This is a genomic window from Thermococcus thioreducens (genome assembly GCF_002214545.1).
Taxonomy (GTDB): Archaea; Methanobacteriota_B; Thermococci; order Thermococcales; family Thermococcaceae; genus Thermococcus; species Thermococcus thioreducens.
Genome location: NZ_CP015105.1, coordinates 1,760,075 through 1,868,032, shown reverse-complemented (window position 1 = coordinate 1,868,032; position 107,958 = coordinate 1,760,075). Strand labels below are relative to the sequence as shown.

General features: G+C 54.9%; 112 protein-coding genes, 5 tRNA genes, 2 rRNA genes, 1 other RNA gene and 1 pseudogene (2 of these 121 only partly in view). 61 read left to right on the top strand and 60 right to left on the bottom strand.

The annotated features are described in order from the left end of the window. Positions 1–240: the start of a hypothetical protein gene (locus A3L14_RS10380; RefSeq protein ID WP_055428539.1), read on the bottom strand. Its footprint begins 561 nt before the window's first position; 240 of the gene's 801 nt are visible here — the first part of the coding sequence; it begins with the start codon at positions 238–240; its stop codon lies beyond the left edge, outside the window. Positions 241–365: 125 nt separating this feature from the next. Between A3L14_RS10380 and A3L14_RS10375 the strand changes: the two genes are divergently transcribed. After that, a complete protein-coding gene (locus A3L14_RS10375) occupies positions 366–956 on the top strand; it encodes an ECF transporter S component (protein ID WP_082431953.1) in 591 nt (196 codons plus the stop codon). A 20-nt stretch (positions 957–976) separates the two neighbouring features. On the opposite strand, the gene pyrI is transcribed toward A3L14_RS10375, so the two are convergent. Both pyrI and pyrB read right to left on the bottom strand, forming a co-directional pair. Beyond that, a complete protein-coding gene (pyrI, locus tag A3L14_RS10370; RefSeq protein WP_055428540.1) occupies positions 977–1,432 on the bottom strand; it encodes an aspartate carbamoyltransferase regulatory subunit in 456 nt (151 codons plus the stop codon). Next, on the bottom strand, positions 1,433–2,368 hold the full coding sequence (gene pyrB / locus A3L14_RS10365) for an aspartate carbamoyltransferase (protein ID WP_055428541.1): 936 nt from the start codon (positions 2,366–2,368) through the stop codon (positions 1,433–1,435). 117 nt (positions 2,369–2,485) lie between these two features. Between pyrB and A3L14_RS10360 the strand changes: the two genes are divergently transcribed. The 3 genes from A3L14_RS10360 to A3L14_RS10350 are packed head-to-tail and all read left to right on the top strand — an operon-like array spanning position 2,486 to position 4,069. Further along, a complete protein-coding gene (locus A3L14_RS10360; RefSeq protein WP_055428542.1) occupies positions 2,486–3,379 on the top strand; it encodes a thiamine-phosphate synthase family protein in 894 nt (297 codons plus the stop codon). Continuing rightward, complete coding sequence (locus A3L14_RS10355; protein WP_055428543.1) at positions 3,376–3,705, top strand: VanZ family protein; 330 nt, start codon at positions 3,376–3,378, stop codon at positions 3,703–3,705. Before A3L14_RS10360 ends, A3L14_RS10355 begins: the two co-directional genes overlap by 4 nt. Further along, on the top strand, positions 3,656–4,069 hold the full coding sequence (locus A3L14_RS10350; RefSeq protein ID WP_055428544.1) for a secondary thiamine-phosphate synthase enzyme YjbQ: 414 nt from the start codon (positions 3,656–3,658) through the stop codon (positions 4,067–4,069). Before A3L14_RS10355 ends, A3L14_RS10350 begins: the two co-directional genes overlap by 50 nt. Before the next feature lie 113 nt (positions 4,070–4,182). On the opposite strand, the gene A3L14_RS10345 is transcribed toward A3L14_RS10350, so the two are convergent. Next, the gene (locus tag A3L14_RS10345; protein WP_055428545.1) at positions 4,183–4,572 is read right to left on the bottom strand and encodes a hypothetical protein; all 390 of its coding nucleotides are present in this window, start codon (positions 4,570–4,572) and stop codon (positions 4,183–4,185) included. A 93-nt stretch (positions 4,573–4,665) separates the two neighbouring features. On the opposite strand from A3L14_RS10345, the gene A3L14_RS10340 reads away from it, so the two are divergent. The 3 genes from A3L14_RS10340 (at position 4,666) to A3L14_RS10330 (ending at position 5,914) form a co-directional block, all read left to right on the top strand. Next, positions 4,666–5,076 (top strand): HEPN domain-containing protein, encoded by a 411-nt coding sequence (locus A3L14_RS10340; RefSeq protein WP_198300091.1) that lies wholly within the window; start codon positions 4,666–4,668, stop codon positions 5,074–5,076. Continuing rightward, the gene (locus tag A3L14_RS10335; RefSeq protein WP_055428546.1) at positions 5,060–5,455 is read left to right on the top strand and encodes a nucleotidyltransferase domain-containing protein; all 396 of its coding nucleotides are present in this window, start codon (positions 5,060–5,062) and stop codon (positions 5,453–5,455) included. Before A3L14_RS10340 ends, A3L14_RS10335 begins: the two co-directional genes overlap by 17 nt. Before the next feature lie 285 nt (positions 5,456–5,740). Further along, positions 5,741–5,914 carry a hypothetical protein gene (locus tag A3L14_RS10330; protein WP_232473345.1) on the top strand — a complete coding sequence of 58 codons (174 nt, stop codon included), beginning with the start codon at positions 5,741–5,743 and terminating at the stop codon, positions 5,912–5,914. Between the two features lie 148 nt (positions 5,915–6,062). On the opposite strand, the gene A3L14_RS11750 is transcribed toward A3L14_RS10330, so the two are convergent. Next, complete coding sequence (locus A3L14_RS11750) at positions 6,063–6,284, bottom strand: PLDc N-terminal domain-containing protein (RefSeq protein WP_232473344.1); 222 nt, start codon at positions 6,282–6,284, stop codon at positions 6,063–6,065. Between the two features lie 107 nt (positions 6,285–6,391). After that, positions 6,392–7,738 carry a cyclic 2,3-diphosphoglycerate synthase gene (locus tag A3L14_RS10320; protein ID WP_055428549.1) on the bottom strand — a complete coding sequence of 449 codons (1,347 nt, stop codon included), beginning with the start codon at positions 7,736–7,738 and terminating at the stop codon, positions 6,392–6,394. Positions 7,739–7,983: 245 nt separating this feature from the next. Between A3L14_RS10320 and A3L14_RS10315 the strand changes: the two genes are divergently transcribed. Then, positions 7,984–8,439, top strand: a complete 456-nt coding sequence (locus A3L14_RS10315; RefSeq protein ID WP_055428550.1) for an alanyl-tRNA editing protein — start codon at positions 7,984–7,986, stop codon at positions 8,437–8,439. A 4-nt stretch (positions 8,440–8,443) separates the two neighbouring features. On the opposite strand, the gene A3L14_RS10310 is transcribed toward A3L14_RS10315, so the two are convergent. The 3 genes from A3L14_RS10310 to A3L14_RS10300 are packed head-to-tail and all read right to left on the bottom strand — an operon-like array spanning position 8,444 to position 9,943. Then, the gene (locus A3L14_RS10310; RefSeq protein WP_055428551.1) at positions 8,444–8,872 is read right to left on the bottom strand and encodes a type II toxin-antitoxin system VapC family toxin; all 429 of its coding nucleotides are present in this window, start codon (positions 8,870–8,872) and stop codon (positions 8,444–8,446) included. Continuing rightward, a complete protein-coding gene (locus A3L14_RS10305; RefSeq protein WP_055428552.1) occupies positions 8,857–9,117 on the bottom strand; it encodes a hypothetical protein in 261 nt (86 codons plus the stop codon). Before A3L14_RS10305 ends, A3L14_RS10310 begins: the two co-directional genes overlap by 16 nt. Before the next feature lie 34 nt (positions 9,118–9,151). After that, complete coding sequence (locus A3L14_RS10300; RefSeq protein ID WP_055428553.1) at positions 9,152–9,943, bottom strand: DODA-type extradiol aromatic ring-opening family dioxygenase; 792 nt, start codon at positions 9,941–9,943, stop codon at positions 9,152–9,154. A gap of 126 nt (positions 9,944–10,069) precedes the next feature. Between A3L14_RS10300 and A3L14_RS10295 the strand changes: the two genes are divergently transcribed. Further along, complete coding sequence (locus tag A3L14_RS10295) at positions 10,070–10,351, top strand: hypothetical protein (protein ID WP_143597829.1); 282 nt, start codon at positions 10,070–10,072, stop codon at positions 10,349–10,351. On the opposite strand, the gene thrC is transcribed toward A3L14_RS10295, so the two are convergent. The 6 genes from thrC to A3L14_RS10265 form a co-directional block, all read right to left on the bottom strand. Then, a complete protein-coding gene (thrC, locus tag A3L14_RS10290; RefSeq protein ID WP_088886137.1) occupies positions 10,335–11,474 on the bottom strand; it encodes a threonine synthase in 1,140 nt (379 codons plus the stop codon). The genes A3L14_RS10295 and thrC overlap by 17 nt on opposite strands. 1 nt (position 11,475) lies before the next feature. After that, positions 11,476–12,567: a hypothetical protein gene (locus tag A3L14_RS10285; protein ID WP_055428556.1), complete on the bottom strand. Its 1,092-nt coding sequence runs from the start codon at positions 12,565–12,567 to the stop codon at positions 11,476–11,478. A gap of 52 nt (positions 12,568–12,619) precedes the next feature. Continuing rightward, positions 12,620–13,222, bottom strand: a complete 603-nt coding sequence (gene psmB, locus A3L14_RS10280) for an archaeal proteasome endopeptidase complex subunit beta (protein WP_055428557.1) — start codon at positions 13,220–13,222, stop codon at positions 12,620–12,622. 213 nt (positions 13,223–13,435) lie between these two features. Beyond that, the gene (locus tag A3L14_RS10275) at positions 13,436–14,869 is read right to left on the bottom strand and encodes a hypothetical protein (RefSeq protein WP_232473342.1); all 1,434 of its coding nucleotides are present in this window, start codon (positions 14,867–14,869) and stop codon (positions 13,436–13,438) included. A 137-nt stretch (positions 14,870–15,006) separates the two neighbouring features. Then, entirely contained in the window at positions 15,007–15,729 is a 723-nt protein-coding gene (locus tag A3L14_RS10270) for an ABC transporter ATP-binding protein (RefSeq protein WP_055428558.1), read from the bottom strand. After that, positions 15,726–16,742 carry a FecCD family ABC transporter permease gene (locus A3L14_RS10265; protein WP_055428559.1) on the bottom strand — a complete coding sequence of 339 codons (1,017 nt, stop codon included), beginning with the start codon at positions 16,740–16,742 and terminating at the stop codon, positions 15,726–15,728. The genes A3L14_RS10270 and A3L14_RS10265 overlap by 4 nt, the downstream gene beginning before the upstream one ends. Positions 16,743–16,829: 87 nt before the next feature. Here A3L14_RS10265 and A3L14_RS10260 point away from each other — a divergent pair, with 87 nt between their 5' ends. Beyond that, positions 16,830–18,782 (top strand): hypothetical protein, encoded by a 1,953-nt coding sequence (locus tag A3L14_RS10260; RefSeq protein ID WP_232473339.1) that lies wholly within the window; start codon positions 16,830–16,832, stop codon positions 18,780–18,782. 11 nt (positions 18,783–18,793) lie between these two features. Here the strand turns inward: A3L14_RS10260 and nurA are convergent, their stop codons facing one another. The 4 genes from nurA to herA are packed head-to-tail and all read right to left on the bottom strand — an operon-like array spanning position 18,794 to position 25,888. Further along, on the bottom strand, positions 18,794–20,122 hold the full coding sequence (gene nurA, locus A3L14_RS10255; RefSeq protein ID WP_055428560.1) for a DNA double-strand break repair nuclease NurA: 1,329 nt from the start codon (positions 20,120–20,122) through the stop codon (positions 18,794–18,796). Positions 20,123–20,124: 2 nt separating this feature from the next. Continuing rightward, positions 20,125–22,782 (bottom strand): DNA double-strand break repair ATPase Rad50, encoded by a 2,658-nt coding sequence (gene rad50 / locus A3L14_RS10250; protein WP_055428561.1) that lies wholly within the window; start codon positions 22,780–22,782, stop codon positions 20,125–20,127. After that, positions 22,772–24,112: a DNA double-strand break repair protein Mre11 gene (gene mre11, locus A3L14_RS10245; protein ID WP_074631524.1), complete on the bottom strand. Its 1,341-nt coding sequence runs from the start codon at positions 24,110–24,112 to the stop codon at positions 22,772–22,774. The genes rad50 and mre11 overlap by 11 nt, the downstream gene beginning before the upstream one ends. 9 nt (positions 24,113–24,121) lie before the next feature. After that, positions 24,122–25,888 (bottom strand): DNA double-strand break repair helicase HerA, encoded by a 1,767-nt coding sequence (gene herA, locus A3L14_RS10240; protein WP_055428563.1) that lies wholly within the window; start codon positions 25,886–25,888, stop codon positions 24,122–24,124. A 186-nt stretch (positions 25,889–26,074) separates the two neighbouring features. On the opposite strand from herA, the gene rimI reads away from it, so the two are divergent. Together rimI and endA are read left to right on the top strand one after the other, a co-directional pair. Further along, the gene (gene rimI, locus A3L14_RS10235; protein ID WP_055428564.1) at positions 26,075–26,578 is read left to right on the top strand and encodes a ribosomal protein S18-alanine N-acetyltransferase; all 504 of its coding nucleotides are present in this window, start codon (positions 26,075–26,077) and stop codon (positions 26,576–26,578) included. Further along, positions 26,575–27,090, top strand: coding sequence for a tRNA-intron lyase (endA, locus tag A3L14_RS10230; protein WP_055428565.1), 516 nt, complete (start codon positions 26,575–26,577; stop codon positions 27,088–27,090). Before rimI ends, endA begins: the two co-directional genes overlap by 4 nt. Here the strand turns inward: endA and A3L14_RS10225 are convergent. From A3L14_RS10225 to A3L14_RS10215, 3 genes are all read right to left on the bottom strand, one after another. Next, positions 27,087–27,389: a DUF835 domain-containing protein gene (locus tag A3L14_RS10225; protein ID WP_232473462.1), complete on the bottom strand. Its 303-nt coding sequence runs from the start codon at positions 27,387–27,389 to the stop codon at positions 27,087–27,089. The two genes, endA and A3L14_RS10225, sit on opposite strands and share 4 nt — an antisense overlap. Before the next feature lie 20 nt (positions 27,390–27,409). Further along, entirely contained in the window at positions 27,410–27,895 is a 486-nt protein-coding gene (locus A3L14_RS10220) for a hypothetical protein (protein WP_055428567.1), read from the bottom strand. Positions 27,896–28,082: 187 nt separating this feature from the next. Continuing rightward, entirely contained in the window at positions 28,083–29,270 is a 1,188-nt protein-coding gene (locus tag A3L14_RS10215) for a glycine C-acetyltransferase (protein WP_055428568.1), read from the bottom strand. A 104-nt stretch (positions 29,271–29,374) separates the two neighbouring features. On the opposite strand from A3L14_RS10215, the gene A3L14_RS10210 reads away from it, so the two are divergent. After that, positions 29,375–32,179: an AAA family ATPase gene (locus A3L14_RS10210; RefSeq protein ID WP_088886136.1), complete on the top strand. Its 2,805-nt coding sequence runs from the start codon at positions 29,375–29,377 to the stop codon at positions 32,177–32,179. 5 nt (positions 32,180–32,184) lie between these two features. Next, complete coding sequence (locus A3L14_RS10205) at positions 32,185–33,663, top strand: replication factor C large subunit (RefSeq protein WP_055428593.1); 1,479 nt, start codon at positions 32,185–32,187, stop codon at positions 33,661–33,663. Positions 33,664–33,675: 12 nt separating this feature from the next. Here the strand turns inward: A3L14_RS10205 and taw22 are convergent, their stop codons facing one another. Further along, positions 33,676–34,692: a tRNA (guanine(37)-N1)/4-demethylwyosine(37)-methyltransferase Taw22 gene (taw22, locus tag A3L14_RS10200; protein WP_055428570.1), complete on the bottom strand. Its 1,017-nt coding sequence runs from the start codon at positions 34,690–34,692 to the stop codon at positions 33,676–33,678. 159 nt (positions 34,693–34,851) lie between these two features. Here taw22 and A3L14_RS10195 point away from each other — a divergent pair, with 159 nt between their 5' ends. Further along, entirely contained in the window at positions 34,852–36,159 is a 1,308-nt protein-coding gene (locus tag A3L14_RS10195; RefSeq protein WP_055428571.1) for an RNA-guided endonuclease InsQ/TnpB family protein, read from the top strand. Between the two features lie 44 nt (positions 36,160–36,203). Here A3L14_RS10195 and moaA read toward each other — a convergent pair whose 3' ends face one another. Next, positions 36,204–37,130, bottom strand: a complete 927-nt coding sequence (gene moaA, locus A3L14_RS10190; protein ID WP_055428572.1) for a GTP 3',8-cyclase MoaA — start codon at positions 37,128–37,130, stop codon at positions 36,204–36,206. Positions 37,131–37,257: 127 nt separating this feature from the next. On the opposite strand from moaA, the gene A3L14_RS10185 reads away from it, so the two are divergent. Beyond that, entirely contained in the window at positions 37,258–38,004 is a 747-nt protein-coding gene (locus A3L14_RS10185) for a hypothetical protein (protein WP_055428573.1), read from the top strand. Then, positions 37,970–39,385 carry a DUF402 domain-containing protein gene (locus A3L14_RS10180; RefSeq protein WP_055428574.1) on the top strand — a complete coding sequence of 472 codons (1,416 nt, stop codon included), beginning with the start codon at positions 37,970–37,972 and terminating at the stop codon, positions 39,383–39,385. The genes A3L14_RS10185 and A3L14_RS10180 overlap by 35 nt, the downstream gene beginning before the upstream one ends. Here the strand turns inward: A3L14_RS10180 and A3L14_RS10175 are convergent. Beyond that, the gene (locus A3L14_RS10175) at positions 39,382–39,768 is read right to left on the bottom strand and encodes a PIN domain-containing protein (RefSeq protein WP_055428575.1); all 387 of its coding nucleotides are present in this window, start codon (positions 39,766–39,768) and stop codon (positions 39,382–39,384) included. The genes A3L14_RS10180 and A3L14_RS10175 overlap by 4 nt on opposite strands. After that, positions 39,765–39,989, bottom strand: a complete 225-nt coding sequence (locus tag A3L14_RS10170; RefSeq protein ID WP_055428576.1) for an AbrB/MazE/SpoVT family DNA-binding domain-containing protein — start codon at positions 39,987–39,989, stop codon at positions 39,765–39,767. Before A3L14_RS10170 ends, A3L14_RS10175 begins: the two co-directional genes overlap by 4 nt. A 27-nt stretch (positions 39,990–40,016) precedes the next feature. Between A3L14_RS10170 and A3L14_RS10165 the strand changes: the two genes are divergently transcribed. Then, complete coding sequence (locus A3L14_RS10165) at positions 40,017–40,325, top strand: type ISP restriction/modification enzyme (protein WP_055428577.1); 309 nt, start codon at positions 40,017–40,019, stop codon at positions 40,323–40,325. Positions 40,326–40,491: 166 nt separating this feature from the next. Here the strand turns inward: A3L14_RS10165 and radB are convergent, their stop codons facing one another. Continuing rightward, complete coding sequence (radB, locus tag A3L14_RS10160) at positions 40,492–41,157, bottom strand: DNA repair and recombination protein RadB (protein WP_055428578.1); 666 nt, start codon at positions 41,155–41,157, stop codon at positions 40,492–40,494. 11 nt (positions 41,158–41,168) lie between these two features. Then, positions 41,169–41,804, bottom strand: a complete 636-nt coding sequence (locus A3L14_RS10155) for an MBL fold metallo-hydrolase (protein WP_055428579.1) — start codon at positions 41,802–41,804, stop codon at positions 41,169–41,171. A gap of 132 nt (positions 41,805–41,936) precedes the next feature. On the opposite strand from A3L14_RS10155, the gene A3L14_RS10150 reads away from it, so the two are divergent. The 10 genes from A3L14_RS10150 (at position 41,937) to A3L14_RS10105 (ending at position 50,839) form a co-directional block, all read left to right on the top strand. Continuing rightward, a complete protein-coding gene (locus A3L14_RS10150; RefSeq protein ID WP_055428594.1) occupies positions 41,937–42,314 on the top strand; it encodes an ASCH domain-containing protein in 378 nt (125 codons plus the stop codon). Next, positions 42,307–43,011 carry a DUF1614 domain-containing protein gene (locus tag A3L14_RS10145; protein WP_055428580.1) on the top strand — a complete coding sequence of 235 codons (705 nt, stop codon included), beginning with the start codon at positions 42,307–42,309 and terminating at the stop codon, positions 43,009–43,011. Before A3L14_RS10150 ends, A3L14_RS10145 begins: the two co-directional genes overlap by 8 nt. Positions 43,012–43,067: 56 nt before the next feature. After that, positions 43,068–43,907: a ribose-phosphate diphosphokinase gene (locus A3L14_RS10140; RefSeq protein WP_088886135.1), complete on the top strand. Its 840-nt coding sequence runs from the start codon at positions 43,068–43,070 to the stop codon at positions 43,905–43,907. A 75-nt stretch (positions 43,908–43,982) separates the two neighbouring features. Next, positions 43,983–44,210, top strand: coding sequence for a hypothetical protein (locus tag A3L14_RS10135; protein ID WP_157628415.1), 228 nt, complete (start codon positions 43,983–43,985; stop codon positions 44,208–44,210). After that, on the top strand, positions 44,210–44,476 hold the full coding sequence (locus A3L14_RS10130; RefSeq protein ID WP_055428583.1) for a hypothetical protein: 267 nt from the start codon (positions 44,210–44,212) through the stop codon (positions 44,474–44,476). Before A3L14_RS10135 ends, A3L14_RS10130 begins: the two co-directional genes overlap by 1 nt. 381 nt (positions 44,477–44,857) lie before the next feature. Continuing rightward, positions 44,858–46,345 (top strand): 16S ribosomal RNA (locus tag A3L14_RS10125). A 53-nt stretch (positions 46,346–46,398) separates the two neighbouring features. Then, positions 46,399–46,475: transfer RNA gene (locus tag A3L14_RS10120), tRNA-Ala, on the top strand. A gap of 120 nt (positions 46,476–46,595) precedes the next feature. Next, a 23S ribosomal RNA gene (locus tag A3L14_RS10115) occupies positions 46,596–49,626 on the top strand. The 16S and 23S rRNA genes sit together here with 1 tRNA gene alongside, the layout of an rRNA operon. Before the next feature lie 165 nt (positions 49,627–49,791). Next, on the top strand, positions 49,792–50,268 hold the full coding sequence (locus tag A3L14_RS10110) for a magnesium-dependent phosphatase-1 (RefSeq protein WP_055430295.1): 477 nt from the start codon (positions 49,792–49,794) through the stop codon (positions 50,266–50,268). Positions 50,269–50,272: 4 nt separating this feature from the next. Beyond that, entirely contained in the window at positions 50,273–50,839 is a 567-nt protein-coding gene (locus A3L14_RS10105) for a DUF366 family protein (RefSeq protein WP_055430294.1), read from the top strand. Here A3L14_RS10105 and A3L14_RS10100 read toward each other — a convergent pair. Next, positions 50,833–51,444, bottom strand: coding sequence for a diacylglycerol/polyprenol kinase family protein (locus A3L14_RS10100; protein ID WP_055430293.1), 612 nt, complete (start codon positions 51,442–51,444; stop codon positions 50,833–50,835). The two genes, A3L14_RS10105 and A3L14_RS10100, sit on opposite strands and share 7 nt — an antisense overlap. Positions 51,445–51,477: 33 nt before the next feature. Further along, on the bottom strand, positions 51,478–52,362 hold the full coding sequence (locus A3L14_RS10095; protein WP_055430292.1) for a hypothetical protein: 885 nt from the start codon (positions 52,360–52,362) through the stop codon (positions 51,478–51,480). A gap of 128 nt (positions 52,363–52,490) precedes the next feature. On the opposite strand from A3L14_RS10095, the gene lysS reads away from it, so the two are divergent. Continuing rightward, positions 52,491–54,071: a lysine--tRNA ligase gene (gene lysS, locus A3L14_RS10090; protein ID WP_055430291.1), complete on the top strand. Its 1,581-nt coding sequence runs from the start codon at positions 52,491–52,493 to the stop codon at positions 54,069–54,071. Positions 54,072–54,192: 121 nt separating this feature from the next. Further along, positions 54,193–54,777, top strand: coding sequence for an indolepyruvate oxidoreductase subunit beta (locus A3L14_RS10085; RefSeq protein WP_055430290.1), 585 nt, complete (start codon positions 54,193–54,195; stop codon positions 54,775–54,777). A 13-nt stretch (positions 54,778–54,790) separates the two neighbouring features. Here A3L14_RS10085 and A3L14_RS10080 read toward each other — a convergent pair whose 3' ends face one another. Further along, positions 54,791–55,957, bottom strand: coding sequence for an MFS transporter (locus A3L14_RS10080; protein ID WP_055430289.1), 1,167 nt, complete (start codon positions 55,955–55,957; stop codon positions 54,791–54,793). A gap of 88 nt (positions 55,958–56,045) precedes the next feature. Between A3L14_RS10080 and A3L14_RS10075 the strand changes: the two genes are divergently transcribed. From A3L14_RS10075 to A3L14_RS10060, 4 genes are all read left to right on the top strand, one after another. Beyond that, positions 56,046–56,960: a phosphate signaling complex PhoU family protein gene (locus A3L14_RS10075; RefSeq protein ID WP_055430288.1), complete on the top strand. Its 915-nt coding sequence runs from the start codon at positions 56,046–56,048 to the stop codon at positions 56,958–56,960. Between the two features lie 65 nt (positions 56,961–57,025). Next, positions 57,026–57,946, top strand: a complete 921-nt coding sequence (locus A3L14_RS10070; RefSeq protein WP_074631519.1) for an isoaspartyl peptidase/L-asparaginase family protein — start codon at positions 57,026–57,028, stop codon at positions 57,944–57,946. Further along, the gene (locus A3L14_RS10065) at positions 57,946–59,118 is read left to right on the top strand and encodes an MFS transporter (RefSeq protein WP_055430287.1); all 1,173 of its coding nucleotides are present in this window, start codon (positions 57,946–57,948) and stop codon (positions 59,116–59,118) included. Before A3L14_RS10070 ends, A3L14_RS10065 begins: the two co-directional genes overlap by 1 nt. Beyond that, complete coding sequence (locus tag A3L14_RS10060) at positions 59,115–60,062, top strand: radical SAM protein (RefSeq protein ID WP_074631518.1); 948 nt, start codon at positions 59,115–59,117, stop codon at positions 60,060–60,062. The genes A3L14_RS10065 and A3L14_RS10060 overlap by 4 nt, the downstream gene beginning before the upstream one ends. Here A3L14_RS10060 and A3L14_RS10055 read toward each other — a convergent pair. Together A3L14_RS10055 and A3L14_RS10050 are read right to left on the bottom strand one after the other, a co-directional pair. Continuing rightward, positions 60,052–60,543: a tetratricopeptide repeat protein gene (locus A3L14_RS10055; protein WP_055430286.1), complete on the bottom strand. Its 492-nt coding sequence runs from the start codon at positions 60,541–60,543 to the stop codon at positions 60,052–60,054. The two genes, A3L14_RS10060 and A3L14_RS10055, sit on opposite strands and share 11 nt — an antisense overlap. Then, positions 60,543–61,469 carry a serine/threonine-protein kinase RIO2 gene (locus tag A3L14_RS10050; RefSeq protein ID WP_055430285.1) on the bottom strand — a complete coding sequence of 309 codons (927 nt, stop codon included), beginning with the start codon at positions 61,467–61,469 and terminating at the stop codon, positions 60,543–60,545. Before A3L14_RS10050 ends, A3L14_RS10055 begins: the two co-directional genes overlap by 1 nt. 92 nt (positions 61,470–61,561) lie before the next feature. Here A3L14_RS10050 and A3L14_RS10045 point away from each other — a divergent pair, with 92 nt between their 5' ends. Continuing rightward, entirely contained in the window at positions 61,562–62,686 is a 1,125-nt protein-coding gene (locus A3L14_RS10045) for an MFS transporter (RefSeq protein ID WP_055430284.1), read from the top strand. On the opposite strand, the gene A3L14_RS10040 is transcribed toward A3L14_RS10045, so the two are convergent. Continuing rightward, entirely contained in the window at positions 62,673–63,869 is a 1,197-nt protein-coding gene (locus A3L14_RS10040; RefSeq protein ID WP_055430283.1) for a proteasome-activating nucleotidase, read from the bottom strand. The two genes, A3L14_RS10045 and A3L14_RS10040, sit on opposite strands and share 14 nt — an antisense overlap. A 219-nt stretch (positions 63,870–64,088) precedes the next feature. On the opposite strand from A3L14_RS10040, the gene cas6 reads away from it, so the two are divergent. Then, on the top strand, positions 64,089–64,838 hold the full coding sequence (gene cas6, locus A3L14_RS10035; RefSeq protein ID WP_055430282.1) for a CRISPR-associated endoribonuclease Cas6: 750 nt from the start codon (positions 64,089–64,091) through the stop codon (positions 64,836–64,838). On the opposite strand, the gene A3L14_RS10030 is transcribed toward cas6, so the two are convergent. Continuing rightward, a complete protein-coding gene (locus tag A3L14_RS10030) occupies positions 64,795–65,703 on the bottom strand; it encodes an MraY family glycosyltransferase (RefSeq protein WP_055430281.1) in 909 nt (302 codons plus the stop codon). The genes cas6 and A3L14_RS10030 overlap by 44 nt on opposite strands. A gap of 56 nt (positions 65,704–65,759) precedes the next feature. On the opposite strand from A3L14_RS10030, the gene A3L14_RS10025 reads away from it, so the two are divergent. After that, positions 65,760–67,082 (top strand): glycosyltransferase, encoded by a 1,323-nt coding sequence (locus tag A3L14_RS10025; RefSeq protein ID WP_055430280.1) that lies wholly within the window; start codon positions 65,760–65,762, stop codon positions 67,080–67,082. A 5-nt stretch (positions 67,083–67,087) separates the two neighbouring features. Continuing rightward, entirely contained in the window at positions 67,088–67,453 is a 366-nt protein-coding gene (locus tag A3L14_RS10020; protein ID WP_055430279.1) for a DUF2304 domain-containing protein, read from the top strand. Here A3L14_RS10020 and A3L14_RS10015 read toward each other — a convergent pair. Genes A3L14_RS10015 through A3L14_RS10005 form a run of 3 tightly spaced genes read right to left on the bottom strand, consistent with a single transcriptional unit; the run spans position 67,450 to position 69,147 of the window. After that, complete coding sequence (locus A3L14_RS10015) at positions 67,450–67,986, bottom strand: deoxycytidylate deaminase (RefSeq protein ID WP_074631516.1); 537 nt, start codon at positions 67,984–67,986, stop codon at positions 67,450–67,452. The two genes, A3L14_RS10020 and A3L14_RS10015, sit on opposite strands and share 4 nt — an antisense overlap. A gap of 6 nt (positions 67,987–67,992) precedes the next feature. Beyond that, complete coding sequence (locus A3L14_RS10010) at positions 67,993–68,775, bottom strand: M48 family metallopeptidase (protein WP_055430278.1); 783 nt, start codon at positions 68,773–68,775, stop codon at positions 67,993–67,995. A gap of 6 nt (positions 68,776–68,781) precedes the next feature. Continuing rightward, positions 68,782–69,147, bottom strand: coding sequence for a BlaI/MecI/CopY family transcriptional regulator (locus A3L14_RS10005; RefSeq protein WP_055430277.1), 366 nt, complete (start codon positions 69,145–69,147; stop codon positions 68,782–68,784). Between the two features lie 143 nt (positions 69,148–69,290). On the opposite strand from A3L14_RS10005, the gene A3L14_RS10000 reads away from it, so the two are divergent. Beyond that, a tRNA-Arg gene (locus tag A3L14_RS10000) sits at positions 69,291–69,368 on the top strand. Positions 69,369–70,211: 843 nt separating this feature from the next. On the opposite strand, the gene A3L14_RS09995 is transcribed toward A3L14_RS10000, so the two are convergent. Both A3L14_RS09995 and dph5 read right to left on the bottom strand, forming a co-directional pair. Then, positions 70,212–70,289: transfer RNA gene (locus tag A3L14_RS09995), tRNA-Val, on the bottom strand. 42 nt (positions 70,290–70,331) lie between these two features. Further along, a complete protein-coding gene (gene dph5 / locus A3L14_RS09990) occupies positions 70,332–71,126 on the bottom strand; it encodes a diphthine synthase (RefSeq protein ID WP_055430311.1) in 795 nt (264 codons plus the stop codon). A 101-nt stretch (positions 71,127–71,227) separates the two neighbouring features. Here dph5 and A3L14_RS09985 point away from each other — a divergent pair, with 101 nt between their 5' ends. Continuing rightward, complete coding sequence (locus A3L14_RS09985; protein ID WP_074631514.1) at positions 71,228–71,959, top strand: helix-turn-helix domain-containing protein; 732 nt, start codon at positions 71,228–71,230, stop codon at positions 71,957–71,959. Here A3L14_RS09985 and A3L14_RS09980 read toward each other — a convergent pair. Beyond that, complete coding sequence (locus A3L14_RS09980; protein WP_074631512.1) at positions 71,956–72,744, bottom strand: 4-phosphopantoate--beta-alanine ligase; 789 nt, start codon at positions 72,742–72,744, stop codon at positions 71,956–71,958. The genes A3L14_RS09985 and A3L14_RS09980 overlap by 4 nt on opposite strands. 150 nt (positions 72,745–72,894) lie before the next feature. Between A3L14_RS09980 and A3L14_RS09975 the strand changes: the two genes are divergently transcribed. Both A3L14_RS09975 and gltA read left to right on the top strand, forming a co-directional pair. Beyond that, positions 72,895–73,743, top strand: a complete 849-nt coding sequence (locus A3L14_RS09975; RefSeq protein WP_055430310.1) for a sulfide/dihydroorotate dehydrogenase-like FAD/NAD-binding protein — start codon at positions 72,895–72,897, stop codon at positions 73,741–73,743. Beyond that, positions 73,744–75,189, top strand: coding sequence for an NADPH-dependent glutamate synthase (gene gltA / locus A3L14_RS09970; RefSeq protein ID WP_055430309.1), 1,446 nt, complete (start codon positions 73,744–73,746; stop codon positions 75,187–75,189). 41 nt (positions 75,190–75,230) lie between these two features. On the opposite strand, the gene A3L14_RS09965 is transcribed toward gltA, so the two are convergent. After that, on the bottom strand, positions 75,231–75,695 hold the full coding sequence (locus tag A3L14_RS09965) for a hypothetical protein (protein ID WP_055430308.1): 465 nt from the start codon (positions 75,693–75,695) through the stop codon (positions 75,231–75,233). Between the two features lie 129 nt (positions 75,696–75,824). Between A3L14_RS09965 and A3L14_RS09960 the strand changes: the two genes are divergently transcribed. Then, positions 75,825–76,721, top strand: coding sequence for an MBL fold metallo-hydrolase (locus tag A3L14_RS09960; protein WP_055430307.1), 897 nt, complete (start codon positions 75,825–75,827; stop codon positions 76,719–76,721). A 1-nt stretch (position 76,722) separates the two neighbouring features. Here A3L14_RS09960 and A3L14_RS09955 read toward each other — a convergent pair whose 3' ends face one another. Then, complete coding sequence (locus A3L14_RS09955; RefSeq protein ID WP_055430306.1) at positions 76,723–77,418, bottom strand: hypothetical protein; 696 nt, start codon at positions 77,416–77,418, stop codon at positions 76,723–76,725. A 134-nt stretch (positions 77,419–77,552) separates the two neighbouring features. Here A3L14_RS09955 and A3L14_RS09950 point away from each other — a divergent pair, with 134 nt between their 5' ends. Then, a complete protein-coding gene (locus A3L14_RS09950; protein WP_055430305.1) occupies positions 77,553–78,725 on the top strand; it encodes a nicotinate phosphoribosyltransferase in 1,173 nt (390 codons plus the stop codon). Between the two features lie 116 nt (positions 78,726–78,841). Here the strand turns inward: A3L14_RS09950 and A3L14_RS09945 are convergent, their stop codons facing one another. From A3L14_RS09945 to A3L14_RS09935, 3 genes are all read right to left on the bottom strand, one after another. Beyond that, the gene (locus tag A3L14_RS09945) at positions 78,842–79,045 is read right to left on the bottom strand and encodes a ferredoxin (protein ID WP_055430304.1); all 204 of its coding nucleotides are present in this window, start codon (positions 79,043–79,045) and stop codon (positions 78,842–78,844) included. 130 nt (positions 79,046–79,175) lie between these two features. Further along, complete coding sequence (locus A3L14_RS09940) at positions 79,176–79,706, bottom strand: metal-sulfur cluster assembly factor (RefSeq protein ID WP_055430303.1); 531 nt, start codon at positions 79,704–79,706, stop codon at positions 79,176–79,178. 61 nt (positions 79,707–79,767) lie between these two features. Beyond that, positions 79,768–80,508, bottom strand: a complete 741-nt coding sequence (locus A3L14_RS09935; RefSeq protein WP_055430302.1) for a hypothetical protein — start codon at positions 80,506–80,508, stop codon at positions 79,768–79,770. A 109-nt stretch (positions 80,509–80,617) separates the two neighbouring features. Between A3L14_RS09935 and bpsA the strand changes: the two genes are divergently transcribed. Further along, positions 80,618–81,673 carry a N(4)-bis(aminopropyl)spermidine synthase gene (gene bpsA / locus A3L14_RS09930; protein ID WP_055430301.1) on the top strand — a complete coding sequence of 352 codons (1,056 nt, stop codon included), beginning with the start codon at positions 80,618–80,620 and terminating at the stop codon, positions 81,671–81,673. Positions 81,674–81,691: 18 nt separating this feature from the next. On the opposite strand, the gene A3L14_RS09925 is transcribed toward bpsA, so the two are convergent. The 9 genes from A3L14_RS09925 to ffs form a co-directional block, all read right to left on the bottom strand. Next, positions 81,692–83,461, bottom strand: coding sequence for a prenyltransferase/squalene oxidase repeat-containing protein (locus tag A3L14_RS09925; RefSeq protein ID WP_055430300.1), 1,770 nt, complete (start codon positions 83,459–83,461; stop codon positions 81,692–81,694). Between the two features lie 43 nt (positions 83,462–83,504). Next, entirely contained in the window at positions 83,505–85,478 is a 1,974-nt protein-coding gene (locus tag A3L14_RS09920) for a S8 family serine peptidase (RefSeq protein WP_055430299.1), read from the bottom strand. Between the two features lie 275 nt (positions 85,479–85,753). Continuing rightward, a complete protein-coding gene (locus tag A3L14_RS09915) occupies positions 85,754–87,571 on the bottom strand; it encodes an aldehyde ferredoxin oxidoreductase family protein (protein WP_088886134.1) in 1,818 nt (605 codons plus the stop codon). A 195-nt stretch (positions 87,572–87,766) separates the two neighbouring features. After that, on the bottom strand, positions 87,767–88,897 hold the full coding sequence (locus A3L14_RS09910) for a tungsten cofactor oxidoreductase radical SAM maturase (RefSeq protein ID WP_055430297.1): 1,131 nt from the start codon (positions 88,895–88,897) through the stop codon (positions 87,767–87,769). A gap of 103 nt (positions 88,898–89,000) precedes the next feature. Continuing rightward, positions 89,001–89,078 (bottom strand) — tRNA-Gly (locus A3L14_RS09905). A 10-nt stretch (positions 89,079–89,088) separates the two neighbouring features. Further along, positions 89,089–89,165: transfer RNA gene (locus A3L14_RS09900), tRNA-Phe, on the bottom strand. A 91-nt stretch (positions 89,166–89,256) separates the two neighbouring features. Beyond that, positions 89,257–89,976 carry a 7-cyano-7-deazaguanine synthase QueC gene (gene queC, locus A3L14_RS09895; protein WP_055430312.1) on the bottom strand — a complete coding sequence of 240 codons (720 nt, stop codon included), beginning with the start codon at positions 89,974–89,976 and terminating at the stop codon, positions 89,257–89,259. A gap of 155 nt (positions 89,977–90,131) precedes the next feature. Further along, positions 90,132–91,037, bottom strand: a complete 906-nt coding sequence (locus A3L14_RS09890) for a dihydroorotate dehydrogenase (protein WP_055430296.1) — start codon at positions 91,035–91,037, stop codon at positions 90,132–90,134. 96 nt (positions 91,038–91,133) lie between these two features. Further along, positions 91,134–91,447: signal recognition particle sRNA (gene ffs / locus A3L14_RS09885), an RNA gene on the bottom strand. A gap of 134 nt (positions 91,448–91,581) precedes the next feature. Here ffs and A3L14_RS09880 point away from each other — a divergent pair. From A3L14_RS09880 to A3L14_RS09865, 4 genes are read left to right on the top strand one after another with little or no spacing between them, the layout of a single operon-like run. Then, positions 91,582–93,027 carry an FAD-dependent oxidoreductase gene (locus tag A3L14_RS09880; RefSeq protein ID WP_074631511.1) on the top strand — a complete coding sequence of 482 codons (1,446 nt, stop codon included), beginning with the start codon at positions 91,582–91,584 and terminating at the stop codon, positions 93,025–93,027. Further along, complete coding sequence (locus tag A3L14_RS09875; RefSeq protein ID WP_074631509.1) at positions 93,020–93,529, top strand: 4Fe-4S dicluster domain-containing protein; 510 nt, start codon at positions 93,020–93,022, stop codon at positions 93,527–93,529. Before A3L14_RS09880 ends, A3L14_RS09875 begins: the two co-directional genes overlap by 8 nt. 1 nt (position 93,530) lies before the next feature. Continuing rightward, the gene (locus tag A3L14_RS09870) at positions 93,531–93,803 is read left to right on the top strand and encodes a (2Fe-2S)-binding protein (RefSeq protein ID WP_074631508.1); all 273 of its coding nucleotides are present in this window, start codon (positions 93,531–93,533) and stop codon (positions 93,801–93,803) included. After that, on the top strand, positions 93,796–94,962 hold the full coding sequence (locus A3L14_RS09865; protein ID WP_088886133.1) for an NAD(P)/FAD-dependent oxidoreductase: 1,167 nt from the start codon (positions 93,796–93,798) through the stop codon (positions 94,960–94,962). The genes A3L14_RS09870 and A3L14_RS09865 overlap by 8 nt, the downstream gene beginning before the upstream one ends. Before the next feature lie 5 nt (positions 94,963–94,967). On the opposite strand, the gene A3L14_RS11745 is transcribed toward A3L14_RS09865, so the two are convergent. Genes A3L14_RS11745 through A3L14_RS09855 form a run of 3 tightly spaced genes read right to left on the bottom strand, consistent with a single transcriptional unit; the run spans position 94,968 to position 95,947 of the window. Beyond that, on the bottom strand, positions 94,968–95,375 hold the full coding sequence (locus tag A3L14_RS11745) for a PIN domain-containing protein (protein ID WP_143597828.1): 408 nt from the start codon (positions 95,373–95,375) through the stop codon (positions 94,968–94,970). Between the two features lie 46 nt (positions 95,376–95,421). Continuing rightward, positions 95,422–95,748, bottom strand: coding sequence for a hypothetical protein (locus A3L14_RS09860; RefSeq protein WP_055428938.1), 327 nt, complete (start codon positions 95,746–95,748; stop codon positions 95,422–95,424). A 4-nt stretch (positions 95,749–95,752) separates the two neighbouring features. Then, complete coding sequence (locus A3L14_RS09855; RefSeq protein ID WP_055428937.1) at positions 95,753–95,947, bottom strand: hypothetical protein; 195 nt, start codon at positions 95,945–95,947, stop codon at positions 95,753–95,755. A gap of 112 nt (positions 95,948–96,059) precedes the next feature. Between A3L14_RS09855 and pyrH the strand changes: the two genes are divergently transcribed. The 12 genes and pseudogenes from pyrH to A3L14_RS09795 all read left to right on the top strand — a co-directional run bounded on the left by pyrH (position 96,060) and on the right by A3L14_RS09795 (position 106,235). Then, positions 96,060–96,737, top strand: coding sequence for a UMP kinase (pyrH, locus tag A3L14_RS09850; protein ID WP_055428940.1), 678 nt, complete (start codon positions 96,060–96,062; stop codon positions 96,735–96,737). 66 nt (positions 96,738–96,803) lie between these two features. Continuing rightward, on the top strand, positions 96,804–97,070 hold the full coding sequence (locus A3L14_RS09845; protein WP_055428936.1) for a ribbon-helix-helix domain-containing protein: 267 nt from the start codon (positions 96,804–96,806) through the stop codon (positions 97,068–97,070). Next, a complete protein-coding gene (locus A3L14_RS09840) occupies positions 97,046–97,513 on the top strand; it encodes a putative toxin-antitoxin system toxin component, PIN family (protein ID WP_055428935.1) in 468 nt (155 codons plus the stop codon). Before A3L14_RS09845 ends, A3L14_RS09840 begins: the two co-directional genes overlap by 25 nt. An 18-nt stretch (positions 97,514–97,531) precedes the next feature. Then, positions 97,532–99,157: a potassium channel family protein gene (locus tag A3L14_RS09835; RefSeq protein WP_055428934.1), complete on the top strand. Its 1,626-nt coding sequence runs from the start codon at positions 97,532–97,534 to the stop codon at positions 99,155–99,157. A gap of 46 nt (positions 99,158–99,203) precedes the next feature. Beyond that, positions 99,204–99,413: a hypothetical protein gene (locus tag A3L14_RS09830; RefSeq protein WP_055428933.1), complete on the top strand. Its 210-nt coding sequence runs from the start codon at positions 99,204–99,206 to the stop codon at positions 99,411–99,413. Further along, positions 99,410–99,676: a type II toxin-antitoxin system RelE family toxin gene (locus A3L14_RS09825; protein WP_055428932.1), complete on the top strand. Its 267-nt coding sequence runs from the start codon at positions 99,410–99,412 to the stop codon at positions 99,674–99,676. Before A3L14_RS09830 ends, A3L14_RS09825 begins: the two co-directional genes overlap by 4 nt. A 60-nt stretch (positions 99,677–99,736) precedes the next feature. Further along, a complete protein-coding gene (locus A3L14_RS09820; protein WP_055428931.1) occupies positions 99,737–101,056 on the top strand; it encodes an NAD(P)/FAD-dependent oxidoreductase in 1,320 nt (439 codons plus the stop codon). 68 nt (positions 101,057–101,124) lie between these two features. Beyond that, positions 101,125–102,870, top strand: a complete 1,746-nt coding sequence (locus A3L14_RS09815) for an endonuclease/exonuclease/phosphatase family protein (RefSeq protein WP_055428930.1) — start codon at positions 101,125–101,127, stop codon at positions 102,868–102,870. 33 nt (positions 102,871–102,903) lie between these two features. Then, positions 102,904–103,437, top strand: a complete 534-nt coding sequence (locus A3L14_RS09810) for an RNA 2'-phosphotransferase (protein WP_055428929.1) — start codon at positions 102,904–102,906, stop codon at positions 103,435–103,437. A gap of 91 nt (positions 103,438–103,528) precedes the next feature. Then, positions 103,529–104,251 (top strand): annotated as a pseudogene (locus A3L14_RS09805) (RAD55 family ATPase); the annotation flags it as partial. A 4-nt stretch (positions 104,252–104,255) separates the two neighbouring features. Further along, positions 104,256–104,864 carry a hypothetical protein gene (locus A3L14_RS09800; RefSeq protein ID WP_088886131.1) on the top strand — a complete coding sequence of 203 codons (609 nt, stop codon included), beginning with the start codon at positions 104,256–104,258 and terminating at the stop codon, positions 104,862–104,864. A gap of 102 nt (positions 104,865–104,966) precedes the next feature. Continuing rightward, positions 104,967–106,235 carry a C69 family dipeptidase gene (locus A3L14_RS09795; protein WP_055428927.1) on the top strand — a complete coding sequence of 423 codons (1,269 nt, stop codon included), beginning with the start codon at positions 104,967–104,969 and terminating at the stop codon, positions 106,233–106,235. Between the two features lie 2 nt (positions 106,236–106,237). On the opposite strand, the gene A3L14_RS09790 is transcribed toward A3L14_RS09795, so the two are convergent. Continuing rightward, positions 106,238–107,671 carry a hypothetical protein gene (locus tag A3L14_RS09790; RefSeq protein ID WP_143597826.1) on the bottom strand — a complete coding sequence of 478 codons (1,434 nt, stop codon included), beginning with the start codon at positions 107,669–107,671 and terminating at the stop codon, positions 106,238–106,240. Beyond that, a protein-coding gene (locus A3L14_RS09785) for a hypothetical protein (RefSeq protein ID WP_143597825.1) crosses the window boundary here: on the bottom strand, positions 107,613–107,958 show its final stretch. 428 nt of this gene lie beyond the right edge of the window; 346 of the gene's 774 nt are visible here — the last part of the coding sequence; the start codon falls outside the window, past its right edge; it ends in the stop codon at positions 107,613–107,615. The genes A3L14_RS09790 and A3L14_RS09785 overlap by 59 nt, the downstream gene beginning before the upstream one ends.

The window sequence follows — 107,958 nt, the reverse complement described above, 5'->3', positions numbered from 1 at the left end:
CTCCAGATCGAGGTTTGAGTAGACGGTGACCTGCTTAACTCCAAGCCTCTCGCGGAGCTTCCCGATGACGAAGCTGTTGCCTATGACGACGCTCTTGTCGGTTCTGTCGTGGGCGATTATGAAGAGCTTGTCCTCCTCCTCGTCGTAGCGAACCTCGTCTATCCTGAACGGGCTGTCGGGAAAGCCGTTCTCACGCCTTATCCCCCTGACCAGCTCTGATATCCCCTCGACCGTGAACATAGTCCCTCCCAAGGTATCTCCAGGGCTCTGCTTTTAAGGGTTCTTTCTGGGTTCCTGGTCCGATATTCCAAATACGGAACAAAAATTTATAAATTGCGGAACAAAATCCGCACCGGGGTTTGACCATGAGAATGAGTTCGAGGGAGATAGCCCTAATCGGAATGATGCTCGGGCTTTCGCTCATGCTGGAGGTTATTCCAGTGGAGATGCCCACCGTCTGGGGCATGAAAATAGACCTCGTGGCGGTTCCCATAATAATGGCTTACCTCCTCACGGGATTCGCCGGAGGTATAATCGCGGTATTCCTGCTGTTCGTGGGACTGGGGCTTATATCCTCGGCGAGCTGGCTGGGAAGCATGATGAAGGCCACCGCAACATTCAGCGTTCTCATTGGGCTGGAGGTGTCCAGAAGGTTCACCCGCTTTGACTTCGAGAACGCGAGCGGAAGGAGAACCATGGCCTTTGCGGTTCTGGCTTTCCTGATAGGCATCGCGGTCAGGGTCCCCCTGATGGTAGCGCTCAACTACTACGTGGCCCTTGAGATATGGCTGGGCGTTCCCCAGGAGAAGGTTGTCGAGACGGTTGAGGCATGGACTGGGGTTCCCTTCTGGGTTGCCATAGGACTTCCGAACGTGATACAGAGTGCCATTGACGTCTTTGTTGGACTGGCGGCCACAATACCAGTGTTAAGGCGCGTTCCTTACCTGCTGGAGTGAAAATGAAACCTAGAAAGGGCTCAGAGGTTGCCCAGTATTTCCTCCTCTTCCATCGTCCTCTCGCAGTAGTGACAGCGCACCTTTAGGGGCTCCCTTGAGACGACGTGGAACTTTGAAACGGTGTACTCGTGGTTGCTGACGCAGTTTGGATTGGCACAGCGGAGGATTCCGGTTATCTCATCGGGAGTCTCGACCTTGAACTTCTCGGCCACCCTGTAGTCCCGCACTATGTTCACAGTGGCCGTCGGGGCGATGAGGGCTATCTTGTTGACCTCCTCCTCGCTCAGGAACTTACCCTCTATCTTGACGATGTCCTTCCTTCCGAGCTTCCCGCTGTGGACGTTCGAGGCGAGGAGGAGAACTCCTCCGTTTGGCCTGTTGAGGCGGAGTATCTCGATGACCTTCAGCCCCTTCCCGGCCGGGATGTGGTCTATGACGGTTCCCTCTCTAATCGCGGTAACCTTGAGTTCGGCCATTCAAACCCCCTCCAGAACGCCAAGTGTAAGCCCTAAGAGAGCCATCCTGACTGGCACACCTGAGAAGACCTGCCTGAAGTAGAGTGCGTGCTCCGTCCTGTCAACCTCGGGGTGTATCTCGTCGACCCTCGGGAGTGGGTGCATTATCCTGAGTGTCTCCTTGGCCCTCTTCAGAACCGCGCAGTTGACCTGGTAGCTGCCCTTGACCTTGAGGTACTCCTGCTCGTCCGGGAAGCGCTCGCGCTGGATTCTGGTGACGTAGAGGACGTCCAGCTCCGGGATCGTTCCCTCCAAGTCTGTCGTTTCGTGAACGGTTAAGCCCCTCCCGCGGAGTTCCTCGACGATGTACCTCGGCATCCTCAAAAGCTCCGGCGAAATCAGGTAGAGCTCGACGTCGTAGAAGGCCAGAGCCTCGGCTAAACTGTGGACGGTTCTCCCGTACTTGAGGTCACCGAGCAGGCCTATGGTCAGGCCGTCTATCCTCCCGAAGGCCCGCTTTATCGTGTAGAGGTCAAGTAGAGTTTGAGTCGGGTGCTGGTTGCTTCCGTCGCCGGCGTTGATCACCGGTATCTCCGCTACCTCAGCGGCCAGCCTCGCCGCCCCTTCCATTGGATGTCTTAGCACGATGACGTCGCTGTACTGCTCGACCGTCTTTACGGTGTCCGCGAGGCTCTCGCCCTTCTTTACGCTCGTGCTTGTGGCGGAGGAGAACCCAATTACTGAACCGCCGAGGCGGTGCATGGCGCTCTCAAAGCTCAGCCTCGTCCTCGTCGACGGCTCGAAGAACAGCGTCGCGAGGATTTTTCCCTTCGCGTAGTCGAGCGAGCCCTTCTCATTGAGTTCCGTTTCGATTCTTTCTGCAACATCCAAAACGAACTCGATATCCTCCTTGGAGAAGTCCCTAACGCTTATCACGTCGCGTCCTTTCCAGTCCATAGAAGCCCTTCCGATGTAAAAATCGATGGGTTTTTAAACGTTTTTTGACATAAAATTGTCGAGTAAGGCTTTAAGCATGGGTTCGAAAATCCAATAACCTGGTTTTAGGGTGGTAGCATGAGGACGCCGAGCGTTTACATCGCCGAGGAGCTGATGCCGTTTCTGAGGGCAAAGATAGCGGAGAGGCTTTACCGTGAGGGGATGAAGCAGTCCCAGATAGCTGAGTATCTGGGTATAACACAGGCTATGGTGAGCAAGTATCTGGCCGGGAAATACAAAACACCCCCTGAAGAAGTTGCCCGGAAGCTGGAGGACATCGCCAGCGAGGTATCCAAGTTCATTCTCTTCGGGGGGCGCCGTGAGGACGCTGTCCTTCTCGTGGCGAGGAGATTCTTTGAGCTCTTCCAGAACGGCTTCTTGTGCAGGTTCTACGCTGAATATGCGGGAGTGGGCGAGGAGGCGTGCCGCTCGCTGTTCTCCATAGGTTCCAGCCGCGGCGAGATACTTGAGGTTCTAAACATGGCGCTCAACGAGCTTCTCAAGGACGAAGGCTTTCCCTCGCTCATCCCGGAGGTCAGGAGCAACTTTGCCTACGCTCTCCCATCGCCTGGGGGCATTGAGGACGTCGCCGCCATCCCCGGGAGGATAACCGCCGTTAAAGGCAAGGCCTTTGCCCTGCCACCGGAATTTGGAGCGAGCACCTTTACCGCGGGAATACTCGTCAAGCTGGCTGGGATCAGGCCGGAGATACGGAGCGTTCTCAACATCAGGTACGGGCCGGACGTGGAAAAGGCCATCGAAGCGGCCGGCTTCAAGGTCACCAGGGTGAAAACCGGCGGACTGAGTGAGGAGGAGGAGGCTGTGAGCACAATCGCGGAGGCCTTCCGTGAGGATTCCTACGATGCCGTTATCGACATCGGGGGCCTTGGTGTGGAGCCCCTCGTGTATCTCTTTGGAAAGCATCCCATAGAGGTCGTTGAGAAACTCAAGAGGCTGGTGAAAAACCTTTGAAGCGCGGACTCCTTGTGGTTTACACTATCCTGCTTATTTTCCTGAACATCACACCGAGCGTTCCATCCTCCCCAGTCCAAAACGGGGACAAACTCGTGCATTTCTTCGAGTTCGCCCTCCTCGGTCTCCTCGGGCGGTCACTGTGGGTGTATCTGCTCCCGCTGCCGGTTCTACTGGAGTTCTTTCAGCTCTTCGTTCCGGGGAGAACGTTCTCCTTCGCAGACATGGGCGCAAACCTAATAGGGTTTGCCCTTGGAGTTCTCATCGGGTGGTTGCATGAAGGTTCTCACAAGGGAGCTCAGGTTTCAGACCCGGGGAGAGGTTGACCTCATAGACATAACCCGTGAGGTGGAGAGAATCGTCGAGGAGTCTGGAATAGAAAATGGAGTTGCTCTTGTCTTCGTACCCGGCGCCACCGGCGCGATAGTTACGATAGAGCACGAGTCCGGTCTTCTGGAGGACTTCAAGCGGGCTTTGAGGGAGCTTATCCCCAAGGGCAGGGGCTACCTCCACGACAGGATAGACGACAACGCCCACAGCCACCTGAGGGCCACGCTACTCGGCGCGAGCGAGTGCTTTCCCGTTGTGAACGGCCGTCTCATGAGGGGGACGTGGCAGCAGATCTTCTTCGTCGAACTCGACGTGAGGTCGAGGAACAGGAGGGTCATCGTTCAGGTGATGGGGGAGTGAGAGCTTCCGGTTCTCATACCTTTATAAATGTTGAGAAGTGCGGGTTCTCAGGATTTATAAGCACTTCAATGCGAAGGCGTTAAAGATGTAGAATTTGGAAACGCAGGAAAGTTTCAGGTTTCCTTTGCCTTTTTCATGCCGATTTCGACGCCTTTGGCGATAGCTTCTTGGAGAAGGAGTTCTTTATGCACTTCTCTATAACTTTTCCACGTGTAAATACCGTACAGTATAAGTCCAGTGGATACAATAGAAAAAGCCAGGAACATGGAGTCCATAAATCCTGAAGAGACTTTTGTATTTGGAAATAGAAACATAGGTGCTATGAGAGTGAAAGCGACTATCGCAATGCCTATCAAACTAAGCCCGTAGTTCATGCCAGTCTTTGCGCATCCTTTAGAGTTACACTCGTTTGGAGAAGGGTGGACTCTTAGAAAATCTATAACCAATATAGCCACAAAATACAGTACAACTCCCAGGAGCCCCAAGATACCGGCAGGATTCATTTCCCTCCTCCCTCCGGGTATTTATGTATTTCCCTCCTCCCGGAGGGTATAACATAGCGAAGGCGTTAAATACTGCCTGCCGTATCCCTCATCATGATGAAGCTTAGTGAGTATGAGCGCTGGATGAGGCAGGCGGAGAGGACACTAAAATCGGCACTCAGGGATTTGGATGGTGGTGACTACGAATGGGCAAGCTTTAAAGCCCAGCAGGCGGCTGAACTTGCCGTGAAAGCTCTGTTGAGGGGATTAGGGCTGGCGCCAATTGGGCACTCGATAACACGCTTGCTCAGAGAACTGAGGAACGAGGGGTTTGAAGTCCCCAGAGAGCTTTTTTACGCTGCCATGGAGCTTGACAGGAATTACATCGCCCCAAGATACCCCGATGCCTATCCCGAAGGATCTCCCTTCGAATACTATTCCGAAGACGTGGCGAGGGAACTAATCTCCAACGCCGAGAAAATCTTGGACTTCATCAGGGGGCTCGTGAATGAGGGGAGAACTTGAGCCTTTCGTCAAAAGACTCGTGGATTACTTCGATGGTGACGTTACTATAATCCTCTTCGGTTCGAGAGCGAGGGGTGATTTCAACAGGGCAAGCGATTACGATCTCGTGGTAATTTCGAAAAAACTGATAGGGAACCCGCTCCAGAGGACGCGCCCTCTCTACGAGCTGAACAAGGAATTTTTGGACGTGGATATAATCGCCTACACTCCTTGGGAGTTCTTGAAGGCGCTCGAAAACCTCTCACCATCTGCCCTCGATGCTATGAGGGAAGGGATAGTTCTGCACGACAACGGGTTCTATGGCATGGCCAAGAAAAAGTTCGAGGAGATGAAAAAGAAAGGGCTGAGAAAGGAAAGGTACTGGGTTATGCGGGCTTAGTCTTTTGATCATCTTGCTATGAGCCCCCGAGCTTTTCACACATTTTCTCGGCAAGTTTTTTGAGCATTTCTTCCTGCTCGAAGCGGCTTGAGACTGCGGTAACTTATTTCCGTTGCCACCGTGACGATTAAAGAGACAACTGGTACTCAATTTGAGTATTCAAACAGGGTTTCCATAACTTTCATGAGTGTTTCTAGTTCTAAATATGCCATTATGGAACCCACTACATTATTGTTTTCAGTTCCTATGCGAAGAAACCATGACGAGGAAAGCGAGGTAGACGTGTTGATAGTTGGAGACGTCCCCTTTGACGATGTGATTGAGGTCTCAACTGAGATTCTTCTTCACTATGGTGAGCTGATAAGCCCAGTAGTGATTTCTCCCGGCGAGTTCAGAGGGAGAAACGACTCTTTTATCCTGACGGTTAAGCGAGAAGGGCTGACTTCTTCCCTGCCCTGAATGGTGAGGCTTTTGAGAGAACAATTGGTCATTAACGCTCCAGAACAGCCACAAAGGGGGTAATAACCCGCCCAAGCTCATCGGCTCCGCCTTCGGCGGCACTCCCCGGGCAGAGTGTGTTGGTCATCATGCCTAAAAAGGCTTCCGGTCAGTAGATGGACGGCTCGTCGTAGCTACTGGGGATTTCTTCCGGCGTCTCCTCGTACTTGTGCTCTCTTTTGATTATGATGTAGTAGATTATTGCGCCTATGAGCCAGAGGGACAAGGCCACGAGGATCCAGATAAGTTTCTGGGTTGTGTCCATCTTCGTCTGCTTTGCAAGGACATCATAGACAACCCATATTGCTGTTATCAGTCCAATGAGACCCAACAGCCAGAGCACCCGACAAATACGAATATCGTTCCTTCATCTACCATGGGATCACCGGTATGAAGTACAAAAGAAGAGAATAAAAAGTTTTCTTCTGATTGAAGAAATCACTTCTTGAGCTTCTCGCACTTCTCGACGAACTCCTTGAGGATGTCCCTGAGCTTCGGCTCGCCGATCTCCTCAAGCTCGTACCTGACGCGAACGGCCGGCTTGTTGAGCTTCATGACTCTCCTAAGGTCGATTGGGGTACCCATGATGACGACGTCTGCATCGGCCCTGTTGATGGTCTCCTCAAGCTCCTTGATCTGTTTGGCGCCGTAGCCCATAGCGGGAAGGATGACGTCAAGGTGGCTGTACTTCTTGTAGGTCTCGACGATTGAGCCAACGGCGTAGGGCCTCGGGTCGACTATTTCCTTAGCCCCGTACTTTTTGGCGGCGATGTAGCCTGCACCGTACTTCATGCCTCCGTGGGTGAGGGTCGGGCCGTCCTCAACCACCAAAACGCGCTTGCCCTTGATGAGCTCCGGCTTGTCGACGTAGAGCGGTGAGGCACCGTCGATGACGATGGCGTTCGGGTTGACCTTCTCGATGCTCTCACGGACCTTCTGGATGTCGTCCCTGTTGGCGGTGTCGATCTTGTTGATGATGATAACGTCAGCGGCGCGGAAGTTGGTCTCACCTGGGTGGTACTTGAGTTCGTGGCCGGGCCTGTGCGGGTCCGTAACTACTATCCAGAGGTCCGGCTCGTAGAACGGGAAGTCGTTGTTTCCGCCGTCCCAGAGGATTATGTCTGCCTCCTTCTCGGCCTCGCGGAGGATCTTCTCGTAGTCAACGCCGGCATAGACCACCATGCCCCTGTCGATGTAGGGCTCGTACTCCTCGCGCTCTTCGATGGTGCACTCGTGCTTGTCGAGGTCCTCGTAGCTTGCGAAGCGCTGGACGACCTGCTTCCTGAGGTCGCCGTAGGGCATCGGGTGCCTTATGGCGACGACCTTGTAGCCCATCTCCTGGAGAAGCTGGGCGACCTTCCTGCTGGTCTGGCTCTTTCCACACCCGGTTCTGACGGCGGTGACCGCTATGACCGGCTTGCTGGACTTGAGCATGGTGCTCTTCGGGCCGAGGAGCCAGAAGTCAGCGCCAGCTGAGTGAGCGCGAGAGGCCAGGTGCATGACGTGCTCGTGGGAGACGTCGGAGTAGGCGAAGACAACTATGTCAATGTTGTGCTCCTTGATTATCTTCTCAAGGTCGTCCTCGCTCCAGATCGGAATTCCGTTCGGGTAGAGCTCGCCGGCAAGTTCAGGTGGATAGAGCCTGCCCTCGATGTCCGGTATCTGGGTGGCGGTAAAAGCTACAACCTCATACTCCGGGTTGTCGCGGAAGAACACGTTGAAGTTGTGGAAGTCCCTACCTGCTGCACCCAAAATGAGAACCCTCTTTCTCTTCTTTTCGGCCATGATGACCACCTCAAAAATTTTTAACCTGGCACTGGTGTATCGTTTTTGGCATTTATAACGGTTTTTGTTTAATGGTGCAAGCTTCTGGCGTGAATTATTCGGTGGAGACTTAAGTGAACTGAAAAACATTCAAGCGCCGCTGGATAATCTCCGTTTGAATTTACCCGGCTGGTTAATAACCCAGCGTATCTTACTACGGTCGCCGCAACAGTTAATAGGTCCTCCCCAAAGGTTTTATGACGCCTATGTTGCCGGTGGAGGTTAGAACCCACACCGCTCTTCACGTCCTCAAAGGTGCAGTTGTGAAGGTTCTGGGTGAAAACGCCAAGTGGACAGCGAGCGTTTATGTTAGTGGGAACCACGGGAGATTAACGGTCAAGTTCGACCGGAAGCCGACGCCCGAAGAAATCGCCGAGATAGAGCGCCTTGCCAACGAGAAGGTAAAAGAAAACGTCCCGGTTCGGGTCTACGAGCTTCCGCGGGAAGAGGCCGAGGAGCGCTTCGGCGAGGACATGTACGACCTCTTCCCGATTCCGGAGGAGATAAGAACCCTCAGGGTCGTCGTTATCGAAGGCTGGAATGTGAACGCGTGCAACAAGGAGCACACTTCAACTACTGGGGAGATAGGGGAGATAAAAATCAGGAAAGTTAGGTTTAGGAGGAGCAAGGAGCTTTTGGAGATCAGCTTTGACGTCCTTTAGTCTCTCAGGGTAGCATTGTGAACCCATGAACAACGAAGTCGCTGTCGAAGGTAAAGGCTTTCCTGATTCCGAGCCTCTCCATTATCGCGAAAGCTAAGCTGTCAAAGAGGTCTATCCCCCGCTGGTCTCGGTACTTGAAGAAGAGCTCCCAGGCCCTCGTCCAGTCTGCCTCGTTCTCCTTTTCTATGAATATAAACCTGCTCGACGTGTAGAGCCGGTACTGCTCCTCGGCTACGTCCTTTCCAACGTGCTTCGCAACACCGTTCAGGAACTCCATCAATGTTGGTCTTCCGATTACAAAGACCGAGCCCCCTCTGACGGCATCTCTGAAGAAGCTCAGCGCCCTTTCGTGCTCCGGGTCGTCCCTAACGAGAAGTGCTATCATCGCGCTTGTGTCCATGTAAAATAGCTCGGGTTTCAATGGCTTCGCCATTCAACCACTCCCCAGTCCTCATCACGGCTGGTCCTTTTGCCCTTCAGCGCGACAACCCCAAAGGCGTCCCATATTGGGTCTTTTGAAATCTCTTCCTCGGTTAAATTCGCATTTTTTCGCAGGTACTCCTCTATTGCATCCCGCAGGATTTCCTTTATGGGTCTTTTTTCCCTTAGGGAGAGGGCTTTTAGCATTGAGTAAAGACTTTCATCTATCTCAGTCTGAACATGCTTTGTTGATGACATGGAATCACCATGGACATGTAAACTCGTTGTCCATTTAAACCTTCCTCACCCACAGCGCCCCCGCCATGCCAAAGTAGGTCGGACAGGCGTAGGCTGAATCTTTAAGCTCGAATTCGGCATTTCTCATTGCCCCGAGCATTATGAGCATCTGCCAGTAGCTGTCAACTAAGGCATTCCTCACGAGCTCCTCGGGGATTTTTAATAGCTCTTCAAGGCGGTTCTCGTTAATCAGCTCCATGATGAGCCTGTCGTAGGTTTCGCTCTCCTTTCTGTAGCCATAGGGTCCTTTCTCGTCGTGTGCATGTCCGTGGTCTGCGCTGATTATCAACGCTACTTTCTTCCCGCTTACCTCGATGATATCTCCAAGCGTTTCGCCGAACTTAACTAGCATCTCCCTGCTAAGATTTCTCGCCGGGGTCATGAGGACCAGCGGTTTTCTTTCAAGGAACTGGAGCGGTATGAGTTCGCCCCAGCTTAACGGCCATCTTGAATATTCCCCGCTAAGGGAAGCGAAGTTCAAATCAACGACAGGCATTCCTGCGTCTTTCTCCTCTCTGTAAATTTTCTCAGCCAGTTCGCGGTCGGTCTTCCACTCGCCAGGTATCACTTTCCCCTCAAAGCCGAGCCACGAGACGAGGTTTTCGGCTAAAATAACGCCAAGATGCTCGCTCATACGAGCGTTGTGGGGGCTTATGAGGACGTAGGAATCCACACCGGCGAAAGTTCTCCCAATTTTCTTCAGGACATCTGCGAGCCTTCTCGTATCTTCATCTGGGGGCTCTAAAACCGGGTTTCCGTGGGGCATCAGGCCAACTCCAGCGAGCATGGTATCACCTGTGTTGCTGTGTCCTTTCCCGTTTATACGTTTTGCTCGGTTTTACTCATTGCTATTTCCTTCTGGACTTTGAGCAGGAGTAAAACTTATAAACATTTACACCGTTGTAAATGTTTGGTGAGTGGTGTGGATTTTGGGCTATTGATGGAGCGCTACGGCTATGCGCTCCTGCTTAGGCTCATGATCGCCCTCTCGTTCGGCGTTATAGTCGGGACGCTACTCTTCTGGGGTTACTTTACCAACGGTATCGCCGCGTTCTTTGTGTGGCTTTATGCTGGAGCCATGCTCCTCCTGAAGCGCTTTTATGAGTTCCTATTTGCGGAGAACCCTGATCTGCTGTCCGAGAAAAATGAGGGGAACAGGCAGCGGGCGAGACGCTTCTTTATGAATCATTTTTGATGCAGTTTTCCAGCCTTTCAAGATGACATTCCCTCACCTTACCCTGCCCTGTCGTCGAGAGAGTCTTCAGCCCGGAACCGGTGAGTATTGAGACTACCTTGGCCCCTTCCGGAAGTTCGAGCTTCTTCAGCGCGGCAATTCCAGTCGCACTGGCCGGCTGGACGAAGAGGCCTTCACCGGCGAGCTTCCTCTGGGCTTCAAGGATTTTGTCGTCGCTCACTGAAACGCATTTCCAGCCAAACTCGCGGAGGAGTTTGAGCACGGCGTTCCCGCTCGGCGGGGATGGGGTGGCTATGGCCTTGGCTATCGTTTTAGGGGTTTCAAAGCGCTCTATTCTTATTTTTCCTTCACGGAAGGCCCTGCATATCGGTGAGCAGCCCTCAGCCTGGACGGCGATGAGGGTGGGAACCCTATCGATGAGTCCGCTCTCGTGGAGCTCGATGAATCCCTTGGCGACTCCCCGGAAGAGTCCGCCCGAGCTCGTTGGAATCAGAACGTAGTCAGGGCTTATCTCCTCAGCTATCTCGAATGCTATGCCCTTGTAGCCCTCCACTCTGAAGGGGTTGTCTGAGTTCATGAAGTAAACGCCGAGCCTTTTTCCCAGCTTCATGCTATCGAAGTAGAGCCTTCCGTAGTCGCCGCGAACTCTAATGACCTCGCCACCGTACACCGAAACGGCCTTCAGCTTTTCGTCGCTCGCGCTCTCTGAAACCAGAATCTTCGCCTTCAATCCAAAGCGGGAAGCGTATGCCGAAACGCTCGCCGCCATGTTGCCAGTCGATACAGTCCCAACGGCTTTGTAGCCGACCTTAACCGCGTAGCTCATCGCCAGAAACGTCCCCCTATCCTTGAAGCTCCACGTTGGATTAGCCGTCTCGTTCTTGAGATAGAGCTTTACGCCGAGCTCCTTGCCGAGCTTCGACCTAATCAGCGGTGTGTCGCCCTCGCCGAGGGAAAGCTCCAGTGCCGGTTCCACCGGCCAGAAATCCCAAAACCTCTCCCAGACGCTCTTTCCTATGTATGGTTCTCCCTTAAACGTCTCAAACTCCACCGGCTCGCCACATTCACACCTCTGAACAGGTTCCTCGTAGGTTTTTCCACAGATGGGGCAGACAAGCTTCATATCAGTCCCTCCTTTCGGCGATCAGGAGAACGGAGCTTCCGTCGATTCTTATCGTGTAGTTCGCGTAGGTGTTTCCCTCCGCGAGCTTGGAGAGGACTTCCCCAAAGGTCTTCGCGGCGTTCTCGCTTGAGAAGACGAGCTTCCACTGGAGGAGGTAGGCACTCACGTTCTGGGTTAGGAGGAGCTTATCCCCGCGCCACGCACTTGAAACGCTCCAGGCGGTCTCGTTGTCAAGCTTCGCAACGTCCCTGAGGAGGAGGTAAACGTAGTACTCCCCGAGCCTGTCTTCCTTGAGAATCTGTGAGTTAGGCGGTGCACCCAAGGTGACGTTGATGGGTGTAACGTTTTCGAGGTACAGCTCCGGGTGCATGACCTGCTGCACCGAGACCGGGTACCTGCTGTACGCCTCGTTAACGAGCTCCCAGCCGCCTTTCTCGTAGAGGTATCTCACAAAGCGGTCGCCGAAGACGTAGGGAAAGATGTGAAGGTCAGCTAGGGGGTTCCCGCTCAGCGAGCGTATCTTGTATATGGGTATCCCGTTTCTCTCACAGTAGAGGTCGGCAACCAGGTCGGCATCGCCCTCGATTAGTGACTGGATCGCTATCGTCCCGTCGTAGGTGTCAGCTCCATAGCGTGCATTGAACCACTGCTTCTGGAGCACGTGGACGCTCTCATGGGCTATCGTCCTCTGGGCGACGTCGAGGTTTGACATGAAGTTTTCCTGGATTATGTATATCGTGTCCCCGACCGTTGCGGCTATCCAGTTGGCGCTCCTCTCGGTTTCCTTTTTGATGTACTGGTAGTCCGGAGGAAGGAGGAGGGTCATCTTGTAGGTCAGCTCTTCTATTTTCATCCTCTCAAGGTCGGCTTTGCCGGGCTTCCATTTAGCCAAGGCCTCATCCTTGGTCAGAACGACTACCTTCGGCCTCTCCCTGAAGGTTAGGTTCCTTATCTCCTGAACCTGATCAAGAATCCCGTTTACCTGGCTGAGCACGCTGTCTGGAGTGAACGTTACCTTCTCAGCGATGTAGAACGTGGGCAGGAGAAGGAGTATGAGAGCGAGGACGGTGAGGATTCTCGAAGGCTTCTGCATGCTATCAACTCGAAAAGGGAATTAAAAAGGGCTTTGGTGCAACCTTTGAACATCACTCTTTGAACTCAACGAACTCCTCTTTCATGCCGCCCTTCGTTATGACGACGACCTGAACCTTCCTGCTGCCGGTGTAGACGTCCCTCTTTCCGGCCGTCCTGACGGCCCTGACCGCGAGCTCCTTTGCCTCCTCGACGCTCATGCCCTTCTTGAAGCCATCCTCAAGGACGGCTATGGCGAAGGGGCTTCCCGAGCCGGTTGCGGTGTAGTCGTCGAAGATGAGGCCGCCCATCGGGTCGAGGTTCGCCAGGGTCGGCTCCTCAACGTGGCCGCCTATGATTATCTGGACGAGGTAGGGGAACCACTTGTTCTCGTTGAGTATGTTGCTGAGCAGGTTTGCCATGGCCTTGGTGCTCATGGGCCTGCCCCAGGTGAACTGGTAGTATCTGGCTTCAGCCTCAAGCATTCTCGCCAGGGCCTGAACGTCGCCAACGCTTCCTGCGGTGGTTATCGCTATCCTGTCGGTGATGGGGACTATCTTCCTGATGTTGAGGGTCTCGACCATGTGGTCGAGTGAGGCTTGAGTATCAGCGGCCAGAACGACACCGTCCCTGGCCTTTATTCCTACTGTGGTGGTACCGGTTTTCTTAGTTTCCATTCTCTCACCCCTGACCCATCTTCTCACACCGGGTTTTAAACCTTTGCTAGAGGTTGGCGAGAAGAACCCTGTGGTATCCCTGGGCTGTCTTTAATTGTTCAGTGTTCCGAATCCTTGGGCTGTCTTTCCCATTGCGTACTCTCATGTGATAGAAACCTCTGTTCGCACGGCGGTTGCTGGATATTTGAAAAATAGAAAGAAGAGTTAGTTCCCTTATCTTTCCCGCGGGCTCGTAGATTCTACACATACACCGGTTCTTGGATTGCAAGGGGGAGATGACGACCCACCGTCCGTTATGATACTGAATACCACTGGAACGTTTACCTTTATCCTCTCCGTTCCAACATTTACACCCAGAACGCTGTACATAGAGTAGCAGTTCTTTCTTGGTTTGATGTCCACATCGTACACTGCAATTGATACAGCGTTCATATACTTGTGAAATCCAAATGTCAGGCTGAGTGCGCTGGCCAGTTTTCCGAGGGTTGGGCTTATACCCGTGAGATAATTTCCAGCGGCGTAGCCTATTGGGATGCTCAGACTTGACTTGGAGGAAAGTGAATTGGCCTGAAGCTGCTTTATGAATACTGCCTCCTCCCAGTTTCCAGTATTACCAATCCACTTTCTCTTCCATTCTGCCTCTCTTGAGATGCTCCAGATGTTGGGAGTCTTCGTAATTTTTGGAGGATTCTGTCCTGCGGATTTTTCGAACCTCCATCCTTCTCCCAGCTCTTTAATGTTGTAATCTCCGGTGCTGTGGATCTTGATTGGGTATGTCTGTACTATCCCTATGTCCACATACCTTTTCGTGAGTTTATCGTATGCAGGGACTTTGGCGTGGGCCACTATATACTCTACCCTAATGCTAAGATACCTCTCCCATGTTCTAGAATAAATAGGGACTGGGCCATTTGTTTTGTAGTATACATCAAGTGCCCATCCCTCGAAGTGGTGTCCCTTGGATACGCTGAGAACCGTAAACGGCCCTACATCAATCCCGACCGTCCAGTAGCTGTAGGTGCTCTTGCTGAGCACAAGGTGCCAGTCAAAATCGACTTTTTCTGTGGCCCAATTCTCAATCTTCAATCCCATCACTGAAACCCATTCGTCGAAGGTTTTTGCCTTTGCCCTGCTGTCAAAGTACAGGTCCCATTGGGGGTTGAGGCAGTACCTTCCTCCAAAGTCTATCCAGCCCCGTGGACACGAACCCTTTGCCTGAACCTGATAGTCCCCCTTCAGGTTCAGCGTCTTTTCGCTTTCGAGCTTGATTCTGCTTGAGGTTATGCTTTTCACTCCCAGCTTTCCGTCCTTCGTGATGTAGAGTATTAGGGGAGTTGGTGGGGCGTAGAGGGCTTTCTCGTCCGTTGAGAGTTCCTTTATCCACTCGTGCCTGGGTACTTTGACGAAAGTCGGGAAGAAGCTGCCGGCTTTTCCCTTCTTCAGCACTTTAACGCTTCCGTTGGGTAGAGGGTAGTAGATGATGTAGTTGCCTGAGCCTTCTATTTTGTACACGTCGTAACCAAGGATTCTGGTTACGGAGTCTTCGTTGCCTGCCGTGTAGTTCAAAGCCCCTACTGTGGTTCCTCCCAGGAGAATCAGCAGTAGAACCACTAACAGAGGTTGCTTTCTCACCATTGTGAACTCCACATGCTATTGCTTAATGGTAACTTATAAAGTTTACTCTTAAAGCTCGGAAAAACTTATGGGCCTTTCGTTCGTTTGGAGCCTGAGTAAGAGGTAAAGAACATAACTGACCTCTTCCCGGCCGTCTCTTATACGGGCTTTCAAATCCCAGCTAGAAGAACCCTGTGACCATCGACCTCTGCTATCCTCGCCTTCACGCCGTAGATTTCTTCGATGATCTCGGGCTTCAGCTCCTCCGGTTTTCCTTCCCAGTGCTTCTGTCCGTTGTGGAGGAGCATCAGCCTGTCAGCATAGCGGAGGGCCAGGTTGAGATCGTGGAGAACGGCTATGACAATTCTCTCCCGGCTCATTCCCTTAAGGAGCTCCATTATCTCAAGGGCGCGGTTTATGTCGAGGTGGCTCGTCGGCTCGTCCAGGAGAACCACCTCGCTGCCCTGGGCTAAAGCCCTCGCTATCAGGGCCAGCTGATATTCACCGCCACTCAGAGCGGTTATCTGCTCATTTCTGCGTTCCCAGAGGCCGACCCTCTTCAGGGCTTCCTCAACATTTCCCTTCGTTGCATATGTGCCGAGCTCGACGAATTCCTCTATTGTGAAGGCGAACTCGGGGAAGGAGCTCTGGGGGACGTAGGTTATCAGTTTGGCCCTCTCCCTGGGCTTAAGCTCAAGCAAGTTCGTCCCGTCGAAGGTCACCCTCCCTTCGGGCCTTAGAATCCCGACCAGGCACTTGAGGAGGGTTGATTTCCCGGCACCGTTGGGGCCGATTATGGCTAAAAGCTCTCCCCTCTCAGCGGTGAACTCCACCTCCCGGAGAACGTCCCTCTCACCGTAGGCGAAGGAAATTTTAACCTCAAGCGCCTTCATGAGTACAGCTCACCCCTCTTGTGCTTCATCAGGAGGTAGAGGAAAAAGGGCGCCCCCATGAGGGCAGTTATAATTCCAACGGGCAGTTCCATTGGCTTTGCAACCGTTCTCGCGAGTAAGTCAGCGAAAACGAGGAGAACGCCTCCGAAGAGGGCGCTCGCGGGGGTAAGGCTTCTGTGGTTTGGGCCGAGGAGGAGGCGCATTATGTGCGGGCTGACGAGGCCAATGAAGCCGATTATCCCTGCGGTGGAGACGGCAAAGGCTGTCAGAAGGGCTATGGTTCCTATGAAGAGCTTGCGGTAGAGGTGAAGGTCGAGGCCGAGGGCGATGCTCTCTTCGCCAAGGAGTATCAGGTTCAGCTCCCTCCACTTCCATACGAGGAACCCGACGCCGAGGAGTGCAACGATAAACATCTCACCAACGTCGCCCCAGCTTGAGCCGTTGAACGTTCCCATTAGCCACATCCATGTTATATGGGCTTTCTCTCCCTGGCTTATGATGAGATACCACGTTATTGCGCTGGCCAGAAAGCCGTAGGCTATGCCCGCTAGGAGTAGTGTATCAACTGGAACGTGGCCGTCGACCCTGGAGACGGTGTAAACTACGAGCACCGAGAGAACCGCCGATATGAGTGCGAGTGTCCCCATGTGTGCAGGTGCGTAGATAGCTCCTAGAGCGGCGCCTATTCCGGCTCCGGCGCTCACGCCTATTATGTACGGATCAGCCAGGGCGTTCCTGAAGAGCGCCTGGCTGGCAACGCCCGCAGAGGCGAGGGAAAGTCCGACCAGATAGGCCAGAAGAACCCGGGGAAGGCGGAGCTCCCACACTATGATGAAGGCTTTCGGCCTCTCACCGGGGTTTATTGAGGGGAATAACTCAGACATGGCTGATTTTACTCCATAGGTCATACTGGCGGTTACGTCCGAGGGGGTCAGGCTGACGGAGCCGATGTAGACGCCGAGAAACCCGGCGATGAGCGAGAGTGCCAGCAGTGTTGGAAGCCACTTTTTCATGGGCGTGGATTATTTGTCCACCCGTTTAAATCTTTCGGGCTAAATATAAATAGTCCGGAGGCGTTACTTTATGCTGGTGAGCGCGTAATGAATAAGCTCAAAGCGGTTTTTGCAATGCTGTTGCTGTTCGGTATGCTCCTTCCACCAGCCTCCTCAGCCGTAATAGTCTCGGAGCTGAGGCCGCCAATAATAATAATGGGTAACGTTCCCAAGGATTTTGTCGTTGGTCCCTACGAGGAGTTCACCGTGTACTTCTACATAGCCGATGACTTTGGGGTCACGGTGGGTGAGGGCAAGGTTGAGGCATACTACAGAGTAAACGACGGTGACTGGAAGCAGGCCTATGTTAAAAAGGCCGCTGCCGGTGAGAACTGGTCGCTCTATCAGTCCATAATACGCCGCTTCTACGGTGAGAGTCAGGACTTCTACGTCTTCTACCGCAAGATAAACCTGCCGGGGGCACCGCCGGGGAGCAGGATAGAGTTCAAGATAGTGGTCACTGACGTCGAGGGGCACGTGTCCTACAGCCCTGTCTATTCGTACTACGTTGCCAATCCCGATGGGCCGAAGGTTCTGATAGTTGACCCCTCCGTTGAGGCAATGGCCTTTCAAAAGTCCTTGGACTCGCTGATGGCACAGTTTAACGTCTCCCGGAGCTTCTACCACTACAACCTCTCGGACTTTGAGGCCGTCGCGAAGCCTTTAACCCGCCTGAAACCCTGGATGCTCTCGGACCATCACTGGGAGGGTCTGGCCAAGTACTACAACATAAAGATAGTCTCCCCCGATGAGCTCGTCAATGCCCTGCAGAGCTTCCAGCCCCAGGCAGTTATACTCTCGAACCTCTGGCTCCCGGATTGGGGCCTCTCCGAGGATCAGATTTCAGTCCTTGGGGACTATCTTGAAACTCACCACGCCGGCCTTGTGGTCACGGCGGGGAACCTATTCGATGCTACCAACCCCCAGCACGTCGGAGGTACAGAGGACCCGCCGAGCCTAGCGAAACTCCTTGGCCTTGACTCGCTGGCCATTGCGGATGCGGCCAGGGGGGAACTAAACCTCACCCAGGCCTCTGTGATGGTTCCGTACGTAAACACCGGCTACTCACTGATGCTCTCAGACAGGGGGCCGTTCAACGGCGGCACAATCGATGTTAGCACCTACTCCACCGTTGGGTGGCAGTGCGTGCTTTCGCCAACCCACTTCGGCATGGCCAAGAGGAGCGTCTCACGCTTCGCCTCGGAGAACAGTCTCAGGATGAGGGAAATGGGCGAGTCCGTTAAGAACATCACTGGTGTGCAGTTCAACTTCTCGCTCTCGGCGTCGATGGTTCTGCCGGGGATTCTCTCCTCCATGGATGTTACGGACAGGGGTGTTGTGATGGGCTACAACGGCATGGTGGCGGAGATTCCCATCGAGAGGAAGCTCCTTGAGCGCGTCAGGCTCCTCCATGCCCTCAGGGGCTACGTCCCGATGCTTCTAGCCCGCACCAGTGACTACAGCGGTGGAATACTTGCCACCGATGGGAACTACCGTGCCGTCTACAGTTCCCTGGAGCTTGAGGCCGGCAGTGAGGGGGAGCTCTCGGTTCTCAGGGAGCTGGTCGACTGGACCCTGAACTACAGGCCAGTCCAGATGCCCGAGGTTGTTATCCTCTCCAACGACATAGACTGGGGCATCAAGGGCAACCTGCTGGCTTCACAGCTGGGTGCATTTGGCCTCTCGGTGAAGCGCGCTACCGCCGACGATTTCGAGGCCTACAGGGACTCGAGGATAATCATAATCCTCGGCGGGCCCGACGCCTACGACGGCGTTGGTGGCTACGTCATGCAGGTTCTAACCCCCGGCGAGCAGAGTGCGGTGAGAAACGGAGAGAGGGGCATGTTCGTCAAGACCAACGTCTGGGCCGAGGGACAGGTTGTCATAGTCCTCGCCGGGCAGGACAGGTGGGCCACCGGAGGAAAAATAAGGGACTACATGAACGGCATCGACGGCTCGTACCTGAGAATCCTGGCGACCTTCAGTGTCTCGGTTTCCTGAGCTTTCTTTTTTTACTCCAGCGGGCTCCTCCCGTACTTCAGGAATACCCTCAGCTCGGGGCTTTCGGCCTTTATTATATTGAGCAGTGCCTTCAGCTCGGCATCGAAGGCCTTCTTCTCGATCTTCACTCCCTCGTGGGCCCTCTGGAGCGGCCTGAAGTAGCCGTTCCTCTCGTGCCAGAGTATCTCAGCCAAGAGGTCGTCGTTTATCTCCCTGTTGCTCTGGAGGAGGTATATGACACCGCCCTTCATGGTGCGGATGTACGCGGAGGGAACACCCCGAGAGCTCATATCCTCGATTTTTGGAAAGAACTCTCTCAGCGACTCTGGGAGGGAGTGCTCAACTTTCACCGGTTCGGGGAATGGTAAGTATCCTGGTATCTCTTCGCCGAATTTTTTCCGTATGTAGGCATCAAGATACGGTACATCTGGAAGATCAACACCGGCTTTCTTTGAAAACCGCTTTGTATAGAAACTTTTGGCGACGTAAATTAGATTCATATCGAGAAGTTGCTCCAACGAGTAGAGGTATTCAATGTAGCTTAAAACCACATGGATGGCTTCCCTGATATCTTCGATCACTATCTCTCTGCAGTATTTTTTCCTCAGGTTCTCGACGGCTTCTTCAACACTCCTTCCTCTATACCTCTCGAGGGCATCGAGTGGTATTAGCACTTTCTCCGGTGCTGTTTCGCAGTTTCTTATCCTGATTCCTTTGGAGTGTGCAATGAGTTTGTTTCTGAAGAACTTTCTGAAAACGTCCCTCATAAGGGACTCCGCAAATATCACTTCCTCATGGCTTTTTCCTTCTTTTTTGAGCCTTGATTCTAGATCCTGGTAGTTTTTCTCAAGTCTTTCCAGCACAAACTCTATCATGGAGGCGAACTCGTCTTCTAACACAACCTGAAGGGCGTTTATCCCCCGCACGCTCTCCGGATAAACTGGCGGCCTCGTGAGGGAACCAGTTAAAGTTCCATCCATCATGACGTAGTCCACGTTGCCAATCTTCGCCGCGAGATAGCCCAGCTTGTTCTCAAGGGTCTCCATCTGGAGGCGGATTATCTGGTCGGATATACCTTGGTTGTAGAGCATGGCGTTGGTGTAAACCAGTCTGTACGCCGGTCCGTTGCCGAAGGCGTAACTTGAGACGGCGTAGAAGATCGTTCCGCTGAGCCTCTGCTTTCCTTGGCTCCCGTCGATTGCATAGACTTTGCTTTCCCTCCTGTCCGGCAGCTCACGCCACTCTATGGTTTTCAGCTTCTCCTGCGCCTCGGCGTAGCCCCTCTGGAGCATCAGCTTTATTCTGTCAACGCTCGCCCTGTCTATGAGCCTGTACCCCATCGTCACACCCCCAGCTCGACCTCTTTGACCACCGAGACGCCGTTCTCAAGGCTCACCCGTATCACCCTGTCGGCGGCGTCTTTCAGCTCCTCGTCGTGCGAAACGACTATCACCTGAGGTATCTTCCGCAGGTAGCGCTGCATTATGTCAACGAGCCTTCTCCTTCTCTCGTCGTCGAGGTATGGTGTTGGCTCGTCGAGAATGAGGAGGCTTATCTCTCCAGCCAGATAGAGCGAGAGCGCCAGCCGGAAGGCCAGGCCGAGGGCTATCCTCTCCCCACCGCTGAGGAAGCCGAGGCCACGCTCCTTCCCGTTGTATATCACGCCGAGCCGTATCTTGTTCTCCTCCGCCTTCACTGTAACCCCGGAGTACTTCTCCTCGGTCAGCTCCTCGAATATCTCGCTGGCTATCTCGCCGACCTTCGCGAGGGCGCCTTCCTTCAGCATGGCCTTGTAGCGCCTCACCTTCTCCCTGAGCTCCTGCACCCTATCGCGGGCTTTCTTAAGCTCCTCAAGTTCCTTTGCCTTCTCCTTTCTGCGCTCCCTCTCCTCCTTGAGCTTCCTGAGGTTCTCCATGGTCTCGTCGCGCTTCCTCTCCAGGGCCTCCAGCTGGGCCTTCTTTCCGGCCAGCTCCTCCCTGAGCGAGGCGAATGCTTCCCGGGTCTTTTCGTGCTCCTCCATGCTGTAAAGCTTCTCTTTCTTTGACAGCTCATCCATCCGCTCCTTCAGTGCTCTGCTCTCAGCATCCAGGCTACTCTTTACCTCCTCAAGCTCCAGTTTGAGCCTATCCAGGTTGCTCTTCTCCCGCTCAAACTCCTCCTCGGAGTTCCTCAGTTCCAGGTAGCGCTTGTAGGACGGTTCGAGCTCTGCAAGCTTTTCGTCGAGCTCCCCTATTTCCGAGAAGCCCATCTCTTTGAGCTCTTCGTCGAGCTTTCTCAGCCTCTCCTCGATGAGCCTGAGCTTCTCCCCGGTGATTGTCCTCTTCTTTTCGAGGGCCTTCGCCTTCTCAAGCTCGGCTTTAGTGCTCTCCAGCTCACCTTCGAGCCTGCTCAGCTCGTCCTTCACTCCCTCGTATTCCTCCGCCTTCTTCCTGAGCTCCTCAAGGTCGTATCCCTTCAGCCTCTCCTCAAGCTCAGCTATCTGGTCGAGGAGCTCTTTCTGCCTTATAAGCTCGCGCTCCCTCTTCAGAATCTTCTCTATCTTGACGAGCTCGCTCCTGAGCTCCCTCTCCCTCTCGTCGAGCTCCTTCAGGGACTGGGAGACATCTTTGAGCTCGGCCTGGTACTTTGCGATTATCTCTTTGCGGTGCTTCTCCGTCAGCTCCCTGCCGCAGACGGGACATTTGCCCTTGGCCTTCTTGAGCTCCATTATGGCCCTGTTTCTCTCCCTGGCCAGGTTTTTCAGTCCGCCACGCTCCCCGTTTATCTCGTTTAGCTCTGCCTGTATCTCTTCCTTCCTCTTCTTTGCATCCTCGATCTCTTCGATGAACTTTTCTATCTCTCCTCTGGAGAGCTTGAGGCGTTTTCTGAGGTCTTCCAGTTGCGATGATAGCGATCTGGCATCTTCGTATGCTCGGGCGTCCTTTTCGAGCCCCTTGAGTTTCCTTTCGAGTTTGTCCCTCTCTTTCTCCAGCCCCCTGAGGCGCTTCTCAAGTTCGCTCAGCTCCTTGAGGCGCTCCTCTATCGCCGAAATCTGCGCCCTGTAGTTCTCGGCGAGCTTCTCGTTTCTGGCCTTCTCGTCCACATAGCGCCTCCTGAAGTCAGAGAGCCTCAGGTAGAGCTCTGCTTTCTCCTTGAGCCTCTGGAACTCTTTAACCCTGTCCTCCAGCTCATGCAGTCGTTGTCTGCCCTCGGCTATGCGTTTCTCAAGCTCCTCCAGCTTCGTCTCAAGCCGCTTTCGGTTCCCTTCCCTCTCCTTGACCTCAAGTCTGAGGGAGTTTATCTCCTTCTCCAGGGCATCGAGTTCCTTGAGCTTTCTCTCTACTCCTTCCAGTTCCTTCTCCAGCTTTGGAATCTGGGGTGAGAGCTCGTTTATCTCTTTAAGGGCGTTTGAGAGCTCCCTCTCCATCTCTACGATAAGCTCGTCGAGGTTTTCCGTGCTCTTGAGGTAGTCCTCCGTTGATTTTATTCTCCGCTCGATCTCTTTCCTAACTTCGAGGAGGTTCCTGTAGGCGTTCTCGTATTTTTCAAGGCCGAGGACCTGTCTGACCACCTTCTCCCTGCTCTCGTCGCTCTCAAGGATGGCGTCGATTTCACCCTGCCTTATGTAAATCGCGTTGAGGAAGACGTCGTACGGGACGAGCCTCTCCATCCAGTCCCTTACAGCTTTCTGGCTCGTCTCCGTGGCGTGCTTCCATGAGCTTCCGTCATAGTACTTGGCGAAGGCCATTCCACGGGTTATGTTCCTGTGGAGCTGGTATTTGACGCCGTCCTTCTCGAAGAAGACGGTTATCTCCGTGGACTTTCCGCCCGCGCGGAGTACCTCCTCCTTTCTGAGGTCTTTTGGCTTGCTCGGCCAGTAGAGGCCGACGAGGAGCGCATCGAGGAGGGAGCTCTTTCCGGAGCCGTTCTGTCCGATTATGAGGTTTATCCCGCTCGTGAAGTTAACCTTCGTCAGTGAATGGGAGCGGAAGTCCTTCACGATGAGCTTTTCAATCCTCATTCCCACCACCGATCCAGGCTAAAATGCTCGTGGGCTTGCCCTTTGGCTTGGGTTTCTCCGATTTCCGCGCCCTTTCGGGTTTTTCCTCTCTCTTCTGCTTTTCCTCCTCGGCCGGGGCGGGCTCTTCGCGCTTCTCCCCTCTTGACTCTTTCGGCTTCTCCTCCCACTCGCTCAGGAACAGCTCGACGACGGCATCGATGGCATCGAACTTCTTCTCGCCGGTAAGGTCTATCGCCCTCAGCTCCGCAGGGGTGAAATACTCGGCCGGCTTGGGTACACCCTCGCCTTTAACGGCCTTGCCCTTCCTCTCGAAGCGTGTTCTCAGGTAAAGGTACTTGACCTCCAGGATCTCCTGGAAGTGGGAAACGTCGTAGGGCTTTTCCCAGCGCAGGTCGAGCCTTACGAAGGCCTCCCCTGGTATCTTGCCCCTGAGGCGCTTCAGTTCCCTCTTGGCGGTCTCCTCGTCGGCCTTCATTTTGATGTCTACGAATGGCCTCACCCTCAGCTCAATGAAGCTGGGCTTAAACTCCTCGACTATGTAGAAGCCCTTACTCGTGCCGGCCTCTGGGGTGAAGCTCCTCCCGTTCCAGCGGTATCTGAGCTCGTAGTCTCCAAAGTCCCAGCGCTGGAGCGAGCCCGGATAGACCAGAGTCCCTATGTCGTAGCTGGTCTCGAAGTTCCTGTGGATGTGGCCGAGCGCATAGTAGACGTAACCCTTCGGCAGGTCTTCCATCCTCAGCTCGAAGTAGTCGCGCTGGCTCTCGGGGATTATCCCCATCATCTTCTCTATGAGCTCCTTTATCCCCTGGTGGAGCATCAGGATTGCATCGCCTTCCGGCCTGAAGATTTCCTCCAGATGGTTGCGCTCAAGCCATGCCGCGCTCATGTACTTCAGCCCATGAATCTCGACGGTCTTTCCGCCCCTCTCAAAGACGCCCTTAACGAGGTATTTGTTCCCAAGCCTCTCGCTCGTCAGATACTCGTTCTCGACCTTCTCGTCCCTCAGACCGACGAGGTGGAGCAGACCGAGCCCCTCAAGGAGATGATAGGCCGAGACCTTCCTCTGCGTCCTGTCGTGGTTTCCCTCTATGGCGAAGACCGGAATTCCAGCTTTTCTGGGCTTTTCCAGCACCTCTATAGCGGTCTTTATGGTCTCCGGGCTGGGCCGGCTTGAGTGGAACAGGTCGCCGGCTATGAGAATGAAGTCAACTCCCTCACCTACTGCCCTCTCCACCGCCTCCCTGAATGCCTGGGCAAACTCCTCGGCGCGGTAGGGAAGGCGGTACTGCTCGAAGCCGAGGTGGACATCTGCCATGTGGGCGAACTTCATGCTAACACCTCAGAAGTCCAGCTCTATGCCCTCCTCCTCGTAGAGCTCCTCCTTCTTCTCCTCTGCCCTCTCGCGCTCCGCCCTTTCCCTCCAGCGCCTCACGACGCCTATGTCTTCCCCGCCGTAGTCGCCGCCGAGGGCCTTGAAGTTGTGTATCTTCACCAGCGCCGGCAGGCTTATGGCCTGGCCTACTATCACCGCCTCGCCCTTGCCGAGGCCGGCTATGTCTCCCATAAGCTCACCGCTCAGTTGCTCGCTGGCCTTTATGACGTAGTTCTGGTCGTTAGGATTTACAATGCGCATTATGATTTTCGTGTTCGTCTGGCTCAGCACGTCCTCGTTGAGCCTGCTCGGCCTCTGGGATACGAGCCCCATGCCGACGCCGAACTTTCTTCCCTCGCGTGCTATCCTCCCGAGTATCCTCACTGTTCCGCCCTTTTCGCCGTGGGGTGCGAAGATGTGTGCCTCCTCTACTATTATGAGTATAGGTTCTGAGAGGGCCGGATAGCTCGCCTCAACCGAGCGGATGAACTTCTCAAGCTCCTCCACCTCTTCCGAAACGGCCGAGATTTTGCTTCCGTACTTTCTCCTGAGGTATTCGAGCCTCTTCCTGGCCTTCTCGTAGTCCATCCTGGTTTCGAACATCTTTTCGAGGAGTTTTGCTGCGACAAGCTTCATCTGGCCCTCGTCGAGCGGTCCGAGGTCTATAACGTTCACCATCCCGGCTCTGATGGATGCCACTATGTCCTCGCTTGAGAGCAGGTGGCCGTAGTTCCTCAGGAAGCGGGATATCTTCATCGTGAGCCTCGTTATCGTTTCCTTTTCGGCGGCCTTTATCTCGCCCAGGTCGCGGTACTTGCCGGCGTGGGGGTCCCAGTAGCTTCCCCCGGCGTTGGCCACCCAGTTCTGGAGCAGGTCGAGGACGGCCTTAACTATCTCCCTTCCACCGAGGTTGGGGTTCTCGTGGAGAACCGTGTCCCAGGCGCGGAGCAGGTAGGAGCGCTGTATGGTTGCGTTGCTCTGTATCTCCATTAGGTCCGCCAGCTCCTCGCCGTCCATCGTCTCCGGCTGGATCCTTGCCTCGATGAGGTTGACGTACTTTGTGCCCGTGTTGGGAAGACTAAGGCGCATGTAATCGCCGTGTGGGTCGAGGACGACGACGGTTCCCCTCAGGTCTTCCACCATCTTCCAGAGCATTACCGAAACGGTGTTGCTCTTGCCGGCCCCGGTGACGGCTAAAACTGCGAAGTGCCTTGAAACCAGCTCGTCGGCGTTGAGGTATATCGGCACGTCCTCCCTCAAAAGCAGGGTCCCCACCTCGATGAAGCCCTCCCCGCCGTAGTAGATAGCCCTGAGGAGGTCTGAGCTGGCTATGTAGACTTTGTTTCCGTTGGGAACTGGGACGCGGTTGGGGACTATCTCGGCAACCTCACCCCTGAACTCTATCCTTCCCAGCACGTGGACGGTGACTATAAGCGCCTCGTTCTCGCCTATGCTCTCCCCGTACTCCCTCAGGTCGAGGTCGAGGCTCGCAAAAGTGCTCTTCCCCTCGCTGAGGAGCCAGTTGATGTTTTTAATCCCCCTGATGGTGCCTATAACCCACTCATCGCCGTTCCAGCGGCAGTTCCTGTCCTTCGCCTCCTTGCACAGCTTTGCAACGACGAAGTCTCCAAACTTGAGGTCGCTATCGGGATGAGCGTAGAACTGGAAGGAGCTGACCGTGGCTTCACCGGTCACGATTCCAACCGGGTTGTTAAGGTCTTCGGCTATGCGCATAACATCACCTATCGGCTGACTTGGTTCTCGGGGGCTTTAAACTTTACTCCAGAAAGTAGGGGAAAGAATCAGCCAGGAATCCGGTCATCATCCCGGGGTCAGGTTCGAGAGTGCTCATCACGCGGGGTGGCCACCCCACATGGAGTCCTCCTCAAGTCTTAAAAGCTTTGGCGCGTAGTTTATAACATGAGCGTGTCCGTTAGGGAAGCCGGTGGGAGGATTCCCCTGGCGATGGTCGTCATAAGGCCGGCGAAGCTGTTCGACATACCCGACGTCGTAAGGATAGAACGGCTCTCATTCCGCGAGGAATATCCGAGGGGGGTTTTTCTCGTTTTTCTTGAGAACAATCCGGACACGTTTCTGGTTGCCGAGTACAGGGGGAGGGTCATCGGCTACGTGATGGCCTATCTGAGGCCCGACCTGGAGGGGCATATAATGAGCATAGCCGTCGACCCCCAGTACCGGGGCAGCGGCATTGGTTCGGCCCTGCTTAGTGAGGCCATCGAAAGGCTCATAAAGAAGGGCGCCCGCTACATAGGCCTGGAGGTTCGCGTGAGCAACGAAAGGGCCATAAAGCTCTACGAGCGCTTTGGTTTCAAGCGCATCAAGCGCATAATCGGCTACTACGCCGACGGGGAGGATGCCTATTACATGCTTCTACCTGCTGAGGAATGGGGTGGGAGGAATTGAAGGAGCCGATAATCTTCCATCTCAGCGGGGACAGGGTCTTCAGCGAGCGTGAAAAGGCGATAAACCAGTTCTACAACAAGCGCTACTTCGGCGAGGTTGTGAACGGGAAGCTCTTTCTCTCGCTCATAGAGGCGGCTTATCTTATGGAGAAGGGCAGAATAAGGGTCTTCGACGGCGAAAAAGAGCTCTCTTTCAGGGAGCTGGTCGAACTCGGAAGGAAAAGGGACGAGCAGTTCGACATAAAGCTCCTGGTTTACACCGACCTGCGCGACAGGGGGTACACGGTGAAGTCCGCCCTCAAGTTCGGCTCCCACTTCCGCGTTTACAGGCGCGGGATGGACGAGCACTCCCAGTGGCTCATCTGGGTGGTTCCGGAGAACCTCCGCTTTAGCCCCAATGATATAACGGCGCGCGTGAGGGTTGCCCACGGCGTCAGGAAGAACATGGTGATGGCCGTCGTTGACGAGGACAACGACGTGGTGTACTATAAAATAGAATGGGTGAAGTTCTAAGACTGGAACCTCATCCTCTCGAACTCGCGGTACATCAGGTTCACGGTCTTCTCGTCAAGTCCGTCCTCCCTCAGCGGTACTATGACGACGGTGTTGTAGAGGGCTGTGTAGTCCTTGAGCGTCGTCAGGAACCTGAAGACCGGTACGAAGCCGTTTTCTAGGATGAGGTATCCGACCCCGTCAAGAAAGATTACCTTCGGGTCGTCGGTCTTTCTCATGAAGTCAACCATCGTCTGGAGGAGGAACTCAAGCCTCGTGGGGGAAACTGCGTTTCTGTCCCGGACCTTTGTAAGCCACAGTATTGGGGTCTTCTCTATCTTTAGGTTTTTCCTGACGATCTCTGGGGATTCCTCGACACTATGAGCCCCGCCCTTCCACGGAGGGGCTTGGCTATCACCGGGTAGCAGTTGGGCAGGTTACAGAGGTAGAGGCCGGGTTTAAGGGCTTCGTGGTTTTCCCCACCGGCGAACTCGATCACGGGGACTATCTCATATTTTTCCGTGAGAACATCAAGCAGGCGAACCCACCCGAGAACGTACATGAGCAGTGCAATGAGCAGCAGCAGGTTGCCCGCCGAATTTATCATGGCTGACTGATCCTGTGAAAGCTCTAAAACACCGTGGTCGTTGAGGTCGAGCAGGAGGAATACCCCCTTTGAAACGGCGAGGGTCATGAAAGCCAGTATCCCATAGTCATAGAACTTCCTGAACTCTGGGTAATGCGAGACAAACCTATTCCTGCGTTTCAACGCCATTGCGAATATTGCGACCAAGATGGCTTCCACGAGTAGTGCGGTCGCTATCATCTCCGACACCTGGTATAACCTAGTTATTCCACCGTATACTGTGGCATCTTCAGGAAATTATATTTTTCGGTAGGGTTCTGAAAGAATGCCAAAATCCTGGGTTCTGATTTCGAACTCAATTTCCTGTAATACGTTCGGACAGATAACCAGGGTTTGGATTAGGTAGAAATGTAAATAGGGAAGGGCCTCACTTCAGGAAGCCGGTCTTCTTTCCGAGATCCTCGAAGGCATCCAGGACGTACTGGAGGTCCTCCTTGCTGTGGGCCGCTGAAGGCTCAAGCCTTATCCTCGCCGTTCCGAGCGGGACGGTCGGGTAGACTATTGCCTGCGCGAAGATGTTGTACTCGTCGTATAAGCGCTTTGAGAACTCCTGGGCGGTCTTCTCGTCGTAGAGCATGACCGGTGTAATCGGGTGCTTGGTGTTGCCGAGGTCGTAGCCTAACTCGCGCAACCCGTTCTGGAGGAAGTGGGTGTTCTCCCAGAGCTTCTTGACCAGCTCGTCGCTGTGCTGGAGTATCTCAACTGCCGCTATCGCCGCCGCAACGTCAGGCGGGTTGGGCGCGCTTGAGAAGAGGAACGGTCTTCCGCGCTGCCTGAGGTACTCTATGGCCTCCTCCGGACCGGCAACGTAGCCGCCTATGACACCGAATGCCTTGCTGAGAGTTCCCATCTCGAAGTCGATCCTGTCGTGGAGCTTGTAGTGGTCGACTATACCCCTTCCGTGCTCACCGAGGACACCCTCACCGTGGGCGTCGTCAACGTAGACCATCGCGTCGTACTCCTCTGCCAGGTCGGCTATCTCCGGGAGCGGGGCGAGGTCGCCGTCCATTGAGAAGACACCGTCGGTAACGATGAGCTTCTTCTTTCTGTCCTTGACCTCTTCGAGCTTCTTCTTGAGGTCGTCCATGTCGAGGTGCTTGTAGATGACCTTCGGCGCGCCGCTTAGGCGCATTCCGTCTATGATGCTCGCGTGATTGAGCTCCTCACTGACGAAGACGCCGTCGTCCTTCTTCGTGATGAGGGCACTTATGGCGCCGAGGTTTGCGTTGTAGCCGCTCTGGAAGAGAATCGCCGCTTCCCTCTTCTTGAACTTGGCGAGCTTCTCCTCAAGCTCGACGTGGAGCTCCATGGTCCCTGCAATGGTTCTAACGGCTCCGGCACCGACGCCGTAGTCGAGGATTGCCCTTATGGCGGCCTCCTTTATCTTGGGATGGGCCGCTAAACCGAGGTAGTTGTTCGAACACATGTTCAGAACGCGCTTTCCGTCAACGACGACCCAGGGGCCCTGGGCGCTCTCAAGCTTCCTGATGGTCACGTAAAGGCCCTTCTCCTTGAGCTCATTGAGCTCTTCCCTAATCCAGTCGAGCTTCGCCATGAGAACCACCGGTGATTTTTGGACATCGAGGTATAAAAGTTTTGCACATGGCAAAAGGCTTAATACCCCCAAAGCTCATAAGCCCTTTAGGTAGGGTGATAGCTATGCCGGAGGAAGTTAAGGAGGTTAAAATCCTCGAAAAGCCGTGGGTTGAGAAGTACAGGCCACAGAGGCTCGATGATATAGTCGGTCAGGATCACATAGTCAAGAGGCTCAAGCACTACGTTAAAACCGGTTCCATGCCGCACCTTTTATTTGCCGGGCCGCCCGGCGTCGGGAAGACGACGGCCGCTCTGGCCCTCGCGAGGGAGCTCTTTGGCGAGGGCTGGAGGCACAACTTCCTTGAACTGAACGCGAGCGACGAGCGCGGTATAAACGTCATCCGCGAGAAGGTGAAGGAGTTTGCAAGGACGAAGCCGATAGGTGGTGCAAGCTTCAAGATAATCTTCCTCGATGAGGCAGATGCTCTAACTCAGGACGCCCAGCAAGCTTTAAGAAGAACTATGGAGATGTTCTCGAACAACGTGAGGTTTATCCTGAGCTGTGTCACGGGCGATACAAAAATTTACACCCCCGACGAGAGGGAGGTAAAGATCAGGGACTTCCTCAGGCACTTTGAAGAGGGCCTTCTCAAGGAGGTCGGCAACAGAGCCGGAAGAGACACTGTTGTTGCCGCAGTGGCTTTCAATTCGAAGATAATTGGCCACCCAGTTTACAGGCTCACCCTTGAGAGCGGAAGGGTTATCGAGGCGACGGGCGACCACATGTTTCTGACACCAGAAGGCTGGGTTCAGACCTACGACCTCAAGGAGGGCTCGGAGGTTCTCGTTAAGCCCACACTCGAAGGAACTCCCTATGAGCCAGACCCGAGGCCGATAATCGATCTTAGGGAGTTCTATCGCTTCCTTGAGAGAATCGAGCGTGAGCATGGTCTTAAACCTCTCGGCGAGGCAAAAACCTTTCGCGAGCTTCTTACAAGGGACAAGGAGAGAATCCTCGCCAAGGTCCTGGAGCTTAAGGCGGAGATGGAAAACGGCTTAACGGCTAGGGAAGCCGAGATCTTAGGGCGGATTCCGAGGGACTGGATTTCAAGGGAGGAACTTCAGGAGAAGGTCAGTCTTTCGAGGGTGAGATTAAACCAGCTCCTCTTAAGCTTAGAAAAGAAGGGCTACGTCGAGAGAATGATTGAGGGCAAAAAACAGCTAATCAGAAAGGTTCGTGAAGGTAAGCCCCTGAGAAATGCAATGGACGTCAAGAGGATCATTGAGGAGGAGTTTGGAATAAAGATAAGCTACTCCGCGGTTAGGAGGCTCCTCAATGGAGAGCTGAACGGAATCGCCTACAGCGTTCTTAAGGAGGTCAAGGAGAAGTGGCTCGTCCGCTACGACGACGAGAAAACAGGAATCCTTGCAAGGGTTCTCGGCTTCCTCCTCGGCGACGGCCACTTGGCCAAGAAAGGGGTTAGGATATGGTTCAATTCAAGCAGGGAGGAACTTGAGGCCCTTGCCGAAGACCTTAGGAGGCTTGGCTTAAAACCCTCCCAAATAATTGAGAGGGAAACGGACTCCGAAATCCGTGGAAGAAAGGTTGAGGGCAGAATACACATGCTCTACGTTGACAGCTCGGCATTCCACGCACTCATGCGCTTCTGGGGGGTTAAAGTTGGGAACAAAACTGTCAAGGGTTACACAGTCCCGGAGTGGATAAAGAGGGGCAACCTCTTCATCAAGAGGGAGTTCCTGAGGGGGCTCTTCGGAGCGGACGGAACGAAGCCGAACGGGAGGCGCTACAACTTTAACGGGATAAAACTTGAGATGCGCGCAACAAAGGAGAGCCTTGAAAAAACCACCGAGTTCTTCAACGATTTGGCAGAGCTCCTCAGGGAGTTTGATGTGGAGTCGAAGATAGTGGTTTCCCCCGCCGATGGGAAGTTCGTCGTCCGTCTCATAATTACAACCAACGATGTCAATTATCTCAACTTCCTCACGAGGGTTGGCTACGCCTACGTCAAAGATTCCCACGCGAGGCTCGTTGGGGAGTACCTCAGGATTAAGTTAGCCTACAAGGAACTCATTCTTCCGGAGATTGCTGAGAGAGCCGTTGAACTTGCCACTGCCACAAATCCCACTCAGGCAGCGAAGGTTTTGGGCGTGAAGAGGGACTTCGTGCTCAACAGGATTAGGGGTGTTCCAACAGGATTAACCAGGGACTTCATGACCTTTGAGGAGTTCCTGAGTGAAAGAACGCTCGGTGATTACGTCGTCGAAAAGGTCATCAAGAAGGAAGAACTCGGCTACCTCGACGTATACGACGTTACCTGCGCTAAAGACCACAGCTTCATCTCCAACGGTCTGGTAAGCCACAACTGCAACTACTCCTCAAAGATAATCGAGCCGATACAGTCGAGGTGTGCCATCTTCCGCTTCAGGCCGCTGAGGGACGAGGACATAGCGAGGCGCATAGAGCTCATAGCCGAGAACGAGGGGCTTGAGCTGACGGAGGAGGGCCTTCAGGCGCTCCTCTACGTCGCTGAAGGTGACCTCAGAAGGGCCATAAACGTCCTGCAGGCTGCAGCGGCCCTCGACACCAAGATAACCGATGAGAACGTCTTCCTCGTTGCTAGCAGGGCCCGTCCGGAGGACGTCAGACAGATGATGGCCTTGGCCTTGGAGGGCAACTTCCTCAAGGCCAGGGAGAAGCTCAGGGAGATACTCCTCAAGCAGGGCCTGAGCGGCGAGGATGTTCTCATCCAGATGCACAAGGAGGTCTTCAACCTGACGATACCTGAGGACAAGAAGGTGGCATTGGCGGATAAGATAGGCGAGTACAACTTCCGCCTCGTTGAAGGCGCCAACGAGATGATACAGCTCGAAGCTCTACTCGCCCAGTTCACCCTGATGGGTAAGTGATGGCCATGACGGAGATGCCCTGGGTTGAGAAGTACCGGCCGAGGCGCCTGGCGGAGCTGATAAACCAGACCAAGGCCCTGGGACAGGTGAAGGCATGGATAGAGGCGTGGCTCCAGGGCAGTCCGCCAAAGAAGAAGGCGCTGATCCTGGCCGGCCCTCCTGGAACAGGTAAGACGGCGACGGTTTATGCTATAGCCAGGGAGTACGGCTTCGAAATAATCGAGCTCAACGCCAGCGACGAAAGAACCTTTGAGAAGGTGGAGCGCTACGTTCAGGCCGCATACACCCTCGACATACTGGGGAAGCGGAGGAAGCTCATATTCCTCGACGAGGCCGACAACATGGAGCCGAGCGGCGCTCGCGAAATAGCGAAGCTGATAGACCGGGCAAGGAACCCAATAATAATGAGCGCCAACCACTACTGGGAGGTTCCGAGGGAGGTAAGGAACAAGGCCCAAATCGTTGAATACAAGCGCCTGACCCAGAGGGACATCATAAAGGGGCTCGTGAGGATCCTCCACGCGGAGGGCTTAACCGTTCCGAAGGAGGTGCTCTACGAGATAGCCAAGCGCGCCAACGGCGATCTTCGCGCAGCGATCAACGACCTCCAGACGGTTGTGTCCGGCGGGGTGGAGGATGCGGTTGATGTCCTCGCCTACCGCGACACGGAAAAGAGCGTCTTCCAGGCTTTGGCCCAGCTGTTCGCAACCGACAACGCCAAGAAGGCCAAGCTGGTCGTCCTCGGAGTTGACATGTTCCCCCACGAGCTCCTCCAGTGGATAGACGAGAACCTCCCCTACGTATACTACAAGCCTGAGGACATAGCTCGTGCCTACGATGCTCTTAGCAGGGCTGACATATACCTCGGCAGGGCTCAGAGAACGGGGAACTACGGCCTCTGGAAGTACGCCACGGATATGATGACGGCTGGAGTTGCCGTTGCTGGCGTTAAGAGGAAGGGCTTCGTGAGGATTTACCCGCCCAGGATCATAAAGCTCCTCACCGAGAGCAAGGCCGAAAGGGGACTGAGGGACTCGGTGCTCAAGAAGATAATGAAGGAGATGCACATGGCGAAGCTCGAAGCCCTGGAGACCCTCAACGTTCTGAAGGCGATATTCGAGTACAACCCGGAGGTGGCGGCGCACTTCGTCGTCTACCTCGACCTTGACCTCAAGGAGGTCGAGTTCATAGTTGGCGATAAAGAGAAGGCTAAGACCATATGGGGCAAGAGCATGAACATCGAAAAGAAGCTCAAGGAGCGCGGTGAGCTTGAGGAGCACGTGAGGGTCGCCGCTGAGATGGGAGGAGAAGAAATTGAGGGGGAGAAAGGAGCCGAAGAAGAGGTGGAGGAAGAGATAAGCGAGGAGGAGCTCCAGAAGGCCGAGGAGGAAATGGAAGCCGTCGGGGAAAGCGGGGGGAAGGTAGACAAGCCCAAGAAGAAGGGCAAGCAGGCGACGCTGTTCGACTTCCTCGGGAAGAAGTGAAGGAATTGCTCTTTATCCCTCTTTTAATTCGATATCGGCGCACACCTTAAATACATGTGGCTTAAAGTCGCTCACCTTCTTCACCCTCACCGAGCAGTCCCTTCCAAGCTTAAGGCACTCGTCGAGGATTCTTGCCCGGAACCTCTTAATCTCCCCCTCATGGACGAAGTCGTAGTAGTGGAGCCATTTCTCGGCCTTGGAGAGAGTCAAAGCCAGTGCATCAACGCCCCTCGGCGTCGGGCTTATCACGCGGTCATAGCTCGGGAGCTCCGGGAGAACCTCGAAGACATCGCCGTGAATGAACTCTATCTCGCCCCTCAGCCTTTCTCGGTTCAGTTCGATGTTCTCAAGGCCGAGCTCGTAGGCCTCCCTGTTCAGCTCAACGGCGGTTATCTTGACCTTCCTGTACCCCGCTATCACGAGCGCATACGGCAGAACGCCGGCGAAGGGAATGAGAATTCTCTCACCATCGCGGACGAGATGAGCCAATCTGTACCGCTCTCCCTTCATTCTCGGGTTGAAGAAGACCTTCGAGAGGTCAACCTTTATCCGAACGCCGTTCTCCTTGTGAACCGTTTCCAGCCTCTCCTCGCCCCAGATTATTGAGTAGTCCCTTATCCTGAAGGCCCCCTCGTGGAAGCCCTTTCTCGCTATCACCTTCAGAAACGGGTGAACCTTCCTCAGGCCCCAGACTATGTCTTCAACGCGGTGCTCAAGCTCTTCTGGAATCTGGATGACCGCTATGTCGCCTATCACGTCGTACCGTCTCAGGTGCTTCAGCTCTTCTCTGCTCATCCTCTCGGCCAAAACGCTTTCGAGGTTCTTGTATATCTGCCTCTCCGGCCTGAGCGGGAGCTCCACCCGGAGAACCTCGTAGCCGAGTCCCTCAATACGGGGGTCACTGATAACCGGGAGGAGAACGTACCCGTTTTCCCTCCTCGGCCTCCTCCTGCCGTCGTAGAGGCCGAGCTTCTTCAGCTTTCTCTTGACGGGTTCTGCCTCCCGCCTAGGAACCTTTACCGCAGGCAATCTCTCACCGGGAGGAGTTGGGAAAGAGACTTAAAAACGCTTACATTGTTTCTTTTGAAAGCCTCGCTGTTCACGGCGGGGATGCGGTAATTCTAAAACCATCTTTTGAGTGAGAAAGCAACACTTTTTTAAAGCCTAAAAATCATACCATACTTTGAGATGAAGCGTTCAGTAACGGTTAAACTCCAGCCGAGCAAGGAGCAGGCAAAAATCCTTTCCGAATTAGCCGACTTAGGAGCAAAAGTCTGGAACAGGGTAAACTACTTGAGACGACACCAATACTTCCAAGAGCAAATCGTGGACTTCAACGGCACGGAGAAAACCGTTTATGAAGAATTCAAAAAGGAAATCGGCTCTGCAACCGTCCAACAAATCTGCCGGAAGAACGCAGAAGCGTGGCGTTCATTCTTCTCCCTCCTTCGAAAGAAGCGGAATGGAGAGCTACCCTCTTGGTTAAAACCAAAACCACCAAACTATCTGAAAGAAGACGGGAGAAGAAAACCCTTAATCGTTTTGAGAAACGACCAGTATCGGATTGAGGGGAACAGGTTAACCCTCAAAGGCCTTGGTAAGTTCAAAAAACTCGAAGTTCAGTTCAAGGGCAGAATCCACTTGAAGGGCAAGCAAGGGCGCTTAGAAATCACTTACGACCCGGTAAAGCGGAAGTGGTACGCGCACATTAGCCTTACAGTGGAGGAAAAACTTGAGGGCGGGGAATGGGTTAAAGTTCCAAAAGAACCATTAGGTAACCTTTCCGCCGGAATTGACCTGGGAGTGAACAATCTAATGGCCGTTTACGTGGAGAACGGCGAAAGCTTTCTCGTGAACGGGAGGCCATTGAAGAGCATTGATTTTTACTGGAGGAAGAAGATTGCAGAGCATCAGTCAAAACTCAACAAGTCTGGAGCTAAAACGAGCAGAAAACTCAGGAGAATGCATGAGAAGGCGAAACTTCAGGCAAAGCATTACATCAATACCGCTGTGAGGCAAACGATTAAAAAACTTTATGAACTCGGTGTTTCGAGGATTGTTGTTGGTTATCCGAAGGGAATCGCCAGAAACTCCGATAAGGGGAGAAGGCAGAATTTCCTCCTTTCTCACGTGTGGCGGTTCAATACGGTTATCAGGCGCTTAACCGAGGTTGCTGAAGAGTATGGTATTGTTGTTGAAGTCGTGAATGAGGCTTTCACTTCTAAGACTTGCCCCGTTTGCGGGAAGCCCCATGAGGGGGCTCGCTTTGTTCGTGGTTTGTTTAAGTGTCCCGCGACGGGGCTTGTTTTTAATTCCGATCTCGTTGGAGCGTTTAACATTTTGAAGAAGGCTGTCAGGACGATAACCCCGAACTTGGGTGGGCTTTATGCCCACGGGAGGGGTAATTGGCCGGAGGCCCGGCCAGAGGGATTCGAAGAACCCTTTTCAAGGGTCCCCCTGATGAGAACCCCTCAAACCTCCCCGCCTTTGAGTTAGGAGGTTCCCCAGTGGAACCCTCGCCCTTCAGGGCGGGGAGGAGGTCAGCTCCAGTACGGCTGGCGCATGAGAACGGCTTTTTTGAATATCTCGACGAGTTCGGCATCGCTCGCCCCGTTTCTTAGGGCAGTGGCGAAGTCTATCAGGTCGTTCTTCCTCAGCAGGCATGTTTTGAACTTCCCGTTTGAGGTGACCCTCAGCCTTGTGCAGTTGGCGCAGAAGACCGTGTTGTGCATCGCTCTGACTACCTCGACCTCAGCTATTCCGTAGTCGGTTGGGACGAAGTACTTTCTCCGCCTGTGCATCCTCCTCTCGCGGATTTCAACGGCCATCTCCTCAAGCTTTCTCTCGACCGGTTTGAGGGGGTAGAAGTACTTTTTAAAAAAGCGCGTCTCCGTGAACTCCCTCGGAGCCTCAAGCTCAATGAGCTGGAGGATTGCCCCGGTCCTTGCCGCAAAATCAACCATGTCCCATATCTCGCCGTCGTTCAGGCCCTTCATCACCGTCATGTTGAGCTTTACAGGGGACAGGTGCCTGACGGCTTCGTCAATGCCCTCCAGGACGGTGTCCAGCATATCGGCGCCGGTTATCTTCCTGTAAACCTCTGGTCTGAGGCTGTGGAGCGAGACGTTGACCCTGTCCAGGCCGGCCTCCGCCAGCGGTCTGGCCAGTTCCTTTAAGCGGCTCCCGTTGGTCGTCATGGACAGATCTCTAAGGTAGGGTTTTATCCGTCTCACAATTTCGATGATGTCCCTCCTCACCGTTGGCTCGCCGCCGGTGAGCTTAACCTTCTTTATTCCGAGTCTTGAGGCTATACGGACGAGTCTCTCTATCTCCGCGGGCGTCAGCTCTAGCCTAGCGTTGAAGTGCTGTCCCTCCCTGTGGCAGAAGAAGCACGCATAGTTGCAGTCCTGGGTGAGCGAAATCCTCAGATTCGTTACTGGCCTGCCGAAGCGGTCGTAGAGGGTCATTTGATCACCAGGATGATTAGCCTACCAGCTTAAAAAAAGGTTTTGGGTAAGCTCTATTGTTTAACATGTCCCCATCGAAAACTACAAGTAGGGGGAAGCGCAAGATTAAGGCCAGGGGGTTTTCCGCATGAACGTTGAGGAGGTTAAGGCCCAACTTTCCCGTCTTGAGTCGCTTCACTCGGCTTTTGAGCGCCAGTTTTCAGCCATCTACGAGGAGCGGGACGGGGAGGCCCTTCTGGAGATGGTGAAGTCCCTATACAACATATCGAGGGAGAAGCTTGAGATAGCGTCGTCTCTGTACCGCGAGATGGGGAGCTTCGGCGGCCGCGTGGAGGAGCATGCAAAGGAGCTGTACCGCAACGAGCACCAGATGAAGTTCCGCCTTGAGGAGATGCTCTCGCTTCTCGTCAAGGGCCATGACTATGAGGCAAAGATAAAGCTCTCGACGGCCTTAGACAGGCTCGTCCAGTTCCACAGGGTTTACGACTACGCCGTTAGGAAGGCGCTGGGCGAGATGCTCCGGGAGGTCGAGGGGCTGAGCCTTTTCCTTGAGAGCGAAAAGGAGAAAAAGGTACCCGTTGGTATAATGGAGGAGCTAAGGAAAATTAGGAAACTTGAGGCCGAGCTTGGAATCTTAAAGGTTTTCCTGCTCAGGCTCTACACCCATCCGGGGGATGTTCACAAGGTTGAAGAGGCTCTGCGAGACTGGCACTCCAGGGGACTGCTCTGGGTCGAGGCGAGAAACGTTGAAAAGCTCAGCGGCGTTGAGAACGCCGGGGCTATACTTGAAGGGCTCACGCTCATTGGAGTGGTGGAAAAGAAGATGAGGGGTGGTGAAGGTGTCTACAGACACAGGAGTTTCAGTTCGGGTTAGGGGCATCTACTCAACGGCCCTTACAAAGCTCTTCCTCGACAGGGGCTTCGGCATTTCACAGCCCAGCAACAGGATCGTCGAGAGACTCGGGCTTGAAAAGACCTACGACGAGTTCGACGTCGACGTTTACGACAAGAAGGACCACCACGGGGTAATCCTCGTCGGGACGAAGGTTGAGGAGGTTAAGGCGGTTCTTGAGGAGGAGCTCATAGACGTTTTCTTCAGGAAGCTCCCTTACCAGCTCTACGGAATCTACAAGGGAATGGTCGTCAAGAGGGACGAGCGCTACGTATACGTTGACATAGGAAGTGCAATCGGGACTATCCCGGTGAAAGACATCCCGCGGGCGGTGGAAGGCGACGAGGTTCTCGTTCAGGTTAAGAAGCACAACCTCCTCCCCCAGCTGAGTGTTGTCCTCACGATTCCGGGCGACTACGCGGTTCTCATTCCGAAGCCGGTAGGTGCTCAGAGGCACGTCAAGATATCCCGGAAGATACGGGAGCAGAGCGAGCGCGAGAGGCTCAGGATACTGGGCCTCAGCATAGACCTGGGCGAATGGGGAATCCTCTGGAGGACGGCCGCGGCTTATAAAGACTGGAACACCCTACGTGACGAGATAATAAACCTCTCCAAGCTTGCCGACCGGCTAAAGAAGGCTGATTCATACACAGCTCCAGCCCTCATAATTGAGGGGCGGAACATATATGAGGTTGAGTTCGGTGGCGGTGCCAAAAAGAAGCTCGACGAGATACGGAACAGGGTCGTTCCGACCGTTGAGGGCCACCACCAGCTGAAGGCCTACGATCCGGAGCTGAGCTTCGCGGTGGAGATAGCGGAGGGGATCCTCTCGAAGATTCCTGCCCAGAGGGAGAAGGTAAAGACCGGCTTCTGGGAGGCTCTCATAACCAACAAGGGGCCGAAGAAGGGCTGGCTCTTCAGCCTTGAGCACTACAAGCCCGACGGCCAGAGGATAAAGATAGGGCCCGGCGAGATACTTGAGGTCTCAATGAACCCGCTGAGGGTAACATTTAAACGCCATCTGAAGCCAGGGAAGTTCTACGACGGGCTGGACATACCCATAGAGTTTGGTGACTACGTCATAACGGAGATAGAGGCCGGAAAGTGGTGGTTCGTGCACCGCTACTACGACCGCAACGGCAACCTCAAGGGAGAGTACTACAACATCAACACGCCGGTGGAGATATACCCCGACAGGGCACGCTACATCGACCTTGAGGTGGACATCGTCAAGTGGCCGGACGGCAAGAAGGAGGTAATAGACAAGGAGAAGCTGACAGAGCACTACGAGGAGGGCGTCATCACGGAGAAGCTCTACCGGGCGGTTCTGAGGATAGTCCAGGAGGTTTACGAGAGGGTTTAAGGCAGGGTTTTGATGCCCAGCTTTTCCGCTTCTTTTTTCAGTCTCTTATCGTACGTGGCGAGCTTTTTAAAATCCTCCGCTGTGGCAAGGATTACCATGTCGTTAAAGCGTTTTGGGTTCTTGGTCAGTTCCAGCGCGCGTTTTGTGTATTTACCGCCGTCACCTATTACCTTCGTCCTCGGACTGTTTAGGATTGAGGAGATGACCTCCCTTATTTCCTCACTTTTATAGCCTTCCTCCCTGAAGAACCAGTAGAGTTCGTAAAGGACTATGCTAGGGACAACCCATCTCTCCAGCCCAGCCAGCAGTTTTCTCGCTTCTCCGTTGAACTCGGAATCTTTGAGAACCGCGTATACGAAGACGGTGGTGTCTATCACCGTCATTCCTCTTCACCCTGCCCCCTTCTTGTGGCCTCTTCGATGTCTTCCACCTTCAACCCCTTTCCTCCCGGAAGAAGGGGAAGCTCAAGTTCACTTTTTTTGAGCACTACCTTTCCGTCTTCAACATCGACCACTAGAACGTCCCCCACCCTAATCCCCATCTTCTTCCTAACATCGCTTGGTATGGTAATCTGATAGTTCCTAGTTACCTTTGTAAGCCCCATAGTCTCACCAAATATAGTTGGAACCTGGTGATAAAAAGTTTTCTGGAAACCTTTCAATATCAATTTTTAGCACTTTTCGGCTCTAATTTTGAGAAGTACCGGAAAATCGGCGAGGAGCTGGTAAGGCTTCACCTGATGAAGGTGGACTTCCCAATCGAGCCGAAGCTCGTCGGGGACGACCTGACCGTTGAAAAGGCCAAGTATGACGGTAGAGACTGCGTGACGATAAACAAAACGACGAAGCTCTGCGGAATTCCGCCGGAGGTCTGGGAGTACACGATAGGCGGCTATCGCGTGATAGAGAAGTATCTCAAGGGTAGGAAGGAAGAAAGCTGAGCCTTGAAGAGCTTGAACACATTTACAGGGTTGTTGAAATATTGAAGCGGACGATTGAACTCGTAATGGAGCTTGAGAAAATAGAGCCGAAGTTTTGATTTTTCTATTAACTCTTTAGCTCTCAAAATATTCCTCGTTCGACAATGTCTCGGTTTCGTAATATCCCTCAGTCCCCGACGTCCTCTATTCCCTTCTTGGTAATCCTGAAGTAGACCATGCCGCCCTCCGGCCGGAGACGGTGCCTTTCGAGTATGGCAAGCCTTAAGCCAGGCTTTGGTAGTTTGTCGAGCCTCAGAATATCCTTCGTCCTGTAGTTGAGGGTGTGCCCGGCGACGGGTTTCATCCTCTCCGCCCGGCTGTCGAAGTGAACCTGGTTTATGACTATCACCGGAATGCGATTTCTCCTGGATATCCACAGGAGAACCTGGAGCTGTTTGCCGAGTTCAGCGGTGAGGTTCCTTCTGTGCTCCTCTACGCGGTAGTGGGCAGTTATGGAGTCCACAACAACGAGGGAAAAGGAGCCGTCAACGACTTTCTTCAGGCTCCCGATGGTGCGCCTCTGCTCCTTGAAGTCCGCCGGAGTAAAGAGGATAAACCTCTGGAGAGCCCCCTCAGGGTTCAGTCCCCGGGACTCGGCCATCTGGCTCAGCCTTTCCGGGGAAAAGCCACCTTCCGTGTCAACGTAGGCGACCTTCCCTCCGCTCAGGAGCCCCACCTGGACTGCCAGGGTTGTCTTTCCTGTTGCAAAGTCCCCATAGACCTGGGTTAAGACCCCGGGAGCGATACCTCCCCCTAGAAGCTCGTCGAGTGATTTTACACCGGTGGTGAGCATTAGCCCCACCGCTACAGCGTGAGCTCCTCGTACAGGGCCATGGGCCTTACCATCACCCATATGCGGCGCTTTTTGAGCTCTTCCTGGAGCTTTTCGACGCTCCCTTGCCCGTAAGTCCCGTAGTGCATCGGGATGACTATTCTGGGCCTTATGTCCTCTATTATCTGCGCCGCCTCGCGTTCGTTGGCGGTTGAGCGCCCGCTGATGGGCACCAGGAGAACGTCCACCTTTCCCCGGAGCTTCTGGAGGGCAGGGGTTGAATAGGTATCTCCGGTGTGGAAGAGGGTCTTGTCCCCCTCTATGATGTAGCCGACGGGATACTGGCTTGACGGGTGCTCCATGTAGACGGCGGTAACTCTGACGCCGTTCTCAAGCTCGAGCGTCTGTCCTTCCTCTATTTCCCTGACCCTGGTCACACCGTCGCTTATGGCCATCATGTAGACTGGCTTTGGCCCTATGACCTCGGCGTTCCTCAGCCTTGAGAGCAGTTCCACCTTGCCGTAGTGGTCAACGTGCTCGTGGGTTATCAGTATGTAGTCGACCTCTCCAATCCTGTCGTCGTCGACCTCTGGATACGGGTCGATGAGCAGTCTCACACCATTCGTCTCGACCCAAAAGCACGCGTGTCCGTACCAGATAATCTTCATCGGTGATACCTCCTCTGGTAGGTTCGGTGAGGTGGACTTAAAGTTTTTCATCGGCGGGTCTTTTTGAAACCCCGCGGTTGCTTCGGAGAGTCTGGCGTAGATTTTATATACTTCGTTTTCGTCAACATACTGATGTGCACCGGGAACCCAAACCTCAAAAAGGGCTTAATAGTACGCGAACCCTTCGCAACGCTCATAGCCGAGGGAAAGAAGGTCTGGGAGATAAGAAAATCCCGGACTAACGTTAGGGGGAGGGTTCTCATAATCAGTGGCGGTAAGGCAGTTGGAAGTGCGGAGCTGGTTGACGTTCTCGGCCCGTTTACACCCGAGGAGCTAGGCCAGCATGCCGACAAGCACCTGGCCGATGTGGACTTCCTCAGGCAGTACTCGGGGGGAAAGCCCCTCTACGCATGGGTATTCCGCAACGCGGAGAAGTTCAAGATTCCCCGGAAAGTTCGCATCTCCAGAGGGGCCCAGGTCTGGGCCAACGTGGTGGTGGAGGATGAATAAGAGACGCTTCATAGTCCCTCCCGTCTCGCTCCCGTTTCTCCTCGTGATATTCCTCATCTTCCTGGCGGTCTTCGTTATATTTTCAAGCATAGTCATGGCCGCCTTTGAGAAGCTCGGGATACCCCCCGAGGTCGCGTATGCCCTCTTTATTTTCGCACTTCTCGGGAGCTTCATCAACATCCCCATAGCGGAGGAGGTCTCCTACGAGCCGATCATCAGCCTGAAGGAGGTTCGCTTTTTCGGCATCTCCTATCCCGTCCCCTACTTTGATTGGGCTGAGAGGAGGGTGATAATAGCGATAAACGTGGGTGGGGCACTGGTTCCACTGAGTATCGTCCTCTATGAGGTATTCAGACTTCTCTACCTTGGCCAGTTTGCCCTGCTCTTCAACACGGCACTTGCGACTGTGATAGCGGCCCTCTTCAGCCACGCCTTCGCCAGACCCGTCAGGGGTCTGGGGATAGCGATGCCAATGTTCCTTCCCCCGTTGATAGCCATGACCCTAGGCTGGCTTCTGGGAGATGGCAATCCCAACCTGGTAGCCTACGTCAGCGGAACGATGGGGGTGCTTATAGGGGCGGACGTTATGAACTGGGGAAAGATCAAGAACCTCGGTGCGCCGATGGTCAGCATAGGTGGGGCTGGAACCTTCGACGGAATCTTCCTCGCGGGGGTTATTGCCGTCCTTCTGGTATAACGGTGGGTTTATAAGCTCCAGGTTGAACACTTCAACGGCAAAACGGGGTGATGCCCATGTTCGTGGTTGGGAGCGGTGCCAGGCATCTGGAGGATGAGCTGAGGGCTCTCGGCGGGGGGGGTCTCAACGTTGAAATAAAGCGGTTCCCGGACGGTGAGAAGTACGTTAGGGTCATGGGTTCTTCGGAGGAGGTTACGGTTGTTCAGTCCACTTTTGCCCCCCAGGACGAGCATCTGGTCGAACTCATCCTGCTCGCTGATGCGCTGCGCGAGAGGGGTGTTCAAAAGCTCAGGGCGGTTGTCCCTTATCTGGCATACTCCAGACAGGACAGGGTTACAAAGGACGGGGAGCCCGTGAGCGTTAGGGCGATACTCAGGGCCATCGCCGTTTACTACGACGAGCTTTACGTCTTCGACCTCCACAACCCGGAAACGCTGCGGTTCTTCCCTAGCAAGGCGGTCAACCTTTCACCGGCGGGGGCCATTGCCGAGTACTTCGGGAAAAAGCTCGGTGAGGGTGTCGTTCTCGCCCCAGACAAGGGGGCTCTGATGAGGGCAAAGGCTGTCGCTGAAAAGCTGGGCCTTGAGTACAGCCACTTCCACAAGGTCCGCATCTCCCCGACAGAGGTGCAGATGAAGCCGGTTGATGTGGACGTTAAAGGCAAGAACGTGCTCATAGTCGATGACATCATAAGCACCGGTGGGACTATGATCAGGGCCGCGAACCTGCTCAAAGAGATGGGTGCGAAGAAGGTTTTCGTCGCTGCAACTCACGGAGTTTTTGCGGAAGGGGCAATAGAGAGGGTGAGCAAAGCCGTTGACGAGCTCGCCGTCACGAACACCATACCCACTCCCGTCTCGAAGATAAGCATAGTGCCCGATATACTGAAGCTGTGAGGTGGGGCAATGGCCAGGGCGTCTTCTCTCATCGCCCCCTTAACCTTTCTGACATTTTTTGGAGCCGGATTCTTAATGGTGGTTTCTTTCTTCGTGGTTGGTAGTCTGGGATCGGTGATTCCCTTCGCGGACGGTTTCTCCATGGTTCTCTCGCTCATGATTCTCCTCCCGCTGACGAAGCGCCTCCTCGTTTCTGTCGGGGTGCGGGAAGAGGACGCCAGAAAGCTTGCCCTCTTGGTCGGCCTTCTTTCGGTTCTGGTGTTCTACGTGACCATACCGAGGGCTTGCTGGTGGTGCCGCTGATGAGGAGAGTCGCTATCTATACCGTCACTTTCCTCCTCATGACGCTTATTGCGGCACTTGATTTCGTCCTCTTTGTGGGGAGGCTCGTTCCATTGAGGGGACGGTGGATTCTTTTCTTGGTTTCGCTTACGATGGTGGCACTCGGCGGCTACGTTGGGTGGGCAACGGGAAGGGGTCTCGGGCTGAGTCACGATGATGCAGTCGAGATGGGAATTGTTGTTTCAGTGGTCTCTGGTTTTCTGCTCCTCGTCTTTTTCATCTTCTGACCGTGCAAAAATTATCGACATTTTTTCGTTTAATTTTGTGCATTTTGACGGCGTCTTTTGACGGCTTCTTTTTCAAAAATCTGACCGAAAATCCGTTTTGCAAAAATTTTTCACTGTGGGGGTTCACCCCTATTGGGTGGAGCGCCCGAACAGGGCGCGAAACACCCGGGCGCCAAGACGGCGGCGTCGGGGGGACAGGGTGCAAAGCACCCACTCATGAACCCCGCCCTCCAGCCCGGGTCACAAAAAGGTGCGCTCCCGAGGAAACGCCGAAAGGCGGATCCCTCGGGGGTAAGGCAGGCCCGACATCCCGACTAAACCCCGGACGGATATTTGGTACTTCCCCTTGAGGGAAGTCCCACCGGCCGTACTCCTTGCTCAATTCCGGTTGATCCTGCCGGAGGCCACTGCTATGGGGGTCCGACTAAGCCATGCGAGTCATGGGGCGCGCTCTGCGCGCACCGGCGGACGGCTCAGTAACACGTCGGTAACCTACCCTCGGGAGGGGGATAACCCCGGGAAACTGGGGCTAATCCCCCATAGGCCTGAGGTACTGGAAGGTCCTCAGGCCGAAAGGGTCTTTGACCGCCCGAGGATGGGCCGGCGGCCGATTAGGTAGTTGGTGGGGTAACGGCCCACCAAGCCGAAGATCGGTACGGGCCATGAGAGTGGGAGCCCGGAGATGGACACTGAGACACGGGTCCAGGCCCTACGGGGCGCAGCAGGCGCGAAACCTCCGCAATGCGGGCAACCGCGACGGGGGGACCCCCAGTGCCGTGGCATCGCCACGGCTTTTCCGGAGTGTAAAAAGCTCCGGGAATAAGGGCTGGGCAAGGCCGGTGGCAGCCGCCGCGGTAATACCGGCGGCCCGAGTGGTGGCCGCTATTATTGGGCCTAAAGCGTCCGTAGCCGGGCCCGTAAGTCCCTGGCGAAATCCCACGGCTCAACCGTGGGGCTTGCTGGGGATACTGCGGGCCTTGGGACCGGGAGAGGCCGGGGGTACCCCTGGGGTAGGGGTGAAATCCTATAATCCCAGGGGGACCGCCAGTGGCGAAGGCGCCCGGCTGGAACGGGTCCGACGGTGAGGGACGAAGGCCAGGGGAGCGAACCGGATTAGATACCCGGGTAGTCCTGGCTGTAAAGGATGCGGGCTAGGTGTCGGGTGAGCTTCGAGCTCGCCCGGTGCCGAAGGGAAGCCGTTAAGCCCGCCGCCTGGGGAGTACGGCCGCAAGGCTGAAACTTAAAGGAATTGGCGGGGGAGCACTACAAGGGGTGGAGCGTGCGGTTTAATTGGATTCAACGCCGGGAACCTCACCGGGGGCGACGGCAGGATGAAGGCCAGGCTGAAGGTCTTGCCGGACACGCCGAGAGGAGGTGCATGGCCGCCGTCAGCTCGTACCGTGAGGCGTCCACTTAAGTGTGGTAACGAGCGAGACCCGCGCCCCCAGTTGCCAGTCCTCCCCGCTGGGGAGGAGGCACTCTGGGGGGACCGCCGGCGATAAGCCGGAGGAAGGAGCGGGCGACGGTAGGTCAGTATGCCCCGAAACCCCCGGGCTACACGCGCGCTACAATGGGCGGGACAATGGGATCCGACCCCGAAAGGGGAAGGGAATCCCCTAAACCCGCCCCCAGTTCGGATCGCGGGCTGCAACTCGCCCGCGTGAAGCTGGAATCCCTAGTACCCGCGTGTCATCATCGCGCGGCGAATACGTCCCTGCTCCTTGCACACACCGCCCGTCACTCCACCCGAGCGGGGTCTGGATGAGGCCTGATCTCCCTTCGGGGAGGTCGGGTCGAGTCTGGGCTCCGTGAGGGGGGAGAAGTCGTAACAAGGTAGCCGTAGGGGAACCTACGGCTCGATCACCTCCTATCGCCGGAAAATCCGTCCGGGGGGTCTAAGGGATGTCGGGCCTGCCATCCGTGGGCCGGTAGCTCAGCCTGGGAGAGCGTCGGCTTTGCAAGCCGAAGGCCCCGGGTTCGAATCCCGGCCGGTCCACCACGAAGAGGTGCACATCCCAAGCGAAGCTTGGGGTGGAAGGGTCCTAGGCCCCGAACAGGGGTCACGATGAGGACCGTGCACAGGCCGATTGACCCAAAAAATGCCCAGCCCCCTGAGTAGGGGGCAGAAAACCTAAGCCGCCTGGTGGATGGCTCGGCTCGGGGCGCCGACGAAGGGCGTGGCAAGCTGCGATAAGCCCCGGCGAGGCGCAGGCAGCCGTCGAACCGGGGATTCCCGAATGGGACCTCCTGCGGCTCTTGCCGCACTCCCAGTCGGGAGGGGGAACGCGGGGAATTGAAACATCTTAGTACCCGCAGGAAAAGAAAGCAAAAGCGATGCCGTGAGTAGGGGCGACCGAAAGCGGCACAGGGCAAACTGAACCCTTCGGGGAAACCCGGAGGGGATGTGGTGTTGTAGGGCCCTGCGCTGGAGCCTCGAGGGTGAAGCCGAAGTCCGCTGGAACGCGGCGCCGAAGAGGGTGAAAGCCCCGTAGGCGTAAGCCCTCAGGCTCCTGCAGGGTTCCTGAGTACCGTCGGTCGGATATCCGGCGGGAAGCTGGGAGGCATCGGCTCCCAACCCTAAATACGTCCCGAGACCGATAGCGAACTAGTACCGTGAGGGAAAGCTGAAAAGCACCCCTGGCAGGGGGTGAAAAGAGCCTGAAACCAGGCGGCGATAGGTGGGTGCGGCCCGAAAGGGTTGACCCTCCCCGAAGGAAACACGGGCGACCGTGGAGTACGAGGGGAGGCGACCGGGGTTGCACCGTCCGTCTTGGATCACGGGGCAGGGAGTTCACGGCCGTGGCGAGGTTAAGGGGGTTAAGCCCCGAAGCCACAGGGAAACCGACAGGTCCGCAGCCCGTAAGGGTGAGGGACGGGGTGTGAAAGCGCCCGGAGTCACGGCCGTGAGACCCGAAGCCGGTCGATCTAGCCCGGGGCAGGGTGAAGTCCCTCAACAGAGGGATGGAGGCCCGCTAGGGATGCTGACGTGCAATTCGCTCCCGTGACCCCGGGCTAGGGGTGAAAGGCCAATCGAGGCCGGCGATAGCTGGTTCCCGCCGAATTATCCCTCAGGATAGCCCGGCCGGAGGTAGGCGGTGGGGTAGAGCACTGATTGGGGGTTTAGGGGGAGAAATCCCCCGGCTCCCTGTCAAACTCCGAACCCACTGCCGCCGTAGATGGCCGGAGTAGGGTGGCGGTGTAAGCCGTCAACCGAGAGGGGAACAACCCAGACCGGGGTTAAGGCCCCTAAATGCCGGCTAAGTGTTACTCCAAAGGGTGTCCCTGGCCTTAGACAGCGGGGAGGTAGGCTTAGAAGCAGCCATCCTTTAAAGAGTGCGTAACAGCTCACCCGTCGAGGTCAGGGGCCCCGAAAATGGACGGGGCTTAAGCCGGCTGCCGAGACCCCGGCGCACGGACCGATTGGTCCGTGATCGGGTAGGCGGGCGTGCCGGTGGGGTGGAAGCCGGGCCGTAAGGTCCGGTGGACCCGTCGGTATTGTGGATCCTGCCGGGAGTAGCAGCATAGCCGGGTGAGAATCCCGGCCGCCGAAGGGGCCAGGGTTCCACGGCAATGTTCGTCAGCCGTGGGTTAGTCGGTCCTAAGCCAGCCCGTAACTCGGCGCTGGCGAAAGGGAAACGGGTTTATATTCCCGTACCGCGGTGGTAGGTGCGGCAACGCAAGCCCAGAGGGTGACGCCTCGGGGTAGGCGGACCGGCCCACAAGGCCGGCTAAGCGTATAAGTCCGGGGAGTGCCGTAATGGCGAGAACCGGATGAAAGCGCGAATGGCCTCCCGTAAGGGGGGTTCCGCCGATCCCTGGGGCCCGTGAAAAGCCCTCTGGGAACGATCCACCGCGACCGTACCGAGAACCGACACCGGTGCCCCTGGGTGAGAAGCCTAAGGCGTGTCGGGGGAAACCCAGCCGAGGGAACTCGGCAAATTGGCCCCGTAACTTCGGGAGAAGGGGTGCCTGCGGGTGCGTAACCCGCAGGTCGCAGTGACTAGGGGGGCCCGACTGTTTAGTAAAAACACAGGTCCCAGCTAGCCCGAAAGGGTTTGTACTGGGGCCGACGCCTGCCCAGTGCCGGTATGTGAAGCCCGGGTCCAACCGGGTGAAGCACCGGTAAACGGCGGGGGTAACTATAACCCCCTTAAGGGAGCGAAATTCCTTGTCGGTTAAATGCCGACCTGCATGAATGGCGTAACGAGGTCCCCACTGTCCCCGGCTGGGGCCCGGCGAAACCACTGCCAGGCGCATATGCCTGGGACCTCCGGTGGGAAGCGAAGACCCCATGGAGCTTTACTGCAGCCTGCCGTTGCCGTACGGCGGGGGGTGCGCAGCGTAGGCGGGAGGCGTCGAAGCCCGTCCTCCGGGGCGGGTGGAGCCGTCCATGAGACACCGCCCACCCTCTGCCGTACGGCTAACCCCCGATGGGGGGACAGCGGTAGGTGGGCAGTTTGGCTGGGGCGGCACACCCTCGAAAAGGTATCGAGGGTGCCCTAAGGTCGGCTCAGGCGGGTCAGGAATCCGCCGTAGAGTGCAAGGGCAAAAGCCGGCCTGACTGGACCCGTAACAGAGGCGGGTCCAGCCGCGAAAGCGTGGCCTAGCGAACCCCTGTGCCTCCCCGGTGGGGGCCAGGGATGACAGAAAAGCTACCCTGGGGATAACAGAGTCGTCTCGGGCGAGAGCCCATATCGACCCCGAGGCTTGCTACCTCGCTGTCGGCTCTTCCCATCCTGGCCCTGCAGCAGGGGCCAAGGGTGGGGGTGTTCACCCATTAAAGGGGAACGTGAGCTGGGTTTAGACCGTCGTGAGACAGGTCGGATGCTATCTACCGGAGGTGTTGGCCGCCTGAGGGGAAGGCTCCCCCAGTACGAGAGGAACAGGGAGCCGCGGCCTCTGGTCTACCGGTTGTCCTACAGGGCACAGCCGGGCAGCTACGCCGCGTCCGATAAGGCCTGAAAGCATCTAAGGCCGAAGCGGTCCCCGAAAATAGGCGGCCACTCCCAGGCGCAGGGGGTCGGGCGACCGGTCCTTTGCCTGGGACGAGGGCTCGGGAAGAAGACCCGTTTGATGGGGCGGGGATGTAAGCGGGGAGGGAAACCGACCCGTTTAGTCTGCCGCTCCCAACAGCCCGAGGTTTCTGCCTCTGAAAGGGGGGCTGGGCATTTGATAGGTCAATCGGCCTGTGCACGGTCCTCAAGCCCTTAAATCTCGTTTCCCTTCTGGTTGATTGCATTGCAATGTTGAACCCTGGGTATGATGCTTTTCCGCAACCGTTAAAACCCCTCAGCGGAGCTTTTCTTGGTGGTTGAATGAAGCTCTTAGTTCTTGACCTAGACGGCACACTCTGGGATCACGAAGATGCATCCAGGCTTACGCCGCCATACGAGTTCCACGACGATTATCTGGTTGATTCTACAGGTGAGGAACTCCATCTCTTTCCCGGGATCAGGGAGTTCCTCGAATGGGCGAGTGAAAGGTTCGTCCTATCCATTGCCAGCTGGAACGTTGAGGAGAGAGTCAGGCCGATCATTGAGGGCTTTGGACTCTGGGACTACTTCGTTTTTCCGAAAATTGAAAACCACCCGAACAAGGCGGATATGATAGCGAGGACACTCAAGGAACTGGAACTTTCGGGGTACGATGTTGAGGGAGTAATCTACGTGGACGACAGAGATATTCACATCGAAGACGTTAAAACTACCGTCCCCTCTATTCGGTTCATCCACATGTGGAAAGATGCCAAAAGCTTTGAGGAGTTGAGGGAACTTCTTGAGAGGATGGGGTGATAGCATGGAGCTGCTCATCGTTAGGGATAGACGCATAGACTACGACGGTTCCGCGATAGGGAGCCACTGGGCCTACAGGAACTTCGGAATACTCGGCAACTCTCTCGTCGTCTTCCGGGGAAGGTGCGACGTTAAAGTGGAGGAGATGATCGACATCGAAGATTTGAGGGCGAGCAAGGAAATCAAGAGCGACGACATGGTTCACTACATCATTGAAGTCTTTGATTTAGTCAACGCCCTCTTCGCCTCAGCACTCCAGAAGCTCTTCATAGCCAAGCTCTGCGAGGTTCTGGCTGAATATGGAATAAAAACGACGAGAAAGGGCGACGACATCTACGTGAACGGAAAGAAGCTCAGCATCTCTATAGCCACCGTTTCACCCGTCAGCGTCAAGATCCATATCGGGATAAACGTCGAGGCGAAGGGAATCCCAGAGGGCGTTGATGCCATCGGCCTCAGGGAGCTTGGCATTACTGAGGTCGAGAACTTCATGGAGACGACTGGGAAGGCCCTCGTCGAGGAGTTCAACAAGGTGAAGAAGGACAGCCTGAAGGTCAGGTGGGCTCAGTAGATGAGGGAGAGAACGCTTCCCACTAATGGCACCGCCAGGTTATCATCGACCCAGCCTTGGTATTCCGCCAGGGTCAGGATGACCGCCCATCCTATTTTTCCTATCGTTGCCGTGTCGAGCAGCAGAAACGCTATAACGAGAGCTGTTATGAAGTATCCAGCGCTTCCCGTCCAGTGCTTCCTCAGCTTGACGTTGAAGCCGTGCCGCTTGAAGTAGAAGTGTCTGATTATCCCGGTTACCCCATCACTTATTGCCATCGCCAGGAGTAGAGCGGTGGCGTATTCCTTCGGCAGAACCACCGGCACGACCGAGGCGGAGAACGCAAAGAAGACCTCGCCGTAGTTGTGCTCTATCTGATACCATGAGAACTCCCTCTTTTTGAGGTGCGGCCAGAGCTGAAAGATGCCAAAGACGAGAGCCGCGCCGCTGAAAACCTCTGGGGGTATTCTCTCGTAGTGGAACATCAGAACTGCAGGCGCAATGCTGAAGTGGATTATCTTCCTGTTCACCCAGGCCCACTCTGGGCCGGGACTTTTCGTGAGCCCTATGGCGAGGAGTATAAAGGCAGCGGCGATGCCGGCATAGGGTATCCAGCCGGGAAGCATTTATTCCCATCAAAAAATGAGAGGGGGTTGGGGTTAATATGAGTTGCCCCCGAAGGCCCTTCCAACGGCCTCCAACGCGGTGATGAAATCGCTCGCGTGGATGATGACATACCAGTCATCCGTTCTCACGAGTTCTCCCCGGGACTTTCCGACGAGCTCGCCATAAAGTCCTTGAATTCTGATTCTGGGTTCTGTAGTTGAGAGCTTGAGCGTTATCTCGACCGGTCTTCCGTTTTCCCAGACGATACCGACCTTAAGTCCTGTCTTCGTTTCCTTCCTCTTCTTCAAGCCGAGTTTGAGGTAGCGGAGTCTCTCCTTCGGAACGTCGTTTTCCTCGGCCTTTTCTCCCAGGTACTCTTCGAACAGCGTCAGTCCGTGAAGCCCTAGTGAATACCCGAAAACCGGAATTCCCAGGTCTTTCTTGCTTCTCCCCTTGTAAGCGTAGACCTCTATCCTTCCACCTGAGCCCCGGGAGGCTGTGTAGAATCCGTTTCCGTTATCTTTCCTGAAATCTCCCAGGAAATCAGCCAGTTCATCGTACGCCGAAAACGGGATCGAAAAGCTCGCCCACGTCCCCCAGACCCTCGGAGGAATCGAGGTGAATCCGATTTCTTCAAGGTGGTACTCGATCGGCTTTGGCCTGAGCACCAGGAAGCCCCTTTCCGTGAGCTCCAGTTCCATCAGTGTCCTTTCACCTTGCACCAATGCAAACTTCCCATCGCTTTCGAAGTCTTTGGCCTTCAGTAGCCGGCTCCTCCGTATTCTTCTTCCCTCCCGCGAACTCACCACTACCGGGATCGGTGTTTTCCTTCCGCTTCCCTTATCGTAGGGTACCTTGAAGCCAGCTTTGAGAAGCTCCTCCTGTATCTCAAGCGATGCCGGGAAGAATACCCCCATCCTCTCCAGCTCAACCTCCATTGGTGCCCCTCCTTACTCTTTGTGGTAGTTTTACTTTAGTTGTTTATAAATTTTTCCTTTTTTGAGTTGTCCCAAGCGCCGAGCTTAAGCTTAAAAGGCCCTCGTCAGAGCTAACCGCGGTGGTGAGAATGGTTCACTGGGCGGATTACATGGCCGAAAAGATAATTCAGGAAAGGGGCGACAAGGAGGAGTATGTGGTAGAGAGCGGTATAACCCCGAGCGGTTACGTTCACATAGGGAACTTCAGGGAGTTTTTCACGGCCTATATAGTCGGCCACGCCTTGAGGGACAGGGGTAAGAAGGTTCGTCACATCCACATGTGGGATGACTACGATAGGTTTAGGAAGGTGCCGAAGAACGTTCCGCCCGAGTGGAAGGAACACCTCACGAAGCCGGTTAGGGAGGTTCCAGACCCCTGGGGCTGCCACGACAGCTACGCCGAGCACTTCATGGAGCTCTTTGAGAGCGAGGTTGAGAAGCTCGGCATAGAGGTGGACTTTCTCCACGCCTACGAGCTCTACAAGTCCGGTGAATACGCAGAGGATGTCAGACTGGCGCTCGAAAAGAGGGATGAGATAAAGGCTGTCCTCGACAGGTACCGTGAGAGGGCCAAGCAGCCGCCCCTCGAAGAGGACTGGCAGCCGGTCATGGTTTACTGCCCGAAGTGCAGGAGAGAAGCCCAGTTCGTTTCATGGGATGGCGAGTGGAAGGTCTCCTACAGGTGTCCTCACTGCGGCAGTGAGGGAGAGACCGACATAAGGGAAGGCAACGTCAAGCTCAGATGGAGGGTTGACTGGCCAATGCGCTGGGCACATTTCAGGGTGGACTTTGAGCCGGCAGGAAAAGACCACCTGGCAGCTGGTGGCTCGTACGACACCGGCAGGGAGATAGTGGAGAAAGCCTTTGGCTGGCCCGCGCCTATAACGCTCATGTATGAGTTCGTCGGAATAAAGGGCCAGAAGGGCAAGATGAGCGGTTCAAAGGGCAACGTCATACTCCTCAGCGACCTCTACGAGGTTCTTGAGCCGGGAATAATACGCTTCATATACGCCAAGGCGAGGCCGAACAAGGAGCTCAAGATAGACCTAGGTCTCGGTCTTCTCAACCTCTACGACGAGTTCGATAAGGTTGAGAGGATTTACTTCGACCTTGAGCGGGCGAAGAACCCGGAGGAGGAAGAGGAGCTCAAGAGAACCTACGAGCTCTCGATGCCGAAGGTTCCCGATAGACTGACCGCGCAGGCACCCTTCAGGTTCCTTGTTACACTTGTCCAGATGCCCCACCTCGACGAGAGTGGAATAATCCGTGTCCTTCGGGAGCAGGGTCACGTTCCAAGGGAGCTGAGTGAAGATGACGTCGGGCGCATAAGGCTCCGCATAAGGCTCGCCAAGAACTGGGTTGAGAAGTACGCACCGGACAACGTGAAGTTCAGCATCTTGGAAGAGCCGCCTCAAATCGAACTGGGGCCTGAAATCAGGGAGGCCATGCTTGAGGTCGCGGGGTGGCTCAGCTCTCACGGGAGCTTCACCGTTGACGAACTCAACAACGCGCTCTTTGATATCGCAAAGAAACGTGGAATTTCGAGCAAAGAGTGGTTCAAAGCTTTGTACAACGTCTTCATCGGCAAGGACCGTGGGCCAAGGCTGGCGCCTTTTCTGGCCTCCCTCGACAGGGATTTCGTTATAAAGCGCCTCCGCATGGAGGCATGAGCTTTAAATTTTCCGGCTGTTTTCTTATATTTGGAAAACTTTTTCGAAACAGGGCGGCTTTCCCGAATTTTGTGGACAACAGATTTTTATCCCTCTGCGCGAAGGTTGTGCGGTGGTGCAGATGGAGTTCAACCTCATAATCACCGGTGTCGGCGGGCAGGGCGGTTTGACCCTTTCCAGGATAGTGGGAAACGCCGCCATGCACGAGGGCTACAACGTGAGAATAGGTGAAACCCTTGGAATGAGCCAGCGCTATGGCAGTGTTCTGAGCTACCTCCGCTTTGGCGAGGATGTCTACTCACCCCTCATCGAGGAGGGTAAAGCAAACCTCATGCTCGCCCTTGAACCTGCCGAGGCGCTGAGGAACGCCCGCTTCTTGGGAAAGGAGAGCCACGCAGTGGTCAACGCCTACCCGATCCACACGGCAACGACCCTCGTCGGGAAGGAGAATTATCCAGCGCTGGAGGAGATAAGGGAAGCCCTCGGCAGAATATGTCCCGTGTACATGATGGACTTCCAGCGCGAGGCAGACAGGATAAACCCCAGAACCCTCGGCGTCCTCATGCTCGGCTACGCGTTTGGTAGAGGTCTGGTGCCCCTCAGGAAGGAGTCGTTGCTGGAGGGGATAAGGAGTACCCTCAGGGAGAAGCTCTGGGAGGTCAACTTCAGGGCCCTTGAGCGGGGAATAGAGCTCGCGAAGGGCTGACTTTTCTTTTCCCTCACTTGTTGTGCTTTATGAAGAAGGCGTAGAATATCGCCGTCGCTATAACGTAAAGCAGAGCGGTCGCGTAGAACGGGTAGCTCAGGGACATGCCGAAGAGCAGGCCGCCGACGTAGTTCCCCCCACCGCGCATGAAGGTTGAAAACGCCCTCCTTATTCCAGCGGCCGTTGCCTTCTCCTCTGTCGAGAAGAAGCCCATCATGAAGGAGTCGTTTATGGGCCAGACTATGTTCATGAGGATGGAGCGGACGACGTAGAGGGCCGATGCTATCAGGAAGGTCTCTATCGATGGGAATATCGCGAAGAGAAAGGCCGCTATGCTCTGGAAGGACGTTATCACCTTCACAGGCCCTATCCTGTGAACCAGCCTTGGAAGGCCGAAGGAGCCGAGCCCCATGGCCAGCTGCTGGAAGAAGAATATGCCGCTTATAGCCGCTAAAGTCTGTCCGAACTGGAGCTTGAAGTAGAGGCTCATGTAGGGTATGGTTATCCCCGCGCCAAAGCCTATCAGCGCGCTCGGAAGGGAGAACTTGAGTATCTTGACGACCAGCTCGCGGTTCCAGTTTATCCTTGGATTCTTCACGGGAACATCGCGAATTATGAGTAAGGCAGGAATCACGAGGGCAAACTGGAGGAGCGCCAGCGAGATGACCAGCCGGTAGGCTATACCCTCGCTCAGCCCAAGCCCTACGAAAAGGCCCGGGGCAAAACCGGCTATGAGGACTCCCAGGGCGTTGAATATCGTCCCCAGCCCGAAGCTTATTGAGAACGCATGGTGACGCCTCTCCTCGCCGACTTCCTCACTAAGCAAGGCTGTGAAGTTGGGTTGCCTCAATCCCATGTTCGCACCAACGAGGAAGAATCCAAGGGCTAGGACATAGTCGTTTATCGCGGCCACCTGGAGGAGCCTTCCGACAAGCCCGAGGAGGGCCGAGATGATGAGGGTTCTCCGGTAACCAAGCCTCAGTGAGACCTGACCGGCTATCAGGAAGAACAGTCCCCCTGTGAACGTCTGTATCGAAAAGAACGTCCCCATGGCTGCCATATTGTATCCCAGGACGGTCAGATAGAACGGCATGATGAATATCGAGAACTGGAGGAACAGCTGGCCGGCTGCGTTTGCCGCTATGAGTATCTTTGCGTCTCTGTCGTAGCCCTGGAACATGTGCTAACGTTAATCTTAGCGTTTATAAGTCTGTCGAACTGAAGCCTTTTATACTGCGTCGGTTTTCTATATATTGGCGGTGATATCTATGGAGTTCAGGAAAATCCAATTTACCGGCAGGAGTTCATACATAATTTCCCTCCCAAAAAAATGGGTTCGCGAGCACAACCTCAGCCAGGGTGACGTGGTTCCGCTCTCAATAAACCCCGACGGCAGCATAACCATATTCCCAAAGGAGCCCAGAGATGTGAGCGAGAAGAAAATTCTCCATATATCGCGGGAGTACTCGCCCGACATGGCGGTCAGGCTCGTTATCTCGGCCTACATCCAGGGTTACGACGTCCTTGAGATCCACCTCGCTGAGGAGATGCCGATATACAAGGTCAAGATAAGGAAGATTCTCCAGAGCCTTCCGGGGGTCGAGATAATACTTGACGAGCCCCAGAGGATAGTCGCCAAGAGCCTCCTCGATGAGGAGGAGGTCAACCTGGCCGAGCTCCTCAACAGGATCCGCTCGCTCATCATATCGATGCTCGGCGACCTTGAGCTTCTCATTGCCTCCCCCGGGGACGGGGAGATCCTCCGCGACATAAACGACCTTGAGAACGAGCTGGACAGGTTCTACTTCCTCATAATCCGTGCCGTCAACAGGCTCCTCAACAAGCGCGGCGTTACGGAGGAGAGCGGCATAATAAAAAGGACTTTTGACCTCCTCGGTATACTGTTCATAGTGCGCAACATAGAGCGCATAGGGGATCACATCATGAGGATAGCCGAAAACCCTGGGGCTGTGAACATCCAGTATCTCAAGGAAAAGTTTGGTCATGTGATGGCCCAGATAGAGGAGAGGGACCTTGGCAAGATAGACAGGCTCATGCTTGAGCTGAAGGAGGAGATACGCTCCATCGACTACCGGCAGTCAATAGCCCTTGAGAGCTACAGGAGAATCCTGGAGTACCTTGAGAACATTGGGGAAACAATAATCAACATGGCTCTGAGCTGAAGTTCTTATCTTCCCGTTTCCATAATCCTTTTAACCGTTCGAACGTTCTTTTCTCCGGTGGTTCTATGCCAGCGATAATAGTTCACGGCGGTGCAGGTACCATACGAAAAGAGGAGCGCATTCCAAAGGTCATCGAGGGTGTTAGGGAGGCAGTTCTGGCCGGATGGCGCGAACTCAAGAGGGGCTCTGCTTTGGATGCGGTTGAGGAAGCCGTCAAGGCCCTGGAAGACAACCCACTCTTCAACGCTGGAACCGGGAGCGTTTTGACGCTCGACGGAAAGGTCGAGATGGACGCGGCAATAATGCGCGGCAAAACGCTTGAAGCGGGCGCCGTCGCCGGGATCTGGGGCGTCAAGAACCCGATAAGCGTCGCTCGAAAGGTCATGGAGAAGACCGACCACGTGCTCCTCAACGGTGAGGGAGCGGTAAAGTTCGCCAGGCTCATGGGCTTCGAGGAGTACAACCCCATAACAGACGAGAGGCTGAAGCAGTGGGAGGAGCTCAGGAAGAAGCTCATAGAGAGGGGCGAAACGAAGCACTGGAAGAAGCTCAACGAGCTTATCAAGGAGTATCCCGAAGTCCTCAGGAGCACGGTTGGTGCAGTCGCCTTCGACGGCGAAGAAGTCGTTGCCGGAACCTCCACCGGCGGGGTCTTCCTCAAGATGTTCGGCAGGGTCGGCGACACGCCGATAATCGGAGGCGGAACCTACGCCAATGAGGTGGCAGGGGCCTCCTGCACGGGCCTGGGGGAGGTGGCCATAAAGCTTGCCCTCGCCAAGAGCGCCACCGACTTTGTCCGCCTCGGGATGGACGCCCAGGCTGCGAGCGACGCAGCCATAAGCCTCGCAACGCGCTACTTCGGCAGGGACACGATGGGCATCATCATGGTTGACTCTACGGGCAACGTCGGCTTCGCCAAGAACACGAGGCATATGAGCTATGCCTTCATGCATGACGGTATGAAAGGGCCGGAGGCGGGTGTTTAGTGGGGGGCCGCCTTAGGGACGTCTGGCTGCTCAACCTGTCCACGTTTTTCTTCTTCCTGGGGATAAGCGTAGTGAACCCCATAATCTCACCATTTGCGATCACGCTCCGTGCGACACCGTTTCTCGTTGGCCTGGTGGCGGGCATAGCATCGGTCATATCCCTGATTTCGAAGCCCCTGGGCGGCCTGATCGGGGACAGGGGCTACCGGTTCCAGGCCATGATACTGGGGAACGTCCTTGGGATGGTCGCGGGCCTCCTCTACGTGTCGTCCGCACTCATGGGGAACCTGTGGGTATTTGCTTTTGCAAGGGCAATTCACGGGTTCTCAATGGGTATATTCTTCCCCTCCAGTCTCTCCACAGCCGTTGACCTCGCACCTGAGGGAAGGGTGGGAGAGACCCTCGGCTGGCGCGGCATGATGTTCTCTCTCGGCAACATCGTAGGGCCTGCCCTCGGGGGTTACCTCTCGGACATTCTGGGCTTTGTCGGGGCATTCACCTTTACGCTCATATTTGCCCTCATCGGTGCCGCCTTCGTGATACCTGTTTGGATGGGCGAACGGGGGCTCCAGCACAAAAGTGTTCACACGGGACATGTGAGTTACTCCGAACTTCTCCGCCCCTACTTCATAGCCGCCTCACTGGCCCTGTTTTTCTTTGCCTTCTCATATGCGGGCGTTATCACGTACCTGCCGGCGTTTTACAAGACCATTGACCTTCCCCAGAGGGTGTTCGGCCTCTACATGATGGTCATGGGTGTGGCGAGCTTTATAATGAGGCTGATAGGGGGCAGGACCGCGGACAGGATCGGCCCCATACCCGTTATAAGGACGGGGGTTCTCCTGGTCATTGCGGGGTACGTGGTTCTCATATACTACAGGCTCCCCTATCCCTCATACATAAGCGCCCTTCTGATAGGTGGGGGGTTCGGCCTTTCGGTTCCGGCGATGCAGCTCATGGCCCTCGCCCCCCTGCCCGGGAGGATACGGACGATGGGTTCGAGTGTGTACACGATGTTCTTTGACCTCGGGATGCTCGGGGGACAGGTTGTCCTCGGCTACGTCGCTGGTTTGAGGGGGTACGCTGGTGTCTTTCCACTGCTCCCCTTCATAGCGGCCGCATCACTTATAATAGTCCACGCGCCTCTCATCATGGGAGGTAGGGAGAAATGAAGATCAGGGTCTCCTATGGAACCGCCATAGCGATGGGGCTGATAAAGGCCCGGATGCTGGCCAAGCCAAGGACGGCGTATCTCATGACGTACCACGACGGCCGGTGCAGGAACAACTGTGCCTTCTGCCCCCAGGCCAGGGGAAGCGAGGCGGATCTCAGGAGGCTGTCCCGCATAACCTGGCCCGCCTTTGATGTTGAGGAAGTGGTTGAAAACCTTCCAGCGGGCGGTTTTGCAAGAATATGTCTCCAGACGGTTGACTACCCCGGCCTGGTCTCCGACGTTATTGAACTCCTCGATCTTTTCCAGCCCCTAGGCATTCCGGTCTCGGTCTCGATAACCCCCGTGGACAGGGGCACTCTCATGGAGTTCAAATCAAGGGGGGTTGACTACATAGGCGTCGGCCTCGACGTGGCCAGCGAGAGGCTCTATCCGGAAATTAAGGAGTCCCTTTACTCCTGGGACGACATGTGGCGCTTCACGGAAGATGTCATCGACGTCTTCGGCGATGGGAAAGCCCTCGTGCACGTAATAGTCGGGCTCGGAGAGACGGATAAGGAGCTCATTGGGACCATTGAGCGGGCGTACTCGACGGGTGCATGGGTTTCCCTCTTCGCGTTCACGCCCATTAGGGGGACCCGCCTTGAGAACGCGGAACCCCCGAGCCTCGCCAGGTACAGGAGAATCCAGGTGGCCCATTACCTCATAAAGGAAGGGCTCGCTACATTAGAGGACTTTGAGTTCGATGAGAAAGGTTCCCTCGTCGGGTTTGGGGTCGATGCTGATGAGCTTGCCTTGGTGATTCCACCTGAGATCTTCGCCACCCATGGCTGTCCGGGCTGTAACAGGCCGTACTACAATGAAAGGCCAAAGAAAGAGCCTTACAACTTCCCCGAAAGTCCGGGGAAAGACTACGTGAGGCGCGTCCTTCAGTCTATCCTTTAAGGAGCTCCAGTATCTCGTTGAACTCTTCCAGGGTGAACCTCTCATCGACCTTTTCTCCCCTCGCTATTTTCATGAGCGCCATGACGAAGCGGTGAAGCTCCTCGTTGTCCTTCACCAGACCCAGCGTAACGTCCATGCCCTCGGAAACCTCCCCGAGTCTGCCCTCCCCCTTCATTATGAACAGAATGTCGCCGAGCCTCTTTATCCCCAGCCTGTAGAGGTCTTCATTGGGGGCGCGGTGTATCGCCCGGAGCGCGCACTTCACTGCCCCACGGTAGTTGTCCTCCTGGAGAAAAATCTCCGCGAGCCTGAAGCATGCCTCGAAGTAGAACTCCGGCTCCTCCTCTTTGGCCAGCTCCATTATCTCGTCGAGCTTTTTCTTTGCCCTCTCAAGGTCTCTGGCGTTTTCAGCCTCTATAGCCTCCCGGAAGAGCCTCATTATCTTTTCCCGTACCTTCATAGGTTCGTATTTTATCACCATCATCCCTCACCCCGGCTCTCACGCCAGGCCTTTTCAAAGCCCGGCCACACATCTTCAAACCTCTTCTCCACGCGCCATCTTCTCCTGAAGGCGTTGAGGAGCACCCTTATATCTCGCCTGAGGAGCTCGTAACTCTCCGGGCGGGCGGTTGTAACGTACTGGGCCCAGTCTATTATGAGAACGCCCCCGCCGTGAGTCAGAACGACGTTGAACTCGCTCATATCCGAGTGAACGATGCCGAAGCGGACTATCTTGATGTACTCGTCCAGGACCATGTCGAGTATCTCCCCAGCTTCCTCCCTGGAGAGGTCGGTGTCGCGGAGCTCCGCCAGCTCGGTCCCGTCTATGAACTCCATGACGACCACGTGCCTGTTCCATGCTACCGGCCTCGGAACGCTGGCTATCGGGCTCAGCAGGGTCAGCGCCTCATACTCCTTCTTCGCTATGAGCCTTGAGACGTAGAGCCAGCTCGTGTGCCTTTTGTTGGCGAACACATCCCCGTGATAGGCAGCCTTTCTTGAGGCGGTCCTGCCGCCTATGCGGTTGAACTTGACGGCGACCTTCTCTCCGGCCGGCGTTACTCCCACGTACACATCTGCGTCCTTTCCAACGCCTATCTGTGCCGTGCTTATAGCTTCAACAACGCCCTTCTTCGCCAGCGCCCTTATCGCCAGAACGTCGTAGCCGTGTATCGTGAGCTGGTAGCCGATGTAGCCTATGTCGCTCCGCCTCCTGACGAGGGACATGTCGTCGAGCTTGCCAAGTCTGAAGGATGCAGTTTCAACGTCAACCCTCGCGAATCTGGCTATATCCTCCAGGGGCACCCATCTGTGGTGGCGCATGTTCAGCTCTACTCCTCTGAGTACCCTGAAGTCCAGGTCGCGGAGGTTGGGGTATGCCTCCAGTGCCAGTAGCTTGCTTACCATCGCTCCCTCCCTGAAGTCCGTTCCGGGCTGGGACTTATAAACCTAGTTGGCTTGGCGACATACTTTTAAACGCTTAGCCCTTTATCGAAACCATGCGGAAGAGGCTTTTACTGTTAGTCTCGCTCGGCTGGATCTTTAACTACGCCCACAGGATGGCAATCCCTCCCCTCATTCCGATGATAAAGGCCGAGCTGGGGATAAACAACGCCGAGGCCGGGCTTTTGATGACCGCCCTTCTGCTCCCCTACGCCATCATTCAGGTTCCGGCCGGATACATCGGCGACCGCTTTGGGAGGAAGAGGCTCCTTGTTCTCAGCATAATCGGCTACTCGCTCTCGTCCGCGCTCATAATCTTTGCCCGGGAATACTGGGAGCTTCTCGCTGTTAGGGCTCTTTACGGCCTTTTCTCGGGTCTGTATTATGCCCCGGCAACGGCGCTGATAAGCGAGGTCTATCGGGAGAGAAAGGGCTCCGCTCTGGGCGTTTTCATGGTCGGCCCGCCCGTCGGCAGCGGGATAGCACCCATTATAGCCGTCCCCATCGCCCTGAGACTTGAATGGCGCTACGCCTTTCTGGCGCTCTCGGCAATGAGCTTGGTGACTGGAATAGCCCTTACCTTTGCGGTCAGGGGCGAGGTCTCAAAGCCGTCTCGCGTTAAGTTCTCGATTCCCCGGAACGTTTTCCTGCTCAGTACGGCGAACTTCATAGTCCTTGCCGCGTTCTTTGGGCTTCTCACCTTCCTGGTCTCTTTCCTGGTGAGCGCAGGCGTTTCCTTCGAAACGGCCTCTTGGCTGTTCTCCCTTCTATCCGTCATAGGGATCGCAGGTTCTCTCTTCGGCGGCGGCCTCTACGACAGAATCGGGAGGAGGAGCATAGCGGTGGTCTTCGGTCTCAACGCATTCCTCACGCTGATCCTTGCCTTAACGGCCTCCCCGTGGGTCATAATCCCCTTGGGGCTGGCTTTCTATTCGGTAGGCGCCATAGTCACCGCCTACACGTCGGAAAAGGCCACCGGAGAGAACCTCGGTTCAGTCATGGGCTTCGTCAACATGGTCGGGTTCTTTGGTGCAACCGTCGGCCCGTACTTCGTTGGACTCCTCATCGACGGCTTTGGTTATGAGAGGGCGTTTCTGTCGATACCCCTGATGTACCTGATGGCGTGGGGGATAATCCGGGTGGAAGAAAAGCTGGAAAAGAGAGAGATCAGCCGTACATGACCTCGTGCATGGCTATCTGCTGGGCGAGCCTCTGCTCTGCCCCGAAAACTTTCTCTATTGCCTTGAGGAAGTCGTCCTGGGTGATGTACTCACGCCTCGCCCTTATGGCAAACATCCCTGCCTCGGTGGCTATGGCCTTCAGGTCTGCTCCGCTGGCCCCCTCCGTCAGCTCGGCTATGACGCGCAGGTCGACGTCCCTGAGGTTCATCTTCCTCGTGTGAACCTTGAGTATCTCCAGCCTGCCTTTGAAGTCCGGAAGAGGAACCTCAATAAGTCTGTCGAAGCGTCCGGGCCTGAGAAGTGCCGGGTCAAGGATGTCCGGCCTGTTGGTGGCGGCTATTACCTTAACATTGCCCCTTGGGTCGAAGCCGTCCATCTCAGCCAGAAGCTGCATGAGGGTTCTGTTGACTTCCCTCTCCCCACCGGTCGTCTCGTCCATTCTCTTCGCCCCGATGGCGTCTATCTCGTCAATGAATATTATTGTAGGTGCCTTCTCCTTGGCCAGCTCAAAGAGCTCGTGGACGAGCCTTGCCCCTTCGCCTATGAACTTCCTTACCAGCTCGCTGCCGACGACCTTTATGAATGTAGCGTTGACCTCGTGGGCAAGGGCCTTCGCCATGAGCGTCTTTCCACATCCCGGCGGGCCGTAGAGGAGTACCCCCTTCGGCGGTTCAATCCCCACCGTTTCAAAGAGCTCCGGGTGCCTGAGCGGAAGCTCGACGGCCTCTCTAAGCTCCTGGAGCTGTCTGTCCAGACCGCCGATATCCTTGTAGCTGACCTCTGGCCTCTCAATGACTTCAAAGCCCAATACGCTCGGGTCCTTCTCGCTGGGAAGGAGTTCAACTATGGCCATGGTTCTCTGATCGAGGGCAACCCTCGAACCTGGTTTCAGTCTGTCCCTCTCTATCCAGGGTGCAATCCGGACTACAAAGCGCGGTCCGTTGTAGTTCTGGACTATCGCCCTGTCCTCGTCGAGTACCTCAAGGAGCATACCCGCAAAGGCTGGGGGCTGTCTCAGCCGGGACATCTCCATCCTCATGCGTGAGAGTTCCCTCTCCAGCCTCTCCTTGTCGGCTTCCAGGGTTCTCACTTGGAGTTCAAGCTGCCTGATCCTCCTCTTGAGGTACATGATGTAATCATCGTACTCGTTCGATGGTTTAACACCAACGTCTTCAACGCTCATAATTTTCACCTCTCACAATGCAGACTGTGTAGAAGGGCCTTTTTAACTCTATCCTTTCCATGTATTCTTTGGGGCACCCGGCTTTATATACCTTTGGTACGAGACGTGCGGATTTTTCCTGACTTAATTTTGAAGTAATGGATGCGTGGTTTATTTGCGAAATTCTTATTAACTTCGAGTGCCAATTATAAGGGGGTTATAGCACAGGGGTGGGATGTAATGAGAGTCGAGATAAAGTTCAGGCCCGCAAAGGAGGGCACAATTCTTCCCTTCAATTATAACTACGATGTTTACGTTCAGCTTCTTGAGAAAATGGCCATAGTATCTCCCGAGATCGCCCACGAGGCTGAGGTAAGTCACGTTGACTACTTTACCTTCTCCCGTATAATGGTCAGAAAGCGTGAGCTGATTCCGGATAGGGGGATAAGGGTTCTTTCAGATGACGTTTCTCTCTATGTCTCTTCATCTTCCAGCGAGCTCATAAAGGCCGTTGTGGAGGGATTCATAGACAGCCCGGTTCTCCAGCTGGGCGATTCGGCTTTCATAGCGGACGATATAAAGATACTCAAGGAACCCCGCATAAAGGAGGGGGCGCTCTTCTCAACGCTTAGTCCAATAATGGTCAGGACGGTCAAGCTCAGCGGCAACAGGATGAAGATATGGGATCTCTACCCAAGCGAGGAGGCCTTCTTTGATAAGCTACGCAAGGTAATGCTGATGAGGTATTCGGCGATAATGGGCACGATGCCCGAGGAGAAGGACTTTGCCATTGACGTTATCAAGTTTAAGCCCGTCAGGATTCTCGTCAGAGACACCTACTACCGCGGCTCCCTCATGATATTCCGCTACCACGGCTCTCCGGAGATAGCCCGCTTCGGCTACGAGAACGGCTTTGGAGAAAAGACCCGCTACGGCTTTGGAATGGTCAAAGTAATTGATGAAGAGCCCAAACGAGAAGGCCAAGAGTGAGTTCGATCAGCCATACAATGGCCACAAGCCTGGGCTCGGTGACCCTGACTTTTCTCATTATTATCCCCAGGAAGCTGGGATACGGCGGCGCCCGAAGCGTTCCGTCTGGCAGTACAGTCGTTCTTCCGTGCCTCCGTACACCGAAGCGAACACCCACTGCCTTTATGGCGAAGTCCAGGAAGTGCGGCAGAAGGAGAAGCGCCGCGTAGGCCTCCACCTTTCCTGTCAAGGCAACCAGCCCTATCAGCGCGCCCAGGCTTAAGGTTCCTGTATCGCCCGGGAAGACTCTCGCTGGATAGCGGTTCCACCACAGAAAGCCCAACGCGGCCCCCATCCCGGTCAGTGCAATGAGCCTGGCATTTCCGTCGGTTATCAGGGCCAGAATTCCAAGGATTATGGTGGAAGTCCCCACCTCCAGCCCGTTGAACCCAGCGAGCATGTTCACCAGGTTTGCCGAGCCTGTGACGAAGAGCACCGCGAAAACGGGATACAGAACCCCCAGATTGAGGGTGTAGCCGAAGAGATCAACCTCGGGCGCGATGCCGAAAAACGCCACCGGGACTGAGACCAAGAGCGATAGAAAGACCTTGTGGAGCTGTCTCAGGTTCGTCAGGTCGTCTATGATTCCAGCGACTCCGAAGAGCAGAAAGACCGTGAGAACCCCCATGATTTTCTCGTCCATAAAGGGTGAGAGCGCTATGGGAATGGTGAGAAGAACTGCCATACCCCCCATCTCCGCTACTTCCGGTTGGTTCATCTTGTGTATGTCCCTCCCCGTGATTCCAGCCCTCTTCATTCTTCCGGCTATGTAGGGGGTGAGGATGAGCGTTAGGGTTAAACCTATAAGCGGAGCGGCCGCTATCATATCTTAGACACCCAATCCCCTTAGAACAAGCCAAAAATAAATCCTTCGGTGAGAACATGGACGTGAAACTGGTGGTCTTTGACCTTGACGGAACGCTGGTCGGTGCACCTAAGCCCTTTGCTGAAATTAAGGAGGAGCTCAAATCCCGGCTCGTTGAGATGGGAATCCCTAAGGAGATAATCGGTGACATGACGCCGATGTACGAGAACCTGCTGAGAATATCCCGCGAGACGGGAAGGGACTTCGAGGAGCTCTACGCTGTCCTTGTTGAGCTTGAGTCCGAGAGGATGAGGGACAGTTTTCTTTTTGAGGGGGTCCTGGAAGTCCTGGACTTTCTGAGGGAAAGGGACGTCAAAATGGCGATAATGACCCGGAGCTCCCGGAAGGCGGCCCTTAAGGCGCTGGAGATGCATGGAGTGAGTGGCTATTTTGAGGTTGTCTCCACCCGTGACGATGTTCCGCCGGATGACCTCAAGCCTAACCCCGGACAGCTTCGGCGGATAATCGAGGCCTTTGGCCTTGAACCGACCAAGGTATTGGTGGTTGGCGACCACGGCTACGACATACTCCCGGCCAGGGAGCTCGGTGCGTTGAGCGTTATGATAACGGGTCACACCGCCGGGAGGATGAGCTTTTCAGTTGACTCCACCCCGGATTTTGAGGTTGAGGACATGGGGGGACTCCTTGGACTCCTGGAAAACCTTCTAAGCACTTACGTTGTTGTGCCGGCCTACAATGAAGAGATGACCATAGGTGCTGTCCTCGATGACCTGCTCCGCTACTTCAGGCGGGATGAGATAGTCGTCGTCAACGACGGCTCCCGTGACAGAACCCGGGAGATAGCCCGCTCGAAGGGCGTCCATGTCCTCACACACCTGGTCAACCGCGGTCTCGGCGGTGCCCTTGGCACAGGGATAACCTATTCCCTCAGAAGGAACGCCCGGCTTATCATCACCTTCGATGCCGACGGTCAGCACCTCGTGAGCGACGCCCTGAGGGTTATGAAGCCCGTCGCCGAGGGGAGGGCGGACTTTGCCGTTGGTTCGAGGCTCAAGGGCGACACCAGCCAGATGCCCTTTGTGAAGCGCTTTGGAAACTTTGTCCTCGACGCTATAACGGCCGTTTTTGCGAGAAAATACGTCAGCGACAGTCAGAGCGGGCTGAGATGCTTCAGCAGGGATTGCGCCGCCAAAATAAGGATAACCTGCGACCGCTACGCGGTTTCGAGCGAGATAATCATTGAGGTCTCCAGAAACCGTTGTCGCGTTGTTGAAGTGCCAATCCAAGCTGTGTACACCGAGTACTCCATGAAAAAGGGGACGAACATCCTGGAGGGTGTTAAAATAGCCCTCAACCTGCTGTTTGATAAACTGAGGTGATGACCATGTATGCCGTTCAGTACATGGCTATAGTTGTTGTGCTGGCCCTGATGCTCTACGTGCTGGGCAAGTACGGAAAGAAGGAGTTTGAGTGGGGTGATTTTCTCTTTTGGGAGGTTATCCTCCTGGGGCTTCTGATAGTGGCGATATTTCCCCTGGAAATGGCCAACGAGATACGGAGGCTCCTCGGTCTTGGGAGGGGCCTCGATGCGCTGTTTGTCATTGCGATAGGCCTGTCGTACCTCCTGATATTGAAGGTCTACGTTGCGGTGGACAGAACAGAGAGGGAGATAACGGAGCTGACTAGGAGAATAGCAATTGAGATGGAGGAGATAAACAGAAGGCTTGAAGAGATAAACAAAAAGCTCTAATCCACGAACTCGCCGAAAAGCTCCTCCAGGAATGCCTGCACCCTTTCCTTTGAAAGCTTGAACTGTCTTATCTTGACTATTCCTTTCTCCTGCGCCTCTCTGAGCAGAATCTCCGTTGCCTCGTTGGGGTACATCTCCTCGTAGACTATCTCCTTTATTCCGGCGTTTATGACTATCTTGAAGCAGATGTCGCAGGGGAAGTGGGTGACGTAGAGCGTCGCTCCTTCGAGGCTTATGCCCTTTCTGGCCGCCATCGCTATGACGTTCTGCTCTGCATGGACGGCTCTGTGACAGTGGCCGTCGACGATGAGGCACCCCACATCAATGCAGTGCTCCATGCCCCTAGGTGCACCGTTGTAGCCGGTAGCGAGGATGTAGCCGTCTTTGACAGCGACGGCACCTACCCTGAGACGGGGACAGGTGGCCCTAAGCGAGACGAGCTTTGCGATAAGCATGAAATACTCGTCTTTAGTCGGCCTTATGCGCTTTATTCTCTCGGCCTTTTCCCTGTCGAGTACTATCTCAATCCCCATAGGGCATCACTGCACGCGCTGGTTGAACATGTTGTTGCCGTTAATCTCCACGAGTATCCTAAATATCCTCTCGTCATAGCTTGGGTGGGTCTCTATTATCGCAGGCTTCTGCTTTCTCTCTATCGCTGGCTCTATGCTAGGCAGGGCACTCAGTCTGACGCCAACCCTCAGGTCTTCGTAGTACTTGAGCTCTTCGAGGGCGTGTTTGAGGCTCATCGGCACGTCCAGCAGTCTGAGCGCTGTTTCATCCGCCTGGAACTCTCTGCTCTTAAGGAAATTGGCCCTGGCGACCTCATAGAGGGCGTAGAGGAAGAGGGCCGCTACTGTAACGGCCGATGTATGGGCGAGAAGTATGAGCACTCCAGTGAACACCATCATAAGGAATCTGCCGTAGGCGAGCACGGGGAATATCTTTGTGTCTCCGTTCTTTATGTGGCCGAGCTCGTGGGCGGCAACGGCGAGTATCTCGTCGCTGTCGAGAACCTCAAAAAGCCCCAGGGAAAGGACTATCGTGTTCTTGAAGGAGTATGCGTTGGGTATGTAGTCGTCCAGGATGTACACCCTGGGCATTGGGAGCCCTGCCTTTTTGGCCATCTCCGCTATGCCGTCGTAGAGCCATGGAATTTCGCTCCTCTGAAGCGTCAGGTAGCTGCCCTTAACGTCCTTGGTTGAGACCCAGAAGTACAGGAGAAGTATGGAGCCGAAGGCAGCCAAAGCTATCCTGAGACCCAGCTCTTTAAGGGCTATCACGGCCAGTATGACTTCGAGGGCCATGATAATGAACAGCATTTCCCATCACTTCTTAATTCTGGAGAGGTAGGCGTAGGTCGCCTCCTTGAAGTTCGTCATGAGAGCGTCCAAGATGCTCTGGACGACCCTCTCTTCGAACTCTTCTCTCGTGGTGGTTATGGAGTACACGTATCTCATTCCACCCCTTCCCTTCTCAACGCTCCTCTTGAGAAGTCCGCGCTCGCACAGACGGTTCATGAGGATGCTTATGGTGGAGCGCCTTATGTCCGGATGTTTCACCTTCATGTACTCATAGACCTGTCCCGCCGTTGCCACCTTGACCCTCCACATGTGTTCCATTATCTCAGCCTCAAGGGGCGGAAGAACAGCCTTTATACCCTCCTCGGTGAGCTTGAATTCGTGGGGCCGCATGGTATCACTCCTCCTCTTCCTTGTTCTATGTAGGGCGCCTAAGCTAAAAAGTTTTTGTGCTTTTTGATGCTTTAATGTATAGTTCGGTACATCAAAAGCAGTGATTAGGTTTTTAAATTCACCCGGGGAATACCTATGGGCGTGGGCCGGTGGCCTAGTCGGGACAGGGCGTCGGCCTCCGGAGCCGAAGGTCGCGGGTTCAAATCCCGCCCGGCCCGCCACAACGAAAGACAAGGGGGCTCCGCCCCCTTATCTCTCTGTACTCTCAAACCCCCGAGGTGGGGTTTCACCCCACGTTAAGAAACTTTTCTGGAGAAAAGTTTCATCAAAAATGGCATGCCTTTTAGAGGTGCTAACCTAATTTAAGGGTTTGCTTTAAACTCCATCCTCGTGATAAGGGTTTCTTCTCCTTAGCGCCCTTCGGGCGCTGTTTTTGAGCAAACCTCATTCCAATGGGCTCTCATGAAAGTAAACCCCAAACAAACCTCCCGCTTAACAATGCATGCAACATCTTCAAGCCCCTCTTGGGCAGTCGGAACTTTTTGGTCAAGCTTTGCTTGCGCAAAGCTTGCTGGGGGGCTAACGCCCCCACACCCCTAGAACTTTGCCAACCAAGCCAGCTTTGGGAAAATCAAGCATGAATTCTGAAATCCGCAGGTGAATGAGGGTTTAATATCAAGCCTTGTCATTTGACATTGTTGGGAGTGAAACGCTATCAGATCAACAAGCGTTTTTAGAATTGCATGTCATTTTTCCGCCAGCGCTGAAACTTTGCCTGCGCAAAGTTTCATCAAAGTTTGTGATTCTTTCGTGGATTGCTGTTTAGGAGGTTTTCACTTGAATTGGCAGTTCTGTTTGGGATTCTTTTGGCCTACGCGTCTAAAATGGGTTCGGGCTTTTTAGCGCTCCTTCGGAGCGCGAGTTGAAGTCGAACCCGTTAAAGAACGCTCTTTTGACAATGAATCCAAAGTACAATCCGACCACTGAAAAACCCACTAAAAATTTAGCCACTCAAAAGGAATCACGACCTTTTGATCAAACTTTTCGCCAGAAAAGTTTGTAACTGGTGGGCCCGCGGGGGTTCGAACCCCGGACCTCCGCCGTGTGAGGGCGGCGTCATAACCAGGCTAGACCACGGGCCCTTCCCGGAATTAGTGGGCGGAGGGGAAAATATAAAGCTTTCGCTAAGTTTCGTCGAGTATCTCTTTAGGAGCCCCCGCGAAGGCCACCAGGTACTCTGCCTCGACTACGTGGAGCCTGCCCGGAACGACCATAACGTGGGGCTGTCTCCCGAAGTCTTCCTTGATCATGTCCCGAACGTAGCCGGCTTTAAGCGTCGGGTTCAGCGAGCCAGCCCTCGCAAGAACCACTACCAGCGTGTCCGGGGTGAAGACGTTTTCCTTCTTCATATCTTCCACCTGGAGGAGTATTTCCATCGCCTCGTTTGCCGTCATGTAGCGGTTCTGGTCGGCCTTTATGTCGAGGAAGAGCATCGTGTGAAGGCCTCTCTCCTGGTTCTCCCTGATTACGTCGTAGTGACTCGTGGGGAACCAGTTCTTCTCGGGGTAGGCAACGGTTGCGCTCTTGCCAAACTTATATATCTGCAGTCCGGTTATCGCTATCGCCGAGTAGATGCTAGGGGCGTGGATGACGTAGCTCTCGATTCCTAGCTCCTTGGCCCGTATCCTGAGGTCGGAGTGCGTCGTCGCCACCATCGGGTCGCCGGCGGTCAGAAAGGCCACATCCTTCTCTCTGGCTTTGTTCAGGACGATGCGCTCGAAGTAAAGTTCGACCTCCTCCCTGCTGAGCCTTCTGATAGGCTTTCCAATGAGCTCCTCAACTCTGTCCAGCGTTGTTCCGGCCAGCAATGACGTATAGAACTCGGCAAAGACAAGATCGCACTTTCTGGCCACCTCAAGTCCTTTGAGTGTGATGTCCTTTTCGTCGTAAAGACCGAGGCCTATGAAGTATATCGCCATGACCATCACCGGGGAGCGTAGGGCGGGGAGTTTTTAAGCTTGAGGGCAGGGTGTTAGGCAATTGCCGAAAAGCTTATAACGATTGACGAATATTCCTCATCATGCTTGAAAAGGAGAAAGAAGCCTTGGCTAAGAGGATAGCGGGGGAAATAACCCTCTCCTCCGACCCTGGTAAGACCATGCGCAAGTGGCGCGAGATATTCGGAATCAGCCAGACTGAGCTGGCGGAATACCTCGGCGTCTCTTCCTCCGTCATAAGCGACTACGAGGGGGGCAGGAGGAAGAGCCCTGGTGCCTCAACCATAAGGAAGTTCGTCGAGGCTCTCCTGGAGATCGACGAGCGTCGCGGTGGAAACGTCATAAAGGCCTTCAGCAAGACCATCGGGAGCGAGCTTCCGACGAGCGCCATCCTTGACATAAGGGAATTTGCCCTGCCCCTCACGATTAAAGACCTGGTGGGCGCCGTAAAGGGGGATGTCGTGGCCAACATGCACCTCCTCGACAGGCAGATTTATGGATACACCGTCGTTGACAGCATAAAGGCGATCCTTGAGATGAGCAGCGAGGAGTTTCTCAAGCTCTACGGCTGGACGACTGAGAGAGCGCTGATATTCACCAAGGTAACGACAGGAAGAAGCCCGATGATAGCCGTCCGCGTCCAGGGACTCAAGCCGGCAGTTGTCGTCCTTCACGGCGTTAAAAAACTCGACGAGCTCGCGGTCAAGCTGGCCGAGCGCGAGAGGGTGCCCCTGGTGGTCTCCCATGCCTCCAGCGAGGCCGAGCTTATAACGAGCCTCAGAAGGCTCGTCGAAAAAACGGAGAGAGAGCTCTAAGCCTCCAGCTCCTTCTTTCTCCAGACACCACCCTCAGCGAGCTTTGTTAGTCTGTCCCTTATATGGATCAGAACGTCGCTTAGTGTTTTCTCGTTGTCGTATTCTTCGAGTATCTCCAGTAGCTCCTCCCTGCTGTAGTCCTTCATCTCCCTCGCCAGCTCCGTCATTCTGGGATACGCGCGGACTATATTGTCAACGATGGTTATGTCGGCCATTCTGGCACTCCTTGAGAGCGGGTTGAGGTCAACTGTGATCACGAACTTGCCCATCCTGACGAGGGCTTCCGTCCTGTCGCCGTCTTCCAGAGGGACAACGACCACATCTGCTTTCCATATTCCCTCCTCGTCAACCTTTCCCCTCTCATGTTCAAGACCAGGAATGCGCTTCGTGGGGTTTATCCCGAGGAGCTCAACATCTGGGTCGTACTTTCTCAGCTCCTCCGCTATCGCCTTAACGCGCTCCTCGGTGCGGTAGAAGAGGTTTATTTCAAGCTTTGCGCCAAGGGCCTTGGCGAGCTCTATGGTCTCCTTTGGGACTAGTGCTGCAACGTTCCCGTTGACCGAGATGACTGGGTGCTCCGCGAGGAGCAGTTTGGCCACTGCGGCCTTCATTGCATTCTCGGCTGGTTCTATGGTTCTTTCGCCGATAAGGTAGTCGAAGGCCTCACCCCTGCCGTGCGCTATGAGGCCCGCTTTAGCCGTCATGCCCTTTTCCATCCCTTCAATGATCTTTTCCCGGTAGTACAGGCTCCAGTACCTGGGATGACTCTTTGGGATCTCCACCATCTTGGCCACCACCGGTAGTTGGCGCCCCGGGGTAAAAGCCTTTCCTATGGTCTGGGAGTTCTGAACCTTTGGTTTTAAAAACGCATATAAAATCCAAACGTTCTAAACTAAGCGTGGACAACTTTGAGCACGTGATCAAGGTGGTGCATCATGGGGTATGTCATAACGGAAAAGGAAAACCTGAGCGCCATCGACTTTTTCATGGAGGTCGAGGCGCCCCATATCGCCCGCTCGTGGAAGGTGGGGCAGTTCGTGGTTCTGATTCCCGATGAAAAAGGTGAGAGGGTCCCTATGTCCGTTTACTATGCCAAAGACGGGAGAATAGGCATGTTCATAAGACGGCACGGGAAGACGACACTCAAGCTCTGGTACGAGTTTGACGTTGGGGACGAGCTCCTCAGCGTTACGGGCCCCCTTGGAAAGCCCATAGAGGTGAAGCACTACGGAAACGTTGTTTTCGTGTCGGACGCTGTCTGCGCCCAGGCTGAGAGCTACGCCACACTCAAGGCGATGAAGGAGGCCGGCAACTACACCATAGCAATTCAGACCTTTGAGAACGAGGCCAACGTTTACCCCGAGAGGTACCTGGCGAAGCCCGTGGCGGATGAGCACTACCTCACCACCGAGGACGGGAGCGTTGGGATAAAGGGACACTACCTGGACGTTCTGAAGGAGCTTATAGAGAGAGACAAGGTGGATATAGTCTTCGGCGGCGGAAAGCTGGGCTCCCTTAAGAAGCTGGCCGAGCTCACAAGGCCCTACGGAATCCCGACCATCGTAACGGTCAGGCAGATAATGGTGGACGGAACCGGGATGTGCGGCTCGTGCAGGGTTCTCTACGGTGGGGAGATAAAGTTCGCCTGCAGGGACGGGCCGATGATGGACGCGCACAAAATAGACTGGGACGACGCGATAAAGAGGAACGCACGCTTTGCAGAGCAGGAGAAGATTGCAAGGGAGAGATACATAGCTCAGCTTAAGGCCAAAGGGGTGATCTGAATGGCAGTCAAACCAAAGCTCATCAAGGAGCGCGTTCCTACTCCGGAAGTCCCCGTGGGGGAGCGTGTTAAGAGCTTCGTTGAGGTCAACCTGGGCTATGACTTTGCTTCCGCGGTGAAAGAGGCGGAGCGCTGCATACAGTGTCCGCCCGAATACGCCCCGTGCATCAAGGGCTGTCCCGTCCACATAAACATACCAGGATTCATAAGGGCCCTCCGTGAGAACTCCGACAACCCTGACGAGGCCGTCAAGAACGCCCTGCGTGTAATATGGAACGACAACACATTGCCGGCCGTTACCGGCCGCGTCTGTCCGCAGGAGGAGCAGTGTGAGGCGCCGTGCGTCATGGGCAAGGTCGGAGACCCGATAAACATCGGTAAGCTTGAGAGGTTCGTTGCCGATTACGCAAGGAAGCACGGGATAGAGGAGGAGCTCCTCAGGGAGTTCATGGCCAACGGGGATGGGACGAAAGGCCGGGTCGCCGTGGTAGGAAGCGGGCCCGCTGGTCTGACCTGTGCGGGAGAGCTTGCAAAGATGGGCTATGAGGTTACCGTTTTTGAGGCACTCCACAGGCCCGGGGGAGTTCTCATCTACGGGATCCCCGAGTTCAGGCTTCCGAAGGAGATACTGGATAAGGAGATAGCCAAGCTCCGTGAACTCGGTGTCGAAATAAAGCTCGACCACATCGTCGGAAAGACCGTCACCCTTGAGGAGCTCCTTGAGGAGTACGACGCCGTATTCATCGGAACCGGTGCGGGAACGCCCAAGCTGCTCAACATACCGGGCATACTCCTTGACAGGATATACACCGCCAACGAGTTCCTGACAAGGATCAACCTCATGAAGGCCTACCTGTTCCCGGAATACGACGAGCCGATAGCTGTCGGAAAGAAGACCATCGTGATTGGGGCCGGAAACACCGCCATGGACGCGGCCCGCTCCGCATTGAGGCTCGGAACAGAGGTAACAATAGCATACCGCAGGGGAAGGGAGGACATGACGGCCAGGATTGAGGAAATCCATCACGCCGAGGAGGAGGGAGTCAAGTTCGAGTTCTTCCTCAACCCGGTTGAGTTCATCGGCGACGGGAATGGCAGGGTTAAGGCCGTCAAGTTCGAGAAGATGCGCCCGCTTGAGGAGCGCGATAGGAAAGGAAAGCGCAAGATAGTCGGCACCGGCGAGTACGTCACGCTTGAAGCCGACACCGTCATCATAGCGATCGGCCTTGAGCCCAACAGGATAATAAGCGAAGAAGCCACCGGCCTCAAGACGAACCCCGATGGGACGCTTGTGGTGGACGAGAACCTCATGACCAGCATTCCCGGTGTCTTCGCCGGAGGAGACGCCATCAGGGGTGAGGCAACAGTTATCCTCGCGATGGGTGATGGAAAGAGGGCCGCAAAGGCTATAGATGCCTACATCAGGCAGAAAAAGGCGAACGCCTAATGCCTGGCTTTTCCTGTTTTCTGCCCTTCCATTTCTAATGCCTACCACTGCCTCTTTCTGTCGCCGAAGAAAAACTTCATGAAGCCCGAGAAGTCCTCGCCGCGGAAGGCCGCGTAGAGCTCCTGAGTCTCCTCTGGAGTGAGCCACTCGATGTGCTCCGGGACTCCCTCCTCGAATATGTAAAGAATCTCGTCGTCCTTTCTGGCCACGTCGAGGGTGTAGATCTTCTTTCCGTGCTTCCTGGCCAGTTCAATCTCCCTGACGACGAGGGAGGTGAACTTGCCGACTATGGCTATCGCCACGAATATCTCCGCCTCGGGAATCAGGTGGTCGGTGTTTCTGAGGCCGTAGTCAGAGGGGATTACAAAGTTGTTCGAGCCGAGCTTTTCCTCCAGGAGCTGGAGGATGGCCTTCTCCGTGTGGGTGTGGTAGAGTATCGTGGGCTCGCTCAGGTACACGAGCGGGCCGTGAGTTTCCTTCTTCTTTCTCCTGAAGAATCCAAGCATGGAACCACCTCAGGTGGGGATAATGTCATCATCTTGGCATCAGGAGGGATGACACTCCTCATCGGTCAACTTCCACTAACGGGCAGGGCTTATTAAGGTTTGGCCTGAAAATTCTATGTGGTGGGGGATATGAGAATCATTCCGTTAGCCTCCGAGAGCCTCGGCGTGAGAAGCCTGGCAACGTTCGTGGAAGCCGGAGGAATAAAAATCCTCATAGACCCCGGTGTCGCTCTTGGGCCGAAGCGCTACGGCCTCTCGCCGGCGAAGATTGAGATAGAAACGCTTCACAGGATGCGCCGCAAGCTCCAGGGTTACGCTAAGAGAGCGGACGTGGTGACAATCTCCCACTACCACTACGACCACCACACGCCATTCTTCGAGGGCCTCTACGAGAGCTCCAGCGAGGAGTATGCGAGGGAGATATACGAGGGAAAGCTCCTCCTCATAAAGCATCCGCGAGAAAACATCAACTTCAGCCAGAGGAAGCGCGCCTGGGCGTTTATGAAGAACGCCGAGCCGATAGCGGAAAGGGTGGAGTTTGCAGACGGCAGGAGTTTCGACCTCGGAGGTGTTGCATTGGAGTTCTCGCCGGCGGTCCCACACGGAAGCGAAGGCTCAAAGCTCGGCTTCGTTGTGATGGTCATGATCGACGACGGCTTCCGCTTAATACACGCGAGCGACATCCAGCTCCTCAACAGAAAGGCTGTGGAGTGGATAATTGAGAAGGTTCCAGATTTGCTCATAACAGGTGGTCCCCCAACGTATCTCGGCAAAAGAGCGGAGGGAAGCTGGGAGGCAGGTATTAAAAACCTCAACGAGATAATCCGCGAGACTGGAGCAGATATAATACTCGACCACCACATCGTCAGGGATAAACGCTATCCGAAGTTCTTTGACGAGCTGGAGAAAAGCCCCAAAACGTTCGCGGGCTATCTACGGGTGGAGGACAGACCGCTCGAAGCATACAGGCGGGAGCTTCACGGAAGAGAAAGGGGTGAGGAGGTAGAGCTTCCCTTTGAACTCTAAACTACTCCAGCCTCTCAGCCGGCACAATCGCCTGGAACATCCTCTGGGAGAATCCAGGGGCTAAGCTCTTTAAAAGAACCGTGTTCTCCATCAGGCTCGTTCTGTCCATTATGCCCTCCGTCAGGATCACGTAGTCGCTGACGCTGACTATCCAGGAGTGGAGATCCCTTGGCACGGTGTCCCGGTTGACTATCAGGATGCTCCAGTGTTCGTACCCCAGCCCCACGAGCTCCTCAGATTTTACAAGGTATGTCCTCAACACTTTCTTAAGGAACTCCCCTCCAAACAGCTCGTAGAGGCCGTCTATAGTCGCTATCATACCGACGACCCTGCGCTTGCGGAGGTCGTACCTTGACGCTATTTCCTTCATTATCACCTCGATCCGGGGTATCAGCAGTGTTCTGTCCGCAGTACCAAGTCTGTATACAAAGTCCAGCTCACTTTCTTCATCGAACAGGTTAATGACTGCCATGTGCCCGCTGGTACCCGCTCCCACAAGATCAAAACCTACAGAGCGGGCCCGCTCTATCAGCTTTCTGACGGGAACAGTCGTGTTCATGATGATTCCAAATGTCCCCCTTTCAATTTCATCCCTGAGGTATTCCATGCCGAGTCTCCATCCAAGGCTGTACTGGCCGTAGGAGACCAGCACGATCCCCCCAGGTATTACTTCTCCAAGGCTAATATGTGGTTCCATTTCTCCCCACCGGCCATATCTCAACGGACACAGCTAATAACGTATGTGGTACAACGCTCGATTTAATCCCCGTGTGGCCCCGTACGGGAAAGCCTTAAATCGGATGGCGAGAACTCCCTATCAGGTGAGGAGAAATGAGGGACTTCTACATCGCCCACGAGGACGATATCAAAGCCGGAAAGACTACTGACGTTTACTTCATCAGGACGAGGAAGATACTCGTCGAGAAGGGCATCCACAGGAAGGTTTTCGCAGATGTAACGACGACTTCTCTCCCAAAGGGCTGGAAGTGGGGGGTTTTAGCTGGAATCGAAGAGGTCGCCAAGCTCCTCGAAGGCCTGCCGGTAAACGTCTACGCGATGCCTGAAGGCACGATATTCCACCCCTACGAGCCGGTTATGCAGATCGAGGGCTTTTACGAGGAGTTCGGCGTCTATGAAACTGCTTTACTCGGAATGCTCAGCCAGGCGAGCGGTATAGCCACCGCGGCATTGAGGGTAAAGATAGCGGCGAACTTCAAACCGGTCTACTCCTTCGGGATAAGGCACATGCATCCGGCCATAGCGCCGATGATAGACCGCTCTGCATTCATAGGCGGCTGCGACGGGGTTTCCGGTGTCTTGGGGGCGGAGATGATGGGGGAGAAGCCCGTTGGAACCATGCCCCACGCGCTCATCCTCGTTGTCGGCGACCAGGTGAAGGCCTGGAGGTACTTCGACGAGGTCGTTGAGCCTGAGGTTCCAAGGACGGCTCTGGTTGATACGCTCTGCGACGAGAAGTTCGAGGCCTTAATGGCTGCTGAAGCCCTCGGCGAGAGGCTCACAGCGGTAAGGCTCGACACGCCAAGCTCAAGGCGCGGTAACTTCAGGAAAATCATAGAGGAGGTTCGCTGGGAGCTCGACCTGAGGGGCTACGATCATGTTAAAATCTTCGTCAGCGGGGGCCTAAACGAGGAGAGCATAAGGGAGATAGTCGATATAGCGGACGCCTTTGGCGTCGGGGGCTCAATAGCGAGCGCAAAGCCGGTTGACTTCTCCCTCGACATAGTTGAGATTGAGGGGAAGCCGCTCACCAAGCGCGGCAAGCTCAGCGGGAGGAAGCAGATATACCGCTGTGAAAACGGCCACTACCACCGCGTTCCGGCGGATAAAAAGCTTGAGAAATGTCCGGTCTGTGGAACCAAGGTCGAGCCGCTTCTCAAACCGCTCATCGAGAACGGGGAGATAGTGGCAGAGCTGCCGAAGGCGCGGGAGATAAGGGAGTACGTCCTTGAGCAGGCGAGGAAGTTCAACCTGACGCTTGAGTGAGCGGCTCTATTATCATTTCCCTTTTCTGCCAGGAGAAAGCCCTGTTGATGTCACCCACTATAGAACAGGAACCAGCCGGAAGTTCCAACTTAAGGAGTAAGGAAAAAGAAGAGGCTTCAGGCCTCCTCGATGTAGATACAGCTGACCGGACAGGCCTCGGCGGCCTCAACAGCGCAGTTGTAGAGGTTCTCGTCCTCAATAACCTCGACGACAGGAACGCTCTTGCCCTCGTCGTTCATCTCAAAGACGTCCGGGCAGAGGCTGGCACAGATGGCATCTCCGATACAAACGTCCTGGTCAACCCTAACCTTCCACGCCATGGAGCATCACCGGATTTAGATGAACTCCGGGGAATATAAACTTTTCGTCGAAAAATGGGCTGCTGAGGGCGAAGATCCGTAGAAAGAGGGAGAAAACGGCTCTTCGATGAACAAAAATTGGCAGGGTGGGTCAGAAAAGCCCCAACCTCTTTTTGTACTCCTCGCTTATCATCTCCGGGCTCCAGGGCGGGTCGAAGGTGAGCTCAATTTCGGCGTCCTTGACGCCTGGTATCTCCAGTATCTTATCCTCTACAGCCCTGAGGATCCACATGGTGAGCGGACAGCCCGGGGTCGTCATCGTCATCTTGACGTAGACCGTGTTGTCCGGCCTTATATCGAGTTCATAGATCAGCCCGAGGTTGACGATGTCCACGCCTATCTCGGGGTCTATGACCTCCTTGAGCTTTTCCAGTATCACATCCTTGTTCAGCTCGACGTTTTCTTCCGTCTTTTTCTCCCTCTCGCGGTTTATCGTTATGGTGCCAACCCCCTCAATCTTTCCGAGCTCCGTGTTGAGCTTTATAAGCACGTCGTCAATGTTCGGGGTGTCCTTCGCGAGGGTGACAGTCACGTTGCCCTTTTCATCAACCTCTATGGATTTTACGAAATCCTCATCAACTATTCCCCTGATGATATTTTCAACTTCCTCTTTTGTGACCATATTCACCACCTGGGTGAAGTTCAGAGAGACACATTTAAACCTTTTGGGTCAGAAATGTGTATCAAAAGGATAGGATGTCGAATATCAGCCTCTCCGCCATCTCAGGTGTAAGTGCCCTGGCCCGGAGCTCCCTCAGGACCCTCTGGATGCCGAACCTCTTAAGCACGGGGGAGTTCTTCGCGGCCGACCTCCAGAGGGTGCACCCGAAGCCGAGGGCGTATTTCCGGCCGAGGGTCGCTATCGCCTCGCCCTTGTCGAGGGCCAGAAAAGCCGGAAGGTTCAGAACCACTACGTCCCCTTTTCTGTATATGGATATCAGGCCCGAGCTCAGCAGGTCTCCGCTCGCCACTATCTTTATACCGTTCTCCCTGGCGTAGTCTTCGATTGCATTCATGACCATCGCGTGACAGCGGCCGCAGACGGGTGCCCTCTTCCTTATCTGCTCCTTCATCTCGTCCATGTATCCCGGAACCTCAACGAAGACTGCACCCTGTGTCATGGCGTTGAGGAGAACCGGCTCCCTCATCTGCGGGAGCTTTGCCATAACTGGCACAACGTCGAAGCCTGCCCAGCGGAGTATTTTGAGGGACGCCGTGCTGTCCGAGCCGGCGGAAAAGGCAAGGGCTATCTTGACGTCGATAGGTGAGCGGCCAAACTCCTTTCCAGTTAAGCGGTACTCTACAAGGGCTTTCAGACGGGAATAGGCCTCTTCGCCGATTTCTCCCCTAACCCCCTCAAGGGCGTCCAGGTTGTACTCCAGGCGGTAGCGTTTTACGAAGTCGTTCTCGACTGGCCTTATCATCGGAGACCCAATCGGGGAACGGTTTATTAAACTTGCCGCTGGGAAAACCTTAAAAGAGTCCCACCTTAACCCCGTCCGCGAACAAAAAATGCTTCTGGAGGTGCTTGTGATGAGGGAGATAGTGGAGAGGGTCATGGAGAAGACGAGCATCCCCGTTTACGAGAGAACCGTCGAGAACGTTCTGAGCGCCATCCAGGCGAGTGGTGACGTCTGGCGCATCGTCGACCTCAGCGAGGAGCCGCTTCCGCTCGTCGTTGCAGTTATTACCACCCTCCACGAGCTCGGCTATGTGGCCTTCGACGGCCCGAGCGTTGTCCTCACCCAGAGCGGCAGGAAGCTGGTGGAGAAGTATGGAATAGGCGCCAGAAAGGACTACACCTGCTCCCACTGCGAGGGCAAGACAGTGGAGCTTTCAGCTTTCAGCGACCTCCTTGAGCAGTTCAGGGAGATAGTCAAGGACAGGCCCCAGCCCAAGCACGACTTCGACCAGGCCTACGTTACCCCCGAGACAACCGTCGCCAGGATAGCCCTGATGCACACCCGCGGAGACCTTGAGAACAAGGAAGTCTTCGTCCTCGGAGACGACGACCTCACGAGCATAGCCCTCATGCTCAGCGGCCTTCCCAAGAGGATAGCCGTCCTCGACATTGACGAGAGGCTCGTCAAGTTCATCGAGAAGACCGCCGACGAGCTCGGCTACTCGGACATCGAGATGTTCACCTTCGACCTCCGCGAGCCGCTCCCCGACTACGCGCTCCACAAGTTCGACACCTTCATCACCGACCCGCCCGAGACCGTTGATGCGATAAGGGCCTTCGTCGGAAGGGGTATAGCGACCCTGAAGGGCCCTGGCTGTGCCGGCTACTTCGGAATAACGAGGCGCGAGAGCTCGCTCGACAAGTGGAAGGAGATCCAGAAGGTTCTCATCAACGAGTTCAACGTTGTAATCACTGACATCATCAGGAACTTCAACGAGTATGTGAACTGGGGCTACGAAGAAGAAACAAGGGCCTGGAAGCTCCTGCCGGTCAAGGTCAAGCCGACCTACAACTGGTACAAGAGCTACATGTTCAGGATTCAGACGCTCGAAGGCTCGAAGGGCTTCGAGGAAAAGATAGAGCTTGGAGACGAGCTCTACAACGACGAAGAGGCTTCAACGACATGAAAAATTAAAAGGCTATGCCTATCTCCTCTTCCCCTTTTCCTTGCGTTTCTTTCTTCTCGCGATGAGCACCGCCATGACTATCAGGGCGGCACCAGCGCCGATGTACAAGTATGCGGTTCTCCCGTTCCCCTCTGCCTCTTCCATTGCCCTGAATCCCTTCACGGCGTGGGCCTCTATCACCAGTGGGTTTTGCGACGGGTATACCACCACGTAGCCGTCCAATCCGGTGGTTTCAGCGGTGTCTGTTGAGTTGCCGATGTAGGAACCATCCCTCACGAGCAGGAACGTGGCGTTGGTCAGCCTAACGGTTCCGTCTTCCGTCCCAGGCGCGGGTATATCCGCGTAGAGTATCTCCCTGAGGAACGAAACGCCCCGGGTGTAGGTGCCGGTGTTCGTGAGTCCTGCCTCCTGGAGCGCCCAGAGAACCTTTGCCGTCGATGTCAGTCCGGCCACTGAACCCTGGGTGTACGGGAAGGCGCCGTTGGGATACTGCCTCTCAGCGAGCAGGTTCAGGGTTTCGTTGAGCTCCTTCTCCATGCCGAACTCCCTGAAGACTATAAGGGCGTAGGCGAAGTAGTAGGTGGGGACGTTGTAGTAAACGGGGTTTCCGGTTTTTGGGTCCTTCGTTTTGAGCATCCATGTGAAGTTGCTGGAGAGATAGCCGAGGGAGGCATCGTAGTCGTGGCTGACGTTCAGCCCCCTGAGCACCCATACCACGTACTCGGTGTTGTAGAAGTCCCTCCAGACACCGTTTTTGGCAGTGCTTAGAAGATACTCCACCTCGTTCGAGTAGTTTTGGCCGAGGGTGGCTTTTATCCGGGCAATTTCGGCAATTTGCCACGGGAACAGCCCCGAATAGTTTGAGGGGAGTTCGGGGGTCAGGTTGCAGAGCAGATAGTAGTCGGCCAGGATTACCCTCTCCCAGTCGTCACCGGGGGTTATCTTCCCGAGATACGGACACGCGATGCTTCTGAGGTCTTCAAAGCCCCCCACCTTGGAAGCGCTCAGCAGGTCGAGGACTCGGTAGTGGAGAACGCCCCAGAACCCGAAGTGTTCCTTTTCGAGCAGTTCTTGCCTGTATTTCTCATCTCCCGTCGCATAGAGTGCCATGGCTATGGCCACGGTGGACTCAAAATCATCATGGAGATCAACCTTTTCTCCGAGATACGCGAGGGCAAAGGCGCGGTAGGCTTTCAGGTCGCCTCTGAAGTCCATCTTTTCGAGCTCCTCCTTCCTCCCGAGGGCCAGGTAGCCAAATATCCGCTCTGTATCGGTCTTCGGTTCGGCCCCCATCAGCCAGCCTTCGGCCCGGTTTATGGCCTCTTTCACCTGCTTTTCGAAGCCGGTGAGGTTTTCGTTGATGTATCCGTTCAGAAATTCCCTGAGGGCGATTAAAGCGAGCGCTGTCCCGGTGTAGTCCTCCCATGATCCGTCGGGGTTCTGCTTGTATATCAGCCAGTAGGCGGCGCTGTTCAGGACATCGTGGTAACGCCCGCGGGCGATGTTTTCACCGCGCATAAGGGCGAGCATCGCCATTGCCGTGTACTTTGCCATGTGCTCTTCCCCGTAGGCAATCCCCCATGAATCAAAGGGCGTCCTCATGGTGAGGAGCCATTCGCATCCTTCGAGAACCCTACCATAGTCCCCGGTTTGGTAAAGGGCAAGAACCGCAAAGGCGGTTTCGGGAACGGTTGGTTTGTAAACGTAAGGCTCGATTTTAGCGCTCCCCTGCGGAAGGGATAATCCGATGATCATGAGGACAAGGGCTACCCCAAGAATCCGCTTCATTCCGACCACCTCAAAGGGAAAAGAAAAGGGGTGTTAAAAACCTTCAGCCGTAGTAGACGACTACCTTAAGCTGGTAGCTGGCCCAGCCAAATGTGTTGTATGCGTAGACAGTGAACTTCCATGCGCCTGCAACTGGATTAAGAGCCTCAACGTGCTCAACGCTGGTGCTTGTTGTGGACCGGTCCACGAGGTTTCCGTTGGGATCGTAGAGGTAGAGGTCGAGATCGTGGAGGCTGGTGTCAAAGGTCAGGTCACCGGTTATCTTGGTGGCGCCGCTGTTGACGGTCATGGTGAAGCTGTCGCGTGTGTCCCAGAAGTCGTGGACGGAACCGGTGAAGGTCTGGCTGTCGGTGGTCGGCGTTGGGGTCGGGCTCGGAGCTGGCGTGGTTCCGGTGGACTGGCTGAGGGTTCCATCGCTGACGACGTCAACCTGGTAGTTGGCAGCGCCGCTGTAGCTGACGACCTTGACCGTCCAGGTTCCCGCAGCCGGGTTGTAGTAGCCGACCTTTTCGAAGCCGTAGTACTGGGTGTAGGAGTAGTCGACCTGGTTTCCGTTCGGGTCGTAGAGGTAGAGGTCTATGTCGCTGGCGCTGTTGTCCCAGTAGAGGGTAGCCGTGACAAAGGTGGCACCGCTGATGTCGAAGGAGTGGGTGGCGCTACCCTTGTCCGCAACTGAGCCTGTGAAGACGAGCTTGGCGTAGTTGTCGTAGTTTATGGCCTTGTAGACGTTGACCCTACCGGCACCGTAGGCGATGTCCGCTATCTCGGTCGGGGCGACTATGTCGGCCGTCTCGATGAGGGCGGTCTTTATCTTGTCCGGAGTCCAGGTCGGGTGGGCCTGGAGGATGAGTGCGGCAACACCGGCAACGTGCGGGGTGGCCATGCTGGTTCCTGAGGCCTTGGTGTAGTAGTTGTCTATCGGGGTGCCCATGCTGGTTCCGCTGGCCCTCGGGGCGATGATGTCAACACCCGGGGCAACGACTTCCGGCTTGAGCCTTCCGTCGGCGGTCGGCCCCCTGCTGGAGAAGCTGGCTATGGTGTCGGTGCTGTCGACGGCTCCAACGGTTATGACCTTGCTTGCGGCAGCGGGGGAGCCGACGGTGTAGGTGTTCGGCCCGCTGTTTCCTGCTGCAACACAGACGACCAATCCAGCCGCCCAGGCGTTGTTCACCGCCTGGCTGAGGGAGTCGGTTCCGTCGGAGCTCTGGCTTGAGCCGAGGGAGAGGTTGATGACCTTTATTCCGTACTTGTCCTTGTTCTGGACGACCCAGTCAACGCCTGCGATAATTGTGGAGATGCTTCCGGAACCAGTGGAGTCGAGAACTTTAACACCGACGAGCTTAGCCCCGGGAGCGACACCGATGTACTGCGAGTTGACAGCACCGGTCCCGGCAACTATGCCTGCAACGTGGGTTCCGTGTCCCTGGTCATCGTAGGGTGTTGTCTTGCCGTTAACGGCGTCGTACCATCCAATGACCTTACCCTGGAGGTCGGGGTGGTTCGCGTCTATACCGGTATCAACCACCGCAACAACTATTCCCGTTCCGTCATAGCCGAGGGAGTTCCAGACGGTGTCAGCCCCTATCTGGGAGACAGAAGTAGCATCGGAAACCTGAACCTTGTAGTCCTCCTGGATGAACTTGATTCCGGAGACCCTGGTGTTGCCGAAGAAGCCGGTGTCGATCATACCTGCAATCAGCAGAAGGTCCCTAACTTTTATTTTAACGGCAACTGCGGGGATTATCTTGTAAGAGTATTTGACCTGAGCGCCCATGGTCTTCAGTATCCTCAGGGCCTTGTCCCTGTCCTGGTAGCTTCCGAACATTATAACCGTGCTGATTTCCTGGTTCCAGTTCATGCCCTGGACTTTCTTAAACAGCCCCGGCGTCAGCAATCCGTAGTTCTTCTGCTGGATGCTTGTGTTCCTGGGGGCGGATTTTACAGGTGCCGCAGTGGCTGTCCCAGCTAAAAGGCCCACGAGCACCAGTACCAACACTACTACACCCAATCTCTTCATTGTAGTACCCTCCTGTGCAGCACGTCCCATATCGGGACATCGGGGTATTGATGTTCGATACGTTAAAAACTTTACGCAACGGTATTTCTTTCATTGATGTACACTGTAACAATGTACATCTTTATGAGACAATAATAATAGTTTTTTGCACCAAAAATCATGACAAGTGGTGTAGTTCCTGGTGATGCGGTTATCTGAGAAATGCCAGGGGGAACAATAAGTGTACGCTCCGGTCGTCAAGTATAATGGAAAAAATGTAACGAAGGGTAAAGGAGTTAGAACTCCCTTAAGTCAAGCTCCCCCAGCTTCTCCTCTGGGATCCTCCCGTCCTCAGTCCAGCCTCTGAGAGAGTAGTAGCGCGGGAGCATCTCCTTCAGCCGGACAACGTGTCCCTTGTTGGGGCCCTGCCTGACAGGCTCTTCCAGGAGTCTCTTAGGAAGTGTGTCTTCTTTGAGTGGGTCGAGTCCGGCGCGGAGGCTGAAGAGCCTCTCAGCGTTCCATATCCTTTCTCCTATCTTGAGGTACTCTTCGGTGGTTAAATCCCATCCAATGGCCGCGTTGAGCATGTCGCGGTAGTCATCGGCTCCAAGACCGAAGGTCGTGAAGACACAGAGTCCAGCGGCGTCAATTAGAGCCGTAAGATCCTGGAAGAGTATGACCATCTTGACCTTCTCGTCGCTGATATCGTGCGGATCCATCTTGTACGGATAACCGAGTATCTCCGGACTTATCATGTACTGCTTGATGTGACAGCCGCCACGGTTGTTGGTGGCGTAACCGAGGCCGTGGCCCTCAGCTCCCCTCGGGTCATATGCCGGGAGCTCCTGTTTCTTGACGCCCATAAAGTATTCGACGCCGTTGTACCTCTCGGCCAGGCGGTAGCCACCTTCGGCGAGAACGTCTCCAAAGCCCTTCCTGTAGGCCATCTTCTCGATGTAGTAGTGGAGAACCTCAGTGTTGCCCCATCTGAACGGAGGAGCATCTTCGCCGAGGTCTTCCTGCTTCAGCAGGCCCTTCTCGTAGAGCTCCATGGCAGTAGCCAAAGTTCCACCGAGGCTTATGGTGTCGAATCCGTACTCGTCCGCGAGGTGATTGGCCTCTATGATGCTGGCCAGGTCGTTTATACCGAGGTGGGCACCTAAAGCCCACGTGCTCTCGTACTCCGGTCCTTCAGTGACTCCAAGGGTCGGGAGCTTGTTTACCCTTCCACAGCCAATCGGACAGGCATAGCACGGCTTGTTCCTTATCAGGTACTTCGCGGCCATTGCCTCACCGCTCTGCTCCTCCGCGTACTCAAACTGGCTGTCCTGGAAGTTCCTGGTTGGATACAGGCCGTTCTGGTTGATTATGTTGACGAGAACGGCCGTACCGAACTTGGGAAGTCCGCCTCCCGCGACGGGATCGTTCTTGAGCTTTTCAATCTTCTCCTTAACAACGGAGGTGAACTTTGCCCTGTCAGCGACTTCAACGCGCTTGTGGCCCCTAACAACTATGGCTTTGAGCTTCTTGCTCCCCATGACCGCTCCAACGCCGCCCCTTCCAGCGGCGCGGTGCTCGTCGTTCATGACCGCGGCTATTCTCGAAAGGTTCTCTCCCGCCGGACCGATGGAGGCTATGTGAACCTTGCTGTCTCCGACTTCTTCCTTGAGGGTCTCCTCCGTCTCACTGACGACCTTACCCCATATGTGGCCCGCGTCCCTTATCTCGACCTGGTCGTCGTTGATGTAGAGGTAAACTGGATGATCCGCTTTGCCCTCAACCACTATGGCGTCCCAGCCTGCGAACTTCAGCTCTGCACCGAAGAAACCGCCCGAGTTGGCCATCGCGATATAGCCCGTCAGCGGGCTCTTGGTGATCACCATGTATCTGCCGCCGGTAGGGGCGGTTGTTCCGGTCAGTGGGCCGGGGGCGAATATCAGCTTGTTCTCCGGGCTGAAGGGGTCAACGGTTGCGTCCATCTCCTTCAGGAGATAATAGATACCAAATCCCCTGGTTCCCAGCCACTTCTTGGCGAAGTCCTCATCGAACTTCTCTTCGCTTATCTTGCCTGTGCTAAGGTTAACCCTTAAAATCCTCCCCCAATACGCGAACATGTTTCGATGCCTCCAGTAGTTTTCGGAATCATTTTTGTACATTGATGCTAATAAATTTGACGAAAGCAAAAAAACGAAACATTGATGTTATGATAAGCACATTAGTTTAACAAACGTAGATGCGGTCATTTTCGAACTTAAAAATTCGCGGTCGATATAAACACATTAACCTTAACAAAAGATATGAATTTAAATTCACCAAAATCCTTTCATGCCCTTCTCCGGTATCGGGCAGAGCACTATGCGCCTCGCCCAGAGGCAGTCCGCACAGCTTGGAGTGTTCCCCCAGCAGTCCGATTCAGTGTCCTGTACGAAGGAACACGATTCGTTCAGCGGACAGTCGGTGCAGCTTGGGTACAGGGCGTTCTGAACAGTAAAGCGGAACCATGAATAATCTCTGCTCGTCCATATCTGCGCCAGGCTTTTCTCTCTAACGTTGCCGAAGGAGTAAGCGTGAACCTTCTTTTCCCTGCCGAAGACTATCTCGGGGTACGTGTGGAGGAAGCGGTAGCAGGGTGCAACTTCCCCGTCCCACCTGATCACCGCAACTTTCTTCTCTATGAACTTGCAGTGCCTCTCTGTTCTCAGGGAGAACTCCGCTATCCTGTGGAGGTAGCCGTGGTATATCGACTGGAGTTTGTTCACGATCGGCGTCATATCCACGGAACCGTCGTAGACTATCATTTTGGCGTGCTCTTTGGTTATTGGCAGGAGGTTTGAGATAAGAAGCGTGTCGGCACCGAGAGAGCCTACGTAGTGTGCGACATCAACCAGCTCGCTGTAGTTTTCCTTCGTGACAACGACTTCCACACCTATGTGAGGCACGTCCCTGCCGAGTTCCTTTTTTACCTCCTGTATCTTCCGTATCCTTGACCCCGTATAGTCCGGCTTTATGTGGCCGATATCGACCGGCTGGGTTGGAACCGAATCGACCGAGAAGTACATGAGGTCGACGCCGAGCTCCACAAGCTCCCTTATTCTCTCATCCGTCAGAAGGAACCCGTTGGTGCTTATTCCGAGAGCAAAACCACGCCTCTTGACTTCCCTTACCATTTCCATGAACCTCGGGTGAACCGTCGGCTCTCCGATTCCCCCGAAGTATATCATCTCCAGGTTCAGAAGCTCCTCCGCATCGTCGAGGATTTTCAGGAAGAGCTCCCAGTCCATATCACCCTCTGGGTCTTCCCAGTACTGCTTGAAGCACATCTCACAGCGGAGATTGCATCGGTTGGTTATTTCGATGTAGAGATACCTCAGATCAGGCTTTTTGGGAATCAGAACGAAAGCGCCGTTAAGCTCGAACTTGTGAGCGTCTTTCTCCAACATAAACCACCTAAAGACGAAGTAAAACGTGGGTCTTTATAACGTTTAGTGGACAGATATGGGCAGCTGGAGTAGGGCATCTGGCAGGAGTTCGAGAAGCAGAAAGTGGTGCGGTGGCCGGGATTTGAACCCGGGTCACCGGCTTGGAAGGCCGGTGTCCTAGACCAGGCTAGACTACCACCGCACGCGAGAAGTGGTGGGGCGAGGGGGATTTGAACCCCCGACACCCGGATCTTCAGTCCGGCGCTCTCCCAGGCTGAGCTACCGCCCCACGCCCAATGGATAGGGTAGAGGGCGAATTTATAAATCTTGCGGTGGGCCGAAAGCAGACCCACCCGGGGAAGGGAATCTGTGAGGAGGTGCTATATCTTCGGTTCGACCGCGTAGACCGTCCTGTCCTCGCCGAGGGCCTCCATAAGCCCGCGGTGTCTCCTGACGCAGCTCTCACACTCGCCGCAGTGTATTGGCTTGCCATCCTCCGTAAAGCCCTTTGGCATGTAGCAGGAGTTTGAGTACTCGTATTTGGCGCCAAGCTCCTTCAAAAGCCTCGCTATCCCCTTCTTGTCGAGGTCTATGAGTGGAGCGACCACGTTGACCTCTGCCATCGTTCCGTATCTCAGCATCTCGTTCATCCTCTCCACGAACTCGGGCGTGTTGTCCGGGAACGTTGCTCCCTCTTCAGCGTTGAAGCCGACTATTATGTCCCCGCCTCCGAGCGCATCGAGGAGCGAAGCGGCGACGCTTATCAGCACGACGTTCCTTGCTGGAACCCAGACGCTTTTTGCCGTTTCCTGTGCAACGTTCATGTCCTCAAGCTCCTGTGCTGTGACCCTTGGCGTCTCGCCTCCAACGAGGGTCGTCCCGCGGAGCTTGGAGAACTCCTCAAGGAAGTCGAGACGGATTATCTTCAGCGGAACGTCCAGCTCCTTCGAGAAGAACTCGGCAACTTTGTTCGTAACGCGCTCCTCGTTGCTTCCGTAGTTTATCACCAGCATGATGACCTCGTCGTAGTTCCTCTTCGCCCAGTAGAGGCAGGCCGTGCTGTCCAATCCACCCGAGAACAATACAACAGCGCGCTTCATTTTTCTCCCCCAACTCAAATCCAATTTTGAAGGCTTAAAGTTTTCCGGAAGTTCGATATCACTCGTGGCCTCATTAAGAGCCTCTTCTACGGCTTTTTCTATTTCTTCAGGACTCAAATCTCTGCCCAACGAGAATGTTTTCCACTCCTTCATGTTTACTCCTCCAGCGCCAGCCCCACTATCTCCCTCACGCTCGAAAAGCCTTCGCTTTCGAGGTATCTAGCTATTCCCTCATTTATCTCCCTGAAAACCTTCCACCCGCGGAGCGAGACTGCCGTTCCAATTTGCAGGGCGGAGGCTCCGGCGAGGAGAAACTCGACCGCATCCTGCCACGTGGTTATGCCCCCTATTCCGATAACGGGGATCTCAAGTGTCCTTGCGAGGTCGTAGACCGCCCTCAAGGCAACGGGCTTGACCCCCGGACCAGAGTAGCCGCCGACCCTGTTGCTGAGGATTGGCCTTTTCGCGTAGACGTCTATGGCGATGGCTTTCAGCGTATTTATTGCCGAGACGGCGTCAGCGCCAGCCTTTTCAGCGGCCAAGCCGAGTTTCGTTATGTCGCCTATGTTCGGCGTCAGCTTCGCGATTACCGGCCTGTCGGTAGCCTCCTTAACGGCCTTAACGACTTCATAGACGTTCTCCGGCCTCTGGCCTATCTCCATGCCGTAGCCCTTCGCATGGGGACAGCTGAGGTTGAGCTCGAAGGCATCCGCCACATCGCTCAGTTTTTCGGCGAGAAAGGCGAACTCATCCGGCGTTCCTCCGAAAATCGAGACGATCAGCGGGAAGTCGAAGGTGTAGCCCTCGACCATCTCAAGGAAGCCCTTCCAGCCGGGGTTCGGCAGGCCCATCGCGTTTATCAGCCCGTAGGGGAGTTCGACAATGGTTGGGTTATCGTAACCTGTCCTCGGCCCGATTCCTATTGATTTGGTAACAACTCCCCCGGCGCCCTCCTCGTGCGCCCTTATCCACTGCTCGGGAACCTTGTCGTTTATTCCGGACGCAAGAATGAGTGGGTTCTCGAACCTTATCCCGAAAAGCTCCACTTCGAGGCTCGCCATCTTGACACCTCAAAGGCAAAAGATGTCGCTGGACTATTAAGGTTTTGCATTTTCCACGCATACAGAACACCACTAATATAGAAGCGCTGTTAGTGGCGGCGGGCGCGCCCGAGGGTGGGAACCCTCCACCGTCCCCTTCCACCGGGGCTCGCTCACCCCCGCTACCCCACGAGCGCCGAACGTCCCGCCTACCGCTGCTCCCTTCCGGGCCTGACGGGGTTCGGCGGGCAAAGGGAGTTAGCGGAGCCCTCCAGCTCCGCCCCTCCCACCGCCGGCCCCGTGGGACGAGGGATCACCGTTGTGCCCCGGCTTCCGGGGACGGCTTTGGGAACCGCCCCCCGGGCTTCGGCCCCGGCATATCGACGGTTTCCGGTTGCAGGGGACGCCGAACCCCCCGGCCTAGCCCGCCGCCAGCTAACTTATCCTTGGGCAGATATATAAAGCTTTGGTAAGTTGCAGGGCCTCCAATAACCAAAGGTTTCCCACCATTGGATTGAAAAATTTTCATAAATTCATGAACGAATAGGTGCATGGGTGATACATCGTGCGCTTAACTGAGCATCCTGTTCTGCGTTTTGAGCGCGGCAGGGAGGTTACCATATATTTCAAAGGCCAGCCAATCAGGGCGTACGAGGGGGAAACAATTGCAACGGCCTTGCACGCCGCTGGAATCAGGGTTCTCAACTATTCAGCCAACGAAAAGCGCCCCCGGGGCCTCTTCTGTGCGATAGGCAAGTGCTCCTCCTGTCTGATGGTCGTGAACGGAATCCCCAACGTCAGAACGTGCATAACCCTCGTCGAGGACGGAATGAGGATCGAGCCCCAGCACGGAAAGGCCAGACTGCCGGGGGAAGCAAAGCCCCCGGAGTTCAAGGAGGCAAAAGTCGTAAGGGCGGACATCGTGATAATCGGCGGTGGGCCGGCGGGGTTAATGGCGGCAATCCACGCGGCCGATGCCGGGGCGAGCGTCGTCCTTTTGGACGAGAACCCGATGCTCGGCGGCCAGCTCGTCAAGCAGACCCACAAGTTCTTCGGCAAGCGCGAGCAGTTCGCGGGAGTCAGGGGAGTGGAGATAGCGAAAATCCTTGAGGAGGAGGTCAGGAAGAGGGAGAACGTTGAGGTCTTCCTTGAAACCTCCGCCGTAGGCATCTTCCAAGAAGGTGGGGAAAAGCTCGTTTTAGCTGTCAGGAACAACCGCGAGCTGATTGAATTCCGCGGAAAGGCGGTTATCGTAGCAACCGGCGCGATGGAGAAGATGATTCCCTTTGAGAACAACGATTTACCGGGAATCTACGGCGCCGGAGCCATTCAGACCCTCATGAACACCTACGGTGTGAAGCCTGGCGACAAGGTTCTAATCGTTGGGGCCGGAAACGTGGGGCTTATACTGGCGTACCAGCTCATCCAGGCCGGCGTTGAGGTGAAGGCGATAGTCGAGGCCATGCCGAAGGTAGGCGGCTACTTCGTCCATGCCGCCAAGGTCAGAAGGCTTGGAGTCCCGATACTCACGAGACACACCATTCTGCGCGCCGAGGGTAGGGATAAGGTCGAGAGGGCAGTCGTTGCCCGGCTGGACGAGAACTGGAGGCCAATTCCGGGGACTGAAAAGACCTTCGAGGTCGATGTGATAGCCCTTGCCGTAGGCCTGAGGCCCAGCATCGAGCTCCTCCACCAGGCCGGCTGTCAGATAAAGTATGTTAGAGAGCTCAGCGGCCACGTGGCAGTTCGCGACGAGTGGATGGAGACCACCGTCAGGGGAATATTCGTCGCCGGGGACTCTGCGGGGATAGAGGAAGCAACCACAGCGATGCTCGAAGGGAAGATAGCCGGAATCGCCGCCGCCCTGAGGCTGGGCATAGCAGACGAAAGCTGGCTGAAAGAGATGGAAAAGGCCCAGAAAGACCTCCTGGAGTTCCGCTCCGGGCCCTTCGGCAGGCACGTGCTTGAGGGCATAAAGAAGGCCCTTATTGGAGGTGTCGCCAGTGAGTGAAATTCCCTCCTACCTCAGAAACGGCTACATAACGCCGGAGGAGCTTGAAAAGTTCATCCCCCTGCCGAGCGAGGAGAGGCTGAGGAAACGGCCGGTTGCGATTCCGGATTGCCCGCAGGAGATACCCTGCGCCCCGTGCAGGGAGATATGCCCCACCGGGGCGATAAGCATGCCCACCCCGAACGACCTGCCGATAGTCGATTACGATAAGTGCATTGGCTGCTCCCTCTGCGTTCAGATCTGCCCAGGTCTCGCTTTCTTCATGGTGCACTACGTCGGCGACAGGGCGAGGATAACTATGCCCCACGAGCTCCTTCCGGTTCCCGAGAAGGGCGAGGAGGTCATTCTCCTCAACCGCGTTGGAGAGCCGGTTGGAAGGGGAAAGGTTCTCACAGTCGTGCCGAGGGAGAAAAGCAAAGGAGACACGCCGATACTCATCGTGGAAGTTCCGATAGAGCTGGCCTGGGACGTCAGGGCGGTTAAGGTGGAAAGGAGGGAGTAGCATGGGGGGAAAGAAAATCGTCTGCCGGTGTAACGACGTCACCGTCGAGGAAGTCGAGGCGCTCATAGATTCCGGCGTCACCGATATCGAGGAGCTGAAACGGCTCCTCCGCATAGGGATGGGCCCCTGCCAGGGGAGGACGTGCGTCCCCATAGTCCTCGGCATACTGGCCAGAAAGACCGGAAGGAGTCAGGAGGAGATACCGCTTCCGAAGGCGAGGGTTCCGATTCGGCCCGTTCGCGTAGAGGTTATAGTGGGTGGTGCCGATGAGTAAAATCGCCGTAATCGGCGGGGGGGTAATAGGAGGCGCCCCCCCCCACGAGCTGGCGAAGCTCGGGGAAGAGGTAATCCTCTTCGAGAAGAACTATTTCGGCTCCGGCTCGACCTTCCGCTGTGCCACAGGAATCCGCGCCCAGTTCACCGATGAGGCCAACATCAGGCTCATGAAGTACTCCGTTGAGCGCTGGGAAAAGCTTGAGGAAGAGCTCGGCTTCGATATAAACTTCAAGCAGACCGGCTATCTGTTCCTTGCCACGAGCGAGGAGGAGGTTGAAGCGTTTAAGGCCAACATAAGGCTCCAGAACAGATTCGGCGTTCCGACCAGGCTCATCGGCATGGATGAGGCCAGGGAGATAGTGCCCATCCTCAACACCGAGCCTTTCCTTGCAGGCGCATGGAACCCAAAGGACGGCAAGGCGAACCCCTTCAAGACGCTCTTTGCGTACCTCTTCCGGGCCAAGGAGCTCGGCGTTGATGCGCGCGAGCACACGGAAGTTATAGGCTTCGAGCAGGAGGGAGATGCCATAACCGCCGTGAGGTTCAGGAGCAACGGGAAGGTCGAGAGCGTTAGGGTAGATGCCGTCCTCAACGCGGCCAACGCATGGGCGCCCCTCATCAACGAGATGGCCGGCCTCAGCAGAGACATCATACCCATCACCGCCTACAAGCACCAGCTCGTCAAGACCGAGCCGCTCGAACCCGGCCAGGCCGAACCGTTGGTGTGCCCGCCGAGCTGGAACGACGCCTACATAATTCAGGACGGTGAGGACGGCGGAATAATCTGCGGTGCCGGGATAGAGCACAAGGCTAAAGGCTTAGACGACTACGAGCCGACCTACGACTTCCTGCGCGGCGTTCTGGAGTATGCCGTCAGAATCGCCCCGCCGCTCCGCTACGCTCACGTTGTCCGCCAGTGGGCGGGCTTCTACGCAAAGACGCCGGACAGCAATCCCGCCATCGGAAGGCTCCTCGACAACTTTTACATTGCCGCAGGCTTCAGCGGGCACGGCTTCATGATGGCGCCGGCGGTTGGGGAGGCGATGGCCGGGCTGATATCGAAAGGCCGTTCCAAGGTTCCGCTCGACTGGGAGTGGTACGACCCGTACCGCTTTGAGCGCGGCGAGCTGAGGAGTTCGGCGTTCCAGATAGGTTGAGCTTTTTATTTTTCCGTTTTGAGGAGCTCAATTATTGGGATTCCCTGGAAGTCTTTATCAAGAGTTGCGAGCTTTGTTATTCCGTTTTCAATCATGGAGCCGATTATCTTTGCGTCATGGACTGACCTCCTCCCCGCCGTGAAGGGGTTCAACCCCTCGCCGTTGGCGGTTCGGTTTGCGGGCCCATCACTTACTCGGGTCACCCCTTTCAGCTCAGCCCGCAGGCCGGGTCTTCGGCCCATTACCCCTACCGCAAAGCGGATTGGGGTTATCGTCTCAGACAACCAAACTCCAACTGCCCAAAAGGGCAGGTTTTCAAAGGACGCCTGTCGGCGTTTTCCCCTGCTTTTGCAGGGGACACAGTGAAAGCCCTCTAAGGGAGCCATCCCTGAAAGGACTCTTTCAGAGTCCATTACTACTCCACAACTTAAAAGACTTTCGGTGATTTGAATGGCAGGCTCAAGAACACTGCATCCCCGCCCTAAAGGGCAAGGCTTTTGGAAGGGTAAGGAATATATCCGGGTCTTTAACAACCTCCATCTGATAGCTGGCGATGAAGGACAGCACTTTCTCCGTTGATTTCTGAAGGAGGGCTCTTCCTTGCTCCGTCTTTAGGAACCGTTTGAGCTCGTGGATATTTTTAACCCCGAGCTTCGAAGCGTTTCTCCTCAGGGTTACATAAACGCATTCATCAATGACGGTCTCAGAAACAGCGGGATACTCCAAGAGTGAGATAAGCTTTAAGGCCCTCTCCGTTAGCTCAGTTTCAAAAATCAGGTTCAGCAATAGGCTACTGTCCACCAAGGTCGCGGTACTCCTCAAGGTACTCACGGAGCTCCCTCCATGAGGCCGTTTCCCGCCTCATCTCCCTCCTTCCTCCCGCCAGAGATTTTAGAGCCTGTGCCCTTGTGAAGATTTCAGCAAGTTCACTGATTATCTTCCTGTTGGTTCCTTCAGGAATGCGCACCCGCACGGTAATCTCCATCTTTCACACCGGTATAGGTTCGCTCCCAATGTTGATAATGTTTTCGGAGTTTAACACCCCACCGGCAAGAAAAAGGTTATAAATCCTGCTGATTAGCACCGTGAGGGTCATCATGAGGATAGTCTTCGATATAGGCGGATCGGTTCTTGTGCCAGATGATCCGGACGTTGATTTTATCGGGAAAATAGCTTACGAGCTCATCAAGATAAGCGAGGATCACGAGGTGGCAGTGGTAGTCGGCGGCGGAAAAGTTGCCAGAAAGTACATCAAGGCGGCAAAGAGCTTCACGCCCAACGAGACCTTCAAGGACTACATCGGCATACACATAACGCGGGCCAACGCCATGCTCCTCATCGCTGCCCTCGGCGAAAAAGCTTATCCCTTCGTCATCCAGGACTTCCGTAAGGCCTGGGAAGTTATACAGCTCAAGAAGATACCTATAATGGGCGGAACTCACCCCGGCCACACCACCGATGCAGTCTCGGCTTTACTTGCCGAATACCTCCAGGCCGATTTGCTCGTGGTCATCACCAACGTGGACGGCGTCTATGATTCTGACCCCAAAAAGAACCCGAACGCGAAGAAGCTCGACAGGATAACCGTCGACCAGCTCGTCGAGATAGCAATGGAGGGCGAGAGCAAGGCCGGTGGGAGCGGCGTCGTCGACGCTTTAGCCGCTAAATTCATCCAGCGCGGCAGGATAAAGACCTATATCGTCGGCAAGGGCGATGCGTATCACCTCTTCGACGTCGTGAAGGGGAAGCACAGCGGGACGGTAGTGGAGCCTTGAGGTTATTTTCAATTTTGCTTCATAACGTTTATATATTCTGTCCGACTATTGTCCTACGGTGGTTGAATGTCCACAACCGAGAAAGTTTCGATCCGATTTCCTCAGGGCCTAATGAAGGAAATTGATGAGCTCGTGGAGAGCGGCGAGTTCTCAAGCCGGAGCGAGCTCATCAAGGAAGCCGTGAGGTTTTTCCTGCTCCACTACGAGTCTCCAGAAGAGCTCTGGGAGACCTACAAGCTCCTCGCGAGGGAGAGGAAGGTTCCATCAGAGAAGGAAATCGAAAAGCTCCTTGAGGAAGTGGACGAGGAATGGAAGCGCTCAAGGTCGTCCTAGACACCAACGTCGTCATAACGGCCGCGATAAACCCCTTCGGGAGCTCAGGGAAGGTCATGGATTTAGTTGTCGGGAAGAAGGTTCTCTCCTACACCTCCGAACCGATACTTGAAGAGCTCCGCTTCAAGCTGACGAGCGAGAAGGTTCTCAGATACCTTGAGAGCAGGGTATATGCCCTCTGGATTTACAGGATTTTCAGGGCTTCATCAATTCTTGTTGAGCCGAGCGAGCATTTTGATATTTCGCCTGATCCTGACGACAACAAGTTCTTTGACGTTGCATATTCAGCCAAGGTTGACTTTCTCATAAGTCTCGACAAGAAGCACGTGCTGAAGCTGAGGGACGAGGGCAGAAAATTCGTTCTGAACGGGCACGAGTTTCTGATTTCAACACCAGCGGAGTTCCTTGAGTTCGTCGAAAGGGATAAAAACTTCAAAGCGTAGCTCAATTAGTGAGCACCCATGTGCAGGATGGCGCACTTCGGGAACTGCGACCCCGAAACAGCTGATCAGGAGTACTGCGTCTTCCACAAGCCGAACAAGAGTGAAGAAGAGGCTGTAGAGTTCTACAGGAAGTTTCTGGAGAGGTTCAAACCGAGGGTTGAGGAGGTCGAGGTTGATGGAGAGAAGATAAAGAGGCTTGTTTTTGAAGATCCAGTAGACGCGAAAGGTTTTGTGTTCCCACCGTTGATATCTTTTGAAGACGTCATCTTCAAAAAATCAGTTAGTTTTGAAAAGGCTAAATTTGAGGGGAGTGTCTCTTTTTCTGGCACTATATTTGAGAAAGATGCAGAGTTTATTGACTGTATATTTAATGGGCTTGGATCATCGTCATTTTCTGAGTGTGTATTCTGTAAGAGAGTTGACTTTAGCGGTTCACAATTTAGAGGTGAGGTTGATTTTAGATACACTGAATTTAAGGAAGAAAGTGTATTTTGGGGGACTACCTTTGAGGAAAATGTTGATTTCCGGGAAGCAATTTTTCATAGTTCAGTTAGTTTTGTAAACGTGAGTTTTATGAAAGAGGCCAATTTTAGAGATACTTCTTTCGGAAAGTCTAGGGATAGTCACACGAATTTTTGGAAAAGTATTTTCGAGAGCCCTGCAATTTTTTGGAATGCAAAGTTTCATTCAAAATTAGACTTTTGGTCCGTGAAATTCAAAGGAGTTGTGTCGTTTGCTGAGGCTACTTTCTACTCTGAAGCAACATTTAGGGAGGTTGAATTCCATAATTCTGTTACGTTTCATTCAGCTATTTTTGAGAACTCTCTTATTTTTGATTCTTCAACTTTTAACAGTAGCGAGACATTCTTTTGGGGGACTAAGTTTATGGGAGACGTCCGTTTTGATTTTGTTGCATTTAATAGAGGGTGTTCATTTAAAGTTCGACCTGATTTTGTTATATCAAAAGGTGACCAAAAAGAATTAAAAACTGAATTCTATGGAGGACTGAAGTTCTCCAATGTAGATATTCGGATGGGGATAGAAATAGACCTTCCAAGTGAATGGTTCAAACTTCCCGAAGCAGAAATAGAAGCCCGTCGCGTTCAACGTCTCAGCTACGAAAAAGAAGGCAAGCGCGACGAAGCCGATAGAATGTTCGTTCTTGAACGTCGTGCTTATCGTAAAGTCCTGAAAAATCGCGCAAAAGAAAAATATTCTAATTCAAAAACGCCTTATCAAAAATTTGAAGCTATTCTGTTTTTGATTTATGTATACATTTCAACAGCAATAGAGGCAATATTAGCAGACTGGATATCACTCTATGGGACTAGCTGGGGGCGGATTATCCTGAGCTCTTTCTGGGTAATTACTGTAAATGCAATCCTTTATCAGGCATTATCCCATTTTTCTCATGTAGTGATACTTGGAATTCCTATTGGAACTATTTACACCAATGGCGCCTCAGAAGGAATCCCGGGTCTCCTCAACGCCCTCTACTACTCCCTCGTCACATTCACCACCCTCGGCTACGGTGACATGCACCCCACTGGCTGGCTCAAAGCCTTGAGCGCAATCGAGGCCCTCACCGGAGCCGTCTTCATGGCGCTCATCGTCGCAGTCATAGCTCGTAAGTGGATGCGCTGACTCAATCCTTTTATATTTCCGGCACATAGTTGGAAACGGTGGGAGCATGGAATCCGACCCGATAAACGTTCTCCTCTACGATATCCGCGAGATGAAGAAGAGGCTCGACGAGATGGAAAAGGCCCTCCTCATGCTCAAGGCGAGGCTCGTTGAGGAGGAAGAGGGTGAGAGCCCTGAGGAAATCGAGGCACTCGAAAGGGAAGCACTTGAGAGCGGAAAAGACTGGGAAGAGCTAAAGAAGGAGCTCGGCCTATGAGCTTTAGAGTAATCATCGGCAAAAATGCCGAGAAAGGAATAAGAAACCTTCCTCCAGCCCACCTAAATCGTTTTGCCGAGCTCGTGGAGGCACTAAAAATCAACCCGGTTCCGGTGGAAAGCTTCGACGTTAAGAAGATGCGCGGTTCGGACAGAGCGTATCGCGTTAGGCTTGGCAGCTATCGGGTTCTCTACACCGTTCACTGGGACGAGGATACCGTTGTTATCTTGAAGGTTGAACCCCGCGAAAGGGCGTACCGCTGACAACCTTCGGTTAAAGCCAACTTTTTATACCTCCTCGCCCTTCTCCCTCCGGTGGTGCTCATGAAAATCGTCGTTGTGGGTTCTGGAACAGCCGGAAGCAACTTCGCGCTGTTCATGCGCAAGCTCGACAGGAAGGCCGAAATCATCGTCATCGGAAAGGAACCAACGATGCAGTATTCACCATGCGCTTTGCCGCACGTGATAAGCGGAACCATCGAGAAGCCCGAAGATGTCATCGTCTTCCCGAACGAGTTCTACGAGAGGCAGAAAATCCAGCTCATGCTCGGAACGGAGGTCAAATCCATAGACCGCGGGAGGAAGGTCGTCATAACCGACAAGGGCGAAGTCCCTTACGACAAGCTTGTTTTGGCAGTTGGTTCGAAGGCATTCGTCCCCCCGATAAAGGGCGTCGAGAACGAGGGGGTTTTCACGCTCAAGAGCCTCGACGACGTGAGGGAGATAAAGGCATACATCGCCGAGAGGAAGCCGAAGAAAGCCGTTGTAATCGGGGCCGGCCTAATCGGCCTCGAAGGGGCCGAGGCCTTCGCGAAGCTCGGCATGGGGGTTCTGGTCGTTGAGCTTATGGATCGCCTAATGCCGGCGATGCTTGACAAAGATACCGCCAAGCTCGTCCAGAGGGAGATGGAAGCCAACGGAGTTTCCTTCCGCTTCGGCGTTGGGGTCAGCGAGATAATTGGCAGTCCGGTCAGGGCTGTTAGAATAGGCGACGAGGAGGTTCCGGCTGACCTCGTCCTCGTCGCCACTGGCGTCAGGGCAAACGTCGACCTCGCAAAGGCGGCCGGCCTCGACGTGCACTGGGGCATAGTCGTCAACGAGCACCTCCAGACCAGCGACCCTGACATCTACGCGATAGGCGACTGCGCCGAGGTGATAGATGCTGTAACCGGAGAAAGGACGCTCAGCCAGCTCGGAACTTCAGCTGTGAGGATGGCAAAGGTTGCAGCGGAGCACATAGCCGGAAAAGACGTCTCATTTAAGCCGGTCTTCAACACAGCCATTACAGAGCTCTTCGGCCTCGAAATAGGCACCTTCGGAATAACAGAGGAGAGGGCCAAGAAAGCGGGCATCGAGATAGCCGTCGGCAGGTTCAAGGGCTCAACGAAGCCCGAGTACTACCCCGGCGGAAAGCCCATAACGGTCAAGGTCATCTTCAGGAAGTCAGATAGAAAGCTCATCGGCGCCCAGATAGTCGGTGGGGAAAGGGTGTGGGGCAGGATAATGACCCTCTCTGCTTTAGCCCAGGAGGATGCAACGGTGGAGGACGTCGTTTACCTCGAAACAGCCTACGCCCCACCGGTGAGCCCGACCATCGACCCGATAAGCATCGCCGCCGAGATGGCCCTTAGAAGGCTCCGCTGATGGCTTTTCTCTCCAATTTTCAGCAAACTTTAAGTTCACCCCCGTGAACTTGGGGGTTAGGTGATGGTATGAAGATCGATGAGCGGAATAGGATACTGCTTGGCCTCGGAACCGGCGTCCTGCTGGCTTCATCCCTCCGAATCTTTGTGGCGGGGGCATACTCAAGCCTTGAAAAGACTTTCTTCTACGGGATGAGCTTTCCATCCGGGCTTGGAATCCTCATGCTCCTTATCGCTGCGTTCCTCGTCGGAAGGATGAGCAGAAAAGCCGGCGCAGCCCTAACAGCGGCCTACGCAACAGCCGTCCTGATAACCGATGCGACCGAATACACGCACCTCGTAGCGGCTTTTGCCTTGCCGGTGGCCCTTGCGCTCGTCAAGGAGCTGGACGTGAAGTATCTGACCATGGGGCTCGTCGCTGACCTGAGCCTCCGCGTCCTGGCTGTCGGTGCCGAGCCGGCTGACTTTCCGTACACGAGGGTTATCCTGGCGCTCTTCCTGTTCCTGGGGGCCTACGCCCTCTGGAACGAGCCTGGAACGCTCAAGAAGCCGGGCTTCGGCCTCTACGCTTTCGCCGCTCTCATCGAGCTCGGGCTCATCTACCCCAACGCGGTGATGCGCTACTCGGGAATGACCGTCTATTACCTCCCGGAGTTCATCGGCTTCTCCCTCCTCGTGGCCTTGGCGATTCTGCTCGGCCCGCACCTGGCGAGGAAGCCGACGGTCGCGATGGCGCTCCTGATAATCGGCTCGGCGACGCTATTCCTCAAGCCCTTCTCTCTGGTCGGCCTGCCCATAGCCTTGGCCTCAGCCATCGCCCTCGTTGAGAGCGCGAAGGGGAGCAGAGGGGGAGTCATCGGGGCATTCTATCTGTTCCTCGTTGCTACGCTCGCGATAGGCGCCTACGTGGGCAGGGACATCGGTCTACCTTTTATGGAGGACAGGCTTGAGGCCCTTATCCTGGCTACCTCGGTAATTTACGCCCTCAGTGCCTATGGGAAGAACGTCGGGGTGAGCCTTCCAAGCGCAAGGGAGATAGCCGGCCCCCTCGCCGGCCTCACCATTGCCTCTGTCATCGTTCTGGCGCTCTTCAATGCGGGGCCTGTTTATGCGAACGCTAAGAAAGACGTCCTGATCTGGACCTACAACGTCCACCAGGGTTTCGGCCCCTACGACGGAACCTTCAACGGCTACGAACTGGTTAATCTCCTGTCAGAGCAGAGGCCTGACATCTGGCTTGGCCAGGAAGTTGTCGGCGGGATGATCGCAAACGCCTACCAGGACGTGCCCCTCTTCGTCTCGGCCCACCTCGGCTACGCCTACGAGTACAAGCCGGCCGTTGAGGGAACCTACGGTATAGCGGTCTTCTCACACTGGCACATGAATACCGTTGGCGAGCTCAACCTTGAGAGTGTCGGCCAGGCGAGGCCGGCCCAGAAGGTCTCCATAGATGAGCTTGGGCTTACCATAGTGAACGTCCACATGGGGCTCAGCGAGGAGGAAAGGGCGATGCAGGCGGAGGAGTTACTTAAGTTCGCCGAGGGCTCACCGGTGGCTCAGATAATAGCCGGCGACACCAACGCCGAGCCGGACGAGAGGGCCATAGAGATACTCACCCGCGACTACCGCGACGCTTTCTCCGAGAGGCCGCCCTACACCTTCCTCTGGGAGCGCAACGGGGTGGTTGACAGGGAGGACATCGACTACATCCTGCTCAAAAAGGACTGGCCGGCTGAGGTGAAGGACTACGGCTGCCTCTGCGACGTCCTAGTGTCAGACCACAGGCCGGTGTGGGCGGTAATAGAACTGCCGTGAGGTTTTTTTATTTTTCATTCCCAACTTTTCTCCATGCCGTCGAGGGTTAAGGTCAGCAGGCTGATGGCATACATTCTGCGGCATTCTCCAGAGGAGTTCGGGCTCAAGCCGGACGTAGAGGGCTTCGTCCCTATTGACGAGTTAATCAGGGTGCTCCGGACGGTCTATCCAGGCGTTACGGAGGAGTTCGTAAGGGAGATTGTTGAGAATGATCCGAAGGGGCTCTACGAGATTAGAGGAAACAAAATCCGTGCCCGCTACGGCCACAGCTTTGAAGTCAAGCTCAACCACGAGGATGACAGGGAGTCAAGAGTCCTCTACCACGGCACGCCGAGGAGGAACCTTGAGCGGATTCTGAGGGAGGGCTTGAAGCCGATGGAGAGGCAGTTCGTTCACCTGAGCACGAGCAGGGAAGATGCCCTCGAAACCGGCAGGAGGCACGGGATGGACGTTGTTATTTTAATTATAGATGCCGAGTGTCTGAGAAAAAGGGGCCTGATGGTCTACAAAGCCGGGAGGAATGTGCGCATTGTGAAAAAAGTTCCACTGGAGTGCATAGTTTTGTGAATGCTTTTGAACAGAATTCGATAGAGAGACGTTGAAATTTTTATATGGGCTGGAAAATCTTTATATATGACAATATAGAAAACCCCTCCGGTGGTTAGTGGTGGATGTTGAGAGGGTATCCACGGGGATACCCGGGCTTGACAAGATGTTGAACGGCGGGGTAATCTCTGGAAGGGCGTACCTCGTTAGGGGAGAACCCGGGCTCGGAAAGACGACCCTTTCCATTCAGTTCCTTATGGAAGGGGTGAGAAACGGAGAAAACGTGCTCTACATAACCTTTGAGGAGCCCCTTGCCCTTATTGAGAGGGACATGCGGGCGTTTGGTTTTCGCCTGGACGATCCCCTTTTCCACGGGATTGACGCGACCCCTGTGGGCAAAAAGACGCATATATTCGAGGATGTATACTATGAAAAATTTGCCCAGGGCTTTGAAAGACTGTCCGCCGCAGTGGAGGAAAAAATACGCGAGAACAACATCCGCAGGGTCGCTGTGGATCCCATAACAATGCTGAGACTTACCGCAAAGAATGAGCTTGAGTACCGGAAGGCGTTCCTGGAGTTCCTGAAGGTATTTATGCACCACGATGTGACGGTCATAATAACCTCAAGCATTTTGGGCGGGACTCCCGACGTGGAGGACTACCTTACCAGCGGTGTGATCGAACTTAGAAGGTACGGCGTCAAGGGGCGGGCCGTAAGGGGAATACAGATCCTCAAGTTCAGGGGCAGTGCATTTGATGAAGACATAAGGCCATACGGCTTTACCAGCAGGGGGATAGAGGTGTATTCTTCTGAGAGCCTTTACGCAAGGTGATTTCATGCTCCTGGGTGTCCCTAAACTCGACAGGGTTATGGGTGAGGTCAGGGAAGGTGATGTTTTCCTTATAGAGACCGTGGGAAGCCTCGGGGTCGAGTTGCTTTCAGAGGTCATTTTGAATAACAGGGAAAAAAGGAACGTCTCCATAATTCTCCCAAAGGGGGCATCAGAAAAAAGAGTCCTTCCCGCCGAGGGTACCGAAGTGATGGTTCTGGGAGAGGATGTCCACGCAGAGCGCCTTTATGAAATACTTCACCACATCAGAGAGCTTCCGGAAGGCTCGGTTTTGGTCGCCATCCGCCTCGATGTCCTCTTCCTTCTCCGTCCCAGAGAGGCGGTTTTCATGTTCATGGAGGACCCCGTCAGCACCGTCCAGAAGAAAAAGATTATCCTGATCATGACTGTGGACAAGCGCAATGTGGACGAAAGGGACATGGCCGTGTTTGAGAACCTCGCCACACACATCCTCGATATCACTGAAATAGTAAAGGGCTTTAAAGTGACCCTTGTAATGCGTGTAAAGAAATCTCCAAAAGGAAGCACAGGCTTCTGTGAATTTGAGATAGAAGGGGGGAGGGTATCCATAAACGGCCCGCCGAATGCACTCTGAATCCCGTAATCTGTTTTGTAGGAGCGTTGGGAATATATTGTTGGTATTTCCCACGGGGAAAGCCTATTATATGTTCTCTCCAAAAAGTTCACGGGTGGAAGTATGTGCGATATTCTCGTGGCCACTCCCGAGGCCACCGAGGAGGGAATAACTCTCTTCGCCAAGAACAGCGACCGCGAGCCGAACGAGGCTCAGATACTTGAGCTTATACCGAGGATCAGGCACAGGGAGGAGATGGTCAGGTTAACCTACGTGGACTTTCCGCAGGTGAAGGAGACCTACGCGGTGATACTCTCCCGCCCCTGGTGGATGTGGGGGGCAGAGATGGGCGTGAACGAGTTCGAGCTGGCGATAGGCAACACAGCGGTCTTCACGAAGGTCAGGGTGCCTGAGAAGGGGATAACCGGAATGGACATGATACGCCTCGCCCTTGAACGGACGAAGAGCGCGAAAGAGGCTTTGGAGTTCATAACCGGTATCGTTGAGGATGGCTTACAGGGTGGAAACGGGAGCAAAAGCCACGGGCTCTACTACTTCAGCTCCTTCGTAATAGCCGACCCAAAGGAGGCGTGGGTTCTTGAGACGGTCGGAAAGGAATGGGCGGCAAAGAAAATCGAGGGAGTCTATTCTATATCCAACGCCCTCACGATTGGGAATGACTGGGACATGGCGTCGGAAGGAATAGAGGCCCTCGCGAGAAATGGATCCTTCAGCTTCGCGAAACACTTCTCGGACAGGTTTTACACCCACTTCGCCCGGGGCAGGGAGAGGAGGGCCTTCACGCTGGCGAAACTAAAGGAGAGGGCGGGCAAGATAACGCTCGAATACATGATGTCCCTTCTGCGCTCCCACTCCTCTGAGCCCTACCGCCCGGAGAAGGGCTCGATGAGGGACATCTGCATGCACTACGGGGGCTTAACGAGGCCGTCTCAGACTGCTTCTTCCCAGGTTTCCGAGCTTGGGAAGGGCATCCACTGGTTCACTGGCACCTCAAACCCCTGCCTGAGCATCTTCAAGCCGGTGAGCTTAGAGGGCGGTCTTCCGGACCTCGGAAAAACCCCAATGGACAAATACGACCCCGAGACCTACTGGTGGCGCTTCGAGGCCTTCCACAGGAGGTTCCTGACGAACTACCGGAGCCACATCGAGGACTTCGCCCGCGAGAGGGACAGACTGCAGGCCGAGATAATAGAAAGGGCGCGGGAGATTGAGAAAACTCCCGAGGATATGAGAGCTCTGACGGAGTGGGCCTTCAGGGAGGAGGCTAAGCTCCTCGAAAGGTGGGAGAAGATCGTAAAGCCCGGAAAGCTTCCCTTCTTCTTTGGGCGGAGCTGGAGGAAGGTCAACGAGGGGGCGGGGCTGGAGCTGTAGCCTCACCCCACGATATCCCCCATAACTTCGGCGATGCGGTAAATCCTTATGATGACCTTTACCCCTGCAACCCTGAGCTTCTTTATTGTCCCAACACCAGAGTACCTGATGTATCCGCGCTTGAGGGCATAGAACGCACTTCCCGCCGGGTCATCTGAGTCAAGAATGGCGTTGACTGTGCTCTCGTCGGTCCACACCCTCAGGGTCGGGTCTTCGAGTTTGCCCTCCGAAAACTCGGTTATTCTGCCCTCGGACGTTACGACGCCGATGTTCAGAACGCTGCTGTTATCCAGGGCAATCTCCAGCGCAATCCTCTCGTTGCCGGCCAGCATTCCGATGAATCCAGGCATTTCTCCCAGGTTTTCGTTGTAAACGTCCACGTAATCCCTTAGGCGGTCAAAGAGTGTCGGCTCGTAGCGTGGAGCGTCCTCGTCTCCGGGGTACTCAAACTCGTTCACGCCCCCCGTGCTTATCATGAGCCCGGTTATGGAGTACTTGATGAACTCCTCTGGTTCTCCCAGCCACGCGACCTCGATGAGGTTCTCCTGAGTGAGAAGCCCCTCGTCCACGTAGTAGACGAGCTCAAAGGCATCCAGGTCCGGCTCATCGTCATAGGCAATAATGGGCTCCACCATTGTTAGCTCCAGCATTTGCCCGTTCATATAGAGCACTATGTTCCTGAACATCTTTTCCCCGTACTCCGCAACCTCCGGCGTCGCCTCCACGAGTATGCTCACGTAGGGCTGGTTGTTCGGGTCAAGCTTTACGACCTTCAAAAACTCCTCATCCAGGTCCCACGAAATCTGTCCCGGCCTTTTAGCCGTTCGCTTTGGGGGGACGGGCTGTCTCACGGGGTCGAGTATGGACTTTATCAGCGAATTCTCTATTCTCTCCCTGTTCCCGTGGTCGGAAACCCAGAACACCAGCTGCTCGTTTTTGTTCATCTTTTTGCTGACGTTCACAATCGCCTCGTAGAGGGCCTTTTTGGTTCCGGGTCCGTCCACATAACTCGGCACATTCGTACCGTTGGGCATCGTTTTTCCATTTCCAGCCAGGGCTATTATGTCCCCGTCGGTGAAGCCCTGCTTCTTGAGGGCATCGTACATCCTCTGGAGATTGTTCCAGTGCCTTCTTCTGTTTGCATTTCCGGCGAAGAGGATCGCATGCCTGCTCGCCACATCTGAACCGTCGGCCTTTTTGCCTATCTTTATGCTGTCGCCCTTTCCAATTGAGGTGTACTGGGGGGTTTCCTTAGAGTCCAACCCGTAAGGGCCGCGTGGATCCTGCTGCTCTGCTCTTCTGGCAATCTCTCTCATCGTTGGGGCATCCTTACCCGTCCTCGCCAGCTCTTCTCCAACTTCCTTCGGGTAGTAACCTTCAGGTTTTTTTAAACCCTCTTTTTGCCATCTCCGGCCAGCTTGAAGGGGTGTATCCATCGGCGAGACCCCAAGATGCTTCGTTATGTCTGGAAGCGCTCAAGAATGCCGCATCTCCAGTCCCCTTCAGCTTTTCTTTAAGGTCGTCAATCATTCCTCCGCCGAAACACTGGCTGAATATGAAGACCATGTTCGCATAGCCCGTCCTGTTGGCTATCCACATATTTATCATGTTTGCAAGCTGCCAGTCGTAGATGTAGCCGCCGGAGCTCGTCACAATGCTGCTCGCATAGTCCGGGGGCTGGTCGTAGAAGTAGGAGCATTTTTCGGAATACAGAACCGCCGGG

Excerpts from the sequence above, each read along its gene's own strand:
- A3L14_RS09950 (WP_055430305.1), top strand. The coding sequence starts at position 77,553 with ATGAGGGACTTCTACATCGCCCACGAGGACGATATCAAAGCCGGAAAG.
- A3L14_RS10140 (WP_088886135.1), top strand. The coding sequence starts at position 43,068 with ATGTTCGTGGTTGGGAGCGGTGCCAGGCATCTGGAGGATGAGCTGAGG.
- A3L14_RS09920 (WP_055430299.1), bottom strand. The coding sequence starts at position 85,478 with ATGAAGAGATTGGGTGTAGTAGTGTTGGTACTGGTGCTCGTGGGCCTT.
- A3L14_RS10060 (WP_074631518.1), top strand. The coding sequence starts at position 59,115 with ATGAAGATCAGGGTCTCCTATGGAACCGCCATAGCGATGGGGCTGATA.
- A3L14_RS10350 (WP_055428544.1), top strand. The coding sequence starts at position 3,656 with ATGAAGGTTCTCACAAGGGAGCTCAGGTTTCAGACCCGGGGAGAGGTT.
- A3L14_RS09925 (WP_055430300.1), bottom strand. The coding sequence starts at position 83,461 with ATGAAGCGGATTCTTGGGGTAGCCCTTGTCCTCATGATCATCGGATTA.
- nurA (WP_055428560.1), bottom strand. The coding sequence starts at position 20,122 with ATGGGGTACAGGCTCATAGACAGGGCGAGCGTTGACAGAATAAAGCTG.
- pyrB (WP_055428541.1), bottom strand. The coding sequence starts at position 2,368 with ATGGACTGGAAAGGACGCGACGTGATAAGCGTTAGGGACTTCTCCAAG.
- A3L14_RS10100 (WP_055430293.1), bottom strand. The coding sequence starts at position 51,444 with ATGCTTCCCGGCTGGATACCCTATGCCGGCATCGCCGCTGCCTTTATA.
- A3L14_RS10285 (WP_055428556.1), bottom strand. The coding sequence starts at position 12,567 with ATGCAGAAGCCTTCGAGAATCCTCACCGTCCTCGCTCTCATACTCCTT.
- A3L14_RS09940 (WP_055430303.1), bottom strand. The coding sequence starts at position 79,706 with ATGGTCACAAAAGAGGAAGTTGAAAATATCATCAGGGGAATAGTTGAT.
- A3L14_RS10045 (WP_055430284.1), top strand. The coding sequence starts at position 61,562 with ATGCGGAAGAGGCTTTTACTGTTAGTCTCGCTCGGCTGGATCTTTAAC.
- A3L14_RS10345 (WP_055428545.1), bottom strand. The coding sequence starts at position 4,572 with ATGAATCCTGCCGGTATCTTGGGGCTCCTGGGAGTTGTACTGTATTTT.
- A3L14_RS09840 (WP_055428935.1), top strand. The coding sequence starts at position 97,046 with ATGGAAGCGCTCAAGGTCGTCCTAGACACCAACGTCGTCATAACGGCC.
- A3L14_RS10220 (WP_055428567.1), bottom strand. The coding sequence starts at position 27,895 with ATGATAGCGACCGCACTACTCGTGGAAGCCATCTTGGTCGCAATATTC.
- A3L14_RS09795 (WP_055428927.1), top strand. The coding sequence starts at position 104,967 with ATGTGCGATATTCTCGTGGCCACTCCCGAGGCCACCGAGGAGGGAATA.
- A3L14_RS10375 (WP_082431953.1), top strand. The coding sequence starts at position 366 with ATGAGAATGAGTTCGAGGGAGATAGCCCTAATCGGAATGATGCTCGGG.
- A3L14_RS10205 (WP_055428593.1), top strand. The coding sequence starts at position 32,185 with ATGACGGAGATGCCCTGGGTTGAGAAGTACCGGCCGAGGCGCCTGGCG.
- lysS (WP_055430291.1), top strand. The coding sequence starts at position 52,491 with ATGGTTCACTGGGCGGATTACATGGCCGAAAAGATAATTCAGGAAAGG.
- A3L14_RS09815 (WP_055428930.1), top strand. The coding sequence starts at position 101,125 with ATGAAGATCGATGAGCGGAATAGGATACTGCTTGGCCTCGGAACCGGC.
- A3L14_RS09890 (WP_055430296.1), bottom strand. The coding sequence starts at position 91,037 with ATGGCGAGCCTCGAAGTGGAGCTTTTCGGGATAAGGTTCGAGAACCCA.
- A3L14_RS10320 (WP_055428549.1), bottom strand. The coding sequence starts at position 7,738 with ATGGCCGAAAAGAAGAGAAAGAGGGTTCTCATTTTGGGTGCAGCAGGT.
- A3L14_RS10265 (WP_055428559.1), bottom strand. The coding sequence starts at position 16,742 with ATGAAAAAGTGGCTTCCAACACTGCTGGCACTCTCGCTCATCGCCGGG.
- A3L14_RS10150 (WP_055428594.1), top strand. The coding sequence starts at position 41,937 with ATGTGCACCGGGAACCCAAACCTCAAAAAGGGCTTAATAGTACGCGAA.
- A3L14_RS09935 (WP_055430302.1), bottom strand. The coding sequence starts at position 80,508 with ATGATAAGGCCAGTCGAGAACGACTTCGTAAAACGCTACCGCCTGGAG.
- A3L14_RS10210 (WP_088886136.1), top strand. The coding sequence starts at position 29,375 with ATGCCGGAGGAAGTTAAGGAGGTTAAAATCCTCGAAAAGCCGTGGGTT.
- psmB (WP_055428557.1), bottom strand. The coding sequence starts at position 13,222 with ATGGAAACTAAGAAAACCGGTACCACCACAGTAGGAATAAAGGCCAGG.
- A3L14_RS10040 (WP_055430283.1), bottom strand. The coding sequence starts at position 63,869 with ATGAGCGTTGAAGACGTTGGTGTTAAACCATCGAACGAGTACGATGAT.
- A3L14_RS09960 (WP_055430307.1), top strand. The coding sequence starts at position 75,825 with ATGAGAATCATTCCGTTAGCCTCCGAGAGCCTCGGCGTGAGAAGCCTG.
- A3L14_RS09830 (WP_055428933.1), top strand. The coding sequence starts at position 99,204 with ATGGAATCCGACCCGATAAACGTTCTCCTCTACGATATCCGCGAGATG.
- A3L14_RS10360 (WP_055428542.1), top strand. The coding sequence starts at position 2,486 with ATGAGGACGCCGAGCGTTTACATCGCCGAGGAGCTGATGCCGTTTCTG.
- A3L14_RS09810 (WP_055428929.1), top strand. The coding sequence starts at position 102,904 with ATGCCGTCGAGGGTTAAGGTCAGCAGGCTGATGGCATACATTCTGCGG.
- A3L14_RS10105 (WP_055430294.1), top strand. The coding sequence starts at position 50,273 with ATGGAGCTGCTCATCGTTAGGGATAGACGCATAGACTACGACGGTTCC.
- queC (WP_055430312.1), bottom strand. The coding sequence starts at position 89,976 with ATGAAGCGCGCTGTTGTATTGTTCTCGGGTGGATTGGACAGCACGGCC.
- A3L14_RS09855 (WP_055428937.1), bottom strand. The coding sequence starts at position 95,947 with ATGGAGATTACCGTGCGGGTGCGCATTCCTGAAGGAACCAACAGGAAG.
- A3L14_RS09800 (WP_088886131.1), top strand. The coding sequence starts at position 104,256 with ATGCTCCTGGGTGTCCCTAAACTCGACAGGGTTATGGGTGAGGTCAGG.
- A3L14_RS10080 (WP_055430289.1), bottom strand. The coding sequence starts at position 55,957 with ATGTTCCAGGGCTACGACAGAGACGCAAAGATACTCATAGCGGCAAAC.
- A3L14_RS10015 (WP_074631516.1), bottom strand. The coding sequence starts at position 67,986 with ATGGGGATTGAGATAGTACTCGACAGGGAAAAGGCCGAGAGAATAAAG.
- A3L14_RS10155 (WP_055428579.1), bottom strand. The coding sequence starts at position 41,804 with ATGAAGATTATCTGGTACGGACACGCGTGCTTTTGGGTCGAGACGAAT.
- rimI (WP_055428564.1), top strand. The coding sequence starts at position 26,075 with ATGAGCGTGTCCGTTAGGGAAGCCGGTGGGAGGATTCCCCTGGCGATG.
- thrC (WP_088886137.1), bottom strand. The coding sequence starts at position 11,474 with ATGAAGCTTGTCTGCCCCATCTGTGGAAAAACCTACGAGGAACCTGTT.
- A3L14_RS11745 (WP_143597828.1), bottom strand. The coding sequence starts at position 95,375 with ATGGACTCTGAAAGAGTCCTTTCAGGGATGGCTCCCTTAGAGGGCTTT.
- A3L14_RS10020 (WP_055430279.1), top strand. The coding sequence starts at position 67,088 with ATGTATGCCGTTCAGTACATGGCTATAGTTGTTGTGCTGGCCCTGATG.
- pyrH (WP_055428940.1), top strand. The coding sequence starts at position 96,060 with ATGAGGATAGTCTTCGATATAGGCGGATCGGTTCTTGTGCCAGATGAT.
- radB (WP_055428578.1), bottom strand. The coding sequence starts at position 41,157 with ATGCTCACCACCGGTGTAAAATCACTCGACGAGCTTCTAGGGGGAGGT.
- A3L14_RS09825 (WP_055428932.1), top strand. The coding sequence starts at position 99,410 with ATGAGCTTTAGAGTAATCATCGGCAAAAATGCCGAGAAAGGAATAAGA.
- A3L14_RS10215 (WP_055428568.1), bottom strand. The coding sequence starts at position 29,270 with ATGGCGAAGCTCGACTGGATTAGGGAAGAGCTCAATGAGCTCAAGGAG.
- A3L14_RS10300 (WP_055428553.1), bottom strand. The coding sequence starts at position 9,943 with ATGCTCGCTGGAGTTGGCCTGATGCCCCACGGAAACCCGGTTTTAGAG.
- A3L14_RS10010 (WP_055430278.1), bottom strand. The coding sequence starts at position 68,775 with ATGCTGTTCATTATCATGGCCCTCGAAGTCATACTGGCCGTGATAGCC.
- A3L14_RS10270 (WP_055428558.1), bottom strand. The coding sequence starts at position 15,729 with ATGAAGGCGCTTGAGGTTAAAATTTCCTTCGCCTACGGTGAGAGGGAC.
- A3L14_RS10005 (WP_055430277.1), bottom strand. The coding sequence starts at position 69,147 with ATGCGGCCCCACGAATTCAAGCTCACCGAGGAGGGTATAAAGGCTGTT.
- A3L14_RS10145 (WP_055428580.1), top strand. The coding sequence starts at position 42,307 with ATGAATAAGAGACGCTTCATAGTCCCTCCCGTCTCGCTCCCGTTTCTC.
- A3L14_RS10085 (WP_055430290.1), top strand. The coding sequence starts at position 54,193 with ATGGAGTTCAACCTCATAATCACCGGTGTCGGCGGGCAGGGCGGTTTG.
- A3L14_RS09845 (WP_055428936.1), top strand. The coding sequence starts at position 96,804 with ATGTCCACAACCGAGAAAGTTTCGATCCGATTTCCTCAGGGCCTAATG.
- A3L14_RS10340 (WP_198300091.1), top strand. The coding sequence starts at position 4,666 with ATGATGAAGCTTAGTGAGTATGAGCGCTGGATGAGGCAGGCGGAGAGG.
- A3L14_RS09820 (WP_055428931.1), top strand. The coding sequence starts at position 99,737 with ATGAAAATCGTCGTTGTGGGTTCTGGAACAGCCGGAAGCAACTTCGCG.
- A3L14_RS09975 (WP_055430310.1), top strand. The coding sequence starts at position 72,895 with ATGGGGTATGTCATAACGGAAAAGGAAAACCTGAGCGCCATCGACTTT.
- A3L14_RS10050 (WP_055430285.1), bottom strand. The coding sequence starts at position 61,469 with ATGGTAAGCAAGCTACTGGCACTGGAGGCATACCCCAACCTCCGCGAC.
- mre11 (WP_074631524.1), bottom strand. The coding sequence starts at position 24,112 with ATGAAGTTCGCCCACATGGCAGATGTCCACCTCGGCTTCGAGCAGTAC.
- A3L14_RS10335 (WP_055428546.1), top strand. The coding sequence starts at position 5,060 with ATGAGGGGAGAACTTGAGCCTTTCGTCAAAAGACTCGTGGATTACTTC.
- A3L14_RS09985 (WP_074631514.1), top strand. The coding sequence starts at position 71,228 with ATGCTTGAAAAGGAGAAAGAAGCCTTGGCTAAGAGGATAGCGGGGGAA.
- gltA (WP_055430309.1), top strand. The coding sequence starts at position 73,744 with ATGGCAGTCAAACCAAAGCTCATCAAGGAGCGCGTTCCTACTCCGGAA.
- A3L14_RS10175 (WP_055428575.1), bottom strand. The coding sequence starts at position 39,768 with ATGACGGTGATAGACACCACCGTCTTCGTATACGCGGTTCTCAAAGAT.
- A3L14_RS09790 (WP_143597826.1), bottom strand. The coding sequence starts at position 107,671 with ATGGATACACCCCTTCAAGCTGGCCGGAGATGGCAAAAAGAGGGTTTA.
- A3L14_RS10135 (WP_157628415.1), top strand. The coding sequence starts at position 43,983 with ATGGTGGTTTCTTTCTTCGTGGTTGGTAGTCTGGGATCGGTGATTCCC.
- A3L14_RS10310 (WP_055428551.1), bottom strand. The coding sequence starts at position 8,872 with ATGGCGAAGCCATTGAAACCCGAGCTATTTTACATGGACACAAGCGCG.
- A3L14_RS09910 (WP_055430297.1), bottom strand. The coding sequence starts at position 88,897 with ATGTTGGAGAAAGACGCTCACAAGTTCGAGCTTAACGGCGCTTTCGTT.
- bpsA (WP_055430301.1), top strand. The coding sequence starts at position 80,618 with ATGAGGGAGATAGTGGAGAGGGTCATGGAGAAGACGAGCATCCCCGTT.
- rad50 (WP_055428561.1), bottom strand. The coding sequence starts at position 22,782 with ATGAGGATTGAAAAGCTCATCGTGAAGGACTTCCGCTCCCATTCACTG.
- A3L14_RS10070 (WP_074631519.1), top strand. The coding sequence starts at position 57,026 with ATGCCAGCGATAATAGTTCACGGCGGTGCAGGTACCATACGAAAAGAG.
- A3L14_RS10030 (WP_055430281.1), bottom strand. The coding sequence starts at position 65,703 with ATGATAGCGGCCGCTCCGCTTATAGGTTTAACCCTAACGCTCATCCTC.
- A3L14_RS09955 (WP_055430306.1), bottom strand. The coding sequence starts at position 77,418 with ATGGAACCACATATTAGCCTTGGAGAAGTAATACCTGGGGGGATCGTG.
- A3L14_RS10185 (WP_055428573.1), top strand. The coding sequence starts at position 37,258 with ATGAACGTTGAGGAGGTTAAGGCCCAACTTTCCCGTCTTGAGTCGCTT.
- A3L14_RS09965 (WP_055430308.1), bottom strand. The coding sequence starts at position 75,695 with ATGCTTGGATTCTTCAGGAGAAAGAAGAAGGAAACTCACGGCCCGCTC.
- A3L14_RS09835 (WP_055428934.1), top strand. The coding sequence starts at position 97,532 with ATGTGCAGGATGGCGCACTTCGGGAACTGCGACCCCGAAACAGCTGAT.
- A3L14_RS10260 (WP_232473339.1), top strand. The coding sequence starts at position 16,830 with ATGAATAAGCTCAAAGCGGTTTTTGCAATGCTGTTGCTGTTCGGTATG.
- A3L14_RS10110 (WP_055430295.1), top strand. The coding sequence starts at position 49,792 with ATGAAGCTCTTAGTTCTTGACCTAGACGGCACACTCTGGGATCACGAA.
- A3L14_RS10195 (WP_055428571.1), top strand. The coding sequence starts at position 34,852 with ATGAAGCGTTCAGTAACGGTTAAACTCCAGCCGAGCAAGGAGCAGGCA.
- A3L14_RS10170 (WP_055428576.1), bottom strand. The coding sequence starts at position 39,989 with ATGGGGCTTACAAAGGTAACTAGGAACTATCAGATTACCATACCAAGC.
- A3L14_RS09980 (WP_074631512.1), bottom strand. The coding sequence starts at position 72,744 with ATGGTGGAGATCCCAAAGAGTCATCCCAGGTACTGGAGCCTGTACTAC.
- moaA (WP_055428572.1), bottom strand. The coding sequence starts at position 37,130 with ATGACCCTCTACGACCGCTTCGGCAGGCCAGTAACGAATCTGAGGATT.
- A3L14_RS09915 (WP_088886134.1), bottom strand. The coding sequence starts at position 87,571 with ATGTTCGCGTATTGGGGGAGGATTTTAAGGGTTAACCTTAGCACAGGC.
- cas6 (WP_055430282.1), top strand. The coding sequence starts at position 64,089 with ATGAGAGTCGAGATAAAGTTCAGGCCCGCAAAGGAGGGCACAATTCTT.
- herA (WP_055428563.1), bottom strand. The coding sequence starts at position 25,888 with ATGCGCATAGCCGAAGACCTTAACAACCCGGTTGGAATCGTGACCGGT.
- A3L14_RS10055 (WP_055430286.1), bottom strand. The coding sequence starts at position 60,543 with ATGGTGATAAAATACGAACCTATGAAGGTACGGGAAAAGATAATGAGG.
- A3L14_RS10025 (WP_055430280.1), top strand. The coding sequence starts at position 65,760 with ATGGACGTGAAACTGGTGGTCTTTGACCTTGACGGAACGCTGGTCGGT.
- A3L14_RS10095 (WP_055430292.1), bottom strand. The coding sequence starts at position 52,362 with ATGGAGGTTGAGCTGGAGAGGATGGGGGTATTCTTCCCGGCATCGCTT.
- A3L14_RS09870 (WP_074631508.1), top strand. The coding sequence starts at position 93,531 with ATGGGGGGAAAGAAAATCGTCTGCCGGTGTAACGACGTCACCGTCGAG.
- A3L14_RS10315 (WP_055428550.1), top strand. The coding sequence starts at position 7,984 with ATGTTGCCGGTGGAGGTTAGAACCCACACCGCTCTTCACGTCCTCAAA.
- A3L14_RS09865 (WP_088886133.1), top strand. The coding sequence starts at position 93,796 with ATGAGTAAAATCGCCGTAATCGGCGGGGGGGTAATAGGAGGCGCCCCC.
- A3L14_RS09945 (WP_055430304.1), bottom strand. The coding sequence starts at position 79,045 with ATGGCGTGGAAGGTTAGGGTTGACCAGGACGTTTGTATCGGAGATGCC.
- dph5 (WP_055430311.1), bottom strand. The coding sequence starts at position 71,126 with ATGGCGATATACTTCATAGGCCTCGGTCTTTACGACGAAAAGGACATC.
- A3L14_RS10305 (WP_055428552.1), bottom strand. The coding sequence starts at position 9,117 with ATGTCATCAACAAAGCATGTTCAGACTGAGATAGATGAAAGTCTTTAC.
- A3L14_RS10075 (WP_055430288.1), top strand. The coding sequence starts at position 56,046 with ATGGAGTTCAGGAAAATCCAATTTACCGGCAGGAGTTCATACATAATT.
- pyrI (WP_055428540.1), bottom strand. The coding sequence starts at position 1,432 with ATGGCCGAACTCAAGGTTACCGCGATTAGAGAGGGAACCGTCATAGAC.
- A3L14_RS10130 (WP_055428583.1), top strand. The coding sequence starts at position 44,210 with ATGAGGAGAGTCGCTATCTATACCGTCACTTTCCTCCTCATGACGCTT.